109 protein-coding genes, 7 tRNA genes, 1 other RNA gene and 1 pseudogene (1 of these 118 cut by a window edge) are annotated in these 113,146 nt (G+C 66.8%); 37 read left to right on the top strand and 81 right to left on the bottom strand.

The features are described from left to right. Both AC5RUF_RS03785 and AC5RUF_RS03780 read left to right on the top strand, forming a co-directional pair. On the top strand, positions 1-1,016 hold the 3' portion of the coding sequence (locus AC5RUF_RS03785) for a D-arabinono-1,4-lactone oxidase (RefSeq protein ID WP_494129757.1). Its footprint begins 304 nt before the window's first position; only the last 1,016 of its 1,320 coding nucleotides appear in the window; its start codon lies beyond the left edge, outside the window; the stop codon is at positions 1,014-1,016. Positions 1,017-1,100: 84 nt separating this feature from the next. Beyond that, complete coding sequence (locus AC5RUF_RS03780) at positions 1,101-1,925, top strand: lysoplasmalogenase (protein WP_494129756.1); 825 nt, start codon at positions 1,101-1,103, stop codon at positions 1,923-1,925. Here the strand turns inward: AC5RUF_RS03780 and AC5RUF_RS03775 are convergent. The 16 genes from AC5RUF_RS03775 to AC5RUF_RS03700 all read right to left on the bottom strand — a co-directional run bounded on the left by AC5RUF_RS03775 (position 1,828) and on the right by AC5RUF_RS03700 (position 17,130). Beyond that, a complete protein-coding gene (locus tag AC5RUF_RS03775; RefSeq protein ID WP_493997937.1) occupies positions 1,828-2,610 on the bottom strand; it encodes an NUDIX hydrolase in 783 nt (260 codons plus the stop codon). The genes AC5RUF_RS03780 and AC5RUF_RS03775 overlap by 98 nt on opposite strands. Continuing rightward, a complete protein-coding gene (locus AC5RUF_RS03770; protein WP_494129755.1) occupies positions 2,611-3,717 on the bottom strand; it encodes an AAA family ATPase in 1,107 nt (368 codons plus the stop codon). Further along, on the bottom strand, positions 3,714-4,367 hold the full coding sequence (gene pnuC, locus AC5RUF_RS03765) for a nicotinamide riboside transporter PnuC (protein WP_494129754.1): 654 nt from the start codon (positions 4,365-4,367) through the stop codon (positions 3,714-3,716). The genes AC5RUF_RS03770 and pnuC overlap by 4 nt, the downstream gene beginning before the upstream one ends. Positions 4,368-4,565: 198 nt before the next feature. Continuing rightward, positions 4,566-4,641 (bottom strand) — tRNA-Ala (locus tag AC5RUF_RS03760). 59 nt (positions 4,642-4,700) lie between these two features. Further along, positions 4,701-4,776 (bottom strand) — tRNA-Ala (locus AC5RUF_RS03755). Between the two features lie 106 nt (positions 4,777-4,882). After that, positions 4,883-5,566 (bottom strand): histidine phosphatase family protein, encoded by a 684-nt coding sequence (locus AC5RUF_RS03750; protein ID WP_494129753.1) that lies wholly within the window; start codon positions 5,564-5,566, stop codon positions 4,883-4,885. Positions 5,567-5,575: 9 nt separating this feature from the next. Further along, the gene (rsfS, locus tag AC5RUF_RS03745; RefSeq protein WP_493998778.1) at positions 5,576-5,956 is read right to left on the bottom strand and encodes a ribosome silencing factor; all 381 of its coding nucleotides are present in this window, start codon (positions 5,954-5,956) and stop codon (positions 5,576-5,578) included. 24 nt (positions 5,957-5,980) lie between these two features. Further along, a complete protein-coding gene (locus AC5RUF_RS03740; protein WP_494129752.1) occupies positions 5,981-7,279 on the bottom strand; it encodes a hypothetical protein in 1,299 nt (432 codons plus the stop codon). 24 nt (positions 7,280-7,303) lie between these two features. After that, complete coding sequence (nadD, locus tag AC5RUF_RS03735; RefSeq protein WP_494129751.1) at positions 7,304-7,969, bottom strand: nicotinate-nucleotide adenylyltransferase; 666 nt, start codon at positions 7,967-7,969, stop codon at positions 7,304-7,306. Positions 7,970-8,004: 35 nt separating this feature from the next. Next, positions 8,005-8,247, bottom strand: coding sequence for a hypothetical protein (locus AC5RUF_RS03730; protein WP_493998267.1), 243 nt, complete (start codon positions 8,245-8,247; stop codon positions 8,005-8,007). 120 nt (positions 8,248-8,367) lie between these two features. After that, entirely contained in the window at positions 8,368-9,702 is a 1,335-nt protein-coding gene (locus AC5RUF_RS03725) for a glutamate-5-semialdehyde dehydrogenase (RefSeq protein WP_494129750.1), read from the bottom strand. Then, complete coding sequence (gene proB / locus AC5RUF_RS03720; protein ID WP_494129749.1) at positions 9,699-10,913, bottom strand: glutamate 5-kinase; 1,215 nt, start codon at positions 10,911-10,913, stop codon at positions 9,699-9,701. Before proB ends, AC5RUF_RS03725 begins: the two co-directional genes overlap by 4 nt. A 55-nt stretch (positions 10,914-10,968) precedes the next feature. Continuing rightward, positions 10,969-12,546 carry a GTPase ObgE gene (obgE, locus tag AC5RUF_RS03715; protein WP_493998121.1) on the bottom strand — a complete coding sequence of 526 codons (1,578 nt, stop codon included), beginning with the start codon at positions 12,544-12,546 and terminating at the stop codon, positions 10,969-10,971. Positions 12,547-12,653: 107 nt separating this feature from the next. Continuing rightward, positions 12,654-12,917 carry a 50S ribosomal protein L27 gene (gene rpmA, locus AC5RUF_RS03710; protein WP_104053918.1) on the bottom strand — a complete coding sequence of 88 codons (264 nt, stop codon included), beginning with the start codon at positions 12,915-12,917 and terminating at the stop codon, positions 12,654-12,656. An 85-nt stretch (positions 12,918-13,002) separates the two neighbouring features. Further along, on the bottom strand, positions 13,003-13,314 hold the full coding sequence (rplU, locus tag AC5RUF_RS03705) for a 50S ribosomal protein L21 (protein ID WP_146361875.1): 312 nt from the start codon (positions 13,312-13,314) through the stop codon (positions 13,003-13,005). Positions 13,315-13,728: 414 nt separating this feature from the next. Further along, positions 13,729-17,130, bottom strand: a complete 3,402-nt coding sequence (locus AC5RUF_RS03700) for an Rne/Rng family ribonuclease (RefSeq protein ID WP_494129748.1) — start codon at positions 17,128-17,130, stop codon at positions 13,729-13,731. Positions 17,131-17,567: 437 nt separating this feature from the next. On the opposite strand from AC5RUF_RS03700, the gene AC5RUF_RS03695 reads away from it, so the two are divergent. Beyond that, a complete protein-coding gene (locus AC5RUF_RS03695) occupies positions 17,568-18,227 on the top strand; it encodes a vitamin K epoxide reductase family protein (protein WP_494129747.1) in 660 nt (219 codons plus the stop codon). Between the two features lie 57 nt (positions 18,228-18,284). On the opposite strand, the gene AC5RUF_RS03690 is transcribed toward AC5RUF_RS03695, so the two are convergent. Next, entirely contained in the window at positions 18,285-18,917 is a 633-nt protein-coding gene (locus AC5RUF_RS03690) for a CG0192-related protein (RefSeq protein ID WP_494129746.1), read from the bottom strand. Between the two features lie 115 nt (positions 18,918-19,032). Here AC5RUF_RS03690 and AC5RUF_RS03685 point away from each other — a divergent pair, with 115 nt between their 5' ends. Then, positions 19,033-20,133, top strand: coding sequence for an SDR family oxidoreductase (locus AC5RUF_RS03685; RefSeq protein WP_494129745.1), 1,101 nt, complete (start codon positions 19,033-19,035; stop codon positions 20,131-20,133). A gap of 57 nt (positions 20,134-20,190) precedes the next feature. Here AC5RUF_RS03685 and ndk read toward each other — a convergent pair whose 3' ends face one another. From ndk to AC5RUF_RS03650, 7 genes are all read right to left on the bottom strand, one after another. Beyond that, positions 20,191-20,607, bottom strand: coding sequence for a nucleoside-diphosphate kinase (gene ndk / locus AC5RUF_RS03680; protein WP_227901569.1), 417 nt, complete (start codon positions 20,605-20,607; stop codon positions 20,191-20,193). Between the two features lie 39 nt (positions 20,608-20,646). Then, positions 20,647-21,111, bottom strand: a complete 465-nt coding sequence (locus AC5RUF_RS03675) for a DUF4233 domain-containing protein (RefSeq protein WP_493996957.1) — start codon at positions 21,109-21,111, stop codon at positions 20,647-20,649. A 10-nt stretch (positions 21,112-21,121) separates the two neighbouring features. After that, positions 21,122-22,501, bottom strand: coding sequence for a bifunctional folylpolyglutamate synthase/dihydrofolate synthase (locus tag AC5RUF_RS03670; protein WP_493996958.1), 1,380 nt, complete (start codon positions 22,499-22,501; stop codon positions 21,122-21,124). Then, complete coding sequence (gene ileS / locus AC5RUF_RS03665; RefSeq protein WP_494129744.1) at positions 22,501-25,794, bottom strand: isoleucine--tRNA ligase; 3,294 nt, start codon at positions 25,792-25,794, stop codon at positions 22,501-22,503. Before ileS ends, AC5RUF_RS03670 begins: the two co-directional genes overlap by 1 nt. Before the next feature lie 346 nt (positions 25,795-26,140). Continuing rightward, complete coding sequence (locus AC5RUF_RS03660; protein WP_494129743.1) at positions 26,141-26,899, bottom strand: SDR family oxidoreductase; 759 nt, start codon at positions 26,897-26,899, stop codon at positions 26,141-26,143. A gap of 60 nt (positions 26,900-26,959) precedes the next feature. After that, positions 26,960-27,802 carry a putative endonuclease domain-containing protein gene (locus AC5RUF_RS03655; RefSeq protein ID WP_494129742.1) on the bottom strand — a complete coding sequence of 281 codons (843 nt, stop codon included), beginning with the start codon at positions 27,800-27,802 and terminating at the stop codon, positions 26,960-26,962. A 432-nt stretch (positions 27,803-28,234) separates the two neighbouring features. After that, positions 28,235-28,618 (bottom strand): DUF488 domain-containing protein, encoded by a 384-nt coding sequence (locus AC5RUF_RS03650; RefSeq protein WP_494129741.1) that lies wholly within the window; start codon positions 28,616-28,618, stop codon positions 28,235-28,237. A 75-nt stretch (positions 28,619-28,693) separates the two neighbouring features. Between AC5RUF_RS03650 and valS the strand changes: the two genes are divergently transcribed. After that, positions 28,694-31,321 (top strand): valine--tRNA ligase, encoded by a 2,628-nt coding sequence (gene valS, locus AC5RUF_RS03645; protein ID WP_494129740.1) that lies wholly within the window; start codon positions 28,694-28,696, stop codon positions 31,319-31,321. A gap of 94 nt (positions 31,322-31,415) precedes the next feature. Here the strand turns inward: valS and AC5RUF_RS03640 are convergent, their stop codons facing one another. The 6 genes from AC5RUF_RS03640 to AC5RUF_RS03615 all read right to left on the bottom strand — a co-directional run bounded on the left by AC5RUF_RS03640 (position 31,416) and on the right by AC5RUF_RS03615 (position 36,637). Continuing rightward, positions 31,416-32,033, bottom strand: coding sequence for a mycothiol-dependent nitroreductase Rv2466c family protein (locus tag AC5RUF_RS03640; protein WP_494129739.1), 618 nt, complete (start codon positions 32,031-32,033; stop codon positions 31,416-31,418). Between the two features lie 66 nt (positions 32,034-32,099). Next, a complete protein-coding gene (gene clpX, locus AC5RUF_RS03635; protein ID WP_494129738.1) occupies positions 32,100-33,392 on the bottom strand; it encodes an ATP-dependent Clp protease ATP-binding subunit ClpX in 1,293 nt (430 codons plus the stop codon). A gap of 149 nt (positions 33,393-33,541) precedes the next feature. Beyond that, positions 33,542-34,216, bottom strand: a complete 675-nt coding sequence (locus AC5RUF_RS03630) for an ATP-dependent Clp protease proteolytic subunit (RefSeq protein ID WP_227901554.1) — start codon at positions 34,214-34,216, stop codon at positions 33,542-33,544. 47 nt (positions 34,217-34,263) lie between these two features. Next, positions 34,264-34,884, bottom strand: coding sequence for an ATP-dependent Clp protease proteolytic subunit (locus tag AC5RUF_RS03625; protein ID WP_227901586.1), 621 nt, complete (start codon positions 34,882-34,884; stop codon positions 34,264-34,266). Between the two features lie 275 nt (positions 34,885-35,159). Beyond that, positions 35,160-36,509, bottom strand: a complete 1,350-nt coding sequence (gene tig / locus AC5RUF_RS03620) for a trigger factor (RefSeq protein ID WP_494129737.1) — start codon at positions 36,507-36,509, stop codon at positions 35,160-35,162. 54 nt (positions 36,510-36,563) lie between these two features. Further along, positions 36,564-36,637 (bottom strand) — tRNA-Pro (locus AC5RUF_RS03615). Positions 36,638-36,810: 173 nt separating this feature from the next. Here AC5RUF_RS03615 and AC5RUF_RS03610 point away from each other — a divergent pair. Continuing rightward, positions 36,811-36,884, top strand: a tRNA-Gly gene (locus tag AC5RUF_RS03610). Positions 36,885-36,968: 84 nt separating this feature from the next. Here the strand turns inward: AC5RUF_RS03610 and AC5RUF_RS03605 are convergent. Further along, positions 36,969-37,868, bottom strand: a complete 900-nt coding sequence (locus AC5RUF_RS03605; protein ID WP_494129736.1) for an Fpg/Nei family DNA glycosylase — start codon at positions 37,866-37,868, stop codon at positions 36,969-36,971. Further along, the gene (locus tag AC5RUF_RS03600; protein WP_493997154.1) at positions 37,868-38,338 is read right to left on the bottom strand and encodes a ribose-5-phosphate isomerase; all 471 of its coding nucleotides are present in this window, start codon (positions 38,336-38,338) and stop codon (positions 37,868-37,870) included. The genes AC5RUF_RS03605 and AC5RUF_RS03600 overlap by 1 nt, the downstream gene beginning before the upstream one ends. Positions 38,339-38,580: 242 nt before the next feature. Between AC5RUF_RS03600 and AC5RUF_RS03595 the strand changes: the two genes are divergently transcribed. The 5 genes from AC5RUF_RS03595 (at position 38,581) to AC5RUF_RS03575 (ending at position 46,304) form a co-directional block, all read left to right on the top strand. Next, the gene (locus AC5RUF_RS03595; RefSeq protein WP_493997153.1) at positions 38,581-41,799 is read left to right on the top strand and encodes a zinc-dependent metalloprotease family protein; all 3,219 of its coding nucleotides are present in this window, start codon (positions 38,581-38,583) and stop codon (positions 41,797-41,799) included. A gap of 193 nt (positions 41,800-41,992) precedes the next feature. Then, on the top strand, positions 41,993-44,545 hold the full coding sequence (pepN, locus tag AC5RUF_RS03590) for an aminopeptidase N (RefSeq protein ID WP_494129735.1): 2,553 nt from the start codon (positions 41,993-41,995) through the stop codon (positions 44,543-44,545). Positions 44,546-44,599: 54 nt separating this feature from the next. Then, the gene (locus tag AC5RUF_RS03585; RefSeq protein ID WP_493998497.1) at positions 44,600-45,088 is read left to right on the top strand and encodes an OsmC family protein; all 489 of its coding nucleotides are present in this window, start codon (positions 44,600-44,602) and stop codon (positions 45,086-45,088) included. 84 nt (positions 45,089-45,172) lie between these two features. Next, the gene (locus AC5RUF_RS03580; RefSeq protein ID WP_493998496.1) at positions 45,173-45,859 is read left to right on the top strand and encodes a mechanosensitive ion channel family protein; all 687 of its coding nucleotides are present in this window, start codon (positions 45,173-45,175) and stop codon (positions 45,857-45,859) included. Then, positions 45,852-46,304, top strand: coding sequence for a globin (locus AC5RUF_RS03575; RefSeq protein ID WP_493998495.1), 453 nt, complete (start codon positions 45,852-45,854; stop codon positions 46,302-46,304). The genes AC5RUF_RS03580 and AC5RUF_RS03575 overlap by 8 nt, the downstream gene beginning before the upstream one ends. 6 nt (positions 46,305-46,310) lie before the next feature. On the opposite strand, the gene AC5RUF_RS03570 is transcribed toward AC5RUF_RS03575, so the two are convergent. Together AC5RUF_RS03570 and AC5RUF_RS03565 are read right to left on the bottom strand one after the other, a co-directional pair. Then, positions 46,311-46,976, bottom strand: a complete 666-nt coding sequence (locus AC5RUF_RS03570; protein WP_494129734.1) for a DUF8185 domain-containing protein — start codon at positions 46,974-46,976, stop codon at positions 46,311-46,313. 10 nt (positions 46,977-46,986) lie between these two features. After that, positions 46,987-47,451: an acyl-CoA thioesterase gene (locus AC5RUF_RS03565; RefSeq protein WP_493997863.1), complete on the bottom strand. Its 465-nt coding sequence runs from the start codon at positions 47,449-47,451 to the stop codon at positions 46,987-46,989. A gap of 157 nt (positions 47,452-47,608) precedes the next feature. On the opposite strand from AC5RUF_RS03565, the gene AC5RUF_RS03560 reads away from it, so the two are divergent. Continuing rightward, positions 47,609-48,496: an acyl-CoA thioesterase gene (locus AC5RUF_RS03560; RefSeq protein WP_493997864.1), complete on the top strand. Its 888-nt coding sequence runs from the start codon at positions 47,609-47,611 to the stop codon at positions 48,494-48,496. Positions 48,497-48,564: 68 nt separating this feature from the next. On the opposite strand, the gene ettA is transcribed toward AC5RUF_RS03560, so the two are convergent. From ettA to AC5RUF_RS03535, 5 genes are all read right to left on the bottom strand, one after another. Beyond that, the gene (gene ettA, locus AC5RUF_RS03555) at positions 48,565-50,247 is read right to left on the bottom strand and encodes an energy-dependent translational throttle protein EttA (RefSeq protein WP_493997865.1); all 1,683 of its coding nucleotides are present in this window, start codon (positions 50,245-50,247) and stop codon (positions 48,565-48,567) included. A gap of 114 nt (positions 50,248-50,361) precedes the next feature. Further along, the gene (locus tag AC5RUF_RS03550) at positions 50,362-50,862 is read right to left on the bottom strand and encodes a DUF6993 domain-containing protein (RefSeq protein WP_494129733.1); all 501 of its coding nucleotides are present in this window, start codon (positions 50,860-50,862) and stop codon (positions 50,362-50,364) included. Between the two features lie 84 nt (positions 50,863-50,946). Next, on the bottom strand, positions 50,947-51,522 hold the full coding sequence (locus AC5RUF_RS03545; protein WP_494129732.1) for a single-stranded DNA-binding protein: 576 nt from the start codon (positions 51,520-51,522) through the stop codon (positions 50,947-50,949). Positions 51,523-51,746: 224 nt separating this feature from the next. After that, positions 51,747-52,397: a hypothetical protein gene (locus tag AC5RUF_RS03540; protein ID WP_493998234.1), complete on the bottom strand. Its 651-nt coding sequence runs from the start codon at positions 52,395-52,397 to the stop codon at positions 51,747-51,749. A 152-nt stretch (positions 52,398-52,549) separates the two neighbouring features. Then, positions 52,550-52,625: transfer RNA gene (locus tag AC5RUF_RS03535), tRNA-Arg, on the bottom strand. Between the two features lie 221 nt (positions 52,626-52,846). On the opposite strand from AC5RUF_RS03535, the gene AC5RUF_RS03530 reads away from it, so the two are divergent. The 5 genes from AC5RUF_RS03530 to AC5RUF_RS03510 all read left to right on the top strand — a co-directional run bounded on the left by AC5RUF_RS03530 (position 52,847) and on the right by AC5RUF_RS03510 (position 56,630). Next, positions 52,847-53,671 (top strand): DUF4397 domain-containing protein, encoded by an 825-nt coding sequence (locus AC5RUF_RS03530; protein WP_494129731.1) that lies wholly within the window; start codon positions 52,847-52,849, stop codon positions 53,669-53,671. A 92-nt stretch (positions 53,672-53,763) separates the two neighbouring features. Further along, positions 53,764-54,426, top strand: a complete 663-nt coding sequence (locus AC5RUF_RS03525; protein ID WP_494129730.1) for a class F sortase — start codon at positions 53,764-53,766, stop codon at positions 54,424-54,426. 68 nt (positions 54,427-54,494) lie between these two features. Beyond that, entirely contained in the window at positions 54,495-55,070 is a 576-nt protein-coding gene (locus tag AC5RUF_RS03520; RefSeq protein ID WP_494129729.1) for an RNA polymerase sigma factor, read from the top strand. Continuing rightward, a complete protein-coding gene (locus AC5RUF_RS03515; protein WP_494129728.1) occupies positions 55,051-55,860 on the top strand; it encodes an anti-sigma factor in 810 nt (269 codons plus the stop codon). The genes AC5RUF_RS03520 and AC5RUF_RS03515 overlap by 20 nt, the downstream gene beginning before the upstream one ends. 26 nt (positions 55,861-55,886) lie before the next feature. Then, positions 55,887-56,630 carry a M50 family metallopeptidase gene (locus tag AC5RUF_RS03510; protein WP_494129727.1) on the top strand — a complete coding sequence of 248 codons (744 nt, stop codon included), beginning with the start codon at positions 55,887-55,889 and terminating at the stop codon, positions 56,628-56,630. On the opposite strand, the gene AC5RUF_RS03505 is transcribed toward AC5RUF_RS03510, so the two are convergent. After that, complete coding sequence (locus AC5RUF_RS03505; protein ID WP_493996728.1) at positions 56,627-57,046, bottom strand: DUF3224 domain-containing protein; 420 nt, start codon at positions 57,044-57,046, stop codon at positions 56,627-56,629. The genes AC5RUF_RS03510 and AC5RUF_RS03505 overlap by 4 nt on opposite strands. 118 nt (positions 57,047-57,164) lie before the next feature. Between AC5RUF_RS03505 and AC5RUF_RS03500 the strand changes: the two genes are divergently transcribed. After that, positions 57,165-58,427: a glycosyltransferase 87 family protein gene (locus AC5RUF_RS03500; RefSeq protein WP_493996729.1), complete on the top strand. Its 1,263-nt coding sequence runs from the start codon at positions 57,165-57,167 to the stop codon at positions 58,425-58,427. Here AC5RUF_RS03500 and mptB read toward each other — a convergent pair. After that, the gene (gene mptB, locus AC5RUF_RS03495) at positions 58,393-59,931 is read right to left on the bottom strand and encodes a polyprenol phosphomannose-dependent alpha 1,6 mannosyltransferase MptB (protein WP_493996730.1); all 1,539 of its coding nucleotides are present in this window, start codon (positions 59,929-59,931) and stop codon (positions 58,393-58,395) included. The two genes, AC5RUF_RS03500 and mptB, sit on opposite strands and share 35 nt — an antisense overlap. 382 nt (positions 59,932-60,313) lie before the next feature. Here mptB and AC5RUF_RS03490 point away from each other — a divergent pair, with 382 nt between their 5' ends. The 5 genes from AC5RUF_RS03490 (at position 60,314) to AC5RUF_RS03470 (ending at position 63,710) form a co-directional block, all read left to right on the top strand. Next, complete coding sequence (locus AC5RUF_RS03490; protein ID WP_494129726.1) at positions 60,314-60,883, top strand: hypothetical protein; 570 nt, start codon at positions 60,314-60,316, stop codon at positions 60,881-60,883. 52 nt (positions 60,884-60,935) lie between these two features. Continuing rightward, complete coding sequence (gene orn / locus AC5RUF_RS03485; protein ID WP_494129725.1) at positions 60,936-61,532, top strand: oligoribonuclease; 597 nt, start codon at positions 60,936-60,938, stop codon at positions 61,530-61,532. Between the two features lie 146 nt (positions 61,533-61,678). After that, positions 61,679-61,754, top strand: a tRNA-His gene (locus tag AC5RUF_RS03480). Between the two features lie 171 nt (positions 61,755-61,925). Then, complete coding sequence (locus AC5RUF_RS03475; RefSeq protein WP_494129724.1) at positions 61,926-63,083, top strand: acyl-CoA dehydrogenase family protein; 1,158 nt, start codon at positions 61,926-61,928, stop codon at positions 63,081-63,083. A gap of 54 nt (positions 63,084-63,137) precedes the next feature. Further along, entirely contained in the window at positions 63,138-63,710 is a 573-nt protein-coding gene (locus tag AC5RUF_RS03470; RefSeq protein WP_494129723.1) for a peptide deformylase, read from the top strand. A 95-nt stretch (positions 63,711-63,805) separates the two neighbouring features. Here AC5RUF_RS03470 and AC5RUF_RS03465 read toward each other — a convergent pair whose 3' ends face one another. From AC5RUF_RS03465 to rnpB, 3 genes are all read right to left on the bottom strand, one after another. Beyond that, the gene (locus AC5RUF_RS03465) at positions 63,806-65,269 is read right to left on the bottom strand and encodes a glyceraldehyde-3-phosphate dehydrogenase (protein ID WP_493996734.1); all 1,464 of its coding nucleotides are present in this window, start codon (positions 65,267-65,269) and stop codon (positions 63,806-63,808) included. 116 nt (positions 65,270-65,385) lie between these two features. Further along, positions 65,386-66,687, bottom strand: a complete 1,302-nt coding sequence (locus AC5RUF_RS03460; RefSeq protein WP_494129722.1) for an MFS transporter — start codon at positions 66,685-66,687, stop codon at positions 65,386-65,388. A 144-nt stretch (positions 66,688-66,831) separates the two neighbouring features. Next, positions 66,832-67,234, bottom strand: an RNA gene (gene rnpB / locus AC5RUF_RS03455) — RNase P RNA component class A. A gap of 71 nt (positions 67,235-67,305) precedes the next feature. Between rnpB and AC5RUF_RS03450 the strand changes: the two genes are divergently transcribed. Then, on the top strand, positions 67,306-68,079 hold the full coding sequence (locus tag AC5RUF_RS03450; protein ID WP_494129721.1) for a YaaA family protein: 774 nt from the start codon (positions 67,306-67,308) through the stop codon (positions 68,077-68,079). On the opposite strand, the gene AC5RUF_RS03445 is transcribed toward AC5RUF_RS03450, so the two are convergent. From AC5RUF_RS03445 to AC5RUF_RS03435, 3 genes are all read right to left on the bottom strand, one after another. Beyond that, complete coding sequence (locus AC5RUF_RS03445) at positions 68,076-69,041, bottom strand: reverse transcriptase-like protein (protein WP_494129720.1); 966 nt, start codon at positions 69,039-69,041, stop codon at positions 68,076-68,078. The two genes, AC5RUF_RS03450 and AC5RUF_RS03445, sit on opposite strands and share 4 nt — an antisense overlap. A gap of 3 nt (positions 69,042-69,044) precedes the next feature. After that, entirely contained in the window at positions 69,045-69,785 is a 741-nt protein-coding gene (locus AC5RUF_RS03440; RefSeq protein WP_494129719.1) for a zinc ribbon domain-containing protein, read from the bottom strand. Positions 69,786-69,852: 67 nt separating this feature from the next. After that, positions 69,853-70,767: a Nif3-like dinuclear metal center hexameric protein gene (locus AC5RUF_RS03435; protein ID WP_494129718.1), complete on the bottom strand. Its 915-nt coding sequence runs from the start codon at positions 70,765-70,767 to the stop codon at positions 69,853-69,855. Between the two features lie 130 nt (positions 70,768-70,897). Between AC5RUF_RS03435 and msrA the strand changes: the two genes are divergently transcribed. From msrA to epsC, 3 genes are all read left to right on the top strand, one after another. Beyond that, positions 70,898-71,422 (top strand): peptide-methionine (S)-S-oxide reductase MsrA, encoded by a 525-nt coding sequence (gene msrA / locus AC5RUF_RS03430; protein ID WP_493997465.1) that lies wholly within the window; start codon positions 70,898-70,900, stop codon positions 71,420-71,422. Positions 71,423-71,505: 83 nt separating this feature from the next. Beyond that, complete coding sequence (gene cysK / locus AC5RUF_RS03425) at positions 71,506-72,441, top strand: cysteine synthase A (protein ID WP_494129717.1); 936 nt, start codon at positions 71,506-71,508, stop codon at positions 72,439-72,441. 48 nt (positions 72,442-72,489) lie between these two features. Beyond that, the gene (gene epsC / locus AC5RUF_RS03420; RefSeq protein WP_493997463.1) at positions 72,490-73,074 is read left to right on the top strand and encodes a serine O-acetyltransferase EpsC; all 585 of its coding nucleotides are present in this window, start codon (positions 72,490-72,492) and stop codon (positions 73,072-73,074) included. 99 nt (positions 73,075-73,173) lie between these two features. On the opposite strand, the gene gnd is transcribed toward epsC, so the two are convergent. The 6 genes from gnd to AC5RUF_RS03390 form a co-directional block, all read right to left on the bottom strand. Next, positions 73,174-74,610, bottom strand: coding sequence for an NADP-dependent phosphogluconate dehydrogenase (gnd, locus tag AC5RUF_RS03415; RefSeq protein WP_493997462.1), 1,437 nt, complete (start codon positions 74,608-74,610; stop codon positions 73,174-73,176). Between the two features lie 126 nt (positions 74,611-74,736). Continuing rightward, complete coding sequence (locus AC5RUF_RS03410) at positions 74,737-75,540, bottom strand: serine hydrolase (RefSeq protein ID WP_494129716.1); 804 nt, start codon at positions 75,538-75,540, stop codon at positions 74,737-74,739. A gap of 236 nt (positions 75,541-75,776) precedes the next feature. Further along, positions 75,777-75,852: transfer RNA gene (locus tag AC5RUF_RS03405), tRNA-Val, on the bottom strand. A gap of 97 nt (positions 75,853-75,949) precedes the next feature. Beyond that, complete coding sequence (locus tag AC5RUF_RS03400; RefSeq protein ID WP_494129715.1) at positions 75,950-76,921, bottom strand: NAD-dependent protein deacetylase; 972 nt, start codon at positions 76,919-76,921, stop codon at positions 75,950-75,952. Next, positions 76,918-77,361: a redoxin domain-containing protein gene (locus AC5RUF_RS03395; protein ID WP_494129714.1), complete on the bottom strand. Its 444-nt coding sequence runs from the start codon at positions 77,359-77,361 to the stop codon at positions 76,918-76,920. Before AC5RUF_RS03395 ends, AC5RUF_RS03400 begins: the two co-directional genes overlap by 4 nt. 17 nt (positions 77,362-77,378) lie before the next feature. Continuing rightward, a complete protein-coding gene (locus AC5RUF_RS03390; protein ID WP_493997172.1) occupies positions 77,379-77,798 on the bottom strand; it encodes a DUF3052 domain-containing protein in 420 nt (139 codons plus the stop codon). 291 nt (positions 77,799-78,089) lie between these two features. On the opposite strand from AC5RUF_RS03390, the gene aceE reads away from it, so the two are divergent. From aceE to fabF, 6 genes are all read left to right on the top strand, one after another. Then, positions 78,090-80,834, top strand: a complete 2,745-nt coding sequence (gene aceE, locus AC5RUF_RS03385; RefSeq protein ID WP_493997171.1) for a pyruvate dehydrogenase (acetyl-transferring), homodimeric type — start codon at positions 78,090-78,092, stop codon at positions 80,832-80,834. 179 nt (positions 80,835-81,013) lie between these two features. Then, the gene (locus AC5RUF_RS03380; RefSeq protein WP_494129713.1) at positions 81,014-82,243 is read left to right on the top strand and encodes a PucR family transcriptional regulator; all 1,230 of its coding nucleotides are present in this window, start codon (positions 81,014-81,016) and stop codon (positions 82,241-82,243) included. Positions 82,244-82,352: 109 nt separating this feature from the next. Beyond that, positions 82,353-83,306 carry an ACP S-malonyltransferase gene (locus AC5RUF_RS03375; RefSeq protein WP_494129712.1) on the top strand — a complete coding sequence of 318 codons (954 nt, stop codon included), beginning with the start codon at positions 82,353-82,355 and terminating at the stop codon, positions 83,304-83,306. Continuing rightward, positions 83,303-84,364, top strand: coding sequence for a beta-ketoacyl-ACP synthase III (locus tag AC5RUF_RS03370; RefSeq protein WP_493998401.1), 1,062 nt, complete (start codon positions 83,303-83,305; stop codon positions 84,362-84,364). The genes AC5RUF_RS03375 and AC5RUF_RS03370 overlap by 4 nt, the downstream gene beginning before the upstream one ends. 115 nt (positions 84,365-84,479) lie before the next feature. Continuing rightward, on the top strand, positions 84,480-84,725 hold the full coding sequence (locus AC5RUF_RS03365) for an acyl carrier protein (protein WP_055240832.1): 246 nt from the start codon (positions 84,480-84,482) through the stop codon (positions 84,723-84,725). A 79-nt stretch (positions 84,726-84,804) separates the two neighbouring features. Continuing rightward, positions 84,805-86,040: a beta-ketoacyl-ACP synthase II gene (gene fabF, locus AC5RUF_RS03360; RefSeq protein WP_494129711.1), complete on the top strand. Its 1,236-nt coding sequence runs from the start codon at positions 84,805-84,807 to the stop codon at positions 86,038-86,040. A gap of 90 nt (positions 86,041-86,130) precedes the next feature. Here the strand turns inward: fabF and AC5RUF_RS03355 are convergent, their stop codons facing one another. The 10 genes from AC5RUF_RS03355 to AC5RUF_RS03310 all read right to left on the bottom strand — a co-directional run bounded on the left by AC5RUF_RS03355 (position 86,131) and on the right by AC5RUF_RS03310 (position 94,413). Then, a complete protein-coding gene (locus AC5RUF_RS03355; RefSeq protein WP_493998732.1) occupies positions 86,131-86,634 on the bottom strand; it encodes a DUF3145 domain-containing protein in 504 nt (167 codons plus the stop codon). 170 nt (positions 86,635-86,804) lie between these two features. Further along, positions 86,805-87,743, bottom strand: a complete 939-nt coding sequence (locus AC5RUF_RS03350) for a tyrosine recombinase XerC (protein ID WP_494129710.1) — start codon at positions 87,741-87,743, stop codon at positions 86,805-86,807. Positions 87,744-87,878: 135 nt separating this feature from the next. Next, the gene (locus AC5RUF_RS03345; protein ID WP_493998805.1) at positions 87,879-88,406 is read right to left on the bottom strand and encodes a methylated-DNA--[protein]-cysteine S-methyltransferase; all 528 of its coding nucleotides are present in this window, start codon (positions 88,404-88,406) and stop codon (positions 87,879-87,881) included. Positions 88,407-88,525: 119 nt separating this feature from the next. Continuing rightward, the gene (dprA, locus tag AC5RUF_RS03340; protein ID WP_494129709.1) at positions 88,526-89,737 is read right to left on the bottom strand and encodes a DNA-processing protein DprA; all 1,212 of its coding nucleotides are present in this window, start codon (positions 89,735-89,737) and stop codon (positions 88,526-88,528) included. Then, positions 89,734-91,281, bottom strand: coding sequence for a YifB family Mg chelatase-like AAA ATPase (locus AC5RUF_RS03335; RefSeq protein WP_494129708.1), 1,548 nt, complete (start codon positions 91,279-91,281; stop codon positions 89,734-89,736). Before AC5RUF_RS03335 ends, dprA begins: the two co-directional genes overlap by 4 nt. A 177-nt stretch (positions 91,282-91,458) precedes the next feature. Next, positions 91,459-91,593, bottom strand: coding sequence for a hypothetical protein (locus AC5RUF_RS03330; protein ID WP_494129707.1), 135 nt, complete (start codon positions 91,591-91,593; stop codon positions 91,459-91,461). A 99-nt stretch (positions 91,594-91,692) separates the two neighbouring features. After that, positions 91,693-92,130, bottom strand: a complete 438-nt coding sequence (locus AC5RUF_RS03325; RefSeq protein ID WP_494129706.1) for an STM3941 family protein — start codon at positions 92,128-92,130, stop codon at positions 91,693-91,695. A gap of 146 nt (positions 92,131-92,276) precedes the next feature. After that, the gene (locus AC5RUF_RS03320) at positions 92,277-92,633 is read right to left on the bottom strand and encodes a YraN family protein (protein WP_493997480.1); all 357 of its coding nucleotides are present in this window, start codon (positions 92,631-92,633) and stop codon (positions 92,277-92,279) included. A 104-nt stretch (positions 92,634-92,737) separates the two neighbouring features. After that, positions 92,738-93,775 (bottom strand): hypothetical protein, encoded by a 1,038-nt coding sequence (locus AC5RUF_RS03315; protein WP_494129705.1) that lies wholly within the window; start codon positions 93,773-93,775, stop codon positions 92,738-92,740. 35 nt (positions 93,776-93,810) lie between these two features. After that, the gene (locus AC5RUF_RS03310) at positions 93,811-94,413 is read right to left on the bottom strand and encodes a 2'-5' RNA ligase family protein (protein ID WP_494129704.1); all 603 of its coding nucleotides are present in this window, start codon (positions 94,411-94,413) and stop codon (positions 93,811-93,813) included. Positions 94,414-94,452: 39 nt separating this feature from the next. On the opposite strand from AC5RUF_RS03310, the gene AC5RUF_RS03305 reads away from it, so the two are divergent. Beyond that, positions 94,453-95,043, top strand: coding sequence for a GNAT family N-acetyltransferase (locus AC5RUF_RS03305; RefSeq protein WP_494129703.1), 591 nt, complete (start codon positions 94,453-94,455; stop codon positions 95,041-95,043). Between the two features lie 3 nt (positions 95,044-95,046). Here the strand turns inward: AC5RUF_RS03305 and AC5RUF_RS03300 are convergent, their stop codons facing one another. The 14 genes from AC5RUF_RS03300 to ffh form a co-directional block, all read right to left on the bottom strand. Further along, a complete protein-coding gene (locus tag AC5RUF_RS03300; RefSeq protein WP_227901490.1) occupies positions 95,047-95,367 on the bottom strand; it encodes a DUF2469 domain-containing protein in 321 nt (106 codons plus the stop codon). Positions 95,368-95,374: 7 nt separating this feature from the next. Continuing rightward, positions 95,375-96,193: a ribonuclease HII gene (gene rnhB, locus AC5RUF_RS03295; RefSeq protein ID WP_494129702.1), complete on the bottom strand. Its 819-nt coding sequence runs from the start codon at positions 96,191-96,193 to the stop codon at positions 95,375-95,377. Further along, a complete protein-coding gene (lepB, locus tag AC5RUF_RS03290; protein WP_493997224.1) occupies positions 96,190-96,954 on the bottom strand; it encodes a signal peptidase I in 765 nt (254 codons plus the stop codon). Before lepB (AC5RUF_RS03290) ends, rnhB begins: the two co-directional genes overlap by 4 nt. Before the next feature lie 11 nt (positions 96,955-96,965). Then, positions 96,966-97,676: a signal peptidase I gene (gene lepB / locus AC5RUF_RS03285; protein ID WP_493997223.1), complete on the bottom strand. Its 711-nt coding sequence runs from the start codon at positions 97,674-97,676 to the stop codon at positions 96,966-96,968. Between the two features lie 5 nt (positions 97,677-97,681). Next, positions 97,682-98,041 carry a 50S ribosomal protein L19 gene (rplS, locus tag AC5RUF_RS03280; RefSeq protein ID WP_227901486.1) on the bottom strand — a complete coding sequence of 120 codons (360 nt, stop codon included), beginning with the start codon at positions 98,039-98,041 and terminating at the stop codon, positions 97,682-97,684. A 250-nt stretch (positions 98,042-98,291) separates the two neighbouring features. After that, positions 98,292-99,101 carry a tRNA (guanosine(37)-N1)-methyltransferase TrmD gene (gene trmD, locus AC5RUF_RS03275; protein ID WP_493997222.1) on the bottom strand — a complete coding sequence of 270 codons (810 nt, stop codon included), beginning with the start codon at positions 99,099-99,101 and terminating at the stop codon, positions 98,292-98,294. Continuing rightward, positions 99,102-99,662 carry a ribosome maturation factor RimM gene (gene rimM / locus AC5RUF_RS03270; protein ID WP_494129701.1) on the bottom strand — a complete coding sequence of 187 codons (561 nt, stop codon included), beginning with the start codon at positions 99,660-99,662 and terminating at the stop codon, positions 99,102-99,104. 191 nt (positions 99,663-99,853) lie between these two features. After that, entirely contained in the window at positions 99,854-100,096 is a 243-nt protein-coding gene (locus AC5RUF_RS03265; protein ID WP_146364407.1) for an RNA-binding protein, read from the bottom strand. Position 100,097: 1 nt separating this feature from the next. Further along, positions 100,098-100,505: a 30S ribosomal protein S16 gene (gene rpsP / locus AC5RUF_RS03260; RefSeq protein ID WP_493997220.1), complete on the bottom strand. Its 408-nt coding sequence runs from the start codon at positions 100,503-100,505 to the stop codon at positions 100,098-100,100. 207 nt (positions 100,506-100,712) lie between these two features. After that, complete coding sequence (locus tag AC5RUF_RS03255) at positions 100,713-101,594, bottom strand: VOC family protein (protein WP_494129700.1); 882 nt, start codon at positions 101,592-101,594, stop codon at positions 100,713-100,715. Positions 101,595-101,619: 25 nt separating this feature from the next. Next, entirely contained in the window at positions 101,620-102,132 is a 513-nt protein-coding gene (locus tag AC5RUF_RS03250; RefSeq protein WP_494129699.1) for a GrpB family protein, read from the bottom strand. After that, entirely contained in the window at positions 102,129-102,659 is a 531-nt protein-coding gene (locus AC5RUF_RS03245) for a GNAT family N-acetyltransferase (RefSeq protein WP_494129698.1), read from the bottom strand. Before AC5RUF_RS03245 ends, AC5RUF_RS03250 begins: the two co-directional genes overlap by 4 nt. Before the next feature lie 13 nt (positions 102,660-102,672). Further along, on the bottom strand, positions 102,673-103,188 hold the full coding sequence (locus AC5RUF_RS03240; protein ID WP_494129697.1) for an NUDIX domain-containing protein: 516 nt from the start codon (positions 103,186-103,188) through the stop codon (positions 102,673-102,675). Between the two features lie 108 nt (positions 103,189-103,296). Beyond that, entirely contained in the window at positions 103,297-104,880 is a 1,584-nt protein-coding gene (gene ffh, locus AC5RUF_RS03235) for a signal recognition particle protein (RefSeq protein WP_494129696.1), read from the bottom strand. A 130-nt stretch (positions 104,881-105,010) separates the two neighbouring features. Here ffh and AC5RUF_RS03230 point away from each other — a divergent pair, with 130 nt between their 5' ends. After that, positions 105,011-106,486, top strand: coding sequence for a glucose-6-phosphate dehydrogenase (locus AC5RUF_RS03230; RefSeq protein WP_494129695.1), 1,476 nt, complete (start codon positions 105,011-105,013; stop codon positions 106,484-106,486). Here the strand turns inward: AC5RUF_RS03230 and AC5RUF_RS03225 are convergent. The 3 genes from AC5RUF_RS03225 to ftsY form a co-directional block, all read right to left on the bottom strand. Continuing rightward, entirely contained in the window at positions 106,428-106,766 is a 339-nt protein-coding gene (locus AC5RUF_RS03225) for a P-II family nitrogen regulator (RefSeq protein ID WP_227911708.1), read from the bottom strand. The two genes, AC5RUF_RS03230 and AC5RUF_RS03225, sit on opposite strands and share 59 nt — an antisense overlap. Further along, the gene (locus AC5RUF_RS03220; protein ID WP_494129694.1) at positions 106,763-108,064 is read right to left on the bottom strand and encodes an ammonium transporter; all 1,302 of its coding nucleotides are present in this window, start codon (positions 108,062-108,064) and stop codon (positions 106,763-106,765) included. Before AC5RUF_RS03220 ends, AC5RUF_RS03225 begins: the two co-directional genes overlap by 4 nt. A gap of 214 nt (positions 108,065-108,278) precedes the next feature. Continuing rightward, positions 108,279-109,478, bottom strand: coding sequence for a signal recognition particle-docking protein FtsY (gene ftsY, locus AC5RUF_RS03215; protein ID WP_494129693.1), 1,200 nt, complete (start codon positions 109,476-109,478; stop codon positions 108,279-108,281). 62 nt (positions 109,479-109,540) lie between these two features. Here ftsY and AC5RUF_RS03210 point away from each other — a divergent pair, with 62 nt between their 5' ends. Together AC5RUF_RS03210 and AC5RUF_RS03205 are read left to right on the top strand one after the other, a co-directional pair. After that, the gene (locus AC5RUF_RS03210) at positions 109,541-110,773 is read left to right on the top strand and encodes an MFS transporter (RefSeq protein ID WP_494129692.1); all 1,233 of its coding nucleotides are present in this window, start codon (positions 109,541-109,543) and stop codon (positions 110,771-110,773) included. Further along, a complete protein-coding gene (locus tag AC5RUF_RS03205) occupies positions 110,770-111,501 on the top strand; it encodes a glutamine amidotransferase (protein WP_494129691.1) in 732 nt (243 codons plus the stop codon). Before AC5RUF_RS03210 ends, AC5RUF_RS03205 begins: the two co-directional genes overlap by 4 nt. Here the strand turns inward: AC5RUF_RS03205 and AC5RUF_RS03200 are convergent. Beyond that, positions 111,498-113,039: pseudogene (locus AC5RUF_RS03200) on the bottom strand (AAA family ATPase); the annotation flags it as partial. The gene AC5RUF_RS03205 and the pseudogene AC5RUF_RS03200 sit on opposite strands and share 4 nt — an antisense overlap. Between the last annotated feature and the right edge of the window lie 107 nt (positions 113,040-113,146).

Below are 113,146 nucleotides of genomic sequence, written 5' to 3'. Positions count from 1 at the left end.
TGGCGCCTTTCGGACTGGCCATGCCCAACCTGGGCGACATTGACCGGCAGTCCGTGGCCGGGGCGGTGTCCACCGGCACCCACGGAACGGGGGCTACCTTTGGCGGCCTCAGCACCCAGGTGGTGGGACTGACCCTGGTCCAGCCCGACGGCGGCCTGCTCACCGTAGACGACGGCGATCCCCTGCTTCCGGCCGCCGCCCTCGGGCTGGGGGCCCTGGGCGTGCTCGCCGACATCACCCTGCAGTGCGTGGCCGCCTTTGTGCTGCAGGCCGAGGAACGCTCCGAAGCGCTGCCGGACGTGCTGGCGACCCTGCCCGACCGGGTGAAGGCGGCGGACCATTTCGAGTTCTACTGGTTTCCGCATACGGACCGGGCAGCCACGAAGACCAATACCCGGCTTCCCGGGACGGCCCGCAGGACTCCCCCGGGTCCGGTGCGGCACTGGGTCGACGAAACCCTGCTCTCCAACACCCTTTTCCGGGCCACGTGTGCCGCCGGCCGGGCAGTGCCGGCAGCCGTTCCTGCGGTGAACAAGGCGGCGGCCCGGCTCCTGGGCGGACGGGAGTACTCCGATGACTCACCCCGGGTTTTCACGCAGCGCCGGACCGTGCGGTTCCGTGAAATGGAGTACGCGGTTCCCGCCGGGCGGCTGCCTGCCGCCTTCGACGCGCTGCGGCAGCTCATCGAGGACCGCGGCTGGCGGATTTCCTTTCCCGTAGAGGTGCGCTGGGCGGCAGCGGATGACCGGTGGCTCTCCACCGCCTACGGGCAGGACACCGCGTATCTGGCCGTTCACCGCTACTACCGTGAGGACTTCCGGGAATACTTCGACGCCGTGGAGCAGATCATGCTCGCCCATGGCGGGCGGCCGCACTGGGGGAAGCTGCATTCCCTCGATGCCGCCGCCCTGGCGCAGAAGTATCCCCGCTTCGCGGACTTCCAGGCGGTCAGGGACCGTTTGGACCCGGACCGGGTTTTCGCCAACGCCTACCTTGAGCGGGTGCTGGGACCGTAGCCGGATCGGCCGGCATCAGCATGCCTGCCCCGAATTACCCCGGACACGCCGTACGATGGGCGTCACCCGACCCGAAGGAGTGCCGTGACCGCCGCGCCCGCCCGTGACCTGACGTCTGCCCCGCCCCGCTCACAGTGGCTGGGGTTTGCGCCTTTTATTGTGCTGTCCGTGATCCACGTAGGCGCCCGCGCCGTGGGAGCAGATGATCTGGCCGCGCCCACCAAGCTGACCCTGATGCCGCTGCTCGCACTGGGTGCGCTGTGGGGGCTCCGCCGCGACAGCTCATCCGGGTCGGCATCCGCCGCACCGTCCGGGTCCGCATCCGCCGCACCGTCCGGGTCCGCGTCCGCCGCACCGTCCGGCCCGGCGCTGCCCACAGTCCTGCTGTTGGCGGCACTGCTGTTTTCCTGGCTGGGTGACGGCGCAGGGGCGTTTTTCCCGTTTGCCCCGGAACTGCCGGTGATGCTGGGCGCCTTCGGTGTTGCCCACCTTTGCTACATCTGGCTGTTCGCACGGTACGTGGCAGACCGGCCGTTCCCGCGGTGGGCGCTGGTTTATCCGCTGTGGTGGGTCCTGATGCTGGTGGTGCTGTGGCCCGTCCTCGGGTCCCTGTCCCTGGCGGTTGCCGCGTACGGGATTGTCCTGGCTGGAACTGCGGCCACCGCGGCCCGGTGCGGAGCGGTGGTGGCGGCCGGCGGGGTACTGTTCCTGGCTTCGGACACCATCCTGTCTTTCCGGATCTTTATGCCCGAGGCCATGCCTGACTGGACCAGCGCCATGGTGATGCTCACCTACTGCGCCGGGCAGGGCCTCATTGTTGCGGGGGTCCTTCGCCGCCGGCCGGGCGGCCGGATGGTTCCGGGGCCGGCCGCATCAAGGGCGGGCTCAGATACTCGTCCCGGACGGTGAAGACCGCCGCCGGGGCACCCTTGCCGCGGGTGACCTTGCGGCCGGTGTCCTGCAGCGCTCCGGCCATTTTCCGGGTGAAGTTTCCAGCGTCGATCCTGCTGGTATCCCATACTGCCCGGTAGGCATGGCGGAGCTGGTTCAGCGTGAATTCCTCCGGCAGCAGCCGGGCCGCCGTCAGTGTGTACTCGATCTTGCCGGCCAGCCGGTCGAGTGCGGCGGCGAGGATGTCCCGGTGGTCGAAGGCCAGTTCCTCATTGGCGAGGACCTGGTACACGGGCAGCCAGGCAGCGGCCGCGGCGTCGCTGCCCGTTGCCAGTGCCGGCAGGGTCCGTCCGTCCGTGGACAGCAGGGCCAGATGTGCTACGGACACCACCCGCATGCGGGGGTCCCGTTCCGGTGAGCTGAAGGTAGCCAGCTGCTCAACGTGCGCCCGGTGCTCGCCCAGGTCCAGGCCGGTCTCCTCCTGCAGCTCGCGCCACGCTGCCGCCAGCGCATCCTCCTCCGGCAGGACGAACCCGCCGGGCAACGCCAGGGCATCCTTGAACGGGTGGGTTCCGCGGCGGACGAACGCAGCGTACAGGGTGTCCCCTGTGACGGCGAAGACCACCAGGTCCACGGCCAGTGCCACGGCAGGATACTCACGGGGGACGTAGTCCTTGAGGAACCGTTCTTCTTCAGTCGCCATCTAGCTTCCTGCCAGTACCGTCCGGGTCGCCCACGGCGGAGACGTGAAGTCATTCCGCCGGGCAATGATCAGGTCAATGATCTCAGTTGCCGTGGCCAGCCGCTCGGCGGGGGTGCCGGAGACGAGGATCCAGGATGCGCCTGCGGCCGTGAGTTCTTCCTGGAACCATTCGGTCATCTCTTCGCGGGGATGATCCGCCTCGCGCCAGCCGTCGTCCTCGAACGGCACACCCTCGTGGTCGGTAATGAGGTAGAGGTCACGGCGGGGAATGCGGTCCACGGCCCGATACGAGCCATAGCTGTGCTCACCGATGTACACCCGCTCAAAAAGCGCGGTGGTGATGACGTCGGTGTCCGCTATGACGAGCGGGCACTGATCTGCGGCCTTATTCTCCAGCTCATTCTGCCGTTCACCGATGTGTGCGAAATCCCCCGCAGTCCAGGCCATGTCGGTCAGCACGGCGTCGGGGTTTTCGGCCTGCGCGGCCGCGAACTTGTCATAGGTGAATTGGCGGCCGTATTCGGGCACGTCGGCAAGCTCCGGATAGTGGGGGCGGTAGTGCTTCACAAGGGCTGTGGCGAGCGTGGTGGTGCCCGTCGACTGGGCGCCGACCACGATGATCCGCACTGCGAGGTCCTGGCGGGCCGGCCCGATGATGCTGGGCCAGGCGGCTCTGAGGTCCTCCCTGCACAGGGTCCCGCTTACCCGGTACCCGGTGCGGCTCCGGTCAACCATTACGTGAACGGCTCCGAAGTCTTCGGCCAGCTGCCGGCCGTAGTCCTCTGAACTGAACACGGCATCCACAGCCAGGATCCCCTTCATCTTTAGGGCCAGACGCAGGACCTCGTTGTGCGCCTTCCAGATGGCCCGGGAGGAGTAATCCACCGGGCAGTCGTCCGGCATGCCGATCACCGTAACATTTGTTCCCTCAAACTCGGCGGCCAGCCATTTCACCCGGTCCTGAAGGCTGATGCTTTCAAACCGGCTGCCCAGGACCACGACGGCGAGCCGCTCCGACTGCTCCGCAGCCGTGGTGATGAGGTGCCGGTGGCCGGCATGCGGCGGATAGAACTTACCGATCACCACGCCCTGCCTGAAGCGGTTCATGCCGGCACCTTCCCTGCCTCGGCGACGGCTGCCTTGCGGGTCCGCGTCCACCCGGCAAGACCGTAAAGGCACAGTGCCAGGAAGCCGATATAAAGGATGGCGGTGAGGCTGAGCCCGCGGGAGAAATAGAGCGGAATGCTGACCAGGTCGATCACGATCCATACGTACCAGTGCTGGAACACCTTGCGGGCCTGCCAGTAGGTGGCCAGGAGCGAGGCGGCCAGGACAAAGGCATCCGGCCAGGGCACCTGGGAATCGGTGCCATGGGTCAGGATCGTCGCAATACCGGCGGTGGCCAGGACTACGGCCCCCAGGCCCGCCGCGACTTCCGTCCTGCCGCCGTCGCGGATGGGGAGATCCCCCTTCCCCGCCGTGTTGCGGGCTCCGCGGACCCAGTTGTACCAGCCGTAGACGGACACGGCAGCGAACACGCCCTGCAGCAGGGTTTCACCGTACAGTCCGGCGCCGAAGAACAGGACCATAAAGGCGGCGTTGTTGATGATGCCGACCGGCCAGTTCCAGGCTTTCTGCCGGGCCACGCCGTAGACGCACGCTGCGCCCGTAACGAACCCGATTACTTCTATCCAGCTGACCGGTGCACCCAGCAAAGTAGCTGCCGGGGAATTCATCCAGTCCAGTACTGCGTTCATGTCGCCCCCCCCTGATTTATTGTCATTCTGACAATAAACACACTAGGGCAGGAGTCGGAGACTGGGAAGACACTGCCCAGGCTGAAAAGGTGACATCGCTCACATACCGGTTCAGAATCCCATCCGGACACAAAAAAGCCCCGCCGGCCGGCGAGGCGATTTTCGGAATTCTAATTCCGCCGATATTCAATTTTCCGTTGGTGGAGCTGAGGGGACTCGAACCCCTGACCCCCTGCATGCCATGCAGGTGCGCTACCAGCTGCGCCACAGCCCCAAACGTACAATGTCACCCGTAAGGGTATCCACCGCAAAGCCCCCGGTTTCCCGGCGGTTTGGTGGAGCTGAGGGGACTCGAACCCCTGACCCCCTGCATGCCATGCAGGTGCGCTACCAGCTGCGCCACAGCCCCAAAACTATTGGTTGTTCCTTCGCATTTCAGTTTCCGCTTTTCCGTTCACCGGGGCGAAGCAACTCCTCTACCTTAGTACAAATCGGCAGGAGCGCAAAATCGCGGATCAGCCCTCAACAGGTCCGGTGGGCAGCGCATCCAGGCCCACATTGTGCTGGGCCAGGTGCCACGCGGGCCGGCCGTGCCGGTCCGGGGTTTCCTCCAGCACGGACCAGTGGCAGTTGGACACGCCGGAGATAACGGCCCAGGATTCGCCGGGCAGGCCCAGCAGGGCGCAGATCCCGGCACGGATCGCTCCCCCGTGGCTCACCGCAACCAGGGTTCCACCGGCCGGGACGGCACTGACCGCCTCGGTGACGGCTTCCGCCACGCGCTGTCCGACGTCGATGCGGGTTTCGCCGCCGCCGGCGCGGACAGTGCCCACGCCTGCGGACCAGGCGGCCAGCAAGGGAGCGTCCTGTTCACCGATCTGGGCGAAGGTCTGCCCTTCCCAGGTGCCGGCAAAGGTCTCCCGGAGCCGCTTGTCCTCCACCACTGCCAGACCGGTCCGCTCGGCCAGCGCCTGGGCGGTGGCCCGGGCACGGCCCAGATCCGAGGACACGATGGCCAACGGATCGAGGAACCGCAGCACGGCAGCCGCGTCGGCGGCCTGCCGTATGCCGGACGGATCAAGGGCAATGTCCTGCTGCCCCTGGAAGCGCCCCACCCGGTTCCATTCGGTGCGGCCATGGCGCCAAAACACCACGCGCCGTGCGGAGGAACCGGGAACCCAGGGGGCGGGAGCGCTCACGGACAACGGTTACTCGCCTGCGGTTGAGGCGTCTTCGAGCTGCAGGTCAACCTCGGGGCAGTCCTTCCACAGCCGCTCAAGGGCGTAGAAGACGCGGTCTTCCTCATGCTGGACGTGCACCACGACGTTGGCGTAGTCAAGCAACACCCAGCGTCCCTCGCTACGTCCTTCGCGGCGGACAGGCTTGAGGCCCATCTTGGACAGTTCCTCTTCGATGCCGTCAACAATGGCGTTGACCTGGCGCTCGTTGGAAGCCGATGCGATCAGGAAGACATCGGTAATGGCGAGACGTTCGCTGACGTCGATGGCGACAATGTCGTCGGCAATCTTGGCCGACGCCGCTTTGGCCGCCGCCCGTGCAATGTCAATGGAAGATTCGGTGGCGCTCAAAGTGTGTCTCCTTGGGGTAATCGGTCAGCCGCCAAGGCCGCCGACGATCATTAGTACTCCGACGATCAGGGCAAGCGTGCCCAGACCTGCAACCCCGAAAACGGCAAAACGCAGTCTCCGGGTACGGCCGAGTCCGGCCGTCATAACATCGAGGGGGTCAAGCCCGAAGGCGCTGCGGGCACCCACGGGGCGGGCAGCTTCCTCCGTGGGAGCGTTGACCAGTGCATCTGCGCGGGCCAGGATCCGTGAATGGCGGACATCGGCTGAAGCCGACGGGGCACGGCGCGGCGCGGCCGCCGGCTTTTGGGCCGGCGCATTGGCCGGGACCACCGGCATTGAACGGGCCTCCGAGGATTCGACCTCCACCCGCGGCGTGGCCGAGGTAATGATCGGCACGTGCGAGGTGGGCGGGGCCTTCATCACCGGGTGGTCCATGCCGGGAACCTTGACGAACTCCAGCGGGGTGACCATGGCCAGGTTGTGGGCGGTGGTGGGATCGCTCGCCGATGGCTTGCGCTCCTGGTTTTCCTGCGAGAGCTTCCGGATGGCTTCGGTGCGGCGGTTCAGTACCTTGGCGCGTTCGGCCAGGGCCTTCTGCTGTGCCAGCAGTTCCAGGTCCACGGCGTGCGGGTCGTCAGCGGCCAGGGCTTCCATGGCTGCCACGTGGTTGCGGGCCTGGCCTTCCAGAGCCTGCCGCGCTGCCAGTGCCTGCTCGACGCTCATGCCTTCGATATCCGAATTCGGATCGGCTTTCTCCGCAGACGCCGGGCGTGCCGGCTGCTCGGGGCCGGAGGCCGGGCGGCCGCCGGTTTCCCGTACACGGCGACGGGAGGAAGGGACGGAGGCCTCAGCCGCACGAGCCTTGGGCGCAGCGTCCGCCGGTGCGGCGTCCCCGGTTTGCGTACCCGGGGAATCCTTTGAGACCGGGGAATCCTGCGGGACCGTCGGCGCCTCTGCAGCACGACGGCGTTCACGCCGCAGCGGTGTTGCGGAAGCCTCCGGGCCGGCCGGCCGCTCCGAGGCGTTGCCCGATGCAGCTGAACCGGACGCAGCCGAAGCGCTCCCGGACGGTCCCGGTGCTGCTGCAGCACGCTGTTGCTGCTGCTGAAGCCTCAACTGCCGGCGGGTAGGCGGAGCCGTACGGGTGTCCTGTCCGCTCTCCCGGCGATCCTGCGTCTCGGCCAGGGCCTTGTACGCACGCAACGCCTCCCGGTCGCGGGCGCGCTGCTGGGACTCCCGTTCCCGCGGCCCGGCCGGGGAATCGACCGGTACGTCAGCCGCCCGGCGGCTGCGCCGCGGCGCGGACTCTGGACCGTTAGTCATTTCCTACCCATCCGGTATTTGTGTTTACGCTACTGGTTCTGTTTCGGTTTCCACCGGGTCCGGGGTGTTCCGGCCGGCGGCATAGAGGCGGTGCTTCGCGATGTACTGCACCACACCGTCCGGTACCAGGTACCAGACGGGTTTCCCCTCGGCCACGCGGCGCCGGCAGTCCGTGGAAGAGATGGCCATGGCCGGAACTTCCATGAGGGAGACATCTTCCCGGCCCACGTTTTCAAGGACGTGCCCCGGCCGCGTGACGCCGACGAAGTGGGCCAGGGACCACAGTTCCTGGATGTCTTTCCAGGACAGGATCTGCGCCATGGCATCCGCACCGGTGATGAAGAACAGTTCGGCGTCAGGCCGCGCCGCCTTCAGGTCCCGCAGGGTGTCGATGGTGTAGGTGGGGCCCGGACGGTCGATGTCCACCCGGCTCACCGTGAACCGGGGGTTTGATGCCGTGGCCACCACGGTCATCAGGTACCGGTGCTCGGCCGGACTGACCTGCTGTGCAGCGGGCTTGTGCCACGGCTCTCCGGTGGGAACAAAGACCACTTCGTCCAGCTCGAACATGGATGCCACTTCGCTGGCCGCCACAAGGTGGCCGTGGTGGATGGGGTCAAACGTTCCACCCATGACTCCCAAGCGGAATCTGCGCTTTCCGTTGACTTCCGTCCGCATCTGCTCACCCATGGGGATAAACGATTCCGCTGGCTGCACGGCCCAGGTCAGTCCTGGATGGCCTGGCCGTGGTCATGCTTGTTGGGGAACTGGCGCTGGGGATCAACGTGCTCCGCTTCGGCTTCGTGCCGGTTTCCAACGTTGGTGAAGGAGACCGTGATGAACATCAGGAGCAGCAAGGCAGCCATGATGACCCCGCCGTAAACGTACGGAGACGCCGGAAGTTCAACGTGGTGTTCTTCGGCCATTTCCGCAGCGTTAAGCACGGCGCCCGCGAGCTGGATCAGCATGTATTTCCCCTAGAGATCTGTAGGTTCCGCCGGGTGGCCGGCGTTCGGTTTCATAGTCAATGGTACGCGTAACGGGATGCACATCGCAGCCGGACGCGGCCCGGGCCCGCAGGAGGGCCGCTAGCCGCGGATTTGTCCGTCGCCCTGGATGATCCACTTGGTGGTGGTCAGTTCCTTGAGCCCCATGGGTCCGCGGGCATGCATTTTCTGCGTGGAGATGCCCACCTCGGCGCCCAGCCCCAGTTCGCCGCCGTCGGTGAACCGCGTTGACGCGTTGACGATCACGGCTGCGGAGTCGATCTCGGCGATGAAACGTTCGGCATTGGCGAGGTCGTTGGTGATAATTGCCTCGGTGTGGCCGGTGGTCCAGCGCCGGATGTGCTCCAGTGCGCAATCAAGGCCGTCCACCACGGCCACCGCCAAGTCCATATCCATGTATTCGCGGCCCCAGTCGCCGTCGTCGGCCGGTTCGGCGGTGACGGAGGCGGGCAGCAGTTCCATGGCACGGGGATCGGCGTGCAGGCGGACTCCGGCGGCCGCGAGGGCGGCCAGGACATCCGGCGCCGCGGGGGCGCCCTCATGGATGAGCAGGGTCTCCACGGTGTTGCAGACGCTGGGGCGCTGCGTCTTCGCATTCAGCAGGATGTCCACCGCCATGTCCACCGGGGCGGAACGGTCCAGGTAGATGTGGACGTTGCCCTCCCCCGTCTCGATGACCGGAACGGTGGCGTTGGCCACGACGGACTGGATCAGGGACCGTCCGCCGCGCGGGATCAGCACGTCCACCCGTCCGCGCGCCTTCATCAGCACGTTGGCGCCCTCGCGGCCGTAGGCATCCACGCTCTGCACGGCGTCGGCGGGCAGCCCGGCGTCCTCGAGGGAGTCCCGGATGATCCCCACCAGCACCTCGTTGGTGGCCGCTGCCGCGCTGCCGCCGCGCAGGATGACGGCGTTGCCGCTTTTCAGGGCAAGTCCGGCAATGTCCAGTGTCACGTTGGGGCGGGCCTCATAGATGGCGGCAACCACGCCCATGGGGACGTGGACCTGGCGCAGGCGCAGCCCGTTGGGCAGCGTCTGGCCGCGGGCCACCGATCCCACCGGGTCCGGAAGGCCGGCCAGGTTCTCCAATGCTGCAGCCAGCGCCGCAATCCGTTCCGGCGTCAGGGAGAGCCGGTCCAGCATGGCGGCAGAGGTTCCGTTCTCCCGCCCGGCCGCCACGTCGCGCGCATTTGCGGCAAGGATGGCAGCCTGTCCGGCCGTCACGTTCTGTGCGATCAGCCGAAGGGCACGGTCCTTCCAGACACGGTTGGCCCGGGCCAGGCGGCGGGCAGCGGTGCGTGAACGGTCCGCCAGGGCATGGACCTTCGCTTCGACGCCGTCCGCAGCCGGCTCCGCGGCGGCGGGTGCAGTCGTCTTGGTTGCGGCGGTTGCCTCGGGTGTGTTCACGGAAGTCATGCCCCCAGTCTAGGTCCCGTGCCGGTCTCCGCGGCGGGTTCCGGCTTCTGGTTCTGGTGCAGCAGGACCAGGTCATTGACGTGGACCACGGCACGTTCGTAGCCCCGGCCCAGGTCCCGGGCCAGTTCCCGGGTGGAGCGGCCGAGCATGGAGGGAAGTTCCTCCGAGCCGTAGTTGGTCAGTCCGTGCGCGATCACCCGCCCGGCAGTGTCGGTCAGGGCCACGGCGTCGCCGGGTTCGAAGTGTCCGTCCACGGAGACGATTCCTGCCGCGAGCAGGGACCGGTGCCGGTCCCCCACCGCCGACGCCGCGCCGTCATCGAGCACCAGCGTGCCCTGGATCCGGGCGAGGTGCGCCAGCCAGAGCAGCCGGATGGACTGGCGCCGGCCCCGGGTGGTGAACCAGGTGCCCACATCCTCCCCTGCCAGGGCTGCCGCCGCGTTGGCGGTGGACGTAACCAGTGCGGGGATCCCGGATTCGGCAGCAATGGTGGCCGCCTCCACCTTGGTGGCCATCCCGCCGGTCCCGACGCCGGCCTTCCCCACCTTGCCGATGCGGACATCGGCGAGGTCCTTCGGGCCGGTGACTTCGGGAATGCGGCGGGCGCCCTCGGAGGGCGGGCCGTCATACAGGGCATCGACGTCGGAGAGCAGAATCAGTGCGTCGGCTTTAACCAGGTGCGCCACCAGGGCCGCCAGCCGGTCATTGTCGCCAAAGCGGATCTCGTGGCTGGCCACCGTGTCGTTCTCGTTGACGATCGGCAGCACGCCGAAATTCAGCAGCCGTTCCATGGCCCGGTGGGCATTGGCATGGTGGGCGCGGCGCATCAGGTCCTCCACGGTGAGCAGCACCTGGCTGACGGTCACCCCGTGTTCGCCGAACGCAGCGGTGTAACGGGCCATCAGCAGGCCCTGTCCCACGCTCGCGGCGGCCTGCTGGGAGGAAAGCTGGGCCGGCCGCTTGGCCAGCCCGAGGGGCGCCAGCCCGGCGCTGATGGCACCGGAGGAGACCAGGATGATCTCGGTGCCGGCGGCGTGCCGTGCGGACAGCACATCCGCCAGGGAGCGCAGTGCGGAATCGGAGATGCCGCCCGCCACGGACGTCAGGGAGGAAGACCCCACCTTGACCACCACGCGGCGGGCACGTGCCAGCCCGGAGCGGGACGTCAGGGCGCGGCGGGCAGGGACGGCGGAAACGGTGTGTTCACTCATGGTCCGCCCAGCCTATGCGCTGGCCCCGCGCCCCCGCCGGAGTGTGAAGAAGAAGTTACTCCCCGTCATGCTCCTCCGCCGGACGCTTGGAGTGCTTGTAGTTCACCGACTCGGTCCAGATCCCCGCACGGCGCTCTGCTTCGAGCTCCTCGCGGGCAGCGGCCCGGGCATCCCGGCGCTTCTGGTGGTCTTCGCGCTTTTCCTCGCGGGTGGGACGGGAGAACTCCTCGACGCGGATGTCGCTGCCTCGCGGAGAGGCGGCCAGCAGTTCCGCGCCGCCGACCATGGTGGGCTCCCAGTCGAAGACGACGCCGTCACCCTCGCCGATCACCACGGCGTCGCCGGGCTTTGCGCCTTCCTTGAACAGCTTGTCCTCGACGCCGAGCTTGGCCAGGCGGTCAGCCAGGTAGCCCACAGCTTCGTCGTTGGTGAAGTCCGTCTGCTGGACCCAGCGCACCGGCTTTTCGCCCAGCACGCGGAAGAGGGGTTCGAGGTTGCGCTCTTCGCGGCGGATGGTGAAGCCGCCCTTGACGTTGACGGCACGCGGCTTCAGGACCGGCGGCTGGATCCGCGGCGGAGCCTGCTCGACGGCGTCGCGGGCATCCTTGACGATTCCCGCCATGGCGAAGCCGAGCTCACGCAGGCCTTCGTGGCTGGAAGCGGAGACCTCGAAGACGCGGTAGCCGCGCTTCTCCAGCTCCGGCCGGACAAATTCGGCCATGTCCCGGCCGTCGGGAACGTCCACCTTGTTCAGGGCGACCAGGCGGGGACGGCGGTTCAGCGGCACGACGTCGCCGTCGGTGCCGGCGTAGCTCATATCCACTTCGTACTTCTCGAGTTCACGTTCGATGATCTCGAGGTCGCCGATGGGGTCGCGGTCCGTTTCCAGCGCGGCGCAGTCCAGCACGTGGACCAGTGCGGCGCAGCGTTCGACGTGGCGCAGGAAGTTGTGGCCCAGGCCCTTACCTTCGGAGGCCCCTTCGATCAGGCCGGGCACGTCGGCGACGGTAAAGCGCACGTCGCCGGACTGCACAACGCCCAGGTTGGGGATCAGGGTGGTGAAGGGGTAGTCGGCAATCTTGGGCCGGGCGGCGGACATGGCCGCGATCAGCGAGGACTTGCCGGCAGACGGGAAGCCGACCAGCGCAATGTCGGCGATGGACTTGAGCTCCAGGACAATGTCCGCCTCCTCACCGGGGATGCCCAGCAGCGCGAAGCCGGGGGCCTTGCGCTTCTGGGAGGACAGCGAGGAGTTGCCCAGCCCGCCCTGGCCGCCGGCGGCAGCAATGTATTCGGTGCCCTCGCCCACCATGTCGGCGAGGACCTCGCCGTCCTTGTTCTTGACCACGGTGCCGTCCGGCACGGGCAGGATCAGCGTTTCGCCGGTCTTGCCGGCGCGCCAGTCACCCATGCCGTTGCCGCCGTTGGTGGCGTGCCGGTGCGGGGCGTGGTGGTAATCCAGGAGCGTGGTGGTATTGGAGTCAACGCGCAGGATGACGTCGCCGCCGTCGCCGCCGTTGCCGCCGTCGGGTCCGCCCAGGGGCTTGAACTTTTCACGCTTGACGGACACGCAACCATGGCCGCCCGTACCGCCGGAAACATGCAGCACTACGCGGTCTACAAAGCTGGCCATGGTTCTCCTTCAAAGGAACTACTTGATCATGCCAATTCTACTTGGCTTAAAAAACGACGGGGCGGGCCATCAAGGCCCGCCCCGTCGGAAAAGCTAATTGCCGGTGATTACTCGGCGGCTGCAGCAGCCACGATGTTCACGACGCGGCGGCCGCGACGGCTGCCGAATTCAACTGCTCCTGCTTCCAGGGCGAACAGGGTGTCGTCGCCTCCGCGGCCAACGCCCTCACCCGGGTGGAAGTGGGTGCCACGCTGGCGAACGATGATTTCGCCTGCCTTGACAACCTGGCCGCCGAAACGCTTTACGCCGAGGTACTGGGCGTTGGAGTCGCGACCGTTGCGAGTGGAACTCGCACCTTTCTTATGTGCCATTTCTTTGCCTGCCTTTGCTTACTGATATTGAAACCCACAGGCGGGATCACTCCCGCGTTCCCGGCCCTGGGACCGGGACGGAGAATCAGGAGTTGATGGACGTAACCTTGACCTTGGTCAGCGAGGAGCGGTAGCCCTGACGCTTCTTGTAGCCGGTCTTGTTCTTGAACTTCTGGATGACAATCTTCGGACCCCGGAAGTTCTCGACGATTTCTGCCGTCACGGTGACCTTGGCCAGGTCCTGTGCAGCAGAGGTGACCTTGTCGCCATCAACCAAAAGCAGGGCAGGCAGCTCAAAGGTGCTACCGGCTCCACCGGGGACGCGGTCCAGGGTTACGAGGTCTCCGACGGAAACCTTTTCTTGGCGGCCGCCAGCGCGGACAATCGCGTACACCACTTGGGAACTCACTTCTCTCGACGTTTAATACTTGGATGCGCATTTGGCGGGGCCAGAATTGTGCCCGCCTTGCGCCATGCAGTTCCGCCTGAACCGTAAAACGGCTGGAAGGCGTTCGCACCGAAGTTCAAGGCTACGCTAACGGGACCATAACCCGCAAATGCACTGGCGCATTTGCACCCTGCTGATGCAGACCGGACCCGAGCGCCACCGACATACGGTGTCACTGCTCGAATCTACTTTATCCCATCAGGCCGGTGTTCCCCGCATTCCCGCGCCGGACGCGCCGGCGCATTCCGGGAGACCGCATCCCGGGAGACGGGGACCACACGCCGGGTTAAGCGCGGAAGGCGGTCCGGTCCTCGAGGACCGGACCGCCCTTCCGCGGTTCTGCCGTGTGCGGCGGCGGTGCAGCTACAGTTCCGACGCGGGCACGCCGACGCCCAGGATGACCGGGGCGGATGCGCCCCTCTTCTCCTCCCGGACCGCCGGGGCTGCCTCATCCGCCGTGACGGTATACTGCGCCGCCTGCGGCTCGGAGCGGCCTGCCGACGGTGCGGTCACCTCTGCCGCGCCCTGCGGGCTGCTGGCGGCCCGGCGGCGGCGCGCCGGGCGTGCGGGGGCGGCGGCCGACTGCTGCGGGGCATTCGCTGCGGCCTTGTGTTCCTGCTGCCGGACGGCTTCCCTGCGCGGCGGTTCCTGCCGGTCGCGGGCTGCCGGCTGTTCCTGCGCTTCCGGCTTGTCCTGGGCGGCAGGCTGTTCCTGCCCTGCCTGCTGGTCCTGGCGGCCTGCCGGACGATCGTGCGCCACCGCTGAAGCCACCTCGTTGAAGGCCTCGGTGAGGCTCTCCAGGGTCAGTGCGGGCTCTTCCTTGGCCGGGCGGCGCCGCTGGCGGCGCGGCACCACTACGGTCTCGCCCTGGATATTCAGGACGGCACCGGGCTCGGTATCAGCGGTGTCAGCAGTTTCCGGGGCGGAAGCGTCACTGCCGTTGCCGGCTGCGTCCACCACCTCGTGCGCCGCGGCGGTTGCCGCAGCGATGGTGGCGAGGGCCGCACGGGCCGCTTCGGCCTTGGCCTGGCGTTCCGCATCCTCCTGCACCGGCTCCTCCACAGCGGGCAGCTCGGCTGAAGGTGCGGCCTGTGCACGGTCCCGGTTGCGGTTGCGCTTCCGGTCCCCGCGGGACTGCTTCTCCTGCTTGAGGTGCTGCTGGTGGTTGTCCTCGCCGACGGCATGTCCGGCATGGTTGGACGACGCGGGGGTGTGGCTGGTGCTGCGGCGGTGCTCCACCGGAACATCCTGCGTCACCACGCCGCGGCCGTCACAGTGCTCGCAGGTTTCACCGAACACCTCGAGCAGGCCGGTACCCATCCGCTTGCGCGTCATCTGGACCAGGCCCAGCGACGTGACCTCTGCCACCTGGTGCTTGGTCCGGTCCCGGCCCAGGCATTCCACCAGGCGGCGGAGCACCAGGTCGCGGTTGGCTTCCAGGACCATGTCGATGAAGTCAATGACGATAATGCCGCCGATGTCCCGCAGCCGCAGCTGGCGGACCACCTCTTCGGCCGCCTCCAGGTTGTTCTTGGTGACGGTTTCTTCCAGGTTGCCGCCGCTGCCGGTGAACTTGCCGGTGTTGACGTCCACCACGGTCATTGCTTCGGTGCGGTCAATCACCAGGGATCCGCCGGACGGCAGGAAGACCTTGCGGTCCAGCGCCTTGGCGATCTGCTCGTCGATGCGGTGGGCGGCGAAGATGTCTTCGTCCTTCTCCCACTTCTCCAGGCGCCCCACCAGGTCCGGAGCAACGTAGGTCACGTAGGCCTCGATGGTGTCCCATGCCTCGTCACCGGAGACCACCAGCTTGGAGAAGTCCTCGTTGAAGACGTCGCGGACCACCTTGATGGTCAGGTCCGGTTCGCCGTACAACAGCTCCGGCGGCAGCGTCTTGGTGGACTTTGCCTTGGCGTCGATGGTCTCCCACTGGGCGCGCAGGCGGTTGATGTCATTCATCAACTCTTCCTCGCTGGCTCCCTCGGCCGCGGTGCGCACAATGACGCCCGCGTTCTCCGGCAGGTGGTCCTTGAGGATCTTCTTGAGCCGGTTACGCTCCACGTCCGGCAGCTTGCGGGAAATACCGGTCATGGAGCCGCCCGGCACGTAGACCAGGTAGCGTCCGGGCAGGGAGATCTGGCTGGTCAGGCGGGCGCCCTTGTGGCCTACCGGATCCTTGGTGACCTGCACCAGCACCGAGTCGCCGGACTTCAGCGCCAGCTCGATACGACGCGGCTGGCCGTCCAGGCCGGCCGCATCCCAGTTGACTTCGCCGGCGTACAGCACGGCGTTGCGGCCGCGGCCGATGTCGACGAAGGCTGCTTCCATGCTCGGCAGCACGTTCTGCACCTTGCCCACGTACACGTTGCCGATCAGTGAGTCCTGCTGGGTGTTGGAGACAAAGTGTTCAGCCAGCACGCCGTCTTCCAGCACGCCGATCTGGATCCGCTCGTCACGCTGGCGGACAATCATCTGCCGGTCCACGGACTCGCGGCGGGCCAGGAACTCGGCCTCGGTGATGACGTGGCGGCGGCGTCCCGATTCGCGGGATTCGCGGCGGCGCTGTTTCTTGGCTTCCAGCCGCGTGGAACCCTTCACGCTGGTCACGCGGTCCGACGCCGGCGCATCAGCGTGGGCGCGCGGGGCACGGACCCGGGTCACTGTGTTGGGCGGATCATCGTCCGCTCCCCCGGTCAGTTCCAGATCGGCATCGCCGCGGCGACGGCGACGGCGGCGGCGGGAGGTCACGCCGTCGGACTCGCTGTCTTCGGGACCGGTGGAGGCGCCCTCCTCCGAGTTGCCCTGGGCGGCGTCGGCACCCTGGCGGCTGCGGCTGCGTCGGCTCCGGCGGCGCGAACGGCCGGATTCCTCGGGTTCTTCCTCCGTTTCCGCCTCATCGGCGTGCTTCACCACGGGCAGGGTCCGCACCGCCGACAGATCGGGGGCGTGGAAGAGCACCGAGGTGGGCGATTCCGGAACGGTGAACGGGTCCAGTGCCGAGGACGGGGCGGCAGTGTCTGCGTCTTCCGGGCTTTCCGCGCCGGTGCCTTCGGATCCGTTGGCTTCGGATCCGTTGCCTTCGGCAGCGGCCGGGAGGACGGGTTCGGCAACAGCCTTGGTTTCGGCAACGGGTTCCGCTGCTGCTTCGGCGGAGCGTGCCGGTCCGGCAGGCTTGCCGGCGCGGCGGCGGGTGCGGGTCTTGGGTGCCGGGACCTCGGCTTCCGCCGGCGCTTCCGGGCCGGCAGCCAGGGTTACCGGAACAGCCTCGGGCTCTTCGGCCTGCGGGCTTGCCGCAACCGGGCTTTCCGCTGTTTCAGCGGCGGCGGGAACTTCAGCTGTCGGCTTCTTGGCGGTGCTGCGGCGGCGGCGCACCGGCTTCATCGGGAGTTCCTCAGCTGCCACGGCGGCTGCTCCTGCTTCCAGCTGTACCTGGCCGGCGGCGTCGGATGCGCCCTCGGCTGCGGCTTCCGGAGTTTCCTCCGGTGCCACGGGTGCTGCCTTCTTGCGGGGCGCACGGGTGCGCTTGGGCTTCTCCGCCGGTTCGGCTGCGGTTTCGCCCCCGGATCCGCTCACCGTGGCAGGCACAGCCGTGCCGGTTGCGGGTTCCCCCTCCGGCTGGCGGGCCGGGGAAGTCACGGGCGAGGATGACTTGCGGCGGGTGCGCGGTGCCTTCTTGACGGGTGGCTGCTGCGCCTGCTCCGCGGGAGCGTCCGCTGCCGTACCTTCTGCAACTGGTTCATTGGTCAAGTCGTTCTGGTTATTCATTTAGGCCTATGCTCCGGCCCCGGGGCACTGGCCACATTCCAATGCCCAAGGGCAATGTGTCGGCTGTGCGGTGGCATCGCAGCCTGCCCGCCAGCCGGAAGTCGTCTGGATGTCGTCCGAGGTCGCGCCGACTGTGGGGCGCGGCATCACTCGAAGACCAGCGGCGCTTTTCCTGCTACCTATGCGGAACGGATAACTACGTTTCGGCTATGGGCAGGTCTGGCCGGCGGATTCCCTGGGTCCCATCCGGATTGATGGGCGAGCTGCACGGGAAGCGTCACCGACAGAACCGGAAGCCTGTCGCTGGACCGGTGACGGAATGTGGTTCCGTCAACAGCCAAAGTCATTATCTCATACAGCCGTCTTTTTGGCCCGTACCTGCGCATAGACTCGACGCAGACAACAACTTCCGTTTCCCCCTCCGTAAAGGAGCTTTCGTGCCCTCCAGAGCAGCCAGTTCATCCACCGGCACCCGTCCGGCTGAATCCGATCCCGTCCGGGACACCGCCGGCCAGGCGGCACCGCCGGAACGCGCCGCCTTCATCTGGACACTGCTGGTGACGTCAGTGGTCGGCTGGATCGCCTCGGGGATCCTGGTCATCGAACGCCTGCACGTCTACGCGGACGCCAATTACATCACCAGCTGCGACATCAGCCCGTGGGTCTCCTGCGGCACGGTGTTCCAGACCTGGCAGGCCTCACTCTTCGGCTTCCCCAACCCGCTGATCGGCATTGTGGCCTTTGCCGTGGTCATCACCACCGCCATGGGGCTGCTGGCACGGGCCCGCTTTGCACGCTGGTACTGGATCGGCCTGCAGATCGGCGTCACCCTGGGCATGGTCTTTGTGGTCTGGCTGTGGAGCCAGGCCCTGTTCGACATCTATGTCCTGTGCATTTACTGCATCGTGGTGTGGGCAGCCATGATTCCACTGTTCGTCTTCACCACTGTCCGCAACCTGGCCGCAGGTGTCATTCCGGCCCCGGCCGGACTGGTCCGGTTCCTGGGCGAGTGGGCCTGGGCCATCGTTGTCCTGCTGTGGGTGGCTACAGCGGCGTCGATCTTCTTCCGCTTCATGAATTCCTTCATCGGCAGCTGACCGGCTGCAGCGAATACCGCGGGCGGTGCCGGACGTGGTCCGGCACCGCCCGCCGCACTATTGCGGCATGCCCCAGGCCAGGACCACCGCAACGTCCTGGTCCGCCCAGGTGGCCTGCAGCGACGGGTCGGGTGCCGTGCGTCCGTCCAGGTCCAGCAGCCGCACCACGGAGAGCTCCCAGCCGCTCTGGGTGATCACGGACACCGCCCAGTCCTCAGGCTCCGACGCCGGTGCATCGACCAGCTCGGCGCCGTCGGGCATCCCCGTACTGAAGACCCGCATCGACTCGGGCAGCAGCTCACGCACCCCGTTCCGCTCGGTGTACTGCGGCGCCTGCCCCTGCCGGGAGAACAGCGCCGCTTCCAGCGCTGCGGCGTAGACCGGATCCCCGGCGGCGTCATAGACCCAGCGGCGCCCCAGCACGGAGTGCTCCATTTCCGTGATCAGGAACCGCTCGGCACCGTCCAGCGGCGCACCCCGGTAGGTCAGGGGAACCTGCACGGTATGCGGGCCGGCGGCCACAATGAGGGTTTCAATGCCCACCGCGCCCTCCGGATCGTCGAACCGGAAGGATCCGAGCTTCCTTACCGGGACCGGTTCGCCGGCCGGAAACCATACGGCTCCCGGCAGCCATTCTGAAATCAGTTCCATTTTGTCCGGACGCAGCTCCGCGTCGTAGATGAGTGCCATGCGCACAGCATATGCGCCCCGGGACCGGGACGGCTGGAATATCCCCCCACGGTTTCCGGTTGCCGCCAAGGAAAGGTACGGGACCGTTTCCGTACCGGCTACAGCTAGGAGATCCATGCTCAGGACAACACCAACCTCCCCCGACCGGCCGCGCACCGCACTGGTTGCCGGCGCCACCGGAATCGCCGGGGCAGCCCTCGTGGACCTGCTCGCAGCAGAAGGGTGGACCGTACTGGCGCTCTCCCGCAAGGCCGGCGGCAGCGGCGCGCCCCGCCCCGGCGTCGTCCCCCTGGCCGCGGACCTGACCTCTCCGGAAAGCCTGGCGGCCGCGCTGGCGGACACCCGGCCCAGCCACGTCTTTTTCACGTCCTGGTCCCGGCAGGACACGGAGGCCGAGAACATCGCGGTCAATTCCGCCATGGTCCGCAACCTCCTGGGCGCCCTGGAACACGCTCCCCTGGAGCACGTGGCCCTGATGACCGGGCTCAAGCACTACATGGGCCCGTTCGAGGCCTACGGCGAGGGCCCCATGCCGGACACCCCGTTCTCCGAGGACGAGCCGCGCCTGCCCGTGGAGAACTTCTACTACGCCCAGGAAGACGAACTGACGGCGGCGGCGCAACGGCAGGGCTTCGCCTGGTCGGTCCACCGCGCCCACACGGTCATCGGCTTCGCCGTCGGAAACGCCATGAACATGGGCCAGACCCTCGCTGTGCAGGCCACCCTCTGCAAGGACCTCGGCTTGCCGTTCGTCTTCCCCGGCTCCGAAACCCAGTGGAACTCCGTCACCGATATGACCGACGCCGGCCTGCTCGCCGAGCACATGCTCTGGGCGGCCACCGACCCGAACACGGCCAACGAGGCCTACAACGTGGTCAACGGCGACGTGTTCCGCTGGCGTTCGCTCTGGCCCCGGCTGGCGCGGGAACTCGGAGTGGAGCCCGAGGGGTTCGACTCCGTTCCCCGGCCGCTTGAACAGCAGATGGCGGACATGGCCGACGCCTGGAAGGACCTGGCGGTACGGCACGGGCTGGCCGAAACCGAGTTGGACCGGCTGGCGTCGTGGTGGCACACGGACGCGGACCTGGGCCGGAACGTGGAGGTCCTGACGGATATGAGCAAGAGCCGGCTGGCCGGGTTTACCGGCTACCGGCGCACGGAAGATGCTTTCCGGGCACTCTTTGACCGGCTGCGGGACGAACGCCTGATTCCGTAGGCGGAACGGCAAAGGGCCGGCACCACGGTGCCGGCCCTTTGCTTTTTGCTGCTGTTGTTACTTGAACCAGATGCCGATTTCCCGGGCAGCGGACTCCGGAGAGTCGGAGCCGTGGACCAGGTTCTGCTGCACGGCGGTGCCCCAGTCGCGGCCGAAATCGCCGCGGATGGTGCCCGGTGCCGCCGTCGTCGGATCGGTGGTGCCGGCCAGGGACCGGAAGCCTTCGATGACGCGTTCCCCTTCGAGGACCGCGGCGACAATGGGACCGCTGAGCATGAACTCGACCAGCGGTTCGTAGAACGGCTTGCCCTGGTGTTCCTCGTAGTGCTCTTCGAGGATGGCGCGGGTGGCTTCGGTCTTCTTCAGCTCCGCCACGGTGTAGCCCTTGGCCTCGATCCGCGCCAGGATGGCCCCGGTGAGCCGGCGCTGGACGCCGTCGGGCTTGATCAGGACAAGTGTGCGCTCGGTGCTCACGGTGTATCTCCTTGGGATGTTCGGTTTTCTGGTCTAAGCCTAGTCGGTTCCCGGGACCGGTCCCGGTCCGGCCTCTTCCGGATGGGCTTTTTCCCACTCGGCCTGCATCCGGTCCCGTTCCCGGTTTTCCCGGTCCAGGCGCAGTCCGGCCCGCAGCCCGTACCACCAGGTGAGCGCGAACAGCACGCCGACCAGGAACATCATCGGCTCCAGGAAACCGGTGGCAATGATTGCCAGCTGCAGGATCCAGCCGATCAGCGGACCCGCGGGCTTGGAGAGCAGCGCGCAGGTGCCCACCAGGGCTGCCGCCAGCAGGATTCCCCCGCCCAGCAGCAGCACCGGGGAGATTGTCCCGCGGTGCAGCCCGAACACGGCAAGGGTTCCGAACAGCACGACGAACGCTTCCAGCGTCAGCACGGTGGAGGCGAACATTACCTTCACGGAGCGGCGCTTCTTGGGCATGCCGGGGCGCCATTCGCGCTGCGCCTTGGTCAGTTTTGCCATATCTGCGAACCTACTTTCCGAGCAGGGTGCGCGCTTCGGCGACCAGGGTGATGGAGCCGACTACAAGTACGCCGCCGGCCAGGTCATTGTTCTCTTCGGCTTTCGCCACCGCCAGCTCAAGGGCGTTGTCCAGCCCGGCTTCGACCTGGATGTCCTCGTCCGCGAACCCGGCGTCCACCGCGTCCTGGACCAGTTCCTCGGCCGGGATGGCGCGGGGCGAGTTGGACTGGGTCAGGACGACACCGCTGACCAGGTCCCCCAGTTGCTCGCGCAGCTCGCTGAGGATGCCGACGGCGTCCTTTTCGGCCAGGATCCCCACCACCAGGACCAAGGTGCTGAAGTTGAAGGCTTCACGCAGCGCCTCGGCCGAGGCCCGGGCGCCGGCCGGGTTGTGCGCGGCGTCCACCACGATGGTGGGCGCGGTACGGACCACTTCCAGACGGCCGGGCGAGGTGACGGTGGAGAACCCGGTCCGCAGCAGTTCGACGTCGAGTTCCTTGGTGCCGCCGCCGATGAAGGCCTCCAGCGCGGCCACGGCCACGGCCGCGTTCTGCGCCTGGTGGGCGCCGTGCAGCGGCACCAGCAGGTCCTCGTAGCGACCGGCCAGGCCGTTGACCGTGACCATCTGTCCACCCACGGCCATGACCCGCGAGTCGACGCCGAATTCGACGCCCTCGAACCGGAACGGGACACCCATCTCGCGGGCCTTGTCCAGCAGCACCGTGGCGGCCTCCATAGGCTGCGCGGCGCTGATCAGGAAGCCGTCCTCCTTGATGATGCCGGCCTTCTCCCAGGCGATGTCCGCCACGTCGTCCCCAAGCAGCTCGGTGTGGTCCAGCGAGATGGGGGTGATCACGGAAACGGAGCCGTCACCCACGTTGGTGGCATCGGTGATGCCGCCCAGTCCCACCTCGATGACCGCCACATCCACCGGCTCGTCCGCAAAGACGGCAAACGCCAGGATGGTCACGGCTTCGAAGTAGGTGAGCCGGGGCTCGCCCGCGGCCTCGAGCTCGCCGTCGACAATGTCCAGGTACGGCCGGATTTCGTCCCAGATCCGCACGAACGTTTCGTCACTGACGGGTTCGCCGTCAATGCTGATCCGTTCGGTCACGCTGGTCAGGTGCGGGCTGGTGTAGCGGCCGGTCCGCAGCCCGTAGGCCCGAAGCCCGCCTTCGATCAGGCGGGCCGTGGACGTTTTGCCGTTGGTGCCGGTGATGTGGATGATCGGGAAGGCCTTGTTCGGCTCCCCCAGTACCTCCATGGCCCGGAACAGCGGGGCCATGCGCGGCTCCATCTTGTTCTCGGGCGCCCGGCTGAGCAGCTCGGCGTACACGCTCTCCACGGAGAAGCCGTCAATGGAACCGGACGGGCGGTCTGCTGCACTCATTAGATCTTCTCCACTGTGACGATGTACTTCTCGGTGTCCTTCTCGTCCTCGGTGACCTCGCGGTCGCCGACAACAATCAGGTCAGCAGTCAGCGTTTCGGCCTTGATCAGGCTGATGTTCGCTTCCAGGGCGGCCGCTTCGGCCTCCCCGGTGCTGATCCGGGTGCGGATGCGGTCGCTGATGTGCAGATCCGCATCCCGGCGGGCCTGCTGGACCGCACGGATGCCGTCGCGGGCAATGCCCTCGGCGGCCAGCTCCGGGGTGACCTCGGTGTTCAGCACCAGGAAGCCGCCGCCGGGCAGCACGGCCACGGCCTTGGTCGATTCGCCTTCGCCGGATTCCACCACGGTTTCCAGGGTGTACTCGTGCTTTTCCAAGGCCAGTCCGCCCGCGGTGACCGTGCCGGCGTCGTCCACCGACCAGTCGCCGGACTTGGCGGCCTTGATGGCGGTCTGGACGTTTTTGCCCAGCCGCGGGCCGGCGGCGCGGGCGTTGACCACCAGCTTCTGGCTGATGCCGAACTCCGCCGGGTCGGCAGACGCGGCATCCACCAGCCGGACGTTCTTCAGGTTCAGCTCGTCGGCGATGATGGCGGCGAACTGGCCGGAGAGGGCTTCGGCGTCAGGGGCGACGACGGTCATTTCCGAAAGCGGCAGGCGGACGCGCAGGTTCGCACCCTTGCGCAGCGAGGAACCCACCGAGGCGATCCGCCGGGTGAGGTCCATCCGCTCCACCAGGTCCGGATCCTTCGGGAACAGCTCCGCATCCGGCCAGTCGGTCAGGTGTACCGAACGGCCTCCGGTCAGTCCGCGCCAGATTTCCTCGCTGATCAGCGGCAGCAGCGGGGCAGCGACCCGGCAGACGGTTTCCAGGCAGGTGTACAGCACATCGAAGGCCTGGGAATCCTCGTCAAAGAACCGGGTGCGGCTGCGCCGGATGTACCAGTTGGTCAGCGTGTCGGTGTAGGCACGCAGGATCTCGCAGCCTACGGACACGTCGTAGGTGTCCAGGGCGCCGGTCATGTCCCGGACCAGGTCGCCGGTGGCGGCGAGCAGGTAGCGGTCCAGCGGCTCCGTGGAGTCGTAGCGGGCCGTTGCCTCGTAGCCGTTGCCGTTGTTGGCGGCGTTGGTGTACAGGCTGAAGAAGTGCCAGACGTTCCACAGCGGCAGGATGGCCTGCCGGACGCCGTCGCGGATGCCCTGTTCAGTGACGATCAGGTTGCCGCCGCGCAGGATGGGCGAGGCCATCAGGAACCAACGCATGGCGTCGGAGCCGTCGCGGTCCAGCACCTCCGAGACGTCCGGGTAGTTGCGCAGTGACTTGGACATCTTCTGCCCGTCGGAGCCCAGGACAATGCCGTGGCTGATGACGTTGCGGAAAGCCGGCCGGTCAAACAGCGCGGTGGCCAGCACGTGCAGGGTGTAGAACCAGCCACGGGTCTGGCCGATGTACTCCACGATGAAGTCACCGGGGTTGTGGCTTTCGAACCAGTCCGCGTTCTCGTGCGGGTAGTGCACCTGGGCGTACGGCATGGACCCGGAATCGAACCATACGTCCAGGACGTCCTCCACGCGGCGCATGGTGGACTGCCCGGTGGGATCGTCCGGGTTGGGGCGGGTCAGCTCGTCGATGAACGGGCGGTGCAGGTCCGGCTGGCCCTCCTTGTTCAGGGGCAGCCGGCCGAAGTCCGCTTCCAGTTCGGCAAGGGAGCCGTAGACGTCGGTGCGCGGGTAGTTGGGATCGTCGGAGACCCAGACCGGGATGGGGCTGCCCCAGTAGCGGTTGCGGCTGATGGACCAGTCGCGGGCGTTCTCCAGCCACTTGCCGAACTGGCCGTCCTTGACGTTGTCCGGGATCCAGTTGATCTGCTGGTTCAGCTCGACCATGCGGTCCTTGATCTTGGTGACCTCAACGAACCAGGAGGAGACCGCCTTGTAGATCAGCGGGTTCCGGCAGCGCCAGCAGTGCGGGTAGCTGTGCTCGTAGCTGGCCTGGCGCAGGAGGCGTCCCTCGGCCTTCAGGACACGGGTGATCGGCTTGTTGGCGTCGAACACCTGCAGGCCGGCAATGTCCTCCAGCGCCGTCTGCGCGAACATGGGCAGGAACTTGCCGCCCTCATCCACGGAAAGGATCACGGGGATGCCGTTTTCCTCGCAGACCTTCTGGTCATCTTCGCCGTAGGCCGGTGCCTGGTGGACAACACCCGTACCGTCGGTGGTGGTGACGTAGTCGGCCGTGACAATCCGCCACGCGTTCTCCGTCCCCCACTTCTCCGTGTCGGTGTAGATGTCCCACAGCGGTGCGTAGCGGATCCCGGCCAGGTCCTTACCCTCGTGGACGGCGGTGACCGCCGCGCGGGCGGCGTCGGCGTCGTCGTAGCCCAGGTCCTTGGCGTACGAGCCGACCAGGTCCTCGGCGAGGAGAAAGCTCCCCTCGCCCGCCTGCGTTCCCTTGGGGCCCGCGGGTACGACGGCGTAGCGGACCTCGGGCCCGACGGCGAGGGCCATGTTGGTGGGCAGGGTCCAGGGCGTGGTGGTCCAGGCGATGGCCTTGACCCCTGCAAGCTCGGCGGAGAGCGGGGTGCCGCCGTCGAGCAGCGGAAAGGTGACCGTGACCGTCTGGTCCTGGCGCATCTTGTACACGTCGTCGTCCATGCGCAGTTCATGGTTGGACAGCGGCGTCTCGTCCTTCCAGCAGTACGGGAGCACCCGGAAACCGCTGTAGGTCAGGCCCTTCTCGTGCAGGGTCTTGAAGGCCCAGATGACCGATTCCATGTACTCGACGTTGAGCGTCTTGTAGTCGTTTTCGAAGTCGACCCAGCGGGCCTGGCGGGTGACGTAGTCCTGCCACTCACCGGCGTACTTCATCACGGAGGCACGGCAGGCATCGTTGAACTTGTCGATGCCCATCTTCTCGATCTGGACCTTGTCGCTCATGCCCAGCTGCTTCATGGCTTCCAGCTCGGCCGGCAGGCCGTGGGTGTCCCAGCCGAAGCGGCGCTCAACGCGGCGGCCGCGCTGGGTCTGGTAGCGGGCCACCAGGTCCTTGACGTATCCGGTCAGCAGGTGGCCGTAGTGCGGCAGGCCGTTGGCGAAGGGAGGACCGTCGTAGAAGACAAATTCGTTGTCACCGTCGCGGCCGGCGGGGCGGGCATCAACGGAGGCCTGGAACGTGCCGTCCTTGTCCCAGTACTTCAGAACGCGTTCTTCGAGTTCCGGAAACCGGGGAGAGGAGGGAACGGCAGCGCCGTCGCCGGTGCTGGCTTTGGGGTATACAGAGGGCATATTCGACATCCTGGTAGCGGCAAGTAAATCTGGCTGTAAATACAGGATGCGAGGGCGGCGTTTCCAAAACCGGTCCGAAAACCGGCGGATAACCGCGGTACCACCTCGCTTGCCGCCGTGTGCACGCATGTGCCCGCGACTGCCGCTCATTGACTGCTGTGACGGGCTTACCCGTCCGGTTCTACTGGGCTGCCCTGTCGATGGGTATCGGCGGGGCGGCTGTTCTTCCGGAAGCTCACCGGTGATGGCCGGGTCAGTGCTGCTTCGGACAAGTTTAGGCCACGTGCGCGCCGGATGTCGAAGAGCCGCTCGCTGCGGGCAAACCGGCCGGGGCAAAACCTGCCCCGGCCCCCTCCTACTGCCCGGTGCGGATCACTTTGTGCTGGGCCGCCTGGGCCAGCGGGCGCAGCACCACCTGGTCAAGGTTCACGTGGTGGGGCAGGTTCAGGGCGAATGCCATCACCTCGGCCACGTCCCGGGCGGTCAGCGGCTTCTCCACCCCGGCGTAGACCTTTTCGGCTGCGCCGGCGTCGCCAAGCCGGTTCAGGGAGAACTCCTCGGTGTGCACCATGCCCGGGGCGATCTCGATGACGCGGACGTTGTGCTCGGCTTCCTCCAGCCGGAGGGTCCGGGCCAGCATTTCCTCGCCCGATTTGGCAGCGCAGTACCCGGCGCCGCCCTCGTAGGCAGTGGATGCCGCCGTCGACGTCAGCAGCAGCACCGAGCCGCGCCCGCTCGCCCGCAGTGCCGGCAGGAACGCCTGGGTCATCCGCAGGGCGCCCAGGACATTCACGTCATACATCCGCTGCCAGTCGGCCAGGCTGCCTTCGGCCACTGAATCCAGCCCGAAGGCGCCGCCGGCATTGTTGATCAGGGCGTCCACTCCCCCGCCGGCCAGGACCTCTTCGGCCAGCCTGGCCACGGAAGCGTCGTCGGTGACGTCGGCCGGCATGGCCACGGCACCCGTCTCGGCGGCGAGCGCCTCCAGCTTGTCCCCGCGGCGGGCCACGGCCACCACGTCCCAGCCGGTGGCACGCAGTGCGCGCACGGCGGCAGCTCCAATGCCGGCACTTGCTCCAGTGACGACGGCCCGCTTCGGTGTGATCTCAGTCATGGGGATACTCTAGCCAGCCTTCGCCGCTTCCCCGTTTTCGTTACGGGCTGGTTCGTGGAGTCAGGGCCAGGTTCGCGAACGGCGGCCCGGGTCCCAGGTTTGGCAGGTGCGCTGCACCAGTTCAACGAAACGGTCCGGGCTGTACAGGACCATTTCGGCCGTGATGCGCAGAGTGACCCATCCACCAGAGGATGAGCAGTTCCAGCGTTGCCTGTCTTTCCGATATTCCGTACGCCCGCTGTGGAAGGCGTAACCGTCAACCTCAAGGATCAGCCATCCATCTATGAGGAAGTCCACGCGCCCGACTCCGGGGAGCAACACTTCCTCCTGAAGGCGGAAACCGGCGGTAAGGAGGTGGAACCGGGCACAGACTTCCAGAGGGGAGCGAGTAGTCCGACGTACGGTGTCGAGCAGCCGCGCAATTCGCCAGTCTCTCGGCCCGGAAAACTCCTGTTTGAGTTTTTCCAACCCCATGGCGTTGGAGACCACAGCGGACTCGGCAATTACCAGGGCTTCCACACTGGGAGGACAGCGGAATGCGTCGCGGATGATCTCCCGCGGCGCTGCTATCAGCCGGTGACCGGAGCGGCGGCCGCGGTGCACCACTGCGTCCGGGAGGGCGAGTGCCCGGTCGCAGCGCAGATGCGTCAGGCTGGCAGGTGCCAGAACCCACCAGTCCAGTAGGGCCGCAGCAGAAACACACGACAGTGTCGCCCCGTTGCGCGCTGCCTCAACTAGGGCCGGCTCGGCACCCTCCAACGCGACGAGGCCCCGGCCCACCCGGTGAATCAGCCCGGCCCGCAGGGCCGCATCCACCTGCCCCTTGGGAAACCCGTTTGTCGTGAGGGTCATTCTCCGGGCCACGCCGTGCCTGGACCTGAGGAATGCCTCGAGTTGCCGCATTTACCCACCCTGGCAGCTGCACTCATCGACTCGGTGGGAAGTAGGCCTTCAGGTGTATGGACGGACTCCCCTGCCCCGTTCCGGTTGGATGTGGAGGGACAGCCGTGAACCCCGGCGGCCTGAGCCTGCCTCATCCTGCCCGTCGTTCCCACACTCTGTGACTGCTGCTACCGCTGGGGTCACAACAGTCACACCCTTACCGAAGCGTGGGCAGTACGGCATCAGCCGCTTCCTCCGGCGCCCGGGCGGCCTGAGCCTGCCTCATCCTGCCCGTCCTTCCCACGCTCTGTGACTGGTGTTACCGGTGAGGTCACAACAGCCACTTCCCTACCGAAGCGTGGGAAGCACGGAGGCCCCGAGTCACGCCCCTCCCCGCGAGGTCCGCCTCTGGCGCCCCTCCCGACTGCCAGGCCGCCCGGCGCCCCGAGCCCCCTACGCTCCCGGGCCGGGCACGGCAAGCAGGTAGTCCCTCAGGATTACTGCCTCGTTCTGCTTCTCATTCCGCGCCCCGTAGAGCAGTACGGTGTCGGGACGGGACCGGCACTCGAGGTCGAAGTCCGCCACCAGTGGATTCTCCGCGAGTTCACCCCGGTACCGGTGCACAAACTCTTCCCAGAGCTCCGGACGGTGACCGAACCACTTGCGCAGGTCCGTGCTGGGCGCGAGGTCCTTCAACCATTCATCCAGCCCGGCTTTCTCCTTGGATATGCCCCGCGGCCAAAGCCGGTCCACCAGCACCCGGAAGCCGCCGTCGGGCGGTTCGTAGATCCGGCGGATCCGCACGTTCCAGGCGGAGGATTCACTGTCAGCGGCCATACCGGGATGCTACTGCCGGGCCGCACCCACCGGACAGTGCCTCAGACCATAGGCCTGCGTGGAAGAATGGAAACCATGGCTGAACATATCCCGGGCACAGACACGCCCGACAACGCACCCAAGACCGTATCCGTTCCCGACAAGCCCGCCCTCGAGGGGCTGGAGTCCAAGCTGAGCCGCCGCTGGCGCGAGGAGGGAACCTACGCGTTTAATCCGGACACCGTCCGGGAGCAGGTCTACTCCATTGACACTCCCCCGCCCACGGCCTCCGGTTCGCTCCACGTGGGACACATGTTCTCCTACACGCAGACCGACGTGATGGCCCGCTACCAGCGGATGACCGGCAAGAACGTGTTCTACCCGATGGGCTGGGACGACAACGGCCTGCCCACCGAGCGCCGCGTGCAGAACTACTACGGCGTGCGCTGCGATCCCACCAAACCGTATGACCCGGACTACCGTCCCCCGGCCAAGGCCGCCAAGAACCAGCGTGACTTCGACGTCGTCTCCCGCCGCAACTTCATCGAGCTGTGCGAGGAACTGGCTGTTGAGGACGAAAAGGTCTTCGAGGACCTCTTCTCCACCCTGGGCCTGTCGGTGGACTGGAACCGCACCTACCGGACCATTGACGACCACTCGCGCGCCGTCAGCCAGCGCGCCTTCCTGGACAACCTGCGTGCCGGCGATGCCTACATGGCCGAGGCCCCTACCCTCTGGGACGTCACCTTCCGCACCGCTGTGGCCCAGGCCGAGCTCGAGGACCGCGAGCAGCCCGGCGCCTACCACCGGGTGAGCTTCCACGCCCCCGACGGCGAGAAGATCTACATCGAAACCACCCGCCCGGAACTGCTGCCGGCCTGCGTGGCCCTGGTGGCACACCCCGACGACGAGCGGTACCAGCGCCTGTTCGGCACCACGGTGAAGTCCCCGCTGTTCGACGTCGAGGTGGAGGTGAAGGCGCATCCGCTGGCCAAGCCGGACAAGGGCTCCGGCATCGCCATGATCTGCACCTTCGGCGACCTGACCGACGTGACCTGGTGGCGTGAGCTGAACCTGCCCACCCGCGCCGTGATCGGCCGCGACGGCCGCATCCTGGCCGACACCCCGGAGTGGATCGCCACCGATACGGCGAAGGAAAACTACGCCGCCATCGCCACCAAGACCGTCTTCAGCGCCAAGGAGGCCGTGGTCGAGATGCTGCGCGAAAGCGGCGACCTCGACGGCGAACCGAAGAAGATCACCCACCCGGTCAACTTCTTCGAGAAGGGCGACAAGCCCCTCGAAGTGGTTACCAGCCGCCAGTGGTACATCCGCAACGGCGGACGCGACGAGGAACGCCGCGAACGCCTGATCGCCCGCGGCAGGGAAATCGACTTCCACCCCGCCTTTATGCGCTCACGCTACGAGAACTGGATCGAGGGCCTGAACGGCGACTGGCTGGTCTCCCGCCAGCGCTTCTTCGGCGTTCCCGTCCCGGTCTGGTACCCGCTGGATGCCTCGGGCAACCCGGACTATGACAACCCCGTCCTGCCCGACAGCGCCTCCCTGCCCGTGGATCCGGCCGCCGAACCGGCTCCGGGCTACACGGAAGAGCAGCGCAACCAGCCGGGCGGCTTCATCGGCGACGCCGATGTGCTCGATACCTGGGCCACGTCCTCGCTGACCCCGCAGATCGTGGGCGGCTGGAGCGTGGAGGAAGACCTCTTTGCCAAGGTCTTCCCGTTCGACCTGCGCCCGCAGGGCCACGACATCATCCGGACCTGGCTCTTTTCCTCCGTGGTGCGCGCGGACGCCCTGAACGCCGCCGCCCCGTGGAAGCATGCCGCCATCTCCGGCTGGATCCTGGACCCGGACCGGAAGAAGATGTCCAAGTCCAAGGGCAACGTGGTGGTCCCCACCGATGTCCTCAACGAGTACGGCTCCGACGCCGTGCGCTACTGGGCTGCCTCGGCCAAGCTGGGCGCGGACACCGCCTACGAGATTGCGCAGATGAAGATCGGCCGCCGGCTGGCCATCAAGCTGCTCAATGCCTCCAAGTTCGTGCTGAACCTGGGCGCCACGGAGAAGAACGTGGCGCTGGACGACGCGTCGGTCATCACCAACGCCCTGGACCTGTCCCTGCTGGCGCAGCTGGCCGACGTCGTCAACGCCGCCACCAGTGCCTTTGAGCGCTATGACTACGCCAAGGCGCTGCAGCTGACCGAGTCCTTCTTCTGGTCCTTCACGGATGACTATGTGGAGCTGATCAAGGACCGCGCGTACGGCGCCGCAGGTGACGCCGAGCAGGCATCGGTCCTGGCCACCCTGGCCACCACGCTGGATGCCCTGCTGCGGCTCTTCGCCCCGTTCCTGCCCTTCGCCACCGAAGAGGTCTGGGGCTGGTGGCGTGCCGGTTCCGTGCACCGTGCGCCCTGGCCGAACGTGGACGGTCTGTCCGCCGCGGTGGCCGACGCCGATGCCGGGATCCTCGGCACCGTTGCCGCCGCCCTGGGCGGGATCCGCAAGGCGAAGTCCGAGGCCAAGGTCAAGCAGCGCACCGAGGTCCTCAAGGCCACGGTCACCGCTGCGGAGGGCGCTGTGGCCCGGCTGCGTGCAGGGCAGGCCGACCTGAAGGCCGCCGGTAACGTGCGTGAGCTGAACCTGTCCGTCGGCGAGGGCGAACTGGCCGTCTCCGACGTTGAACTCGCACCGCCTGCCGAATAAGCAGGTGAGCAAAAAGGCCCGCCCGGGTGATCCGGGCGGGCCTTTTGCGTGCTCCCGGCATCCTCCGGGACATCCGGAGGGCAGCCAGAAAGCTTCAGTCGAAGCGGGGGCTTTCGGTGCGGCTGCGCTTGAGTTCGAAGAAGGCGGGGTTGGAAGCCAGCATCACGGCGCCGTCGAACATGGCGCCGGCCTCCTCGCCGCGCGGGATGCGGGTCAGCACCGGGCCGAAGAACGCGGTGCCGTTGAAGGCCACCACGGGGGTGCCGACGTCGTCGCCCACCTTCTCGATGCCCTCCTTGTGGGAGGCACGCAGCTGCGCATCGTATTCGTCGGTATCGGCGAAACGGGCCAGTTCGGCGGGCAGGCCCACCTCGGCCAGCGATTCGCGGATTACGGCCGGGAAGTCATCGTTGCCGCCCACATGGATGCGGATGCCCATGGCGTCGTACAGCTTCTTGATGTACTCCGTACCGTGCAGTTCGGAGGCGGCGATGATGACCCGGACCGGACCCCAGGCCAGGTCCATCCGCTTCCGGTAGTCCTCGGGAAGGTCGCGGCCCTCATTCAGGACCGCCAGGCTCATAACGTGCCAGTTGGTGCGCACGTCGCGCACCTGCTCCACCTCGCCCATCCAGCGCGACGTGACCCACGCGAACGGACACATCGGATCGAACCAGAAATCGGCAGTGGACGCGGAAACGTCTGCACTCATGGGAATCTCCTTCAATGGTCGAAGACGGCGCAGTCCGCCGCGGTCAGTACCGGGTGCAACCGCCCCTTAGGCTGATTTGTTCCGCCGCTTGGTGGCCACCGCATGGGAGATCAGCGTGGGTTCGGCCTTGTTCTCCACCGTGTCCGCCGTGATGACCACGGTGGCGACGTCGTCGCGGCTGGGCAGGTCGAACATGACCGGCAGCAGGACTTCCTCGAGGATGGCGCGCAGGCCGCGCGCGCCGGTGCCGCGGGCCAGGGCCTGGTCCGCGATCGCGTCCAGCGCGCCCTGCTCGAAGGTCAGTTCAACGCCGTCGAGCTGGAACATTTTCTGGAACTGCTTGACCAGGGCGTTCTTCGGTTCGGTGAGGATCCGGATCAGCGCGGTGCGGTCCAGGTTGGAAACCGTGGTGATGACGGGCAGGCGGCCGATGAATTCGGGGATGAGTCCGAACTTCAGCAGGTCTTCGGGCATGACCTCGGCGTAGGAGTCGGTACCCTTGGCCGTTTCGTTCAAAGGTGCACCGAAGCCGATGCCCTTGCGTCCGGAGCGGGATCCGATGATCTCTTCCAAGCCGGCAAAGGCGCCGGCAACGATGAAGAGCACGTTGGTGGTGTCGATCTGGATAAATTCCTGGTGCGGGTGCTTGCGGCCGCCCTGCGGTGGCACGGAGGCCACCGTTCCTTCCAGGATCTTCAGCAGCGCCTGCTGGACACCTTCGCCGGATACGTCACGGGTGATCGACGGGTTCTCGCTCTTGCGCGAAATCTTGTCGATCTCATCGATATAGATGATGCCCTGCTCGGCCTTCTTCACGTCGTAGTCGGCGGCCTGGATGAGCTTGAGCAGGATGTTCTCCACGTCTTCGCCCACGTAGCCGGCCTCGGTCAGCGCGGTGGCATCGGCGACGGCGAAGGGAACGTTCAGCCGGCGGGCCAGGGTCTGCGCCAGGTAGGTCTTGCCGCAGCCGGTGGGGCCGATCAGGAGAATGTTGGACTTGCCGATTTCGACGTCGTCGCCGGCAACGGCATCCGAGAGGTTCCCGGTGCTGCGGGTGGCGTGTCCGGACTGGATGCGCTTGTAGTGGTTGTAGACCGCGACGGCGAGGGAGCGTTTGGCCGGCTCCTGGCCGATCACGTACTCCTGCAGCGCGTCGAAGATTTCCCGCGGCTTGGGCAGCTCGAAGGTGCCCAGGTCAGCGACCTCGGAAAGTTCCTCTTCGATGATCTCGTTGCAGAGATCGATGCATTCGTCGCAGATGTACACGCCGGGGCCGGCAATGAGTTTGCGCACCTGCTTCTGGCTCTTTCCGCAGAAAGAGCACTTGAGCAGATCCGTGCTCTCACCAATGCGAGCCATAGTTCAGTCCCCTTAGATGGTCCTTCAAAAAGCGGTTACGCAGCTCAAGCCAGCCAACCATGTTCCACTCTAGGACACTTGGAGGAGCTATTCAGCAACCAAGCGGCCCGTGGTGCGAAATTACGCACCACGGGCCGCCCGGTTCCGGCTTACATCTTGTTGATGGCCGGCGTCTTGATCTTGCGTGAATCCAGTACCTGGTCAATCAGCCCGTATTCCAGGGCGGCATCTGCGGTCAGGATCTTGTCCCGCTCGATGTCGGTGTTGACCTGCTCGGAGGTGCGGTTGGAGTGCAGCGCCAGCGTGTCTTCCAGCCAGGTGCGCATCCGCATGACCTCGGCGGCCTGGATTTCCAGGTCGGAGGCCTGCCCGCCCTGTCCGCCGGACAGTGAGGGCTGGTGGATCAGCACGCGGGCGTTGGGCAGCGCGAGGCGCTTTCCCGGGGTGCCCGCGGCCAGCAGCACGGCGGCGGCGCTGGCTGCCTGGCCCAGGCAGACCGTCTGGATTTCCGGACGGATGTACTGCATGGTGTCGTAGATGGCCGTCATGGCCGTGAACGAACCGCCGGGCGAGTTGATGTACAGGGTGATGTCGCGGTCCGGGTCCGTGGACTCAAGGACCAGCAGCTGGGCCATGATGTCATCGGCGGACGCATCGTCAACCTGGACGCCCAGGAAGATAATGCGGTCCTCGAACAGCTTGGTGTAGGGATCCTGGCGCTTGAAGCCGTAGGGCGTCCGCTCTTCGAACTGCGGCAGGACGTAGCGGCTGGTGGGCATCTGCGGTGCTGCGGCGGAGCCGGCGGTGCCGAAGTTATGGTTCATGAATTACTCCTGAAGTCTGCAAATGGAGGGGTGGCAGTCCGCGGACCCTAGTCCTCGTCCTTGCCCTCTGCCTGGTCCTGGTTGGTTCCGCCGCCGCCGGTTACGCCGCCGGCATGGGCGGAGATCTTGTCGAAGAAGCCGTATTCCAGGGCCTCCTGCGCGGTGAACCACTTGTCTCGGTCGTTGTCCCGGAGGATCGTCTCGACGCTCTGGCCGGTCTGTTCCGCGGTCAGTTCCGCCATCACGCGCTTCATGTTCAGGATCAGTTCGGCCTGGATCTTGATGTCGGAGGCCGTGCCGCCGATACCGCCGGAGGGCTGGTGCATGAGGATGCGGGCGTGCGGGGTGGCGTAGCGCTTGCCCTTGGTGCCGGAGGACAGCAGGAACTGGCCCATGGAGGCAGCCAGGCCGGTAGCCACGGTCACCACGTCGTTCGGGATGAACTGCATGGTGTCGTAGATCGCCATGCCGGCCGTCACCGAACCGCCGGGAGAGTTGATGTAAAGGTAGATGTCCTTCTCAGGGTCTTCCGCTGACAGCAGCAGAAGCTGGGAGCAGATCGCGTTGGCATTCTCGTCCCGGACTTCCGAGCCCAACCAGATGATCCGCTCTTTGAGCAGGCGGTTGTAGATGTAGTCGTCCCGGCCGGCCGGGTCCACCGTTGCCATAGTGGGTGTGTTCGGTGCAGTTGCCATACTGAGTGACCTCTCGCTCTGGCAGGAACCAGGTGCTGGCCGTGCCAGCTGCTCCTGCCGTTTGTCTCTTCTAGGACACTAGCCTGTCCCGGCCCGGCTCTGCTGCCGTTTCGCAGGCTGTTCGCTGACGGCGCACGATGTGCGTCACAGCCGGGTGTGGGCCCCGCGACGGCCGCCGCCGGGGCTTAAACAACCGCGCCGCCGCCCTTTCGGACGGCGGCGCGGACGGTTCCGTGGAACCGGAAAGGCTAGGCCTTGTCTTCGTTCTGCTGCGCTTCGACTGCCTCGACGGGAGCTTCCTCACCGGCGGGACGGACGAATTCACTCAGGTCGATCTCGGCACCGGTGGTATCGGTGACCTTGGCGAGCTCCAGGACCTTGGCGAGGGCCTTGCGGCGGCGTACTTCGCCAACCATCATCGGAACCTGGCCGCTCTGGTCGATCAGCTGCGCGAACTGGTTCGGATCCATGCCGTACTGGCTGGCGCTGGAGACGATGTAGTCAATCAGTTCGTTCTGGTTGACGCCGATTTCTTCCTTCTCCGCCACGGCGTCAAGGATGATTTCGTTCTTGAAGGCAGCCTCGGTGTTGGCGCGGACCTCGGCGCGGTGCTCTTCGGTGTCGTGGTCGGCACCGGAGGCCTGGGCGCTCTCGGAGTTGAAGTGCTGCTCGATCTGCTCTTCGATGACGGATTCCGGGACCGGAACCTCAACGAGTTCCAGCAGCTTCTCCAGCACCTTGTCGCGGGCTTCGACGCCCTGCTCCATCAGCTTGGACTCGGCGGCACGCTTGGTGAGGTCCTCGCGGAGTTCACCGATGGTGTCGAACTCGCTGGCCAGCTGGGCGAAGTCGTCATTGGCCTCGGGAAGCTCGCGCTCCTTGACGGCCTTGACCGTAACGGTGACCTCGGCGTCGGCGCCTGCATGCTCGCCGCCGGCCAGCTTCGTGTTGAAGGTGGCGGATTCGCCGCTGCTCAGGCTCGTAACGGCCTCGTCCATGCCCTCGAGCATGGTGCCGGCGCCTACCTGGTAGGACAGGTCAGCGGCGGAGTCGACCTCTTCACCGTTGACCTTGGCAACCAGGTCCATGGTCAGGAAGTCGTCGGCCACGGCGGGGCGGTCAACGGGCTTCAGCGTGCCGAAGCGGCTGCGCAGCTCGTCCAGCGCCTTGTCGACGTCGGCGTCGGAGGCTTCGGCGGGCTCAACGGTGACCTCGAGGCCGGCGTAGTCGGGCAGTTCGATTTCCGGGCGGATGTCCAGTTCGACGGTGAAGACCAGCTGGCCCTCGTCGGAAGCGGGGTCCGGAACTTCGGTGATTTCAACCTCGGGACGGCTCAGGGGGCTGATGCCGGTCTCCTGGACGGCTTCAGCGTAGAAGCCGTTCAGTCCGTCGTTGATGGCCGTCTCGAGGACGTAGCCGCGGCCTACGCGCTGGTCGATGATGCGGTTGGGAACCTTGCCCTTGCGGAAGCCCGGGACCTGCACCTGGGTGGCGATGGTCTTGTAGGCCTCGTCGATGCTCGGCTTCAGTTCCTCGAACGGAACTTCAACGTTGAGCTTTACCCGCGTGGGTGTGAGGTTTTCTACAGCGCTCTTCACAGCGTAAGTTCTCCTGAGGGTTCTGGGGGTGGTCTGCACCATGGTTATACAGAGTCGGGGTGACAGGATTTGAACCTGCGACTTCCTGCTCCCAAAGCAGGCGCTCTTCCAAGCTGAGCTACACCCCGTCAGTGCACCTGACAGCCTACCTGCCCTGAAGCGGGTATGACGAATTCCGCTGCCGCCGGTGGCGCTCCGGCCCGGCAGGCGACACGCTCAGCTGCCTCGCCGGGGCCCGGTCCCGCACCGATTACTCACGGCCGGTTTTCCCGTGCTAAGGTAAAACCTGCCTTACGGCGCCGGGGATGTAGCTCAATGGTAGAGCCTCAGTCTTCCAAACTGATTACGCGGGTTCGATTCCCGTCATCCCCTCCACTTTAGAAGGGCCTTTCGCACAGCGAAAGGCCCTTCTTGTTTATCTGCCTGTTGTCCGCCCGGGATGGTCCGGGCGGAGCGGAACTACTCCGCCTGGCAGACGGGGCACCAATACAGTTTCCGGGCCCCCATTTCCGTACCGGCCACCGGTGTCCCGCACCGGCGGCACGGCTCACCCGTGCGTTTATAGACGTAGTGCGCCTCGCTCACGGGGACAGGTTCGGTGCGGTCCCGTCGGTCCCCCGGTTCCGTGGTGATGATCCGCCCCTGCCGCACGCCGTCGCGCATCAGGACAACGACGTCGGCCCACAGGTCCTGCGCCTCCGCCTCGGAGAGGCTGCGGCCCAGGCGCCAGGGGGACAGCCGGCAGCGGAAAAGCACTTCGGCCCGGTATACGTTGCCCACCCCGGCAAGGACTTCCTGGTTCATCAGCAGCAGTCCCACGGGGGAACCCTTGCTGCGTACCCGCCGGATGAATTCGGCCGCAGCGCCGGGCTCAGCGGCGTCCGGATCCAGCGGATCCGGACCGAGCCGGGCCAGAACCGCGCTGCGTTCGGCGCCGGTCACCACCTCGCACGCCGTGGGGCCGCGCAGATCCGCCCAGCCGTGCGCGGAAACCAGCCGTACCCGCACCGCACCCTTGGGTTCGGGCGGGCCCGCGTAGCCGGCGCCGTCGTCGTCTGCGGCCAGTTCCCGCTCCCCTACCCGCCGTGGGGCGCCGATGCTGGACGCGCCGGCGAATGTCTCGTCGCCGCCGAAGTCGAATGCCCCGTACAGGCCCAGGTGGATGCGCAGGTACAGATCATTGTCGAACCGCAGGAACAGTTGCTTTCCATGCGCCTCTGCCGCTTCCAGCACGTGCCCGTCCAGGCGGGCCGCGCCTGCGGCGAAGCGCCCCTGCGGGCTGCTGACATGCAGGCGTTCGCCGGCGAACGCGGAAGAGAACTGCCGGGCCAGCCGGTGGATGGAATGCCCTTCGGGCATCAGGCAGGCGAACCGGTCGCTTCGTAGCGCGCAATCTGCCCGATTCGGCGGACGTGGCGCTCATCCCCGCTGAAAGGCTCCTCGAGGAAGGCATCGATGAGCTGCGCCGCTTCATCGACCGAATGCTGGCGGCCGCCGACGGCCACGACGTTGGCGTCATTATGCTGCCGGGCCAGGCGTGCGGTGTCCAGGTTCCAGGCCAGGGCCGCGCGGATGCCGCGCACCTTGTTGGCGGCGATCTGCTCCCCGTTGCCGGAACCGCCCAGGACGATGCCCAGCGCGTCAACGCCTGCCTGCTGGTCATCAGCAACCGCCTGCGCCGCATTGATGCAGAACGCAGGGTAGTCGTCATTTGCGTCGTATTCGCGGGGCCCGTGGTCCACCACGTCGTAGCCCTTGTCCCGAAGGTGTCCGATCAGATGGGAACTCAGTTCCATGCCCGCGTGGTCGGTTGCAATATGGACGCGCATTGTCGGTAAGTCCGTTCGCTGGTGGGGTCAGATGACCTTTCAAGCGTAACTTCAGGCGGCTGAGGGCTTGCAAATTCATGAAATCATACAAAGGCCCTTACCTTGGAGCTGCTCCTGCCGATAGCCCAAGTAGGACTATTTCGCCAACGGCATATCTGCTGGTCCGGTTCTATTGGATGCGGATGTTGCCGTCAGCAGCGTCTGTTTGCGCCCCTCAGGTCTCGCTCTACAAGGATTACCCATTGAAAAGTGCAAAACTGGCCGTTCTGGCCCTGCTCGCTGCGTCGTTGACTGCCGGGAGCCTTCCCGCCCAGGGAACGGGGGAACTGCCGACGCTGGAAGCTACTCCTGCGCCGGCATCGGAATCCCCGGGTGGAACGGATCCGGCCACGGCTCCGATGGAGACCCAGCAGCTTCCCACGGTCACGCCGGGCGCTGCTGAGTCCCCGGCAACGGCACCGGACGTTGTGCCGGTTCCGGAGCCGGTTCCTGATCCCGCAGGCGGGGACGATCATTCGCAGGACCTTGGTTTCGATCCGGTGGTGGGAGGCGGCTTCCCGGTTCCCGGACCGGACACCCCGATGGTCACGGACCCTGACGGCACCGTCAGGTCCGCAGTGGAGACGGACATTTCCGCCATGCACGACCACGGGGCGGCAACCTACAGTTCGCGCAGCGGCGGCGCTTCCACAGCCGGTGGCGCGGCAGCCCGTAACGGCACCATCCAGGTGACACTGGTGTACGCAACCCTGACCGATATCCGCAGCGGTGTGGACCAGGACGCGGCATGGCACTCGGTGCTGGCTGCCGACACCTACTGGCGCAATGCCTCCAACAACCGGCTCGGCATCAACATCGCCAGCGCGTACAGCATCAACAGCAACGCGAACTCAGGCATGGATTACGGCGTGATGATGAACCAGCTCAAGAAGGACATTGGCTGGCGGGACACCGCCTACACCGCCTTGGTGGTTTACGTTCCCGCGGCGGACCTGCGCAGCGGCGGGTACGGCGGCATCCTCGGCGGCGGCTGGACCACCAATAACGGCACCGGAGGCACAGTGGTCATGCCGCGTCCGTCCAACTTCTCCAAGAACGTGGTGACGCACGAATTGGGCCACGTCCTGGGACTCCTGCACGCCAACAGCCTCAAGTGCGACAACGGACGCTCCGACATTTGGATCAGCGGCGGCCGGTGGGCGGATGGGCAGTGCACCTCGCGCGAGTACGGTGACACATCGGACCTGATGGGCTACGCCCAGTACAGCCTGCCGATGATCAACTCCTACTTCTGGGACTCCGGGGCTTTCGGACGCGGCGACGAAATCTATAACGCCGGCACGCCCGGCCAATCCGCTACCTACATCCTCAGACCCTGGGCAGGCACCGCATCCAATAGGGCGGTGAAGTTCCGGGACACCTCCGGAGAGACTTATTATCTGGAGCTCCGTCTCCCCGTTGGCAACGACTCCTCCACGGCCGTCGGAGGAAACCGCGGAGTCAAGATTGTCAAGGCCGACCTTGCCAACAACTGGGCGGTCAATTCCCTGGTCATCGCACCGAATACCCGCGATTTCGCCGGTTACACCAACGCGAACAGCACCTGGCAGGCAGGACAGACCTTCGTTGCCCATACCGGCACCACGGTAAAGATCAACTGGATCGACAACCAGTCAGCATCGGTCACCGTCAGCGGAGGAGCAACTGCACGGGCCCTGGCTCCCATCCAGGAAATGCGGGCGGCCCACCCGGAACTCGGCAGCGCAACGTCCGAGGTCACCGGCGGTCTGCGCAACGGCGGCGCCTACCAGAACTTCCAGAACGGGGTCATCCTCTGGTCGGATGCCACCGGGGCGCGTATCTCCTTCGGGGGCATCCGCAGCTTCTATGGCACGGTTGGGTACCAGGACGGGTTCCTCGGGTATCCGACCAGCAACGAGTACAACGTGGCCGGCGGAGCCGCACAGGATTTCCAGGGCGGCCGGATCATTTGGTCCGCCCAGACAGGGGCGAGCTTCGTCCTTGGGGCCATCGGCGGCGCCTACATGAACAAGGGAGGCCCGGCAGGCCCGCTGGGGTTCCCGGTCGGCAACGAGTGGTCCCTCGGGTACCGCGGCGGAGTGGTCCAAGCCTTCCAAAACGGTGCCATTTACTGGACGCCCGCCACCGGTGCGCACATCATCGGCGGCGCCGTGCAGTCCTACTACGGCACCCAGGGCTACGAAATCGGGTTCCTGGGATACCCGACTTCCGACGAAATCTCCGGCGGGGGAGGTGTGATCCAAACCTTCGAAGGCGGAGCCATCACGTGGTCTCCCACCGCTGGCGCGCAGCATCTCTACAAGGGGATGGCCGCCTCCTATATGAATAGCGGGGGCCCCGCGGGTTCCCTGGGCTTCCCAATTGCGCAGGAGAAGGGACTCACGACCCGCGCCGGTGCCATGCAGGAATTCCAGAACGGTGCCCTGTACTGGTCGGCTGCAACCGGTGGAGCTCCGGTATTGAATGGTCCGGTACGTGATGCCTACAAGGCCAAGGGAGGCGAAGCCGGGTTCCTGGGCTACCCCTTGGGGGCTACCGCCAAGGTAGGGAACGGCTCCACCCAGGCCTTCCAAGGCGGACGCATAACGTGGACCGGTTCCGCAGGAGTGCGGGTGGTCTACGCCGGTATGGAGGGCGGGTACTCCCGCCTCGGAGGACCCGCCGGGTCCCTTGGTTTCCCGGTTGGGGACGAAACCGCGGCTGCAAACGGCGGTGTGGTCCAGGCCTTCGAAAAAGGCTACCTGTACTGGTCCGCTGCGACCGGGAGTTACGGCGTCATGTCGGGCGCGACACTGGATGCCTACCGCAAGGCGGGAGCGGAGAAGGGACTGGGGTACCCCACTGGAAACCCGGTGGCTGTAGCCGGTGGAACCATCCAGCCTTTCGAACGGGGACGCATGGCCTGGTCTGCTTCCACCGGCGCCCGGCTGCTCTTCGGCGCCATCGACGCCACCTATGCTGCCGCCAACGGCCCCGCCGGACCCTACGGCTTCCCTACCGGGGAGGAAACCGCCCTGCCCACCGGCTCCGGTGCTGCCCAGGAATTCCAGTACGGCACCATGTACTGGTCACCGGCAACCGGCGCCCGGTTCGTGGGTGGAGCCGTAAAGGTTACCTACAGCCAGCAGAATAGCGAAAAGGGCTTCCTGGGCTACCCGGTCACCAATGAGCAGGGAACCGCCGGCGGCGTCATACAGGACTTCCAAGGAGGCTCCGTCCTGTGGTCGCCGGCCACCGGCAGCTACGCCGTATACGGCGCCGTCCGGGCCGGTTATCTCGGCGCAGGCGGACCGGCAGGCGGCCTGGGCTTCCCGGTCGGCCCCGAACGGTCCACCGGCTCAAACCAGTCCGCACAGGAATTCCAGCGCGGAACCGTCTTCTGGTCGGCCGCGGGCGGAAGCAGAGTCGCGTGGAAATAGAAAACACGTAAGAACAGGTAAGAAGCAGTATTGGAACGGCGGATTGCGGCAACGCAATCCGCCGTTCTGCGCTTGGCAGATTGCTTAGCAATGAGATGATGATCCAGAAGATCAACAGTGTCCGGCCAATCTCGCGCTATATGCCGAAATAACCGGCCTCCTTTTCCGTTCGAAAGGCCTTACCTTGCCAGGTATGAATCTCACGCGGTCCGAAGCCCGTGAACGTGCAGAACTCCTCAGTGTCGAGTCCTACGACGTCAATCTCGATCTGACCCGTGGGGATGAGGTGTTCGGAAGTACCACCGTTGTCCGGTTCAGTGCCCGCGCCGGAGCCTCGACCTTCATCGATGCAGTCACGGACACCGTCCGCCGCGTCACCCTCAACGGAGTGGACCTGGATCCGGCCGAGGTGTCCGACGGCGTCCGCATCCAGCTGCCGCACCTTGCCGAGTCCAACGAACTGGTGGTGGACGCGGATGCACGGTACATGAACACCGGCGAAGGCCTGCACCGCTTCGTGGACCCCGTGGACAACGAGGTCTACCTCTACTCGCAGTTCGAGGTACCGGATTCGCGCCGGATGTTCGCCGTGTTCGAGCAGCCGGACCTGAAAGCAAGCTTCCGGTTCACCATCACCGCGCCGTCGCACTGGGACGTCATCTCCAACTCCCCCACCCCCGAGCCCGTTGCCGCCGGTGACCTCACCGCCCCCAGCAAGAGCTCCACGTGGTCCTTCGAGCCGACGCCGCGGATCTCCTCCTACATCACCGCGCTGATCGCCGGACCGTACCAGTCCGTCCGCAGCGAGCTGACCAGCTCCGACGGCCGGAGCATTCCGCTGGGCGTTTTCGCCCGACGCTCCCTGATGCAGTTCATGGACGCCGAGAACATCTTCGAACTCACCCGGCAGGGCTTCGCCTTCTACGAAGAGCAGTTCGGCACGCCGTACCCCTTCGAGAAGTACGACCAGCTGTTTGTGCCCGAGTTCAACGCCGGGGCCATGGAGAACGCCGGTGCAGTGACTTTCCTGGAGAGCTACGTTTTCCGTTCCCGGGTGACCGAGGCCACCGTGGAACGCCGTGCCGTCACCGTCCTGCACGAACTGGCGCACATGTGGTTCGGCGACCTGGTCACCATGCGCTGGTGGAACGACCTCTGGCTGAACGAATCCTTCGCCGAGTTCATGTCCACCCTCGCCGCGGCCGAGGCCACCGAGTTCAAGCAGGCCTGGACCACCTTCGCCTCCTTGGAGAAGGCCTGGGCGTACCGCCAGGACCAGCTGCCGACCACACACCCCATCGTGGCCGAAATCCGCGACCTGGAAGACGTCCAGGTCAACTTCGACGGCATCACCTACGCCAAGGGCGCCTCCGTGCTCAAGCAGCTGGTGGCCTGGGTCGGGCAGGACAAATTCATGGCCGGCGTCCGGGAATACTTCGGCAAGCATGCCTGGCAGAACACCGAACTGGCTGACCTCCTGTCCGAGCTGGAAGCCGCCAGCGGACGGGACCTGTCGGATTGGTCCGCCAAGTGGCTGGAAACCGCCGGAGTCAACACCCTGCGTCCGGACTTCGAGACGGACGAGGACGGCACCATTACCTCCTTTGCGGTGCTGCAGAGTGCCATCGAGGAGTACCCGGTGCTGCGCCCGCACCGGCTCGCCATTGGTTTCTACAATCCGGACGAAGACGGCAAGCTGCAGCGCACCCACCGTGTAGAGCTGGACGTCGACGGCGAACGCACCGAGGTCCCCGAGCTCATCGGCCAGCCCCGCCCGGCGCTGCTGCTGCTCAACGACGACGACCTCGCCTACGCGAAGATCCGCCTCGACGATGTCTCGCAGCACACCGCCACCCGGAGCCTGCGCAACATCGCCGATTCCCTGCCCCGGACCCTGGTCTGGGCTGCAGCCTGGGACGCAGCGCGCGACGCGGAAATCCCGGCCCGCAACTACGTGGAACTGGTCCTGCAGAACATCGCATCCGAGTCCGATTCCACCGTGGTCCAGGTGCTCCTGCGGCAGCTGGCCACCACACTGGCGTTCTATGTCACGCCGGAGGACCGCGAGCCCATGACCGTGGCCGCCGCCGAAAGCCTGTGGGAACTGGCCTCGGCCGCGGAACCGGCCTCGGATTCACAGCTGCAGTTCGTCAAGGCCTTCGCCGCCCACGCCTCCTCTGCCGAACATCTGGATGCCTTGGCCGGCCTGCTGGACGGCAGCGAATCGCTTGAAGGACTCTCGATCGACGCGGACCTGCGCTGGGAACTGCTGACCGGCCTGGTGGCCGGCGGCCGGATGGGCGAGGCGGAGATCGCCGCCGAACTTGAGCGCGACGCCACGGCCACCGGTGCCCTGGCTGCGGCCATGGCCCGCGCCGCCATCCCCACTGCGGAGGCCAAGGCAGCCGCATGGGAGGCGATCGTGGAGCGCTCCGACATGCCCAATGCGGCCCAGCGATCCGCCATTGCCGGATTCATGCGGGTGCACAACACGGACCTGCTGGAACCGTATGCGCAGAAGTACTTCGATTCAATCCGCGATGTGTGGGCCACCCGCACCCATGAGATCGGGCAGCAGATCGCCGTCGGCCTCTACCCTGCCCGCCTCGCCCGCCAGGACACGGTGGACCGCACCGATGCATTCCTGGCCGAATTGGGCGACGACGCACCCTCGCTGCGCCGGCTGGTGCTGGAGAACCGCGACGGAGTGGTGCGTGCCCTGAAGGCGCAGGCAGCGGACCACTAGCCGTTCGCCGCGGTTTCCCCTCCCCCCGGGCGGGCGCACGGTACCTTGGAGAACGTGAATCTCTCCGAACACCGCTACACGCTCAGCTTGGAATGGACGGGAAACCGCGGCGAGGGTACCGCCCGGTACCGCGGCTACGGCCGCGACCACGTAATCCGGGCGGCGGGGCTCCCGGACCTGCCCGGCACCGCCGACCCCACCTTCCACGGTGACCGGGACCGGTGGAACCCCGAGCAGCTGCTCCTGGCCGCCCTGGCCCAGTGCCACATGCTCTCCTACCTCCACGTTGCCGTCCGGAACGGCGTCCGCGTGCTGGCCTATGAGGATTCCCCCGAGGGGACGCTGCGCCTGAACCGGGACGGCAGCGGTGAGTTCACCGGCGTCGTCCTCCGGCCCAGGGTCACCCTGGATCCGTCCACCGGGCCGGACAGCATCGCCCTGGCCCGCGGACCGATGCACAAGGACGCCAACCGGCTGTGCTTTATTGCCCGGAGCGTGAATTTTCCCGTGGAGCACCAGCCACTGACGGTGCCTGCAGCCTGACCGCAGACGCCCGGTCGGCAGGTCCGGGTAGCCTTAACCGGATACGTCCCCGTCCCGCTAAAACCTAAGGATGAACAGCTACCCGTGCTTCCCGCTTCCGAAATAGACCTTTCCTCCGTGACCGTTGACGAGTTCGACTGGTCCGGCCTGATTGAGGCCGCCGTCATTATCGTGGCCGCCTCCGCCGTGTGGTTCCTGGCCCGTTTCCTCATCAACCGCCTCGTGGCCCGCGCACAGAAGGGCTACTCGCTCTTCAGCGCGACCAAGCTCAAATGGGCGCAGCCGGTGATGCGGAACCTGGACAAGAAGCGCCGCGCCCAGCGGGCGGACACCATCGGCGCGCTGCTGCGCAGTGCCGTCAACGTATCCATCTGGACCGTGGCGATCATCATGGTCCTCGATGCCGTGGGCATCAACATCGCTCCGCTGCTTGCCAGTGTCGGCATTGTCGGCATCGCCCTTGGTTTCGGCGCGCGCGAACTGATCCGGGACGCGCTGGCCGGTTTCTTCATCACCATCGAGGACCAGTACGGCATCGGCGACGTGATCGAAGTGGGTGACACCACCGGCACGGTCCAGTCCGTCGGGATCCGCATCACCCGGATCACCGACGAACGCGGGGTGGTCTGGTACATCCGCAACGGCGAACTCGCCAAGGTCGGCAACCGCTCCCAGGGCACCTACATCGGCGATCCGCAGGACAACGCCGGCGAACCCGCCGAGCCGGCCAAGGCCGACGCACTCAACGACGGAATGTCCAAAAATGACTGATCCGGATCCCCGGCCGGCATCCCCCGGCTTTTCCCTTCCGCTGCAGCCTGTACAGCAGCCGTTTTCCCCTCCGCAGGACAACTTCTACGAAGCCGTGGGCGGGCACGCGACCTTCGTGAAGCTGGTGGACGTGTTCTACGAGGGGGTCGCGGAAGATCCGCTGATGCGGCCCATGTACCCCGAAGAAGACCTCGGGCCTGCCAAGGAACGGCTGCTCCTGTTTTTGGAGCAGTACTGGGGCGGTCCCAAGACCTACGGCGAGCAGCGCGGACACCCGCGGCTGCGGATGCGGCACATGCCGTTCCTGGTCACGCCTGCGGCACGGGACGCCTGGCTGCGGCACATGCGCGCCGCCGTCGACGCCGTGGAACTCTCGCCCCTGCATGAGGGCATCCTCTGGGACTACCTGGAGCGCGCCGCCCACTCCATGGTCAACTCCGCTTAGCCGCCCTTACAGGATCGCCGGTGAGCGGGTCAGCACGTGGCCGAGCGGAGTGCTCAGCCGCTGCCACCGGCCGTTGCTGAACAGTGCGGCATCCGCCGCGTCCGAACCCGCCGGGGGCAGGAAACCCAGGGAGAGTGCGGCGAACGCTGCGGCGGCAGGGACCGGCACGGCTGTGCCGCCCATCGGCCGGGACCACACCTGCGCGCGGGCGCTGTGCACGACGGCGGCTCCCGGGCTGTCCGGCAGCATGGCCGCCACCTCCCGGATCCCCCGGTGGGCCGCCTGTTCGAGCAGTTGTACCGGGATCCGGCCCGCGGGCTGCCACCCGGAGCGCGGCGCGGTAATGCCCGCCCAGGTTTCGCGCACGGTCATCGGCGGCACCGGCACCGCGGTGTCCGATCCGCCCATCCGTGCCAGCCGGTCCGCCACGGCGGCCAGCTGGACCGTGGCATCGACGTCGGCGGGCGCTGCCAGCGGCATGGTGCGCAGGCCCAGTACGGTGGGGGTGTCTTCGCCCAGGATCCGCGGCCGCAGGAGGCACACGTAGGCCGCAAGCACACCGCCCACCGCCTGGAGGCGGATCGCGCCGTCGTCGGCTGCGCGTGCCCGGACCACGAAGTTACGGAAGTCCGCGGTGACCTGGGGATCGGCAAGAATCAATTCTGTATCCATGTCCCTGCCCTCAGCCCCTGTCTCCGGCGGCAGCGGCGGCGCGGAACGGAACCGGCTTCCCAAGCCAGCCCGTCAGGACCCGGCGCTGGTCCGGCGTGTGCGGGGCAGGACGGCCGGTGGCGGCGTCCACCTGCACCATGGCGGCTTCGGCATAGGCATAGACCTCTGCGCGGTTTTCGTCGGCCAGGCAGAAGCCATAGGACAGGCTGGTGGTACCGATGCGGGTCACCCAGACATCCACCCAGACCGGTCCCCTGCTGTGCAGCAGGGGGGCGCGGTACTCGATCTCCTGGCGTGCCACGTACGCTGCCATCCCGTCTCCGGAAAGGTCGCGGTAACTGCCCGCTCCGTCGCTGAGCGGAAGCAGTCCCAGCTGGACGCGTGCTTCCTCCAGGAACTGGACGAACTTGACGTTGTTGATGTGGCCGTTGGGATCCTGGTCGCCGAAACGCAGGTGGACGGGGAAGCGGTGCATGCCTTCCATCTTCCCAGAGAGTGAGCTTTGCCCTAAAACGCGGCGCCTGGCCGCCCTGCGGCGGGAAACCGGGTTACTGAGCGGTAGTTTAAGGATAAGAGTATTTCGCGGTTCCGGCCGGCCGGTTCCGCCCTTTCCTGCTAGGAGATTGACCCGCATGTCCATTGATGAATCCTTTGATCCCACCGCTTCCCTGCTGGAACTGCTGAACCTGAGCTCCGCGGACGGTGCGAAGACGGATGAGGACATCTTTGTCGGCGGTTCCCAGAACGAGCCGCGCAAGCGGGTATTCGGCGGCCAGGTGCTGGGCCAGTCACTGATTGCCGCCGCCCGGACGGTGCCCGAGGATCGCGTGATGCATTCCATGCACGGGTACTTCCTCCGTCCCGGCGACAGCGACCTGCCCATCACCTTCGGCGTGGAGCGGTTGCGCGACGGCCGGTCCTTCTCCGCGCGGCGCAGCCACGCCTACCAGAACGGCAAGCCGATCCTGTCCATGATCGCTTCCTTCCAGATCCCCGATTCCGGCCTCGACCACCAGGAGGAGATGCCGGCGGGCATCCCGGATCCGGAGGACCTGCCCACCACCGCGGAACTGCTGAAGGACTTTGACCACCCGGTGGCCGAGGCCTGGTCCCACCGCCGGCCGATGGACATCCGCCACGTTATGGATCCGGTCTACGTCCGGGCCGGACGGGAGAAGACCCCGCACAATGCGGTCTGGATGAAGACCTTCAAGCCGATGCCGGACGGCGAGAACCTGCACCGCGCGGCCCTCGCCTACGCCAGCGACTACACGCTGCTCGAACCTGTGCTCCGCGGCCACGGCCTGTCCTGGACCACCCCGGGCATGAGCATCGCCAGCCTGGACCACGCCATGTGGTGGCACCGTCCGCTGCGGGTGGATGACTGGCTGCTGTACGTCCAGGAGTCCCCCAGTGCTTCCGCCGCCCGGGGCCTGTCCACCGGGCGGATCTTCAACCGCAGCGGCGAGCTGGTGGCCACCGTCGCCCAGGAGGGCATGGTGCGGATCCCGCAGCAGTAGCACCGCAGCACAAAAGAGCTCCGCTTCCCGGGTGGGAAGCGGAGCTCTTTTTGGTTCCTGCGGCAGGTCTAGTCGCGCGTCAGGCGGCGGTGGGTGACCCGGTGCGGCTTGGCCGCGTCCGGGCCGAGACGCTCGATCTTGTTCTGCTCGTAGGACTCGAAGTTGCCCTCGAACCAGTACCAGTTCGAGGGGTTCTCCTCGGTGCCCTCGTAGGCCAGGATGTGGGTGGCCACCCGGTCCAGGAACCAGCGGTCGTGGGAGACCACCACGGCGCAGCCGGGAAATTCCAGCAGCGCGTTTTCCAGGCTGGACAGGGTTTCCACGTCCAGGTCGTTGGTGGGCTCATCGAGCAGGAGCAGGTTTCCGCCCTGCTTCAGGGTCATGGCCAGGTTCAGCCGGTTGCGCTCACCGCCGGAGAGCACACCCGCCTTCTTCTGCTGGTCCGGGCCCTTGAAGCCGAAGGCCGACACGTAGGCGCGGGACGGCATTTCCACCTGGCCCACCTGGATGAAGTCCAGGCCGTCGGAGACAACTTCCCAGAGGGACTTCTCCGGGTCGATGCCGCCGCGGGACTGGTCCACGTAGGAGATCCGCACGGAGTCGCCGATCTTCAGGTCGCCGCCGTCGAGCGGTTCCAGGCCCACGATGGTCTTGAACAGCGTGGTCTTACCCACACCGTTGGGGCCGATGACGCCCACAATGCCGTTGCGCGGCAGCGAGAAGGACAGTCCGTCGATCAGCTGGCGGTCGCCGAAGCCCTTCTGCAGGTCCTTGGCTTCCAGGACGAGTGAGCCAAGACGCGGTCCCGGCGGGATCTGGATTTCCTCGAAGTCCAGCTTCCGGGTGCGCTCTGCCTCCGCCGCCATTTCCTCATACCGGGCCAGGCGGGCCTTGGACTTGGTCTGGCGACCCTTGGCGTTGGAACGGACCCAGTCGAGTTCATCCGAGAGGCGCTTGGCCAGCTTCTGGTCCTTTTTGCCCTGGACTTCCAGTCGGGCGCGCTTCTTCTCCAGGTACGTGGAGTAGTTGCCTTCGTACGGGTACAGGTGGCCGCGGTCGACTTCGGCGATCCATTCGGCCACATGGTCCAGGAAGTACCGGTCGTGGGTCACGGCAAGCACGGCGCCGTGGTACGAGGACAGGTGCTGCTCGAGCCAGAGTACGCTTTCGGCGTCAAGGTGGTTGGTGGGCTCATCGAGCAGGAGCAGGTCCGGCTTCTGCAGCAGCAGCTTGCACAGGGCCACGCGGCGGCGCTCACCGCCGGAGAGAACGGTGACGTCGGCGTCCGGCGGCGGGCAGCGCAGCGCGTCCATGGCCTGTTCCAGCTGGGAATCGATATCCCAGGCGTCGGCCGCGTCGATGGCTTCCTGCAGCTTGCCCATTTCCTCCAGGAGGGAATCGAAGTCTGCATCCGGCTGGGACATCTCTTCCGAGATCTCGTTGAACCGCTGGATCTTGCCGTAGATTTCGCCCACGCCTTCCTGGACGTTGCCCAGGACGGTCTTCTCTTCGTTCAGGGGCGGTTCCTGCAGCAGGATGCCCACGGAGTAGCCGGCGCTGAGCCGGGCTTCTCCGTTCGAGGGGGTGTCCAGTCCCGCCATGATTTTCAGGATGGTGGACTTACCGGCACCGTTCGGGCCCACCACGCCGATCTTCGCGCCGGGGTAGAAGGACATGCTTACGTCGTCGAGGATAACTTTGTCGCCAACGGCCTTTCGGGCCTTGGTCATCGTGTAGATAAATTCCGCCATATATCCAAGGCTAATGTGTCGGCGCCGATATATACCATTTATCCGCACCCGGCGTATCCGCTGGAGCATGGCCGCGGCGGCCGGCGGCCGGCGGGGTGCTCCCTGCCGCCGGCTTCAGTTGCCGACGAAACAGCGTCCGTCGGAGAGCACCGGCAGGACGCTGACGGTAACGCCGCCGTCCCGGACCTCACCGAAAAGACATTGCCCGTCCTGCGCCGCTGCCCCCTGAATCGAGTCCACGTCCAGGCCTGTGGGGGTGCGGTCCGCCGATACCTCGACGGAGGATGCACTAAAGCCCGCGGCTACGAACGCCTGGGTTATGCCGTTCCGGTCCGGCGAAGGGTCCGAGGCGGCCAACGATTCCAGCCCGGTTTTCAAGGCCTGCACATCAGGGGTGGAACCACCCGAAACAGCCCCGGAGGAAGCAGCCCCGCCGGGAACGGCGCTCGATGACCCGCCGCCGGGTCCGTCCGCACTGTCCGGCTGGCCGGACGGGTCCGCCGGGACGGACGGATTCGCCGGAGCCGACGGCGCCGGGTCCTGGACGACGTCGCTGCAGCCGCCCAGGCAGACGGCGAGCGCCAGGCTGAGCAGGAGTATGCGGTGGCGTATCACCCCGCGATTCTGACACGCGGCGCATACGTACGGCCAGACCCACCACCGCCCGGGACCCGGCGTCCGCCGCCACCCGCCGCCCGGCTAGAAAGGAGCCACGGCCTCCTCCCGAGGCCTGTCGGCGCCCTCATTCGCGAAGCCGCCGGCCGCGCGGTCCGCCGGGGACTGTTCCGCCTCCGGATCCGTATCAGGCAGCTCTCCGGTCAGGGGGTCCGCGAGCCGGCCGAGCGAGTCCGTAAGGTCCGCGTCTCCCCCGGCGCTGTCGGTACCCTCTGCCCTGGCGCGGTCGCCGGAGGACCCGGAGACGGTGCGGCGGAAACTGGCCGTGCCCCACATGAGGTCATGGCCCACGGTGTCTGCATCGATGTCGGCGCTGGTGCCGCTCCGTCCGTCCTCGGTGGCCCACTGGCGCAGCCGCAGCCGGCCCGTGACCAGCACCCGGTCCCCCTTGTGGATGCTGAAGGCAGCGTTGGTGGCCAGCTGGCGAAAGAGACTGACTGCGTACCAATTGGTCTGACCATCCAGCCAGCCACCGGTATCCCGGTCATACCTCCGCTCGGTGGTGCACATGCGGAAGCTCGCCACGGCCAGTCCGTTGTCGGTAGTGTTTTGGCGCAGTTCGGTGGCCACATAGCCACGGAGCGTAATGGTGTCACTCATGTTGTCCTGCCTTCAGCTCGTCGGCGCGGCACTTTGCCCGTCGGTGACCGCGGGAATTGCCCGGTTCCGCCAGTCTTCTCCACCACAGGCATACCGGTCCGCTGACGGAATGAAGTGTGGGCAAGTCGGTTCCGACGGCCCTCATGCACCGGTTGTGGAGGAAGACCCGGACCGCCCAGTAACGCGTCATGGACGGACGGTCGTTTCCTCCGCTTCGGCCGGCCCTACGCGCCCCGTTCAGACATCAGAAGGAACGGTACGGCCTGCTCGATCATCTTCTCCGTGGTGCGTGGCTTCGGGCTGGCCTGAACGGTGCGGGTATCGGCGGGGCCCGCACCCTGCTCGGTGAACTCGATCTCCGTACGGCTCCGAAGGCCCATGTCACGGCTCGGCAGGACGCGGGCACGGAACTCACGGCCGGATACCAGAACCTTCCATGAGCCGTCTTCCAGCATGCTGACCCGGGCACCGCCCGGAGGAAGCCGGGGAACAGACAGTTGCGGGTGCGAGGCGGGAATAAGGTACGACGTCTTTACGGGCCGCAGCCCGATCCGCCGCCGCGCCAGTTTCCGGACCAGCCCGGCCAATCCGGCGAGGATGAAGTATGTGACGAATCCCAGTACGAGCAGCCCCAACTGGACGATGAACAAGGCGAAGGCCACCTGGCGCTCAAGGGAACCGCGCTCACCTTGAATGAAGAGCTGTATCTGGTTGTACAGGAGATAGGCCATGGGAAGCAGCACGAGGGACGCGATCACGGCAAAGACTGCCTTCGCCACCGCGTACCGTGATTCCACCAGAGCGGTCCGGCGGTCCCACTCCGCTTGTTGCGTTTCCAGCAGACCTGCAGCGGGGTCCGGGCTGTCCGTGCTCACTGGCTCTCCTCGGTGTTGTGGACTGCAAGGGCTCGGGCACAGCGTAATACCCGCTACGGCAGCGGGCTGCCGCAAAACCCGGCTGCCGCAAAAGCAAGGATGGACCAGGAACCACGAAGGGCGCCAGACATATGCCCGGCGCCCTTCGTTACTGGTGCCCCCGGCGCGACTCGAACGCGCAACCTACGGATTAGAAGGCCGTTGCTCTATCCATTGAGCTACGAGGGCAACCACACGATGATACTACGCACCGCCGCCGCCCTCCGTTCGGAGCTGTCCCTGCCGCACGGCATGCCTGCGCCACTGCGGCGCTTTCAAGTCTTCCTGCCTCGAAAAAGATAATTAAGACTTTCCGCCCGCACTGCATCCAAACCCGCAACCGCCGAAGTAGTAGGGGTGTAAGTCACAAACCCGTACCGGTGGGTGCGGCAAATGAAGGAGTACAGACCATGCGTAAGACCGCAACCGCTATCGCGGCCCTCGGCGTAGGCGCCGCAGCAGCTTTCTCGGCCGTACCGGCCTCAGCCGCCGACACCGATATGGCAAAACTCTCCGTCCTGCACGGCGTCCCCGACACCCCGGTTGACGTGTACGTCAACGGAAACCTGACGCTGGATGACTTCATGCCCGGCCAGATGGCCGGTCCGCTGGACCTTCCGGGCGGCAACTACCAGCTGGCCATCACGGCCGCGGACGCCCCCGATGCCTCGGCGCCGATCATCGGCCCGGTATCGGCCGACCTCGCCGCAGGCGGCAACTACACCGCCGTGGCCAACCTGGATGCCTCCGGCAAGCCGACGGCAAACCTTTTCACCAACGACACCGCCGCCGTGGAGGCAGGCAAGGCCCGGCTAACCGTCCGGCACGTAGCCGCAGCACCCGCCGTGGATGTCCTGGCCAACGGGTCCCCCGTAATCCAGGGCCTGACCAACCCTAACGAAAAGGTCCTCACCGTTGACCCGGGCACGATTTCCGCATCGGTTGCCGCGGCAGGGACCACCGAGCCGGTCATCGGCCCGGCAGACCTGGCCCTCGGCGAAGGCACCAACACCATCGTGTACGCCTGGGGGTCCCTGGAGGCCGGAAACCTTGCCCTGGCAACCCAGACCATTGAGGGCATGCACTCCGATCCCTCTGCTGTTCCGGGCGCACTGGAGCAGTCAGGCCAGCAGGACCAGGCGGGCCTGACCGCAGCCGCCGCCGCGGGCGGGGCCGCTGTGCTCGCCCTGGGTGCCGTACTGCTTCGCCGCCGCACCGCCGCCGGCAGCAAGTAGGAACGCACCGATCCATCCCCCCGGTGCTGCAGCGCTCTCCCGCCCCTTTCCGCGCTGCAGCACCGGGCTCACCCCGTCCGGAGGAATCATCAATGTCTCCAGTTCCCCTTCGCCGGCTCGCGGCGGCAGCTCTGCTCTCAGCCGCCGTCGTCGGCACCGCGGCCTGCGGAAGCGGCGATGCGCCCGCAGCCGTGCCGGAAGCCTCCGTCACCGCCGCGCCCGCAGATCCGGGCACGGCTCCGGCCGTCCCCGCCTCGCCCGGTGCACAGGTTCCGATCCGCCAGGCGACACCGACGCCGGCCGAAGTGATTCCGGATCCGGTCCGCGTGAATGTGGAAGGAACAGGGATCGAGCTGGAAGTCATCCCGGTAGGCCAGGAACCCAATGGGGCAATGACCCTGCCGGATAACCACTACCAGGCCGGCTGGTACCGTTTCGGGCCCGCCCCCGGCTCCTCCCGGGGAGCCGCTGTCCTGGCCGCCCACGTCGATTCGCGCACGGAGCAGCTTCCGATTGCCGATTTGGACGAAGTACCCGCCGGAACCCCGGTAACCGTCACCCGCAGCGACGGCTCCGTCCTGCGTTACGCCACGGAAAACGTCCGAAACATTCCCAAGGCCACCCTGGGCGAATTCGACCTGTTCAACCGCGACGGCGCCCCCCGGCTGGAGCTGGTGACATGCGGCGGCAAATGGCTCGATGCGGTCGGGGACTACGAGGATAACGTTGTACTCACTGCGGTGCCCGTACCATAGTGGCAGACCAAAAGAACGGGCCCGATCCTGGGCCGGTCCCGCACGAGTACGGCAGGAGTACGGCACTGATGCCCACCGGCGCCACGGGTCCCGATGCCGCGATGGACCATGCCTTCGCTGCAGGGGATGAAACGGCCCTGGCTGAGGCATACCGCCGGTTTTCGCCGTTGATACGGGCACTGGCCCTGCGGAAGCTCTACGATCCGGGGGCAGCCGACGACGCCGTGCAGGAAGTCTTCATCCGGGCGTGGAAATACCGCGACAGCTACTCGCCGGAGCGCTCCACGCTGGCGGCCTGGCTGGTGGGAATCGGACGGAACGTGGCTGCCGGCATGGCCACGGCCCGGCTGCGCAGCTCCGAGACCCTGGTGGACGATCCCGTCCAGCCGACTGACCAGCGGGCCGCGCCGGCCGGTCCCGACCCGGAGGGCGTGGCGGACCGCGTGGTCCTGGACGCCGAACTGGCCAGGCTGGGCGAACCGCAGGGATCCATCCTCCGTCTGGCCTTTCACGAAGACCTGACACACCAGCAGATATCGGAAACACTGAAACTACCGTTGGGCACCGTCAAGAGCCACATCCGAAGAAGCCTTGTCCAACTACGGCAGCGATTGGAGGTCAGCGATGCAGCACCTGTCATCTGAGGAGCTGGCCCTGAACGCCCTGGGCGAAGCCACCGCCGACGAAACAACCCATCTTCAGCAGTGCACCCAGTGCGCGGCCGAAGTCGAAGCACTGCGCCGGGTCGTCACCGCCGGACGCGCCCCGGCGGCGGCAGCGGAGCTGACCCGTCCGCCGTCGTCGGTGTGGGAAGGAATCCATTCCACGCTGGGACTGGGCGACACTGTCCGCGACGACCCGTTCAATGCTCCGTCCCGCCCCGCGGTATCAGAGGCCGGTCCCGAGCCCGCCCCGGAGGTAGCCGGTACCGGGCAATCCGCAGCCCGGACGGAACCGCCCACCGGTCCCGTTCCGCTGGAGGCCGCCCGTCAGCGGCGTAACGCCCGACGGCGCCTGCCTCAGGTACTGGCCGCCGCGGCGGCAGCCGTTGTGGTGGCCGCGGCCGGCACCTGGGGCGTTTCCCGGGTTCTGGCTGACCGCCCACAGGTGATCGCCGCTGTGGATCTGGCGCCGCTGCCGGCCTACCAGGACACGGGCCGTGCCGAGGTGGACCAGCGGCCGGACGGCGGACGCGAGCTGGTGGTGACTGCCACCGGCTCCGATGCCCAGGGGTTCCGCGAGGTTTGGCTCATTGCCCCGGACATCGAGCGCATGGTCAGCCTGGGCACCATGGAGGGAACGGAGGGCCGGTTCACCATTCCGGCTAACCTTGACCTCAATGAGTACCCCATTGTTGATATCTCGGATGAACCCTTTGACGGCAATCCCACTCATTCGGGGGATTCGATCCTGCGCGGTGTGCTGGAGCCCTGAGCCGGTCCGGCACCGGGACGGCGCACGTGGCTGAACTGGCCGGCACCGCCTCCGAATGGTGGTCCAGGGTGGGGGACGGTTTCAGCCGCTCACCGGGCCTGGATCCGGAACCCGTTGTCCTGCTGCTGATAGTTGCCGCAGCCGCCCTGTTGAGCATCCCGCGCGGCTCCTGGCGGTGGTTCGGTCTCTTCGTCACGTTTGTCCACGAACTCGGACATGCCTTCGCAGCCCTGATGACCGGGCAACTGGTGAAGGGCATCCGGCTGCGCTTTGACCACTCCGGGGACATGAGGTCGCTGGGCCGCGGCGGTTTCCCGGCGGTCTGGGCCGGATTCTGGGGATATCCGGTACCTGCGGTGGTGGGCGCGGCGCTCATCCTGGCGGCATTGAACGGCTGGGCCGGGGCTGCGCTTTCCGTGAGCGCACTGGTGCTGCTGGCCGCGCTGCTCTTTATCCGCAACGTCCAGGGATTCGCTATTGCCCTTGGCTGCGCAGCGGTCTCCGTGGTGCTTGTCTGGTTCTCTTCCCCGGTGACCGCCGGGTATGCGGCCATGTGCACGGGTATCGCCCTGCTGGTGGGGGCAGTCCGGGACTGGCTTAATGTGCTGTCCGTGCACACACGGAGGCGCCGGAACCTGGACAGTTCCGACGCCTGGATCCTCTACCGCCGCACCGGTGTCCCGGCGGCTGTCTGGCTCGGCGGCTTCGCCCTGGTGATTGCCGCGTCGCTGGCCGCGGCCCTGTACGCTGCGGCGGCGGCGCTGGCCTAGGCCGCTGTGTCGGGGAAGGTCACCCGCAGCTCCAGCCGGTGCTGCCCGTCGGCCTCCTGGGAGTAGATCGCCTTCCCGGAGATCCCGGCCAGCCCGTCGGTGCCGGATCCGGGAATGATGTGGCCGGAGCTGGCGGTGGCCGTCCCCTCGGCCAGGCCCCAGTGCTGGATGACCATGGTGCCGGACCGGCCCGCGATCGTGCCGGCGAAAACCTCGGATCCGACGTACCCGGCACCCACCGAGTTGCCGGCCATGATCAGGTCCGCGACGCTGGTTCCGGTGATGTCTCCTTCGAAGATCTTCACCGCCCGGACAGTGGAGAGTTCACTGTTGGTCCCCTCCACCTGGTACGGGGTGGGCTCCCACTCCGAAACGTCGAAATCCGCCACGATCACTTCTTCAGTTAGGTCGGTCATGGTTCCAGTATCCCGTGTCCGGCGCCGGATTGCATGCCGCGAGCCGCCCGCCGGTACCCTTGTCGCTGTGCCCGCACGCGGCACGGCAACGGTTTTAGCTAAGGAGCACCCCCTTCGTATGTCCCGGAATCCGGCAACCATTCAGCGGCGGATACTGAGCCCGTCCACCCTCTGGACCGCGTTTGCCGTGGTCCATCTGGGCTTCCTCGCCGCCCTGGCTCCCCTGATCCTCAGCGGAGGAGTGCTCAGCGACGTGAACTTCTACCGTCAGTGGGCGTTCGACGGCCTGCAGGAGGGGCACTGGCTTGTCCTGGACACCGACTGGGTCTATCCCGTCCTCGCCCTGGTGCCCATGGTCATCGCCGCACTGTTCGGTTTCGCGGCCTATCAGTTCACGTGGTTCCTGATGTTTACCGCCCTCAACGCCTGTGCCGTGGCCGTCCTTGCCCGGCGGGCGGGAGAGCAGGGCATCGTGGCGGCGTATTGGTGGCTGGCCGCCACCGCCCTGCTGGGACCGGTGGCCGTGGGCCGGGTGGACGGGCTGACCGCTCCACTGGTGATCACCGGGCTGCTGTTCCTGGCGACCCGCCCGGTGCTGGCCTCGGCCCTGCTCTCGGTGGCTACGTGGATCAAGGTCTGGCCTGCCGCGGTTATCCTCGCGGTACTGGTGGCCTGGAAAAAGCGGCTGACGCTGCTGGCCACAGGAGCGGCCGTCTCCGCCCTCATCGCCGCGGCGGTTGCCCTGGGCGGCGGGCTGTCGCATCTGCTGAGCTTCTTCGGCGAGCAGGGCGCCCGCGGAATGCAGATGGAAGCGCCCTTCACCACGCCCGGTCTGTGGCAGGCCATCCTGGGCAGCTCGGACGCCTACATCTTTGAGGACAAGGTCATCAATACCCGTGAGGTCCGCGGTGCGCTCGGCGAACCCGTGGCTGCGCTGATGACTCCGCTGCTGGCCCTGGCTGCCCTCGCCGTCGTCGGGCTGCTGATCTGGGCCCTGCGGCGCGGTGCCGATCCGCGGGCGCTGCTGATCTCAGGGTCCCTGGCGCTGGTGGCGGCGTTCATCGTGTTCAACAAGGTGGGGTCCCCGCAGTTCATGCTGTGGCTGGGTGCGGTGACCGCCGTCGGGCTGGCCTGGGAAGGCCGGGCCTGGAAGGTCCCCGGGATCCTGATGCTGGCCATCGCGGCCCTGACCACTCTGGTCTATCCGATGTTCTACTCGGCCCTGTACAACGACCTGAACATGGCCGTGGCCCTGCTCCTCACCGCCCGAAACATGCTGTTGCTGGTGCTCTTCGGCTGGGCGCTGGCCAGGGTGGTTGCCCTGACCCGCGCCGGCGGTGCCGGTATCAGTGCCGCAGTTCGCCCGGAGCAGGCATCGTAAGTTTCTTGCGGAACAAAACCTTGGTTTTCGGGTCCGCGAAGATCAGGTAGAGGGCAAAGCCCAGCGCGGTCACGGCGGCAATCTGCCGGGCCGCGCTGAGGCTGAACTCGAAGTAGGGCCAGATATCCAGCTGGTCGCTGATGGCGTAGACCATAAAGAAGGACACGAACAGGTAGAGCGTCTTGACCTGCCAGTCGTCACGCAGACCGGTGACGGCGAACAGCGGGATGAGCCACACCACGTACCAGGACTGGATCATGGGCGCGAGCATCACGATGGCGGCAAACGCCAGGGCCAGGCGGCGGATGAGCCTGCTGTACTCCCCCACGAACATCTGCCACAGCACAATGCCCACGGAGGCCAGACGGCCGATGGTGTGGACGACGTCGGCCAGGGTCCATCCCGGCAGGCCCAGGGCATTGCCCAGCGTGGCCACCACCATGCCTGCGAAGCCCACCGGGGCGTACCAGATCCAGACACTGCCGGGAGTGCTAAGCGCCCCCACCCAGCCGAACCCGAAGCCGTTGATCAGGCCCATGATTGCCAGCAGTCCCAGGGAGATGCCGGCCGTCATGAACCAGTAGCCGAACTTCCGCCGCCATGAGGCGTTCTTGCCCGCCCAAAGCAGGCCGACGAACGGAAGGAAAATGATGGTGATCGGCTTAATGCCGATGGACAGGGTGATCAGCAGGATGCCGGCGAGCGGACGCTTGGTGGCTGCGAGGTAAAGCCCCGCCAGGGCCAGGCCGATCATCAGGGCGTCGTTGTGGATGCTGGCGATGAAGTTCGTCAGGAACAGCGGGTTGGCAGCGGTCAGCCACAGGGCGCGGTTGGGGTTGATGCCGTGCAGCTCGGCCAGCTTCGGGACGAAGTACACGCACATGGCGACGCCGATGACGGCGATCAGCCGGAACAGCAGGATGGAGAACTCGGGCTGCCCGCCGGTGATCCGGACCACCAGTTCCTCGAGCCACAGGAAGACCGGGCCGTACGGAGTGGGGCTTTGCGCCCAAAGGTCGTCCGCGCCGATCTGCAGATAGTTGGAAATCTGCGAATAGCCGTCCTTGTAGGGGTTCAGGCCGGTGACCATGACCAAGCCCTGCGCAATGTAGGCGAAGACATCCCGGCTGAACAACGGCAGGGTCAGGCACAGCGGTGCGGACCAGGCAATAACGGCCCTCAGCACCACCGGCCTGGAGTCCGGGCCCCAGCCCTTCATCCGCTGGCCGAGCCGGAGCCAGGAGCGCACCAGCAGCATCCCGCCGGCGGCCAGGAGCAGGACGGAGACGACGGCGCCCAGCGGCTCATCGAAGCGCATCCAGATGATCAGCGGGTTGCTCCGCAAATTGAAGGAGGCCAGTGAAAGCCATCCGACCCCAAACGATCCGACGAGCATCATGAGGGAACCGATGAACCCTTGGATGATCGCTATGTTGGGGCGGTCGGCTTTCGCTATCTCCGGGCCCGGAGACGAAGGCTCGGTCGCTGGGACCTGGGCGGTCATCTACGTGGTTCCAATCTCTGGGTGAACACTTATCCTGCGGGCCAGCCGGCAGTGGATTCGGCGCCGCACCCTGCGGAGGGCAGCACAAATGCCCGGGCACCGTCAATAGGCTGATATTAGCACCGCCCCCCTGACGGAACGCCTGCCCGCGACGCGGCGGCAACCAATCCTGTGAGACGGGCCACCGTCCCCTAGACTGAAGTGTCAGTTGTGACAAATGAGGGCAAGTAGACCAGGCAAACAAGTACGAGGCAAGGCGGTAAAGGCTGTGGGGCGCCACCGGGCAGAACCTGTAAGGAAAGATGCAACTAAACCTGCGCGGGGAACAGAGGCCGGCGACCGCCGGCAGTCAGCCCGCAACCAGGAACTGCTTGCCTGGGGTGTGTTCCTGACCGTAGTCGGGGCCGCCGCCATGGTGTGGGTAGAGGTACCCGCCGGCACCGTTGCCACAGCCTCGGCCCTGCTGCTTTTCGCCTTCGGCGTCGCCTGGTGCTTCTCCACTTCCCCGGCAGCCAAGGCAGCCGGTTCTCCGGCAGCCGCCCCGTCTCCTGCCGCTGCCCCGTCTCCTGCCGCTGCCAAGGTAACAGCCGTACCGGGACCGGCAGCACAGCCAGCCGCTCCCCCGCGGGCAGCCGCACCTTATCCGGGGGCACCGGACCCTGTCCTTCCCGCTGCACGCCGGCGTTCCGTCCGCGCACTCCCCAGCCCGGTACCGCCGCCCTCTCCGGGACCTGTCCGGGTGAACCGGGGCGCGCCGCACGGCCGGCGCGCGGCCGCCACTCCCGTCCTCCATGAAATGCCTGCCGAACCGAGCCGGTGGACCCGGACCTTCGGACCGCCCGATACGGGCCAGATCCCGCTGCAGCCCTACCTTGCGGGCTCGCCTGCGTCCTTTGCCACGGCCGATGCGGATCTTCCGGACCGGCGCCAGCGCAGCCACTCCAGCCTCTGACTCTCCCGCCCGGCCCCCTAGTGCCGGGCGGCGGACGCGGTACATTGGGTTTGTGCCAATAACTAATGAACGTATGGTCTGGATCGACTGCGAAATGACCGGACTGGACATTGAAAACGACGCCCTGATTGAAGTAGCCGTCCTGGTGACGGACTCCGAGCTGAACATCCTCGGCGACGGAGTGGACGTGGTGATCAAGCCGGACGAAGCGGCCCTGTCCCAGATGGGGGACTTCGTGCGCCAGATGCACACCACCTCCAAGCTCCTCGATGAGCTGCCCAACGGAATCACCATGGCCGAGGCAGAGGCCGCCGTCATCGAATACATCACCAAGTGGGTCCCGGAGCCGAAGAAGGCCCAGCTCGCCGGCAATTCGGTGGGCACGGACAAGATGTTCCTGGCCCGCGACATGCCGGAAGTCATCGACTACCTCCACTACCGCATCATTGACGTGTCCACCATCAAGGAACTGGCCCGGCGCTGGTACCCCCGGGCCTATTTCCAAGCACCGGCCAAAAACGGGGGCCACCGTGCCCTCGGAGATATCCGCGATTCAATCAATGAGCTGCGCTATTACCGCGAGGCGATTTTCGTCCCCGCACCGGGCCCGGATTCGGCCACTGCCAAGAAGATCGCGGCCGGCATCTGACGTTAGCTCGGTCACAAAGCGGCCCCGGGGACCCGGTTGTGTCAAAAGCACTCAAAAAACCGTGTAAGCTTGATTCCGCTGCCTCAGATAAATGAGTTCGCAAGACCACTCGCCTGGACTTCGCGGATGAACGTTTGAGGCACATGGTGGGTATAGCTCAGTTGGCAGAGCGCCTGGTTGTGGTCCAGGAGGTCGCGGGTTCAACCCCCGTTACTCACCCCAATGAGGCTGGCGTTACAGCTTCGATAGGCCGCCTCGGATGATTCCGGGGCGGCCTTTTTGTTTGTGTTTCACTGTTTAGCGGCAGGTGTCTGCGAGGACGCAGCCGCCGGGCGTATGCCCGGGTTCCGACCCCTACGCCTACGCGTGGCTTATCAATGAGGAGGCGCCGCCTTGGAGCGCAGACTGTTCGAAGAGGACCATGAGCTGTTCCGGGAAGTCGTCCGGGAATTCGACGCACGTGAGGTGGCTGCCGGCTATCCGGAGTGGGACGCAGCGCACATGATGCCCCGCCGCCTCTGGAAGGCCGCCGGAGAGCAGGGCCTGCTCGGACTGGCCGTTCCGGAGGAATTCGGCGGTGCCGGCATGCCCGATTACCGCTTCCGCGCCGTGATGGACGAGGAGTTCGCGCGCACCAACCACCTCGCCGTCGGCCTGGCCTTCCATCTGCATGATGACATGGTCCTTCCCCACCTGCTGGCGTACGGCTCCGATGAGCTCAAGGAACGCTGGCTGCCGGGCATGGTGTCCGGAGACAAGGTCACCTCCGTAGCCTGGACCGAGCCGGGCGCGGGCAGCGACCTGCGCGGCATCCGCACCAAGGCGGCCCGGACCAACGACGGCGACTGGCGCCTGAGCGGCCAGAAGACCTTCATCGGCAACGGGATCAGCGGCGACGCCTCCCTGGTCCTGGCACGCACCGACGGCAGTTCCGGCCGCGGCCGGCGCGATTCCTTCAGCATGTTCATGGTGGAAAAGTCCGAGGGCTACAGCACCGGCGGGCAGCTGGACAAGATGGGCCTGAAAGCCTCCGATACCGCTGAACTGTTCTTCGATGACGTCCATGTGCCCGCAGCCAACCTCGTGGGCGAAGTCGGCCGCGGACTGGAGTACGCCGCCGGGCAGCTGCCCCAGGGGAGGCTGGCCATCGCCGTCGCCTCCTCCGCCGTCGCGCGCGCCGTCTACGAGGCAACCCTTCAGTACACGCGGGAACGCAACGCGTTCGGCAGCCGGGTGGCGGACTTCCAGAACAGCCGCTTCGAACTGGCGGACATTGCCACCGAGGTGGAGGTGACCGAGTCCTACGTGGATTCGGCCATCGGAGCCTTCAACGAGGGCAAGCTGGATGCCGTCTCCGCTGCCAAGGCGAAACTCTGGGCCAGTGAGCGGGTCAAGTCGGTCACCGACCGCTGCCTGCAGCTGCATGGCGGCTACGGCTACATCCTGGAGTACCCGGTGGCCCAGGCCTTCCTCGCTGCACGCCTGCTGACCATCTTCGGCGGCACCAGCGAAATCATGCGCGACGTCATCGGACGCGACATCACCCGCTAGGGCCCGTCCCGGCTCCTGCCACCCACACGAGAGAAACACGAGAGAAAGACAGCAATGACCGTTCGCCCCATTGTCATCCACGGAGAACCCGTACTGCATCGCAGGGCGGCAGCGGTGGAAGAGTTCAACGACGAACTCCGAACCCTGGTTGCCGACATGTACGAGACCATGGATGTGGCCAACGGGGTGGGCCTGGCAGCTCCGCAGATCGGTGTGGGGCTTCGCGTGTTCACCTTCGCCTATGAGAACGACGACGACGCCCCCGACCGCGGCGTGCTGGTCAATCCCGTGCTCATCACGTCGAAGGTGCCCGGCTCGGTGCCGGATCCCGACGAGACGTCCGAGGGCTGCCTTTCCGTTCCCGGCGAGAACTTCCCGGTGAACCGGGCGGCCTGGGCCAAGGTCACCGGATTCGACGAAAACGGCGCGGAGGTGGCGTTCGAGGCCACCGGCTGGTTTGCCCGGGTAATCCAGCACGAGTATGACCACCTCGACGGCAAGCTCTACGTGGACCACCTCAATGACCGGTGGAGCCGCAAGGCCCGCAAAGTCATCAAGAACCAGGGCTGGACAGTTCCGGGCAACACCTGGATGCCCGGCGTCGACCCGGATCCCTTCGGGCACTGACCCGGCTTTTCCGACTCCTCTTTAACGCACAGCGTTAAACGGCACAGCGGGCCCGCAGGATCTCCTGCGGGCCCGCTGTGGTTCAGGCAGCCCTGCTAGCCGGCGATGGACGCCAGGGACTGTGCCTTCGGGTAGGCCGGCGGGTTCACGTGCGCCATCTCCTCCAGCACCCGGACCACCTGGCAGCTGTAGCCGAATTCGTTGTCGTACCAGACGTACAACACCAGGTTCGTGCCGTTGGAAATGGTGGCCAGGCCGTCCACGATTCCGGCACGCTTGGAACCCACGAAATCGCTGGAGACCACCTCAGGCGAATCGATGTAGTCGATCTGCTTGTGCAGCGGCGAATTCAGCGAGGTCTCCCGCAGGTACGCGTTGACCTCTTCCTTGCTGGTGGCGGTCTCCAGGTTCAGGTTCAGGATGGCCATGGACACATCGGGAGTGGGTACCCGGATGGCGTTGCCGCTGAGCTTCCCCGCCAGTTCTGGCAGTGCTTTCGCTACGGCCTTCGCGGCGCCGGTCTCGGTGATGACCATGTTCAGCGCAGCAGAGCGGCCGCGGCGGTCGCCCTTGTGGAAGTTGTCGATCAGGTTCTGGTCATTGGTGAAGGAGTGGACCGTCTCCACATGGCCGTTGACAATGCCGTACTTGTCATTGAGGACCTTCAGCACCGGAGTGATGGCATTGGTGGTGCAGGACGCCGCGGTGACGATGCGGTCCTCATCCGTGATGGAGGCGTGGTTGATGCCGTGCACGATGTTCTTGAGGTCGCCCTTGCCCGGCGCGGTCAGCAGGACACGGGACACACCCTTCGCGGCAAGGTGCTGTGAGAGCCCCTCTTCATCCCGCCAGCGTCCGGTGTTGTCCACCACCACGGCATTGTCGATCCCGTAGGCGGTGTAATCCACGCTGGCGGGATCATTGGAGTAGATCACCTGGATAAGCGTTCCGTTGGCCTGGATGGTGTTCTGTTCCTCATCCACGGTAATGGTGCCGTTGAAGGCACCGTGCACCGAATCGCGGCGCAGCAGGCTGGCCCGCTTGACCAGGTCGTTTTCCGAGCCCTTGCGCACCACGATCGCCCGCAGGCGCAGGCCCTGCCCGCCGCCGGCCTTTTCCACCAGGATGCGGGCCAGCAGGCGGCCGATGCGGCCGAACCCGTACAGGACCACATCGGTGCTGGTCCGCTCGTCCGCTCCCCGCTTGCCGGCCACCTCCGCCAGCTCGGTGCGGAGGAACTCATGCAGGTCCCCGCCCTGCTCCTTGTATTTGTTGCCCATACGGGCCAGGTCCACTGATGCAGCGCCGAGCTCCAGCTCGGTGAGGGCCTTCAACAGCGGGTAGGTCTCGGAGACGGGGAGCTCCGTTTCGTCAATCTGCCGGGCGAACCGGTGTGCCTTCAGGATCTCGATCACCGATTTGTTGACCAGCGGACGTCCGTACACCGAGGTCACCACGCTGTTTTCCCGGTAGAGCCGCCCGATCAGCGGGATCATTGCCTCGGCGAGGGCTTCCCGGTCCATCCAAGTGTCAAGGCACGTATCGGAGTTGGAACTCACAGATCTTCACATCCTTTTCTCAGCCGGCACTGCGTTGTGCCGGTTGGCGGTAGTCCCTACCAGTGTATTAGGACACACCTGTCCCACCTCACAGCAGCAGGAGACCTTTGTCACACTTAGGACGGCCGGACCGACGCGCCCCGGGAGGGAGCAGCCCCGTCCGCACCGGGTTCAAGCTCGGTGAGGTCCCGGACCCGGCGCAGCGGCCCGAGGGCGGCGGTGAGGGGCGCCAGGGCCGCCACGAGGATACCCGTCAGCACACCGCCCCGGATGCCCACTTCCTCCACCAGGATGGCCGCGGCAAAGGCTGCCAGTGCGAGCATGCCCCACGTGATCATCCGCTGGGCCGAGCCCAGCCGGCCCAGCATCTCCGGCGGACAGACGCGCTGACGGAACGTGGTGGAGACCACGATATTCAGGGAAAGCGAGAATCCGGCCACAAAGAGGCCGATGAAACCCGCCGTCATGCCCCAGCCCGGGGAAACCAGCAGCAGCGAAGCGTATCCGGCGACGGCGGGGAACATGGAGTAGCGCCAGACCCGCCCGGACCCGAAGCGGGCCGCGATGTGCCGGACGCTGAGGCCGCCCAAGGTGCCGCCCGCCGCCGTGGCGGCGGTCAGCAGCCCCAGCATGACGGGTGTCTCGCCCAGGGACCGCAGCACCAGCAGGACCAGCAGGGAAACCACGATGTTGCCGCCCAGGTTCCACAGGGCGCCGGTCACCAGCAGCATGCGCAGGGGCAAGGTGCTGAACGTGTAGCGCAGTCCCTCCTGCATGTCCCGCAGCACCCGGTTGTCCTTCGACCGCGCCGGACGGGGTTCGCTGATGTCCAGCCGGAGGATTGCCGCCAGCGAAGCCAGCGACGCGCCAACCTGCAGCAGCAGGGCGTTCGATGCTCCCCATGCGCCGGTGACCCATCCGCCCAGGGCCCGGCCGCCGGCGTCGCCGAATGCCCCGGACCCGGTCATCAGCCCGTTGCCCTCCACCAGTTCCTCGCGGTCCACGGCACTGGGGATCAGGGCCTGCTCGGCGAGCGTGAAGAACACGGCCGCCAGCCCGGCCAGAAAGGACACGGCAAAAAGCTGCATCACGGTCAGCAGGTCCAGCCACCACGTGATGGGCAGACTGGCCAGCAGCAGGGTCCGCACAGCCAGGGAGGCCACGATCAGGGGGCGGCGACGGTACCGGTCCACCAGGACGCCGATCGGCAGGCCGAACAGCAACCACGGGAGGAACGCCATGCCCGCCAGGACCGCGACGGTGAAATTCGAGGCGTCCAGTTCCGTCACGGCTATAACAGGCAGGGCAACACCGGTGACGGCGGTGCCAAAAATGCCGGCAGTCGAAGAGATCCACAACCGCCGGAAATTGGCGTTGCGGAAAACCAAAGGTTTCCGGGACGCCTCGGTGCGGGACATTGCCACAGAATAGCCCAACACTTGGAGAATCAAAGGTGCAACCGCCGAAAACGGCGCGTATTGGTGGCCGAACTTTCGCGAAAGACTGATTTCATCCCGGGCAGCCCGGAGAATGCACTTTCACCGTTTCCGGGGCGGGGTGGGTGGACGGGTTGGCCGATAAGCCGGGTTTTGTACACCCGGCCCGTTACCGGACCGGGCGGGGCAATCATCCATCTAGGGCCGCCGTTGCCGGCGGCCTCAAGCGGCCTACCCGGACACATCGGGCGGGCAGCCCTCAAACGTGTCCTGTATGGCCTTGCTCCGGGTGGGGTTTACCTAGCCGTCCCGGTCACCCGGGACGCTGGTGGTCTCTTACACCACCTTTTCACCCTTACCTGCGGACCAGTAAAGGTTGATCCGCCGGCGGTTTGTTTTCTGTGGCACTGGCCTGCGGGTTTCCCCGAGTGGGCGTTACCCACCACCCTGCCGTGCGGAGCCCGGACTTTCCTCGGCGGCACCGGCTCCCCTGAGGCAGCCGCACCGACGCGATTGCCTGGCCAACCCGTCCGGAATCAACTCTACCGTCCCGCAGCGCCTGTCCCTGACCGGCCCGGGAGTCTCGCGTAGGATTAACCGGTGCTGATTCTGCTCCCGCCCTCCGAAGGGAAAACGCCGGCCGCGTCCGGTGACACCCTGGACCTGTCCCGCCTTCATTTCCCGCTGCTGGCCGAACCCCGCCGACTCGTCCTCAAGGCCCTGGCCGAAGCCAGCGAGGCAGCGGATGCGCTGGACGTGCTGGGAGTGGGCGCGACGCTGGCCGCCGAGGTGCAGCGCAACAGCCGGCTGGAATCCGAGCCCTGCGCCCCCGCGCACCGGGTCTACACCGGCGTACTTTATGACGCTCTGGGCTACGACTCCCTGCCGGCCGCGGCGCAGGAGCGTGCCAAGGATGCGGTGGTGGTGATGTCCGGGCTGTGGGGCGCCATCGGTTTTGCCGACCCGATTCCGGCCTACCGGCTGTCCATGTCCGTACGGCTGCCGGAAACCGGAAGGCTCGCAGCCTTTTGGAAACAGCACCTGACCGGCCCGCTGGATGAGTACGCCGGGAATTCCCTGGTGGTGGACTGCCGGTCCAGCACCTACGCGGCTGCCTGGACCCCGGACCCGCAGCGCACGGCCGCGGTGAACGTTTTCCAGATGCGCGGCGGCCAACGCAAAGTGGTCTCCCACTTCGCCAAGCACACCCGCGGGGAACTGGCCCGCCACCTGTTGCTGCGCGGCGCCGCGGAGCCGCAGACGCCGCAGGAGCTGCTCGCCGCTGCGGGCGAAAAATGGGAGGCCGAGCTGGCGGCCCCGGCGGGCCGGAAGCCGTACCAGCTGAACATCATCCTGCCGGAGACTGCGGCCTAGCCGGCCACCAGTTCCACTTCGAAGCCCTCGTCGTTTTCGAGGTACGCCGCATAGTGCTCCGCTCCCCCGGCATGCGGATGCCGGTCGGCGAAGAGCAGCGTCCAGCCGTGGCTGGCGGCACGGCGGGCCAGCAGCTCGACGTCGGCCTCCGACCCGGCGGCGAAGGCCAGATGGTTCAGGCCGGGCCGGCGGCGGGAGTACGGACCGCGTTCGACGTCGGGGCCGGACTCCAGCACGATGTAGCCCTCAGCGCCCTGCCAGCTCGCTCCGGAGGCCCAGGTGTCCTTCCGGACATACCCCAGCCGTTCCAGGAGCCAGCCCAGGGACTTCTCGGCGGCGGCGAAGTCGTTGACCCAGATCTCCGTGTGGTGCAGCCGTCCGGTCGGGGCGGCAGGGGCGGCAGGGACGGCACTCACGGAGCCACCTGCGTCAGACGCTCCGGCGCCCTTCCCGGCTTCCCCGCGCGGCTTCCACGGCACACCCGCAGTGCCGGCATCCATGGCCTCATTGGAGAGCCGGTCTGCGTCCTTATTCAGTTCACGCGGGATCCACTGGTACTTCACGCGCCGGGGATCCACGATGGAACGGGCCTTGGCCGCCAGCTTCTGCATGTCGGCGTGCTTGATCTTCCAGCGCCCGCTCATTTGCTCCACTACGAGCTTTGAATCCATCTTGGCCAGGATCCAGCAGTCAGGGTCAATGCCGTGGGCCAGTTCAAGGGCCGCGATGAGGCCTGAATACTCCGCCACGTTGTTGGATACCCGGCCCACGTACTCGGCCTTCTCGGCCAGGATCTCCCCGGTTCCGGGGTCGCGGACCAACGCGCCGTAGCCGGCAATGCCGGGGTTGCCGCGGGATCCGCCGTCGGCCTCCACAATCAGGGTGCGGCGCGCTCCTGCGGCGGGCGTGCGGGCAGCCGGGGGCTCTGCGCCGGAGTCGGGCTCCGGGTCAAACAGCGTCACTGCTCAGCTGCTCCACTCATCCGAGCGGACCAGGATGCAGCCGGAGTCGGGGCAGAAGACAATGTCATCCGCCGCGGCCTTGCGGATGTCGGCAAGGTCACCGGGGCTCAGCTGCATGCCGGAGCCTTCCGAGGTGCCGTGGAACAGCCGGGCAGCCCCGATTCCGTGCTTGGAGAGGGTCTTTTCGTATACGGCCAGCAGTGCCGGTTCGAAGGTGGCGGCCAGCTCGGTGCGGCGGGCTTCGGCGTCGGCACTGTCCGCGCCGATGACGGCCAGTTCGGCGTCGCGCTTTTCCTCCAGGCCGCGGCGCCGGGCGTGCAGTTCCTCCAAGGCGGCAACGGCTTCGGCCTGGCGCGTCCGGGCGGCCTCCAGCCGCTCCATCACGTCAAGCTCAACGTCCTCGAGGTCCGACCGGCGGCGCTGAAGGGAAACAATCTCGGCCTGCAGCGCGGTCAGCTCCTTGGAGCCGCCCTTGCCGCTGTCCAGGTGCTGCTGGTCACGGGCCATCCGGGCTGTCACGGACGCTACGTCCGCCTCGGCCCGGGTAAGTTCGCGTTCGATGTCGGCCACCTCGGTGCCGGCGCTCACGCGTGCGCTTTCAGCGGCGGCAACGGAGTCGGCAAGGGAAGCGATTTCAGGATTGTTGCTAACGTTGCGGGCCTGGTTCCGCAGGGCTTTGAGCCTGCTGTCCAGTGCCTGCAGATCCAGCAGCCTCAGCTGCTCCGCGGGCGATGCTTTTGCCACCGAAAACCTCCGTGTATATCCGGACCCACCTGGTCCGGCTCCCCTAAGCCTATGCCACCGCAGGCCTTCACTTCAGCCCGGGCGTCAGCACAAAGTCCCATGGATCGGTGTTCACTCCGCTGACCCGCACGTCCGCGGTGAAGCCCTGGTCATTCAGGACGTTCTCCAGGGCCGCGGCCGCCGGCGTGAGCCAGAGCCATTCGCTGCCGAAGTGCGAGACGTCGATCAGGTACGGGCGGCCGTTGCCGCCAAGGGCACGCTCACGCAGCTCCGACGCCGGATGGTGGCGCAGGTCGGCGGTGACGTAGACATCGGCACGGTGGGCGCGCACGGCGTCGAACAGGCTGTCACCGGCACCGCCGCACACCGCCACCCGGCGGACCAGGCCGTCCGCGTCTCCTGCCACCCGTACCCCGCCGGCCACCGCGGGCAGGATGCCGAACACGCGTTCGGCGAAGTCGGCCAGGCTGAGCACCTCGGGCAGCTCGCCGATCCGGCCGATGCCCTCTTCGGGCAGGCCTTCGGCGGCCGGCACCAGCGGGGCCACGTTGCGGAGCCCGAACGCGTCCGCCAGCACGTCTGAGACACCGCCCACGGCGCTGTCGCCGTTGGTATGTACGGTCAGGAGGGCGCAGCCGCCCTCGATCAGCCGATGCACGGCCTCCCCCTTGAACGTGGAGGCGGCCACCGAGTTCACCGGTTTCAACAGCAGGGGGTGGTGCGTCAGCAGCAGGTCGGCCCCCCATTCCAATGCTTCGTCAATGACTTCCCGGGTGGGGTCCACGGCAAACAGGATCTTGCGGACTTCCCGGTCTGCCCGGCCCGCCACCAGTCCCGGGGCGTCCCAGTTCTCGGCCAGGGATTCCGGCCATAGCTCCTCGGCAGCCAGCAGGACGTCGCCCAAGGAGGGCACATCGGCTTCCGGAGCCAGGTCTTCGGCAGTGTCCGCGCCGGGGCGCTCTTCGGGGTGCTCCGCTTCCATAGGTTTAGTTCTACCCTGCCGTCCTGCCGCGCTCAATTCCGCCGCACCAGCCGTGATGCACGGAACACTGCGGGAAAACCGCCGGGAGGACGCGGGAATCAATACGGGCCGGGGCGCATTGTTAAAGGACATGAAGACGTACGTACTTGGCGGAGGCTGCTTCTGGTGCCTCGACGCCCTATACCGCAAGGTCCGCGGCGTAACCGACGTGGTGTCCGGCTACACCGGCGGCGCCATGCCCGACCCGGACTACGACAGTGTCTGCTCCGGCACCACCGGCCACGCCGAGGTCGTGGCAGTGACGTTCGACGAGGACGCCATCCCCGGCGAGGTGATCCTGGATATGTTCTTCTCCCAGCATGACCCCACCACCCTCAACCGGCAGGGGTACGACGTCGGCACCCAGTACCGCTCGTCGATGTTCTACCGTGACGAGGACCAGCGCAAGGAGTTCGAAGCGGCGCTGGAACGGGCACAGGAGAACTGGAAGGATCCGATCGTCACGGAGATCGTGCCGCTGCCGCGCTTCTACCCCGCGGAAGATTTCCACCAGGACTTCTACGCCAAGCACCCGGGCACCGGGTACTGCCAGGTGATTATCAACCCGAAGCTGGGCAAGGCCCGCAAGTATTACTCCGAATGGCTGCAGGACTAGGGGCGGCCAACCGCGCCGATAGGCTGGGACGGGCAGATGTCCGTCCGGCATTGTTCGAAGAATTTTGAGGAATTGAGGAAAAGATGGCTCGTATATATGACGACGTGACGCAGTTGGTGGGCGGTACTCCGCTGGTCCGCCTGAACCGGCTTGCGGCCGGCCTCCCGGCCCAGGTGGCCGTGAAGCTGGAGTTCTACAATCCCGCCAACAGCGTCAAGGACCGCATCGGCGTGGCCATCGTGGATGCCGCCGAAAAGGCCGGCGCCCTGAAGCCCGGCGGCACCATCGTGGAGGGCACCTCCGGCAACACCGGCATCGCCCTGGCCATGGTCGGCGCTGCCCGCGGCTACCGGGTCATCCTGACCATGCCCGAAACCATGTCCACCGAGCGCCGCGTGATGCTGCGCGCGTACGGTGCGGAGATTGTCCTGACCCCCGGTGCCGAAGGCATGCGAGGAGCGGTTGACAAGGCCAAGGAAATCGTTGCCACCACGGACAACGCCATCTGGGCCCAGCAGTTCGCCAACGAAGCGAACCCCGCCATGCACCGCGCCACCACGGCCGAGGAAATCTGGGAAGATACCGACGGCAAGGTAGACATCTTCGTCGCCGGCATCGGCACCGGCGGCACCGTGACCGGCGTCGGACAGGTCCTGAAGAAGCGCAAGCCGGGTGTGCAGATCGTGGCCGTGGAGCCCAAGGACTCCCCCATCCTCAACGGCGGCTCCCCGGGACCGCACAAGATCCAGGGCATCGGCGCCAACTTCGTGCCTGAGATCCTCGACACCACCATCTATGACGAGGTCTTTGACGCCTCCATCGAGGACTCCGTAGCCACGGCGCGCGCACTGGGCACCCAGGAAGGCATTCTCGGCGGTATTTCCTCCGGTGCCATCGTCTGGGCGGCACTGGAACTCGCCAAGCGCGAAGAGAACGCCGGTAAGCTGATTGTTGCCACCGTCTGCGACTTTGGAGAACGTTACATCTCCACCGTCCTGTACGACGATATCCGCGGCTAGTTACGCGTTCCGCCCGACGGGGCGGAAATCCCGAGCAGAAAGTTCTCTGTGAGTCTGTTAGCCCGACTGCGCGAAGACCTCGACGCCGCCGCTTCCCACGATCCGGCGGCGCGGGGCTCGCTTGAAAACCTTGTTGTCTACTCCGGCCTGCACGCCATCTGGATGCACCGGCTGACCCACCGAATGTGGGCGCGGCCGGGCCTGCGCTTCCCGGCACGCGTGCTGTCCCAGCTGACGCGATTTGCCACCGGCATCGAGATCCACCCGGGAGCCACCATCGGCCGGCGCTTCTTCATCGACCACGGCATGGGGGTGGTTATCGGCGAGACCGCCGAGATCGGCAACGACGTCATGCTCTACCACGGTGTGACCCTGGGCGGACGGTCGCTGGCGAAGGTCAAGCGGCATCCCACCATCGGCGACGGCGTGACCGTGGGAGCCGGCGCCAAGATCCTGGGCCCGGTGACCATCGGCGCCAACAGCGCGGTGGGTGCCAATGCCGTGGTGGTCAAGGACGCGCCGGCGGACTCGATTATTACCGGCATCCCGGCCAAGTGGCGGCACCGGGACACCAAGATGACCCAGCCCGCCGTCGATCCCGCGGAATACGTCGACCCCGCCATCTACATCTAGCCGAATCCCCGAGGATCCCCCGGACATCGCACCGGAATCAGGAAAGGCCCGCAGCAGTTGCTGCGGGCCTTCCCTGATTAACGCTGTCCCATGACGCTGCTAGTGGGTGTCCACTGCCTCGACCTCGGAGCGGTCCTCGCCCCACATGGTGTGGAAGGTACCCTCGGCGTCCACCCGGTGGTAGGTGTGCGCACCGAACAGGTCCCGCAGGCCCTGGGTCAGGGCTGCCGGCAGGCGCTTGCGGCGCAGGCCGTCATAGTAGGCCAGCGACGAGGAGAACACCGGTACGGGGATTCCCAGCTGCACGGCAACCGAGACCACCCGGCGCCAGGCCGGAACAGCTGCGGCGATCGACTCGGCGAAGGCCGGGGCGAAGAGCAGGTTGGCCGGAGCAGCACCGCCGGCGTAGGCCTTCATGATGTCGTCCAGCAGCTCGGCGCGGATGATGCAGCCGGCGCGCCACAGCGACGCGATTTCGTCCAGCTTCAGGTCCCAGCCGTATTCCTTGGCGGCGGCACCGAGCATGTCGATGCCCTGCGCGTAGCTGACCAGCTTGGAGGCGTAGAGGGCCTGGCGCACATCATCCACGAACGTTTCCGGCAGCTCGACAGTGGATTCGCGGCCTTCCAGCGTCTCCTGCGCAATTCCGCGCTGCTCGCGCTGCGAGGACAGGGCGCGGGCAAAGACGGACTCGGCAATGGCCGAGACGGGTGAGCCCAGGTCCAGGCCGGAGACGACGGTCCAGCGGCCGGTGCCCTTCTGGCCGGCGGAATCCACCACCACGTCGACGAAGGGCTTCCCGGTCCGGGCGTCCACATGGCCCAGCACTTCGGCGGTGATCTCGATCAGGAAGGAGCTGAGCTGGCCCGTGTTCCACTCCGTGAAGATCTTCGCCTGTTCGGCCGGTTCAATGCCCGCGGCCGAACGCAGCAGGTCGTAGGCCTCACCGATGACCTGCATGTCGGCGTATTCGATGCCGTTGTGCACCATCTTCACGAAGTGGCCGGCGCCGTCGGTGCCGATCCAGGTGCAGCACGGCTCGCCGTCGTACTTGGCGGCGATCTTTTCCAGCATGGGGCCCAGCGAGTCATAGGACTCGCGGGAGCCGCCGGGCATGATGGACGGGCCCAGCAGGGCACCCTCCTCGCCACCGGAGACACCCACGCCCACAAAGTGCAGGTCCTTTTCCGCGAGGGCCGCCTCGCGGCGACGGGTGTCCTCGTAGTGGGAGTTGCCCGCGTCAATCACAATGTCGCCCGGCTCCAGCAGCGGCACCAGCTGGTCGATCACGGAGTCCACCGGTGCGCCGGCTTTCACCATGATCAGGACGCGGCGCGGCTTTTCCAGATTGTCGACCAGTTCCTGCAGGGACTCGGTGCGGATGAAGTCCCCTTCGTCGCCGTGCGCAGCCAGGAGCGCATCGGTTTTTTCGATGGAACGGTTGTGCAGGGCCACTGTGTAACCGTTGCGTGCGAGGTTGCGGGCAAGGTTAGCGCCCATGACGGCAAGGCCGGTTACACCAATTTGTGCACTCAAGTTCTCTCCAAGGATCTTTCGGGTGCCCAGCGGGCACAGGGCAGGCGCTGGGTGAGTCGCGCCGTGTTCACGCTCCAGCCTATGCTTCCTCGCCGCCTTGCCGCCACACGCCTCGAAGGCGCGCCCCTAGCGGCGGTAGCCGTTGACCAGCGCGGCCACCGCTTCGACCGTATCGATGCCGTCATCCAGGGTCGCGTTGCGGGAGCTCAGCACCACCAGGCTGTAATCCTTTTCCCCGCCCTGCACAAAACCTGCGCTGCCGACGTTCCACCCCGCCTCATCGTCCTGCAGCCAGCCGTTCTTCAGTGCCACCTCTGCTTCACCGGCTCCGGCAGTGATGCCCCAGCTCTGCTCTGCGCAGACGTTGCGCATCAGCGACACGGCAAAATCGAGCAGGTCCGGATCCAACCAGTCCGCGCCGCAGGCGGCCGTCCGGATGATCTGCAGCTGGTCCGCCGCGCTGGTTTCGGTGGCGCCCCACATCTCCCCTGCCTCGGTATCGGAGACGCCGATCAATTCATAGGTCCGGTTGAGGGCGGGTCGGCCTCCCAGCAGCGCGTACAGCTCACTGGTGGCGTCGTTGTCGCTGAACTCGATCATCCGCGCCGCCAGTTCCTCTTCCTCTTCCGTGAGGCTGCGCCCGTCCTCGGTAGCTTCACGGATAAGGGTTAGCAGGATCGGAACCTTCACGAGGCTGGCTTCGAGGTAGCGGCCGCCGGAGTTATAGCTCCAGGACTCTCCGGAACCGTTGTCCAGGACGGCCACGGAAAAATCAGTGTCCCGTTCGGCTGCCAGCGCATCAAGGCTCAGTTCCAGTGCCGCCGCCTCCGGGGCAGCCGGGCGGCCGGCGGCAGCGGGCGGGGCTGCGGGTGTGTGCGCATCTGGGGCCAATCCGCCGGCACAACCCGAGGTGGCCAGCAAAACCAGCACAGCAGCCGCCGCACCTATGGATTTCGCTCCCCTTGCCGTCATTGCACCCGCCTCGTCCTTGAACCGGTCAGCGCCCTGCAAAGGGCCCGGAAATTCCTCCATTAACAGATGTAGCACGGCGGTTGGGGCCGTTCCTGGCTGACGCCGGGGTGTTCGCTGCCGGCGAGGAGCGACACTTTAACGCCAAAAGCCGCCGTTGTCCTCCGCAGTTTCTGCGGAACACAGCGGCGGCTGTCTGGTGGGTCCTACCGGGATCGAACCGATGACATCCACGGTGTAAACGTGGCGCTCTACCAGCTGAGCTAAAGACCCTGAACAATACTGCTAAATACTGCTGCAGACCCGGGCGGATAAAACCCGCAGGCCCTGCATCACGAGGAACTACATTACCGCAGAATCCGCACCCCGCCTAATCGGCGTTCCGTCCGGGCAGCGGACGCGGCACTTCCCCCTGCTTCGGCAGGTCCGGCAGGTTCCGGGCGAGCCAGGCGAGGGCAGTGCTGACACCCATGTCGATCTTGAGGTCGGCCAGCGGGTCACCGCGGGTGGCTCCGCGGTTGATGATCACCACCGGCTTGCCCGCCTTGGCCGCATAGCGGACAAAGCGGAGCCCGCTCATGACGGTCAGGGAGGATCCGGCCACCAGCAGGGCGCCTGCCGCATCCACCACGGAGAAGGCCCGCGCCACCCGGTCCTTCGGCACGTTCTCACCGAAGTAGACAAAGTCCGGCTTGAGCATGCCGCCGCAAACCGGGCAGTCGGCGACCACAAAGTCATCCGTGTCGGCTATCTCCGCATCGGCGTCCGGAGCTATTTCCCCGTCCTGCCGGACCCGTTCCAAGAAGCCCGGGTTCAGGTTCTTGAGCAGCTCGGCAATCGCCTGCCGCGGGAAGACGGAGTGGCAGTCCAGGCAGATCACCCGGTCATACCGCCCGTGCAGGTCAATGACATTGATGCTGCCGGCGTCGGTGTGCAGCCGGTCAACGTTCTGCGTGATCAGTCCGGACAGCAGTCCGCGGCGTTCAAGTTCCGCCACGGCCGCATGTCCGGCATTCGGCTCGGCATGGCGCAGATGGTGCCAGCCGATGTGGTTGCGCGCCCAGTACCTGCGGCGCAGGTCCGGATCGCCCACAAACTGCTGATACGTCATCGGGTTCCGCGGCGGTGCGTCCGGTCCGCGGTAGTCGGGAATGCCGGAATCCGTGCTGAGGCCGGCACCGGTCAGCAGGGCGACCCGCCGGCCGCCCAGGTAGCCGACGGCGCGTTCAAGCTGCCGCAGTTCCTCCGGGTTCGGCGGCGGGACGGTGTCCGGGGCGCTGCGGCTGGCGAAGCCGGTCAGGCCGAGTCCGGGGCGGGGTTCTTCCTCACGCTGTACGCTCACAGTCCCTCCAGGGCGTTGCGGTACTGCTCGAGCGGGCGCGGTACTCCCGGTGCTGACCGGATGCAGGCCCGCAGGCGGCCGGACCCGTCAATGACGAAACTGGCCCGCTCGGCCAGTCCCCGGTCTTCATTGAAGATGCCATAGTCCCGGGCGGCGCTGCCGTGGGGCCAGAAATCGGAGAGCAGGTCGAACTCAAAGCCCTCCTCGTCCGCCCAGGCGCGAAGGGTGTACCTCGAATCACAGGACACGGCCAGCAGCCGCACCCCCGCTTTCCGGAACCGTCCCCTCTCCCCCTGCAGTGCCGCGAGTTCCCCGCGGCACACCCGGGAAAAAGCGAACGGGAAAAAGACCACAACGACGCCGGATCCCCGGAGGCTGGAAAGGCGCACGTCCTCTCCAAACTGGTTGGGGAGGCGGAAGTCCGGAACCTCGGCGCCCACGCGTGGCAGGCTCCGGGTCACTTCTTGCGTCGGCTCACCAGCCGCGTGGCGGCCCAGTCCTCGGATACCGCCGGGGACGTCGTCACGTGCAGCCCCGCCGTCGGAGCCGCTTCCTCAATGTCTGCGGGAGGAACATAGCCGTCCCGTCCGGACTTGGGAGTCAGGACCCAGACCACGCCGCCGTCGTCGAGCGTGGTCAGCGAATCGACCAGCGCATCAACAAGGTCGCCGTCGTCGGCACGCCACCACAGGATGACGCCGTCCACTACGTCGTGGTCATCCTCGGTGAGCATTTCGCCCCCGATGAGGTCCTCGAGGTCGTCGCGGAAATCAAAATCCACGTCCTCGTCGTAGCCGAACTCCTGAACCAGGTCCCCGTCCTTGAAACCCAATCTGCTCGCCACGTTTTCCTCGGTGACGGCCTCGGCCTCGCTCACTTCACTCCTCCTGGTTGACTGCATAAATACAAGGGAATCACACATTTGCCCGATTCGCGCGGTCTCACAGTCAACCAAACACCCAAAAGCGGCACGCGACAAGGCCCGGCGGCGTGTACGCCTTCAGCGATGCGCCGCCGGACAGGCTACGCAACATCGGCGGCGCGGGACTAGAGTGGATTAAAAGCAGATTTGGGCGCCGAGGCGCGCATACGCGCAAGCGATGATCCGGCGGATAACGGCCGGGTCCACACAATGAATCTGGCAGACACAATCTGTAGATGAGAGAGGTTGGCCGTGGCCGCAGAAGACACAACGGACATCCTGAGCGGGTTAACCAACCAGCTACCGGACCGTGATCCTGAGGAAACCGCTGAATGGATAGAGTCGCTCGATGAGCTGATCCGTTCGCAGGGCACCGAACGCGCCCAGTACATCATGCGTTCCCTGCTCCAGCGCGCGGGCTCCCAGAGCGTGGGCGTGCCGATGGTTACCACCACCGACTACGTCAACACCATTCCCGTTGACCAGGAACCGGAATTCCCCGGCGACGAGGAGATCGAACGCCGCTACCGTGCCTGGTTGCGCTGGAATGCCGCCATCATGGTGCACCGCGCCCAGCGCCCGGGAATCGGCGTCGGCGGGCACATTTCCACCTATGCCGGTGCAGCCACACTGTACGAAGTGGGCATGAACCACTTCTTCCGGGGCAAGGACCACCCGGGCGGCGGAGACCAGATTTACTTCCAGGGTCACGCCTCCCCCGGCATGTATGCCCGCGCCTTCCTTGAGGGCCGGCTGTCCGAAGAGGACATGGACGGCTTCCGCCAGGAGAAATCCCGCGAAGGACATGCCCTGTCCTCCTACCCGCATCCGCGCAGCATGCCGGATTTCTGGGAGTTCCCCACGGTGTCCATGGGCATCGGTCCGATGAACGCCATCTACCAGGCGCAGTCAAACCGCTACCTGCACAACCGCGGCATCAAGGACACCTCCCAGCAGCACGTCTGGGCGTTCCTGGGCGACGGCGAAATGGACGAGCCGGAATCGCGCGGCCTGCTGCAGCTGGCCGCCAATGACAAGCTGGACAATCTGACCTTCGTGGTCAACTGCAACCTGCAGCGCCTCGACGGACCTGTCCGCGGCAACGGCAAGATCATGCAGGAGCTGGAAGCCTTCTTCCGCGGCGCCGGCTGGAATGTCATCAAGGTTGTCTGGGGCCGCGAGTGGGATGACCTGCTGCAGCGCGACAAGGACGGCTCGCTGGTGGAGATCATGAACTCCACCCCTGACGGCGACTACCAGACCTACAAGGCCGAGTCCGGCGGGTTTGTCCGCGACCACTTCTTCGGCAAGAGCCCGGAGACCAAGGAACTTGTCGCGAACCTGACCGACGAGGAAATCTGGAACCTCAAGCGCGGCGGCCATGACTACCGCAAGGTCTACGCCGCCTACAAGGCCGCCATGGAGTTCAAGGGTGCCCCCACGGTCATCCTGGCCCACACGGTCAAGGGCTACGGCCTGGGCACGCACTTCGAAGGCCGCAACGCGACCCACCAGATGAAGAAGCTGACCCTGGATGATCTGAAGGCCTTCCGCGACCACCTGCGGATCCCGATCAGCGACGAGCAGCTTGAAGCCGATCCGTACCAGCCGCCGTACTACAACCCGGGTGCGGACGCCCCCGAGATCAAGTACATGCTCGAGCGCCGGCGTGAACTGGGCGGCAACGTCCCCGAACGCCGGGTAAAGCACGAACAGGTGCACCTGCCGGACGAGAAGGCCTACGAGGTTGCCAACCGCGGCTCCGGCAAGCAGCTGGCAGCCACCACCATGGCCTTCGTGCGCCTGCTCAAGGACCTGATGCGGGACAAGGAATTCGGCAAGCGGATTGTGCCGATCATTCCCGATGAAGCCCGTACCTTCGGCATGGACTCCTTCTTCCCGACGGCGAAGATCTACAACCCCAAGGGCCAGAACTACCTGTCCGTGGACCGGGACCTCGTCCTGGCCTACAAGGAATCCCCGCAGGGCCAGATCGTGCACGTGGGCATCAACGAAGCCGGCTCCATTGCCGCCTTCACCGCGGCGGGCACGTCCTACGCCACGCACGGTGAACCGCTGATCCCGGTCTACGTGTTCTACTCCATGTTCGGATTCCAGCGGACCGCCGACTACATCTGGGCGGCCACCGACCAGATGGCCCGCGGCTTCCTGATCTCCGCCACCGCCGGCCGCACCACCCTCACCGGTGAAGGCCTGCAGCACGCGGACGGCCACTCGCCGATCCTGGCCTCCACCAACCCCGCGGTGAAGACCTACGATCCGGCCTACGGCTACGAGATCGGACACATTGTCCGCCACGGACTCGAGGAGATGTACGGTCCGGATTCCAAGGATCCGAACGTCATCTACAACCTCATGGTCTACAACGAGCCGATCCAGCAGCCCAAGGCCCCCGAGGACCTGGACGTGGAAGGCATCATCAAGGGCATCTACCTGCTCGCACCGGCGAAGATCGACGGGCCCCGCACGCAGCTGCTGGCCTCCGGCGTCGCCGTGCCGTGGGCGCTGGAAGCCCAGAAGCTGCTTGCCGAGGACTGGGGCGTGTCCGCCGACGTCTGGTCCGTGACGTCCTGGAACGAACTGCGCCGCGACGGCCTGGCCGCCGAGGAGGAAGCGTTCCTGAACCCCGGTTCCGAGCCGCGCGTGCCGTTCGTGACCCAGCAGCTTGCCGGAGCCACCGGCCCGATCGTGGCCTCCACGGACTACATGAAGGCCGTGCCGGACCAGATCCGCCAGTTCCTGCCGAATGAATTCGCCACCCTCGGTGCGGATGACTTCGGTTTCGCGGATACCCGTGCAGCAGCCCGCCGGTACTTCAAGATCGACAGCCACTCCATGGTGGTGCGTGCACTCGAGATGCTCGCCCGCCGCGGTGAAGTCGACGCCAACGCCCCCAAGGAGGCCATGGAGAAGTACCACCTGCTGGATGTGAACGCCGGCACCAGCGGAAACGCCGGAGGCGACGCGTAAGCGCCCAGGGAAAAACGAAAGGAACCGTCGCAATCCGCGGCGGTTCCTTTCGTTTAAGGCCGGGGTCGCTCAGAGGCAGGAGGCGGCAGCATGGCTGGCTGCCGGGGATACCCGCCTAGCGAACTTGTAGCCTTTGCACAAAATGGTGGTTCCCGAACGCAGGCCGTAAGCTCGCAGGTATGCCAGTGAGCCCCAGCACCTCCGCTACCTCCAAGCCGAAGCGGCCGGTTGCCGACCAGCCCACAGTGGAGCGCCTGAAGGCGAATATCGGCAAGCTGTCTACGGCCACCCTCCAGCAACTGGACATCTCCCTGCCCTGGTACCGGGGACTGCGTCCGGACGAGCGCTCGGCACTGGGAATGGTCGCACAGAAGGGCATTGCCTCCTTTGTGAACTGGTACCAGCGTCCGGCCTCGCCGGCCTGGGTGCTCAGCGACGTTTTCGGCACCGCGCCCACCGAACTTACCCGCTCCATCAGCCTGCAGAAAGCACTGCAGCTGATCCGGGTGGTGGTCCAGGTGGTGGAGGACCTCGTGCCGGAACTGGCAGCAGGTCCGGCCCAGCCGAAGCTGCGCGAGGCCGTCCTGCGCTATTCCCGCGAGGTGGCTTTCGCTGCCGCGGATGTTTATGCCCGTGCCGCCGAGACCCGGGGCGCCTGGGACACCCGGTTGGAAGCCCTGGTGGTGGACGCGATCCTGCGCGGTGAAAGCTCGGACTCGCTGCGCTCCCGGATTGCCGCCGTCGGCTGGACCTCCACCGCCCCCGTTACCGTGATGGTGGGCGGCTCTCCGGCTGACACCAATGCCAGCTTCGTTAATGAACTCCGCCGGGCCACCGGCCGGCTCGCCGAGGACACCTTGGTGGGCATCCAGGGCGAACGCCTCATCCTGGTACTGGGCGGGCTGGAGGACAAGGCTTTTTCCTACACGCGGCTTTCCGAACTCTTCGGCCCGGGACCCGTGGTCTACGGACCCCCCGCCGACTCGCTGGTGGAGGCCGGGCCGTCTGCGCAGGCCGCCTTTGCCGGACTTACGGCCGCCCGCGCCTGGCCTGCCGCGCCCCGCCCGGTGGCCGCCGATGATCTGTGGCCCGAGCGCGTGATGTCCGGTGATCCCACGGCCCGCCAGGCCCTGGTGGAGAGCATCTACACTCCCCTGCTGGGTGCCTCAAACGGGCTGGCGGACACGCTCAGCGCGTACCTCTCGCTGGGCCACTCCCTGGAGGCAACCGCCCGGGAACTCTTTGTCCACGCCAACACCGTCCGCTACCGGCTCCGGCGGGTCTGCGATGTCACCGGCTGGGATCCGATGCTGCCGCGGGAGGCCTTCGTCCTGCAGACCGCGCTGGTGGTGGGCAGGCTGGCCCCCAACGGAAAAGCAACCCCGGAAAAGCCTGCGGCACGGCTCTGAACCTTGCACCCGAACCACGGATGGCTTGTAGACTTCCTACAACCCCGTCCCGGGAGCTTGGTCTACGCAAACACCCGGTCCTGCCGCCTAAGTTTGGAAAGCTGTATACGTGCTTGCAATTGTCTGCCCCGGCCAGGGGTCCCAAACACCAGGATTCCTCGCGCCGTGGCTGGAACTGCCCGGAGTGCGGGATCACCTTTCCGCCATGAGCGACGTCGCCGGGCTTGACCTGATCGCGCACGGCACGGTCTCCGACGAGGAGACCATCAAGGACACCGCCGTCGCCCAGCCGCTGATCGTCGCCGCCGGCCTGATGGCTGCACGGTTGCTGCTGGACCCTTCGCAGCTGACCACGTCCACCGTGGTGGCCGGCCACTCCGTCGGCGAGATCACCGCATCCGCCCTTGCGGGGGCCCTGCCGGAAAAGGATGCCCTGGTGTTCGTGCGCGAACGCGCCAACGCCATGGCGCGGGCAGCAGCGGTGGAGCCCACCGGCATGAGCGCCGTCCTGGGCGGTGACCCCGACGACGTCGCAGCCGTCCTGGAAGCCGCCGGCCTGACCGCGGCCAACGCCAACGGCGGCGGCCAGGTGGTTGCCGCCGGAACGCACAACCAGCTCGAAGTACTCACCGCCGCCCCGCCGGCCAAGGCCCGGGTCATCCCGCTGAAGGTCGCCGGCGCGTTCCACACCTCGCATATGGCTCCGGCTGTCACCGTCCTCGAGGCGCTGCGCCCGTCGCTGTCTCCGCAGCCTCCGCTGCCCACGCTGCTCTCCAACTACGACGGCGCCGCCATAGTTTCCGGCGAGGCCAACCTGGACAGCCTCATCGCCCAGGTGTCCCGCCCGGTCCGCTGGGACCTGTGCATGGAGAACATGCTTGCCATGGGTGTGACCGGCCTGCTCGAACTGCCGCCGGCCGGAACCCTCACCGGACTGGCCCGCCGCGGCATGAAGGGCGTTCCCACCCTGGCCCTGAAATCCCCAGAAGATATAACCGCTGCCCGGGAGTTCATCCGTGAACATTCCGGCACCGCAGCAACAACCGGAGAAGGTAACGCGTGAGCACGCCCACCCTTAAGCAGTCCCCCGTCAACGAGTTCAGCCGGATCCTCGGCATCGGTGCTTTCCGCCCCGACGTCATCGTCAGCAATGACGATGTCTGCCAGTGGATCGATTCCTCCGACGAGTGGATCCGCCAGCGCACCGGCATCATCACCCGGCACCGCGCGGACAAGGGTACCTCGGTGGTGGACATGGCCGAAGCCGCCGGCCGCGAAGCCCTGGAAAACGCGGGCATCGACGGTTCCCAGCTCGGTGCCGTGATCGTCTCCACCGTGACGCACCCGTACGCCACCCCGTCGGCCGCCACCCAGATCACCGAACGACTCGGGGCAACCCCGGCGCCGGCCTACGACGTTTCCGCTGCCTGTGCCGGATACTGCTACGGCGTGGCCCAGGCCGATGCGCTGGTCCGTTCCGGTGCGGCCGACTACGTCCTGGTCATCGGCGTCGAGAAGCTCTCCGACTTCATCGACAACACCGAGCGCACCATTTCCTTCCTGCTGGGCGACGGCGCCGGCGCCGTGGTGGTCGGCCCGTCAGAGACCCCCGGCATAGCCCCCTCGGTCTGGGGCTCGGACGGCAGCAAGTCCGGAGCCATCGGCATGACCCACTCGATGCTGGACGTCCGTGAGCTGTCCCTCGCGGCCGAGGCCGACGGCGGCCTGTCCGCCGGCGACATTGCCGCACGGGACACCAAGCTCTGGCCGACGCTGCGCCAGGACGGCCAGACCGTCTTCCGCTGGGCGGTCTGGGAAATGGCCAAGGCCGCGCAGCAGGCCCTCGACGCCGCCGGCATCACCGCCGAGGATCTCTCCGCCTTTGTGCCGCACCAGGCCAACATGCGCATCATCGACGAAATGGCCAAGCAGCTGAAGCTGCCCGAGTCCGTCATCATTGCCCGGGACATCGCCGACGCCGGCAACACCTCCGCCGCGTCGATCCCGCTGGCCACCTACCGCCTGCTGAAGGAACACCCGGAACTGAGCGGCAAGCTGTCGCTGCAGATCGGCTTCGGTGCGGGCCTGGTCTTTGGTGCCCAGGTCGTTGTCCTCCCCTAAGCTGCACTACCATGTGCCGGTCCACCCGGGCCGGCACATCCCCTTAAACCACACCGCTCCGGCGGTTGGAAAACCGGACCGGTCACGTACCGGCACTACAAGAAAAGGAGCCACCATGGCTAGCAACGAAGAAATCCTGGCCGGCCTCGCCGAGATCGTCAACGAAGAGACCGGCCTGGCCCCCGAGGCCGTCGAGCTGGACAAGTCCTTCACCGACGACCTGGACATCGACTCCATTTCCATGATGACCATCGTGGTCAACGCCGAAGAGAAGTTCGGCGTGCGCATCCCGGACGAAGAGGTCAAGAACCTGAAGACCGTCGGCGACGCCGTGGACTTCATCTCCAACGCCCAGGCCTAACCCTCCGGCGGCCGCTGCCAAGCGGCGGCCGCCCGGTACCGCCGGCACCTTCAACAGTTACGTTTCAAGAGAGTGAATCATGGCCCGCAAAGTAGTCATCACAGGCCTTGGCGCAACCACGCCCATCGGCGGGGACGTCCCGACCATGTGGAAGAACGCGCTGCAGGGCGTCTCCGGCGCCCGTACGCTGGAAGACGATTGGGTGGAGAAGTACTCCCTGCCCGTCACCTTCGCCGCGCGGGTCACGAATCCCGCCTCTGAAGTACTTTCCCGCGTCGAAGCCAAGCGCATGGACCCCTCCACCCAGTTCGCCGTCGTCGCCGCCCGTGAGGCCTGGGCCGACTCGGGACTGGAAGACGTGGACCAGGACCGCCTGGCGGTCACCTTCGCCACCGGAATCGGCGGCGTCTGGACCCTGCTCGACGCGTGGGACACCCTCCGCGAAAAGGGCCCCCGCCGCGTCCTGCCCATGACCGTTCCGATGCTGATGCCCAACGGCCCCGCCGCTGCCGTCAGCCTCGACCTCGGCGCCCGCGCCGGCGCCCACACCCCGGTGTCCGCCTGCGCCTCCGGCACCGAGGCCCTGCACCAGGGCCTGGAGCTCATCCGCTCCGGCAAGGCCGACATTGTGGTGGCCGGCGGCGCCGAAGCCTGCATCCACCCCATGCCGCTGGCATCCTTTGCTTCCATGCAGGCACTCTCCAAGCGCAATGGTGATCCCGAGCGTGCGTCCCGGCCCTACGACCGTGACCGCGACGGGTTCGTGATGGGTGAAGGAGCCGGCGCGCTCGTACTCGAAAGCGAAGAGCACGCCCTGGCCCGCGGTGCACGGATCTACGCCGAACTGGCCGGGACCGCTGTCACCGCCGACGCCTACCACATCACCGCACCCGACCCCGAGGGACTGGGCGCCACCCGCGCGCTGAAGGCCGCCATGTTCGACGCGCGGGCGCAGGCCGAAGACGTGGTCCACGTCAACGCCCACGCCACCTCCACCCCGGTAGGCGACAAGCCGGAGTACACGGCGCTGAAAGCTGCCCTGGGCAATGTCCTGGACGGTGTGGCCGTCTCGGCTACCAAGTCCCAGATGGGCCACCTGCTCGGCGCCTCCGGCGCCGTCGAAGCGGTGCTCACTGCGCTGGCGGTCTACGAACGCCAGGCTCCGGCCACCATCAACCTGGACAACCAGGATCCGGAAATCCCGCTGGACGTGGTCACCACGTCCCGCAAGCTGCGCGACGGCGACATTGTTGCCCTGAGCAATTCCTTCGGCTTCGGCGGGCACAACGCCGTCGCCGTTCTGCGCAACCACTAGCGGCGGCAGCAACGCCGCACTACGGAACAGGCGTCCGGTCGCCGCGGGGACCGGACGCCTGTTTTTTATGCCATGGAGTTGGTGGCCGGGTCAGCCGACCTGGTGCAGCCAGCGCACCGGTGCCCCGTCGGCAGCGTGCCGGAAGGGTTCGAGTTCCTCGTCCCACGCCTCGCCCAGTGCGAGCGAGAGCTCATGGTAGACCGCGGACGGGTCGCCGGCTCCGCTTTCGTAGGCGTAGCGGATCCGGTCCTCGGAGATCATGATGTTGCCGTGCACATCGGTGGCGGCGTGGAAGATGCCCAGCTCCGGTGTGTGGGCCCAGCGGCTGCCGTCGGCGCCGGGGCTCTGTTCCTCGGTGACTTCGTAACGCAGGTGGGCCCAGCCGCGCAGGGCAGAGGCGAGGAGGGAACCGGTTCCCTGCGGCCCGGTCCAGGCAATTTCCGCCCGTACCATCCCGGGCGCAGCCGGCTGAGGGGTCCACTGAAGATCCGTTCGCTTCTCAACGACGGATCCGATGGCCCACTCAATATGAGGGCACAACGCGGAAGGGGCAGAGTGCACAAAGAGTACTCCGCGCGCCATCACAACAGACATTCCATCCTCCATAGCTGTAGGTACGTCTTCCCCAACGACCTGCTGTATGGGCGGATTTGTTGTTCCAGCGTCCCGCTGTCCATCATTGTGCCGCAAGTTATCTGTTTGTGCCAATGTGGTGCGGCGTGGCGGGCCGGAAGCCTGTGACACGGGACCCGGTGCCGGCTCCGTTAAGCCCGTGGATGAGCCTGGGCGTAACTCTGCCGCAGCCGGTCCACGGAGACGTGCGTGTAGAGCTGGGTGGTCGCCAGGGAGGAGTGTCCCAGAATCTCCTGCACCGCACGAAGGTCTGCGCCGCCGTCGAGCAGATGGGTGGCCGCCGAGTGCCTCAGGGCGTGCGGCCCGGAGGCGGAGGTGTCCGGCAGCGCGGCCAGGAGCGCCGCGACGACGCTGCGGACCTGGCGCTGGTCAACCCGGCGGCCGCGTTTGCCCAGGAACAGGGCCGGGCCGCTGTCCCCCGCAGCCAGTGCCGGGCGGCCCCGGCGGAGCCAGTCATCCACCGCCACTGCTGCGGGCAGCCCGTAGGGGACGGTGCGTTCCTTGTTGCCCTTGCCGATGACCGTCAGGGTCCTGCGGTCCGGATCCAGGTCATCCACATCCAGGCCGGACAACTCTCCCACCCGGATACCGGTGGCGTACAGCAGCTCCACCATGGCCCGGTCCCTCAGGGCCACGGGTTCCCCTTCTGCGGCAGCAGCCTTCAGGCTCTCGAACAGCTCCTCCAGCTGGCTGCTGCGCAGCACGCCGGGAAGCGTCTTCTCCTTCTTTGGTGCCTTCAGCCGCAGGGCGGGGTTTTCCGGGATCAGTTCTTCCCGCAGTGCCCAGTTTGCAAAGCTCCGGGCCGTTGCCGCCCGCCGGGCCAGGGTGGCCCTGGCCTGCCCTTCGGCGCTGAGTTCCCCCAGCCAGCCACGCAGGATTCCGAGGTCAAGGTCCTGCAGGCTCTGGACTCCAGACGACAGGGCATAATCCAGGAGCTTGGAGACGTCCGACTCGTACGCCCGGACCGTATGTTCGGAGCGTCCCCGTTCCGCGGTCAGATACCGGCAGAAGCCGTCGACCGCTGCACTGAACTCTTTCGGCCAGGGGCCGGCGGATCCCTTTGATGTCACCTCTTTACTGTTCTCTCTTTGCCGGTGCCGTTCAAGCAGGCTCGCGGAGCCGGGCGGGAGCCTGTCGATACCGGCGCCGGGATCCGGGCGGGGTCGAACCGGAGGGTGCCCGCGATTGCCGGAAATCTTCGCTGTTCAGGCCGGCAGCGGCTCCATCCGCCGACAGGTGCGCCGCAGGTGTTCGGTTTCGGGTGCCTGTTCCAGGTCCAGCAAATAGCGCTTGGCCTCCACACCGCCTGAGTACCCGGTGAGGGCACCCCGGGAGCCCACCACCCGGTGGGTGGGGACGATGATGTTCAACGGGTTACGGGCCAGAGCCGCGCCCACGCTCCGGGCCTTGGCTGCGTCGCCCAACCGTACGGCCATGTGCTTGTAGCTGGCCGTACGGCCGTAGCCGATGCCGCCGACCTCCTGCCACACCAGCCGCTGGAAGTCGGTGCCCAACGGATTGACGGCGACAGTGAAGCAGCACCGTGTGCCGTTGAAGTACTCAGTGAGCTGCCGCTCGGTGTCCTCGAAACCCTCCTCCGCGGCAATCCCGAAGGAAGTCCCGCCTCCGACAGGTGCCTCCGGCGGGCCAAGCCTGACCGCTGCCAGCACCCCGTCCACGGCGACAAGGGTAAGTACTCCCAACGGGGAGGTGATGATCTTGTGCGTAATCATGAGCAGTATTCCCTTCCGATCAGCGATGTCTTTGGTTGCGATGTCTGTTTCCGGTTCCTGTATGTGCTTTCGTGTGGTGTATCCCCTGCGTCGATCCTTGTGCAGCCTCACTACTGGGCTTACCGCCGGCCGCGGCGCCACTGCTCCGGGCCGGACCGTACGGCCAGCCCCTCCAGTTCCAGGCGTGCCAGTCCGGCCCTCACCCCGGGCGGTGACAGCCCCGCTACCGACGCAAGTTTGTCGACCGTGCTGCCGGTGCGGACCGGAAGCGCGTCCAGCAGCAGCAGGTCTTCAACGGTGAGTCCGTCATGTTCCGCTGCCGGCCCGGCGCCGCCGGCAACGCCGTCGTGCTGCAGGGTGTCCGACAGCGGACCGGCGAGTTCGACCACTTCCTGGGCATCGGTAACGCATACAGCACTTCCGTCGCGCAGCAGCCTGTGGCAGCCGGCCGAGTTGGCTGAATATACGGACCCCGGAACGGCACCCACTTCCCTTCCCAGCGCTGCAGCGTGGTGTGCGGTATTCAGCGCCCCGGACCGCCATCGCGCTTCCACGACAACGGTGGCAGCGGCCAGTGCCGCGATAATCCGGTTCCGCTGCAGGAACCGCCACCGGGTGGGAGCCGAGCCGGGCGGAACTTCCGAGAGGATCAGCCCCCGTGCCGCTACGGAGCGCAGCAGGTCTTCGTTGCCCGCCGGATAGAACCGGTCCGACCCGCACGCCATCACGGCAATGGTTGCCGCGGCCGCACCGGCAGCGCCTGCGAGCGCCGCCCGGTGGGCCTGGGCGTCAATCCCGTACGCGCCGCCCGAGATGATGGTGTATCCGCGGTTGGCCAGCCCGGCGGACAGATCCCCCGTAACGGAGAGCCCGTACCCGGTGGCGTCACGTGATCCGACCACGGCCACGGTCCGCTCGAGTTCCGGCAGGCCATGCGCAAGGTCTCCCCTCACCCACAAACACAAAGGCATTCCCAACTCCAAATGGCACAGCGCTCCAGGCCACCGCGGGTCCTCCGGAATCAGCAGATCGCCGCCCAGCCGCCGGATAGTGTCCAGATCCCTCTCCGGTGCCAGGTCGGCGACCCGCGGGCGCCACCGCTTCAGCCCCTCAGCCAAGGCGTATCCCTGCCCGGAGACTCCGGCAGCGGTAAGGATCCGGGACGTCTCCCCGATGAGTCCGGAGGTGAGGGGCACCTCGCCACTGGCTACCTGCAGGGCACGGACGGGACCGGCGGCCGCTACCAGTGCCAGGCCCGCCGTGTCAGACGGTTCGAACAGCCGGGACAATGCAGCCCGTGCCGCCGTCAGGTCCTGCGTCCCGGCGTTCATGCCGCCACCCCCTGCTGCCGGAATGCCAGCGCCTGCCCGACGTCGTCTGCATCCGGAACACCGTGTCCGCCCAGGTCCGCTATGGTCCACGCGACCCGGAGGACCCGGTCATACCCCCGCGCGGTCAACAGCTGGCGCTCCATGGCCCGGTCCAGTGCCGCGGTTGCCCCCAGCGGAGGCCGAAGCACGTCCCGGAGCAGTGTTCCGGTTACCTCCGCATTGGTTTCGCAGCCCAGCAGGCTCAGCCGTTCCCGCTGCCGGTCCCGCGCCCGTTGCACCCTTGCCGCTACGGTTTCCGTGTCTTCCGGAGCATCGGCGCCGAAGTAGTCCCCCAGTGATACCCGCTGCACGGTCAGTTGCAGGTCCACCCGGTCCAGCAGCGGTCCGGACAGCCGGCTGAAATACCGGCGCCTCTGCTGGGCGGTGCAGATGCAGTCGATGCCTTTGCCGGCCGCCAGTCCGCAGGGGCAGGGGTTCGCTGCCAGGACCAGCTGGAACCGGGCCGGATATACCGCTGTGCCGGCTGCCCGGTGCAACACCAGTTCCCCGCTTTCCAACGGTTGGCGGAGTCCGTCCAGGACCCGGCGTTCATACTCCGGGGCCTCATCGAGGAACAACACGCCGCGGTGTGCACGGGAAGCGGCTCCGGGCCGGGGAATGCCGGCACCGCCGCCGATCACGGCTGCCGTCGAGGCGGTGTGATGCGGGCTCTCGAACGGCGGCCGCCGCACCAACTGGCGGCACGGCTTGCCCTGCCAGGCAAGGGAATGGATGGCCGTCACTTCCATTGCCTGATCATCTGGAAGGTCAGGCAGGATGCCGGGCAGGCGTTCGGCCAGCATGGTCTTGCCTGCTCCAGGAGGTCCGGTCATCAGCAGATGGTGCGCCCCGGCAGCTGCGACCTCCACGGCAAATCGGGCTTCCTGCTGTCCCGCAACATCCGACAGGTCAGGGATTGGCGGGACGGTGTCCCCCTCCCCTACCCCGGCGCCTTCCGCTCCCCGGTGAACGGGCGGAGGAAAGGAGAGCTGATCCGGGTCCGCACCGAGATCAGCTGCAACCGCGGCAAGGCAGGAATAGCCGCGGACCCGCGCTCCAGGGACAAGGGCGGCTTCTTCCACGTTTTCCGCCGCAACGGCTATGTCCGTGAAGCCGGCGGCCACCGCGGCCATCACCGCCGGAAGGACCCCCCGGATGGGACGCAGCCTGCTGTCCAAGCCCAGCTCGGCGAGAAAGACACTCCGCTTCGGGCTTCGCAGCGATCCGCCGGCGGAAAGCGCCGCCACGGCAATGGCCAGATCAAAGCCGGAACCGTGCTTCGGTACGTCCGCGGGCATCAGGTTGACGGTGATCCGGCGCCGACTCAACGGCAGGCCCGCGTTCTTCGCAGCTGACTTCACCCGGTCGCGTGCCTCGTTCAGCGAGGCATCCGGCAGCCCGAGGAGGACAAAGGACGGCAGCGACTGCCCGATGTCGGCTTCGACTTCCACGATCCTGCCCTGCAGGCCCACCAGGCCCACTCCGTACGTCCGGCCCAGGCTCATGCGGACACCCCGTGCCCGGCCCTGCGTTCATGTCTGCATTCCATGCCCCGAGCTTCTCCCCGGGCGGAGCATCGCGTTCCCTTTTCCGGAACGGATGTGGAGAGCGGAAGGCCCGACGCGCATCAGCAGAAGGCTGTGGAGGACGGGTGGTTACCGGGACCTGCCGGAGACGGAACGCTATCGGGCGGAACGGAGCCTCAGCACGTCCTGGTAGTAGTCCTCGATAATCCGGACCACCGTACCGCTGCGGCGGTTGAACAACAGCGGCGACCAGCTCACGTCCCATCCGGATGTACGGCGGGTCCACTGCATGATGGCCACCGGATCGTGTTGCGGCAGGGTCCGGAGAGGGGCCAGGGATGCCTGTCCTGAACGAGACCCGATACCGCGGGGTATTTTCCCTCCCACGAATCAGCCGGCCTTCGCGACCCGCTGCACCCCGCGGATTTCGTCGGACGTCATGGTGCCGACCAGGTCCGCCTGTGACTTCACCCGTATCCCAATGATCTTGGCACCGTGTGAACCTGCTGATGTGCGGCCCGTTCCAACGGCGTCGAAGTTCTCCCAGGGAATGAAACCGGCGCCCTCGACGGTAATGCCGGCCGGAGACAGCCTGAGCAGCAGAGGCGCGCGCAGCTTCTTCCATACAAACAAGCAGCTTCCCCCGCTGAAGAAGACAAACCCAATCAGCCCGGCGACCGTCTCAGTCCATCCGTTGCCGGCGTATCGGGCGGCGTGGTGGTGGCTGCCGGTCAGGCCATGGACCATCAGCGCCAAACACGCCAGTCCGAACAGCAGGCACACGAACCCCAACCCGAGAACCCGGATCTTCGAAACCGAAAAGGTCACCGGTTTCAGACCACCGGCCCCGGTATCTGTTTCCGGGTTCGCCGATCCCCGTTTTGTCCACGGCTTGTCTTGCATTCCGCCCCCCCCCCATTCGTCGGCCCCATCATACGGTTCCGACGGCTGGGTCCGGCGGAGGGCCGTGCGGATCAGCCGATGGCGCGCAGATGCTCGATCTCGGGAGGGCCGCTGCCGTCGTCAATGACCGCGACCGCGTCCACACGCCGGTGCGTGAAATAACGCCCGTGGGCGCGCAGCCACACTCCGGACAGCAGGTGGAGGCGAGCCAGCTTGGCCGGATTGATGGCCTCAAACGGATGACCGAACGCCAGCGAGCTGCGGGTCTTCACCTCCACCACCACCAGAGTGGCTCCGTCCACCGCCACCAGGTCGATCTCCCCCTCGGGGCAGCGCCAGTTCCGGTCGATAATCTCCATTCCTGCCGCGGTCAGGTACTGCGCCGCCAATTCTTCGCCCCTGCTGCCCAGTATGTCCTTGGCTTTCATCCCGCCATGCTCAACCGCGGGCAGGGCCGGCCCCGGGCGGCTTCCCCCGGAAGTGCAGCGGACACCGGATACGCTGCACCCGGCGGCGTTGTGGAGGAGCGGATTTACTCCGACCGCACCCAGGGATCCCCTTGCTGTGCGCGGCGCCAGTACTGCCGCGGTTCCCCGGTTTCGCACACGGTATTGGTGAGCCAGATGGTCCGGTCCGGGTCCCAGCCGGCAATCACCGAGGCCGTGTCGCTGTCCACGGCCAGTGCCCGGCCGGCGCAGGCCAGATACCCCAGAACCGTCAGGTGGACGGCATTCCATTCCCGGGACACGCGTTCCCAGTCCGGGATCACCCACCGGCCGTCCCTGCCAGTGACCTGGAACCAGTCGTGCCGGCGGGAGGCAGTGACCTCCAACGGGAACAAACGGCACAGCTGCACCCAGTCGTCCCCGGTACGGATTTCGTAGGTCCGGCCACCCCCTCGAACCGGAATCGCGGTGGCCTCCCGCCACCCCGGGGCGTCCTCCACCAGGTCCAATCCGACGGGCAGCCGGCTGATCGTGCCGAGGAGGCCAACGGGGATCGACCACCAGGAACCGGAGGAGTAGCGGCGACCTTCCGCGACCTCTTCGGCGCGCGTGTTCCGCGCCCACTCCGCCAGTACTGTCCTCCGGTCCTGCCCCAGCGGTGCGGGGGCATCCGGATCCCGCCAGTCGACGGCCCACTGTTCCCGGGCACGGGGCTGCTCCCACCACCCGGCTTCCGGGGACGCCAGGACCCGGTCCGCCACAGGGCGCAGCGCTTCCCGGATGACCGGCAGCGCTGCCAGGACGTCCTCACCGTCCGGTGCCTGCCAGTACCTGGCTGTGGCCACGGCGACGTCGAGGGCAGCCAACACCGGCATCCCGTCCCGGTCCGGCACGTCCACGGCAGCAAGAAGCGCACCCAGTTCCTCCGGCGACGCGGCCGGAAGGTCGGTGGCTCCCCCGGCGTCGGCAGCCGTTCCGAACCGGACAACCGAAACCCCCTTGCCCGGGTCAAGCTCGTAGCCCAGGTTGAAGACGGCCGAGCTGATACGCGGCTCCAATTCGGCGGCCAGGGCCAGGCACAGCCGACGGCCCCGAGGTCCGGCAAGCAGCTGATCAGCGTTCATGCGGCCATCCTCGCACAGCACGCGTCAGTACGCGGTCAGTGCCCGGGGTACACCACCGGCATGGGAGTCAGCGTCACCGGGGAAAGCGAAAGCTCCGGCGGGCTGCCTGCGAAACCCCGCGCCAAGGTAATGTGCGGGCGAAGGACCCGCGCGAACCGGAAATTCGGATCCGACGCCATAAATGCTGACGTGTCCGCCACCCCGCAGGCGGCCAGGAAAGCCGTCAGCTCCCCCAGCAGCTGAGCATGCAGGGACGTCAGTTCCGGCGTCGGCCGGTATTCGGCGGCCAGGACCCGCGCGTGGGCGCCGAATCCGGCCATCCCGACAGGTTCCAGACGGAAGGAAGCAGCAGGCAAAAGCGCTTCGGTCCGGTCGATGTAACCACTCAGCAGCCGCTCATAATCCGGGAGCGCGATTCCGCTGGCACCGTTGATGACCCGGTACACGTCCAACACCTTGCCGAAATGGATCAGCGTCAGGTGCAGCTGCCGGCGCGGAACCGGGCGTGCCCCGCGCGGCGCCCCAGCGGCCAGCGCCTCCTGCAGTGACAGCAGGTGCGCCAGCGACGCGGCGTCGGGCTGCATCTGTGCATAAAGCCGGAGGTTGGCATCGAAGCCGGACCGGTTGGATTCGGGCATGGTCAAAGTCTAGGCTGCGGGACCGCTAAGCTGTCCGGCATGGCTTTCGACATACCGCGGCTCAGTGACGGCATGCTCCTGCTCCGGCCGCACACCGCCGCCGACCTTGACGCCGTGTACGCACGGTGCCTGGACCCGCTGACGATCCAGTGGACCACTGTCCCGCTGGGTTACACGCGGGAGATGGCCCAGGAGTATTTGGACGTGATCTCCGCGCCGCAGGACAACGCGGTGTCCTGGGCGCTCGACGCCGGCGGCGGCTATGCCGGCACCATCGACCTGCGGTTCCAAGGTGCGAACTCGGGCAATCTGGGCTTCGTCACGTCACCGGAATACCGCGGCCGCGGCCTGATGTCCCGCGCCGTGCGGCTGGTATTGGGTCATGCCTTCGATGAGCTGGGCTGGGACGTCGTGACCTGGAGTGCGAATGCCGGAAACGCCGGCAGCTACAAAACGGTCTGGCGCTGCGGCTTTCCGGCGCCCATCGCAGTTCCGTATCTGCTGAACCACCGCGGCAAAATGGTTGAAGGCTGGGTTTCCAGCCTGGCCAACGGTGATTCGCGGAAGCCATCGGTCAGCTGGGCAGACATCGCACGGCGGCTGCCGGCCGTGCCAGCGAGCGTGGAGTAGCGCCTAGAGCTCATCCGCCTTGGGCAGGGTCAGGTCGTCATTGCGGGTCAGTTCCTCCACATTGACGTCCTTGAACGTAATCACCCGCACGCTTTTGACGAACCGTGCCGAGCGGTAGACGTCCCAGACCCACGCGTCCTGCAGCGTGAGGTCGAAGTAGATCTCGCCGTCGGCCGAGCGGGCCTGGAGGTCCACATGGTTGGCCAGGTAGAAGCGCCGCTCGGTTTCCACCACATAGCTGAAGAGCCCCACGACGTCGCGGTACTCCCGGTACAGCTGGAGCTCCATGTCCGTTTCATAGTTCTCAAGGTCTTCGGCGCTCATGTTCCAATCATCCCCCTACTGGGCTTAGGTGCTCCCCCGGCCCCGCTGCCGATTCCCCGGGCCGGGGCTTGGAGCCCAGGTGCCAGGACATCCGGTGCAGCGGGGTTGGTCCATGGGTGTCGATGGCCGCACGGTGCGACTCGGTTGCATAGCCCTTGTTGATCTCCCACGCATAGTGCGGGTTCGCAGCGGCAAACTCTACCATCATGGCGTCGCGTTCGACTTTCGCCAGCACACTGGCCGCGGCCACGCTCAGGCACTGCATGTCCGCCTTGATCCGGGTGTGCACCTCCGCGGTGCAGCCCTCCCCGGGAGCCAGGGCGTTGGGAGCGCCGACGCCGGCGGCGGGCGCCTCCAGTTCGTCGAAGAGGCTTCCCTGCCGCTCCGGCGAGAGCCAGTTGTAGTTGCCGTCCAACAGCACGACGTCGGGGCGCCGGGTTTCGCAGACCTGGTCCCAGGCGCGCGTTCCGGCCAGCCGCAGGGCTCCGGTGAGGCCGAACAGGTCGATCTCGGCGGCGCTGGCATGTCCCACGCCCCAGGCCAGCGCCCACTTCTTGATCTGCGGCACCAGGGCGTTCCGGTCGGCGACGGAGAGCAGCTTGCTGTCCCGTACGCCTTTGAGGGAGCGCACGGTGGCCAGGTCCACGGCCACCAGCCCCACCGAGACGGGCCCGGCCAGGGCGCCGCGGCCCACTTCGTCGCATCCGGCCAGGATGCGGTGGCCCTGCGCGCTGAAGGTGCGTTCAAAGCGCAGGGTGGGTGCCTTGGCGGCCGGCTTGGCGGCGGCCCGGCGGGACGGGCCGGCGGACCCGACGGCGGTGCTCACTTGCTGCTGCTTCCTTCGGGCTCGGGGACGTTCTCGAAGACCTCCGAATAGCTGCTGACGCCGCCTACGCGGTTCAGCGGCCACGCGGTCACCACGGCCTTGCCTTCGATGTCCGCCACGTCAATGAAGCCGCCGCCTTCACCGTACTGGTGTTCACGGGAGTCGGCGGAGGCATTGCGGTGGTCGCCCATGACCCAGACCTTGCCTTCGGGGACAACCACGTCAAAGGGAATGTCCGACGGCGTGGCGCCGGGGTAGATGTACGGCTCGTCGAGGGCTTCGCCGTTGACGGTGATCTTGCCTTCGGCGTTGCAGCAGACCACGTGGTCGCCCTCGGTGCCGATGACCCGCTTGACGAGGTGCTGCTGGGATTCGTCCGGCAGCAGCCCCACAAAGGTCAGCGCTTCGCGGACGGGGTTGGCGGGCTTTTCGACGCCCTGCGGCAGCCAGCCCTTGGTGTCCTTGAAAACCACGACGTCGCCGCGGTTCAGGTCCATGGGTTCGGGTACCAGGAGGTTCACGAAAATCCGGTCGTTGATCTCCAGCGTCTGCTCCATGGACCCGGATGGAATGTAGAAGGCCCGGAAAAGGAAGGTCTTGATCAGGAAGGACAGCACCAGGGCTATCACCACGATGGTCAGGACTTCGCGCAGCCAGGCGCCGAGGCCGCGGCTCTTCGGCTTTTTGGCGTGCACTGCATGGTCCCGCTGCTCCCCGGAGCCGGGCGTCCCCTCGGGGGACTGGTCCGGTTGCTGCGACATTGCGTTTCCTCTTATTTCTCCGTTGTCCACTCGGCTCCTAAGGATAGCCGGTCAATATTGGTACTGCGCTCGAGCGGCCAAAGAATCCGCTGTGCCTGTCCGATCACGCGTTCGGTGGAGATCAGGCCGCCGCCGGGTGCTCCCAGCAGCGAGCGGGAATCGGCCGATTCGGAGCGGTGGTCCCCCAGCACCCACAGCCGGCCTTCGGGAATGACGACGTCGAATGCCTGCTCACTGGGTGCGTCTCCCGGATAAACGTACGGCTCCTCCAGCGGAGTTCCATTGACCGTGATCCGGGGATCCCCGTCCGTGCAGCAGCTGACCCGGTCGCCGGCCACCCCGACCACCCGTTTCACGTACACGGTGTCGCTGCCGGCCAGGCCGAGCCAGCGTCCGACGGTTCCCACCGCGTCCTGGAGGGCGGGCCGGCCGCTGTGCAGCGGCGCCAGCGAACCGCGTCCGTCAAACACGACGACGTCGCCGCGCCGGATCTCTTCCGAGGCATAGGCGGTGCGGGACACCAGGACCCGGTCCCCCGGCTCCAGCAGGGGCTGCATGGAGTTGGAGGGAATGTAGAAAACATCGAACAGGAAGGCCCGGACGAGGGCGGCGAGGATCACGGCCGCGGCGAGAGCACATAGCACAAAACGCCAGCCCGCAATCCGGGACCGGCGTTTTGTGTGCTTCGCGGAGGGTTCCCCGGAGGCGGATGCTGCAGTCAAGTAAATTACTTGGCGGGACGGAAGTCGCGCTTTTCCTTGATCTTGGCTGCCTTGCCGCGCAGGTCGCGCATGTAGTACAGCTTGGCGCGGCGGACGTCACCCTTGGAGACAACCTCGATCTTGTCGATGACCGGGGAGTGTACCGGGAAGGTACGCTCCACGCCGACACCGAAGCTGACCTTGCGGACCGTGAAGGTCGCACGGAGGCCGTCACCCTGGCGCTTGAGCACGAAGCCCTGGAAGACCTGAACACGGGTGTTCTTGCCTTCGATGATGTTTACGTGAACCTTGACGGTGTCACCGGCGCGGAACTCGGGGATGTCCGTACGCAGGGAAGCTGCGTCAACAGAATCTAGGATGTGCATTGTTTATCACTCCTGGTGAACGCCACAGGTCATCCACTTTGGTAACGGCAGCAAGAATGCGCCCGGAAAGCCGGGCCACACGGATGCTGTCGAAGTGAGGAGACCGGCATGACCCGAGGATGGGTTGCCGGTGTGCCTTGCTGTTGGCCGCGTTCCCCCTGTGGCAGGTACGGACCCAGATGACACAATGCTTTATTTTGCCATATCCTCCCCCGGGGCACCAATCAGCCGGTGCCCCGGCCGGGAGGTATCAGGCGGGCGGACGGATCCTGCCGTCGCGCACCTCGTATCCCAGTGCGGCCAGGGTGGCCAGGTCCGCCTTATCCAGCGACGCGGCGTCGAACTTCTCGATGAGGTCCGGACGGCGGGCGGCCGTGCGGCGCAGCTGCTCGTCCCGGCGGAACCGGGCGATCCTGCCGTGGTTGCCGCTGAGCAGCACCTCGGGCACCGGCCGTTCCCGCCAGGCGGAGGGCTTGGTGTAGACCGGGTATTCCAACAGGCCGTCGGAGTGCGATTCCTCCACCAGGGACTCGGGGTTGCCCACCACGCCGGGCACCAGGCGGCCCACGGCCTCCACCATGGCCAGCACGGCCACTTCCCCGCCGTTGAGCACATAGTCGCCCAGGCTGACGGGCCGGACATCGAACCGTTCCCCCGCCCATTCCAGCACGCGTTCGTCAATACCTTCGTAGCGCCCGCAGGCAAAGACCAGGTGCTTTTCCTCGGCCAGTTCATAGGCCATGGCCTGCGTGAAGACCGCACCTGCCGGCGATGGAACAATCAGCACGGGCCGGCCTGCGCTGTCCCCGGCGACACTGTCCCCGGTGGCAGTGTCGCCGGCCACCGATTCCAGCGCCTGCGCCCAGGGTTCGGGCTTCATCACCATGCCGGCGCCGCCGCCGTACGGGGTGTCATCCACGGTCCGGTGCCGGTCCGTGGTGAAGTCCCGCAGGTCGTGGACGGCAAGCTCCAGCAGGCCTTCGGCCCGGGCCTTGCCGATGAGGGACAACTCCAATGCGGCGAGGTATTCGGGAAAAATGCTGACGACGTCGATACGCACTTACTGTCCGGCTTCCTTCGTGTCTCCCGCGTCGGTTTTCTTTTCGTCCGGCCTGTTCAGCTCGAACAGCCCCTCCGGCGGGGTCAGCAGCACGTAGCCGCCGTCGATGTTCACTTCGGGGACAATCGCCTCGACGAACGGCACGAGGATTTCCCCGCCCTTGGCGTCCTCGACCACCAGCAGATCCTGGACGGTCAGGGTGCGCAGCGCGCTGACCGTGCCAACGACGTCGTCACCCACCCGGGCCTGCAGGCCGACCAGTTCGTGCTCGTACCAGCCTTCATCGTCGTCGTCCTCGTCCACCGTCTCGGTGTCGATGAACAGCTTGGCGCCGCGCAGCTCCTCGGCACCGTTGCGGTCGGCGATCTCTTCGAAACCGAGCAGCAGGATGTCCTTGTTCCAGCGGGCACTGAGCACCGTCAGCGGACCCTTCGAGGCCGGCTCCACGGTGAGTTCGGTGCCGGGCACAAAGCGGTCGCCGGGCGCGTCGGTCAGGACCTGGACGGTCACCTCGCCGCGGATGCCGTGCGGCTTGCCGATACGTGCCACCTGTAACTGCATGGAATCTCCTCTGTCGCCGATTGTTGCCTGGGGTGCGCGGACCGGAGGCCCGCCTCACAAAAAATCCGGCCCCTGCACCATTATCTGGTGTCGGGGCCGGATCCTGTGTACTGCTGCTACTGCGCTTACTTCTGGTACTGCAAGGAAGAACTGTCCGCTTCCGCAACACCGCCGGTGATCAATCGATCAGCTCAGCGGCGCCGGTCCGTGTCCACTACGTCCACCCGGACCTGCTCACCGTTGGCAAGGGCGGCGATGACCGTGCGCAATGCACGGGCGGTCCGTCCCTGCCGGCCGATGACGCGGCCCAGATCGTCCTGGTGAACCCGAACCTCGAGGGTTTCCCCCCGGCGGTTGCTCTTGGCGGAAACCTTGACGTCCTCGGGACTGTCAACGATTCCGCGCACGAGGTGCTCCAGCGCTTCAGCGAGCAAGTTACTCAGCCTCAGCCTCGGCGGAAGCCTCGGGAGCTTCCTCCTTCTTGGCCTTGGGGGTGATTGCCTCGGGGACAATCACGGACTTCTTTTCGGGAGCCACGAAGGGCTCCTTCGGGGCCTTGGTACGCAGGGTACCTTCCTGGCCCTCGATGTTCTTGAACTTCTGCCAGTCACCGGTGATCTTCAGCAGTGCTGCGACCTGCTCGGTGGGCTGGGCGCCGACGCCGAGCCAGTACTGGGCACGGTCGGACTTGATGTCGATGTACGACGGCTCTTCGGTCGGACGGTACAGTCCGATTTCCTCGATGGCACGGCCATCGCGCTTGGCACGGGAATCCATGACAACAACGCGGTAGTGTGCTGAGAACTTCTTGCCGAGGCGCTTAAGGCGAATCTTTACGGCCACTTTTGTGGTCACTCCTGATCTGAAATGGGGCGAACCCGTACTTCTGCTCCCGTGGGGCGGGCCATAACGTTGGGGTTCAAAAGGACAAGATACATGCACGGAGAGAGGGGCCGCGCAGATCGAGTACCTGACCATTGTGCCAGATGACTCCGCCTTTTGCGACTTGCCGCCCCGCCGGCACTTGCAGGTATCCGGACGGGCAGCGGATCAGCGGACGGCTACCCGCAGGCGGTTGCGCCACGGGTCTTCGAACACCAGTTCCGCACCGGTGTGGAAACTGTCGATTCCGGCTACCCGGAGTCGGTCCGCCAGCCCGGCGACGTCGTCGTCCGATGACACTCCGATCAGCACCTCCCCCAGCCCGAGCGTGTCCCGGCGCGGACCGGCACCCCGGCTGTTCCAGACATTCATCGCCATGTGGTGGTGATACCCGCCGGCGGAGACAAACAGGGCCTGGCCGTGGAATCCGGCGGTCCGCTCAAAGCCCAGGGTGTCCACATAGAACGCCTCGGCCGTCGCCGTATCCCCCACTTGCAGGTGGACGTGCCCGACGCCGGCTCCGGCCCCGGCCAATCCGTCCAGGGCCGCTTCGGTCAGGTGGTCCCGGAGGTAGGTCTGCGGGGACAGGGTCAGGGATGCCATCTTCACCTCGCGGCCGGAGGCGGTGTTGTTCCATTCCCAGTCCCCGCGGGGCTTGTCGTAGTACAGCTCGATGCCGTTGCCCTCGGGGTCGGTGAAGTAGAAGGCCTCGCTGACCAGGTGGTCTGCGGATCCGACGAACGCCGCAGGGTCATACCGGGCAGCGGAGGCAACCGTTGCGGCCAGCGACGCCTGGTCGTCGAACAGGATGGCGGTATGGAACAGCCCCGCCTCTCCCCGTGCGGCAACCTGCAATCCCGGAGCCGGGGCCAGATGCACCAGCGGCACCGTGCCGCGGCCCAGGAACACCCCGCCGTCCGCCTCGGCAACGACGTCCAGACCCAGGGCGCCGCGGTAATAGGCGGAGACTGCCGCGAGGTCGCCCACCTTGAGCATCACCGTACCCATGGACAGGTCGGCGGGCAGCAGATCGTTTACTTGAAGGTTCATGTAATGAGTTTACTTGAACCTTCATCTATTTACCAGTCGGGCGTTTCGCTGGCCCTGCCAGCAGTTCCCGGACCACCGGGGTCTTCGCCTGTGTATAGTCGTCCCAGCCGACTGACCCTTCGGCCGCAGCGCGTTTGGCTGCCAGATACCGGGCCCGGGCAGCCGGGTCCCGGCGGAGCAGGTCCCGGAAGGCAAGGCGCCGCTGCCACGCCGTCCCGCCGGTTTCGACCACGTGCACCACATAGGTCCGTGCCGAACGGGAGGGACAGCTCAGCCAGCTGTGCCCGGGAAGACTGCCTTCAAGGTCGAAACCGACAGCTGCCAGATCCTCCGCCACCTGCAGGGTCCGCTCGCCTGCCACTCCCACAAGCAGGTCCACCACGTCCTTGGCCGGGAGGTCCGGCACCGAGGTGGACCCGATGTGCTCCACCCGGGCGTCCGGGACCTGACCGCGGATACGCGCGGCCATCGCTGCTGCCATGGTGGCCCATTCTGCGTGCCTGCTGGCAACCAGGACCACGGGTTGCTTCTCGCTCATGCATGCATCATGCCATCGGACAGGCGCGGGAGCCGCGCGCGCATCGCCACGCGTTTACCGAGCGCATCCAGGCCAAGGGCGGTTTCGTGTTGCCGCACACCGGCCAGCCCGCCCTCGGGGTGCCGGACGACTTCGAAGCCGCACCCGGCGTAGAACGGGGCGTTGAAGGGCACATCGGCGAAGGTGCTGAGCGTCATGGCGGCATAGCCCTGCTCCCGTGCCCAGTCCAGCGCGGCCTGCACCAGTGCCCGGCCCAGGCCGGCGCCTGCGGCATCGGGATGCACGGACAGCTGCTCCAGGTGGGCATGCCCGTCAATCTCCTCCAGCCGGGCGAAGCCGGCCGGGGGCCGCCCGGCCACCAGGATATGGCGGGCAGCAGCCAGCTCGGGCACTGTTGCTGCGGGCGGCAGCTGCCCGGAGCCCGCCGGCAGGACCGCGTCCAGCAGGGTGTCGGAGGCCGCTTCCAGTGCAGGCAGGAAGGCCAGGTCTTCCGGGTCCGCTTGATGGATGGGCGTGGCTGGTTTCATCGGTCAGGCGCTCCTAGTGTCCAAGGATTCCGGCGAAGCCCTCCAGCGGCGGCATCATCCTGCGGGGCGCCGGCGCGGGGACCGGCCCCTCGGAGGCAGCGTGTCCGTTCACGAGCTCGATGACGGCGCCCAGCTCCAAGGCATCAACGGCCGGACCCCCGTCCCATTCCGACAGGGGCACAAAGCGTGCTTCACGGTGTCCGCCGGCACCGGTGAAAGCGCTGACAGAGGTGGACAGCATCCCGCCGTCGTACACAAACGCAATGGAGTCCTGCTGTCCCTTGCCCTGCAGGTAGTCGACTACCAGGAGCCGGCCGATCTCGGACTCCGGGTCCAGGGTGGCGCGGGCCGTGCGGCGGGCGGCGGAGCGTGGATCTTCGCCGCCCTTCACCACACCGCCGGGCAGCTCCCAGGAGTTGCCGTTGCGCACCAGCAGAACGCGTCCGTCTTCCGTGCGGACCAGGACCCGCACCGTGATGCTGCGCCGGAAAACCGCCCCGTAGAAACCGTTCAGACCTTGTGCCGTCATGCCGGCTCCCTCCTGGTGCTCCCCGTTTCCGCGACTGCGCTGCGTGGCAAGGCCATTAAACACACAACGCCGGACCATGGTCCGGCGTTGTGCTAAGTAGTGGCAGGCCTACTTACCCAGGAACTTGTCGAAACCCTTGGGCAGGTTCAGGGACGAGGGATCGAAGTCCCCGTCCTGGCCGCCGAAGGCGCTGCCGGTGGGAATTGCCTTGCGGGCACCGGCACGCCGGGCCTCCGCCTCGGCGCGTTCCTGCGCGGCTTTGGCCGGGTTGCCCGACTTGGCCTTCTTTTTGCCCTTCGCCGCCTGCTGCTTCTTGCGGGCACCGCCGAAACCGCCGGGTCCGGCCATGCCGGGCATCCCCGGGATGCCCCCGCCCTGGGCCATCTTCTTCATCATCTTCTGGGCCTGGACGAAGCGTTCCAGCAGTCCGTTGACCTCGGAGACGTGCACGCCGGAGCCACGGGCGATGCGGGCGCGGCGGGAGCCGTTGATGATCTTTGGGGCAACCCGCTCGTGCGGGGTCATGGAGCGGACGATGGCCTCGACCCGGTCGATTTCGCGTTCGTCGAAGTTTTCCAGCTGCTCACGCATGCCGGCAGCGCCGGGCATCATCATGAGCATCTTCTTCATGGAGCCCATCTTGCGGATCTGCTGCATCTGGGCGAGGAAGTCGTCGAGGGTGAAGTCTTCCTGGTCGGCGAACTTCTTCGCCATCCGGTTGGCTTCATCCTTGTCCCAGCTCTGCTCTGCCTGCTCGATCAGGGTGAGCACATCGCCGAGGTCCAGGATGCGGCTGGCCATACGGTCCGGGTGGAAGACCTCGAAGTCCGTCAGGGCCTCGCCGGTGGAGGCAAACATGATCGGCTTGCCGGTCACGGACGCCACGGAGAGGGCGGCACCGCCGCGGGCGTCGCCGTCGAGCTTGGTCAGGACCACGCCCGTGAAGTTCACGCCCTCGTTGAAGGCCTGCGCCGTGTTCACGGCGTCCTGGCCGATCATGGCGTCGATGACGAACAGGACTTCGTCCGGGCTAATGGCGGCGCGGATGTCCGCGGCCTGCTGCATCAGTTCGGCGTCCACACCCAGGCGGCCGGCGGTGTCCACGATCACGACGTCGTGCAGCTTGGTGCGGGCTTCCTCGACACCCTGCCGGGCGACGGCCACCGGATCGCCGGTGGCTGCCTCGAACTCGGAGGACACGCCGGGATGCGGTGCGTAGACCGGCACGCCGGCGCGTTCGCCGTTGACCTGCAGCTGGCGGACGGCGTTGGGGCGCTGGAGGTCGGCGGCGACCAGCAGCGGGCTGTGGCCCTGGGACTTCAGGTGCTTGGAGAGCTTGCCGGCAAGGGTGGTTTTACCGGCACCCTGCAGGCCGGCAAGCATGATGACCGTGGGCGGGTTCTTGGCCAGGCGCAGCCGGCGGGTCTCGCCGCCGAGGATCGACTTGAGTTCCTCGTTGACAATCTTGACGACCTGCTGGCCGGGGTTCAGTGCCTGGGAGACTTCCGAGCCGAGGGCGCGCTCCTTGACGGTGGCCGTGAAAGCACGAACCACCGGAACCGCGACGTCGGCATCCAGCAGGGCGCGGCGGATCTCGCGTACGGTGGCGTCGACGTCGGCCTCGGTGAGCCGGCCCTTGCCGCGCAGGTTCTTGAAGGTTGAAGTCAACCGGTCAGACAGTGAATTGAACACGTGCCGCGCACTTCTTTCGTCAGTTTCTTCGCCTTGATTCCCAGGCCCAGCTGTTAAGGGTACCAAGCCTGCCATGCAAATTGCCTACCGTGCCCTACCTGCCCGGATGCGTCGGTGGGACGCTGTATCCATGGCCGATCCCCAGCGTGTGCGGACCCTGTTGATCCTTGGCGGCACCGGAGACCTTTCCGGCCGCCTGCTCCTGCCCGGGCTCGCCCGGGTGGTCAGCCGCGGACGCGCTCCGGCACTCACCGTGATCGGTTCAGGGTCCCGGGACTGGACCCGCGAACAGTGGCAGGACCGGATGCGGTCCAGCTTTGCCGACGCCTTCGAGGAGGCCGATGAGCAGGGCAGGGAGCGGTTGACCCGAACCGTGGAAGACAGCCGGTTCCTCCGCCTGGACCTGTCCGAGCCCGGCGACCTGGCGGACCGGCTGCGGGACCTTGAACCGCCCGTGGCCCTTTACTTTGCGCTGCCGCCGGAAGTAGCGGCCCGGACCGTGCGGAAGCTGCAGCCGGATGACCTGCCGCCGGACACCCGCCTGGTGCTGGAGAAGCCCTTCGGCAGCGACCAGGCCTCCGCCGTCGAACTCAACGAAGTCCTGGCCCGGCTGGTCCCCGAACCCAATGTGTTCCGGGTGGACCATTTCCTGGGTATGACCACGGTGATGGACATCCTGGGCCTGCGCTTCAGTAACCGGCTGCTGGAACCGGTGTGGAACAACCTGCACATCGAGAAGATGGAGATTGTCTTCGACGAGCAGCTGGGCCTGGAAGGCAGGGCCTCCTACTACGACGCGGCCGGGGCGTTGAAGGACATGATCCAGAGCCACCTGCTGCATGTCATGGCCTTTATGGCCATCGGAGCACCGGCCGCCCTCGGCGAGCGCGACCTGCGCGACCTGTTGGCCGCCACCCTGCGGGCGGCTGCCGCCTCCCCGGCCGCCAGCCGGCGGGCCCGGTACACCGCCGGCGAGGTGGGCGGGCAGGACATGGAGTCCTACGTGGACTCCCCCGGGGTCGATCCCTCCCGCAACACCGAAACACTGGCCGAGGTTGAGGTCCGGATCAACAATTCCCGCTGGGCCGGCGTCCCGTTCATCCTCCGCTCCGGCAAGGCCATGGGCCGTTCACGCAAGGAAGTGCTGGTCACCTTCCGGCCGGTCAGCCACCTGCCGGAAGGCTTTACCGGCGTCACCGACCTGCCGTCCCGGTTGCGGATCTCCTTCAGCCCGGCGGAAATCGAACTCGAGCTGAACATCAACGGACCGCAGAGCGTGTTCCGGCTGGAGCGCACCGGCCTGAAGGGACCGGCCCACGCGTCCCGCCTGACCCCCTACGGCGAGGTGATCGAGTCCGTACTCGACGGCGACCCGCTGCTGTCGGTCCGCGCGGACATCGCCGCCGAATGCTGGCGGATTGTGGATCCCGTGCTGCAGGCCTGGGCGGACGGCGACGTGCCGCTGGAAACCTACCGGGCCGGAACACAGGGACCGCCCGGCTGGGATACCAGCCGGGCGGAGGACGGTTCTGCCAGTCACCGGGCAGCTAGAGGGCGCTGTCTCCGCGTTCGCCGGTGCGGACCCGCAGGGCCTCCTCCACGTTGACCACCCAGACCTTCCCGTCTCCGGCGCGTCCGGTGTTGGCGGTGGACACCAGCACATCCACAATGTCGTTGACCCATTCGTTGGCCACCAGCACCTCCACCCGGACCTTCGGCAGCAGGTCCACGGTGTATTCGGCGCCCCGGTAAACCTCGGTGTGTCCGCGCTGGCGGCCGTAGCCGTTGGCGGAGCTCACGGTCAGCCCCTGCACCCCGTAGCTTTCCAGGCTGCCGCGGACGGCGTCGAGCTTCTCGGGCCGGACAATGGCGGTTACGAGTTTCATGAGTTGACCGTCTCCTTGGTGGTAGTGGTGCGGGCAGCGTCCGGGAAGGGCGTGAAGGAGCCGCCGGTGCCGAGCCCGCCGAATTCGTAGGCAGTTTCGGCATGTTCGCTCAGGTCCACGCCGTTGACCTCGTCCTCTTCGGAGATTCGGAAGCCCATGGTCTTGTGGATGGCCAGGCCGATGACCAGGGTCAGCACGGCCGAGAAGACAATCGCGATCAAGGCCGCGGAAAGCTGTGCGCCGAGCTGGCTGAAGCCGCCGCCGTAGAACAGGCCGCCGCCGCCTTCCCCGTCCACGGGCAGGGCGATGAAGCCCAGGGCAAGGGTGCCCACGAGTCCGGCCACCAGGTGGACCCCGACGACGTCGAGCGAGTCGTCATAGCCGAACCGGTACTTCAGCCCGATGGCCAGGGCGGACAGCACGCCGGAGACCAGGCCCAGGGCCACGGCGGCCAGCGGGCTGACGTTGGCGCAGGCCGGGGTGATGGCCACCAGGCCGGCAACGACGCCGGAGGCGGCACCCAGCGAGGTGGCCCGTCCGTCGCGGATGCGTTCGGTCAGCAGCCAGCCGAGCATGGCGGCTGCCGGAGCGGCGAGGGTGTTGATCCAGATCAGGCCGGCCTCTTCGGCCGTTCCTGCGGCGCCGCCGTTGAATCCGAACCAGCCGAACCAAAGCAGGGTGGCACCGAGCATCACGAAGGGGATGTTGTGCGGGCGCTGGCTCGGGTCCTTGCCGAAGCCCTTGCGCTTGCCGATGATCAGGGCCAGGACCAGGCCGGCCACACCGGCGTTGATGTGCACCACCGTACCGCCGGCGAAGTCGATGGCCTCGCCCACCACGGAGCCCACGGCGCCGTCGGCGCTGAGCAGTCCGCCGCCCCAGACCATAAAGGCCAGCGGGCAGTAGACCAGGGTGACCCAGACCGGGACAAAAACGGCCCAGGCGCCGAACTTGGTGCGGTCGGCGATGGCGCCGCTGATCAGTGCCACGGTGATGATGGCGAACGTTGCCCCGTATCCGGCGCTGATCAGGTCCTCAGTGCCCAGGATGTCTTCGAGGCCGAAGGAGGTGAAGGGGTTGCCGAACAGGCCGGCGATGCCGTCCCCGCCGGTCATGGAGAAGCCCCAGAGAACCCAGACCACACCGATCAGCCCGATGGAGACAAAGCTCATCATCATCATGTTCAGTGCGGCCTTGGCGCGGGTCATGCCGCCGTAGAAAAATGCCACGCCCGGTGTCATAAGCAGCACCAGGGCTGCCGAAATCATTACCCAGACGTGACCTGCTGACAGATCCATCTTCACGTCCCTTCACAGTTGGCGGGCATCTCCCGCATCAGAAACTCTGCCGGTGCCAGATTTCCGGGTGCACCTGTTGGTGTTGCCGGGAGGTTACAGATGGGCGGATCCGGTAAAAGGGCGGTGTCGGGCGCGTTTCCGATACGTTTCCAAATACGGAAAGGCCCCGTTTTCCTTGCGGAAAACGGGGCCTTTCGCCAGGTTTTGGCGGTGCCTAGCCCAGCAGGGCGTCAACAAAGCCCTCGGCGTCGAAGGGGGCGAGGTCATCCGCGCCTTCGCCCAGTCCCACCAGCTTGACCGGTACGCCCAGGGTGCGCTGGATGGCCACCACGATGCCGCCCTTGGCGGTGCCGTCCAGCTTGGTCAGGACAATGCCGGAAATGTTGACCACGTCGGCAAAGACCTTGGCCTGGGTCAGTCCGTTCTGGCCGGTGGTTGCGTCCAGGACCAGCAGGACTTCGTCCACTGCCGCCTGCTTTTCGATGACGCGCTTGACCTTGCCCAGCTCGTCCATCAGGCCCACCTTGTTCTGCAGGCGGCCGGCGGTGTCAATCAGGACCACGTCCGCTTCGCCGTCGATTCCGGCCTTGACCGCTTCGAAGGCCACGGACGCCGGATCGGCGCCGTCAATCTCGGAGCGGACGGTGGGCACGCCCACGCGCTGGCCCCAGGTGGCCAGCTGTTCGGCCGCGGCGGCACGGAAGGTGTCTGCGGCGCCCAGCACCACATCCTTGTCCTCGGCCACCAGGACGCGGGCCAGCTTGCCCACCGTGGTGGTCTTGCCGACGCCGTTAACGCCCACCACCATCACCACGGCAGGAGTGTCCGCGTGCCGGGTGACAGCCAGCGAGCGGTCCATGGTCGGGTCAACCAGCTTGACCAGTTCCTCGCGGAGCATCGCGTGGACTTCCTGGGGATCCTGGCTGCCGGAAATCTTCACCCGCTGGCGCAGGGCATCCACCAGTTCCATGGTGGGTTCGGTGCCCAGGTCCGCGAGAAGGAGGGTTTCCTCGATCTCGTCCCAGACATCTTCATCAATACGGTCGCTGGAGAGCAGCGCCAGCAGCGCCTTGCCCAGCGCGTTGTTGGATTTGGCGAGCCGGGCGCGGAGCCTGGCCAGCCGGCCCTGGACCGGTTCCGGTGTCTCGACGGCCGGCGCTTCGGGAGCGGCCGGGGCCTCCGGAGCCTCCGCCAGGTCCCGCGCGTCGTCGGGAACGACGACGGTTCCCTCCTCCGGCGGGGCCTCAAGGGTGTCGGTGCCGGTACCGGATCCGGTGACCGGGTCATTGGCATCGCGCCGGGTGGGGTACATGCTCTTGGGCGTGCGCCGGGTCCGGACCAGCAGCGCCGCGACAGAGCCGACCACAGCCAAGGCGACAAGGACGTAGATCACTATCGAAAGGGTCTCATTCACGCTTCCAAGCTTCTCACAGACGGCTCTTCGGCTCCCCGGGAATCTGAGAGAATCGCCTTATCATGGTGCGCTCTCCCCGAATCCCTATTCCGCAGGAAATAAAAGTCCTGATCGCCGCTGCCTTCGTCATTGCCTTGGGCTTTGGCCTGGTGGCCCCCGTCCTTCCGCAGTTTGCCCAGAGTTTCGACGTGGGCGTCACGGCTTCCTCCGTGATCGTCAGCGCCTTCGCCTTCACCCGCCTGGTGTTTGCCCCGGCCGGCGGCGTGCTGCTGGAGAAACTCGGCGAGCGCCCGGTGTACATCGCCGGGCTGCTGATTGTGGCCCTGTCCACGGCCGCGTGCGCGTTTGCGCAGTCGTACTGGCAGCTGCTGGTCTTCCGCGGCCTGGGCGGCATCGGGTCCACCATGTTCACCATCTCCGCCATGGCCCTGATCATCCGGCTGGCGCCGCCGGAGGTGCGCGGCCGGGTCTCCAGCGCCTATGCCTCCTCCTTCCTGCTGGGCAACATCGGCGGCCCCCTGCTCGGCGGCCTGCTGGCCGGGTTCGGCCTGCGGATTCCGTTCCTGGTCTACGCCGCCGCCCTGGTCCTTGCCGCCGGCGTGGTTTTCCTGCGCCTCAAGGACGCCCGGCCGGCCCGCGGAAGCGCGGAGAGCACAGCCGCACCCCAGCTGCCGGTGCTGACCGTGCGGGAGGCACTGCGTGATTCCGCGTACCGCGGCGCATTGGCTTCCTCCTTTGCCAACGGCTGGTCATCCTTCGGCGTCCGCAATGCGCTGGTGCCCCTTTTCGCCGCCGCTGCCCTCGCCGCCGGCCCCGAGGTGGCGGGTATCTCCCTGACCGCGTTCGCCGCGGGCACCGCCGTCGTCCTGACCTTCTCCGGCCGGCTGGCGGACACCTGGGGACGCCGGCCGATGATCCTGCTGGGCCTGGCCGTCAACGCCGTGGCCACCGCACTGATCGGCTTCAGTTCCAGCGTCCCGGAATTCCTGATCATCTCCGCCATAGCCGGCATGGGCACCGGCCTGCTCAATCCGTCGCAGCAGGCGGCCGTGGGCGACATCATCGGCAACGGGCGCAGCGGCGGCAAGGTCCTGGCCACCTTCCAGATGGCCAGCGACACCGGCGCCATCGCCGGCCCGGTCCTCGCGGGTGTGCTGGCGGACCGGCTCGGTTACTCCTGGGCCTTTGCCATCACCGGCGGCATTGTGGCGCTGGCCTTCGTGGCCTGGCTGGCCGCGCGGGAAACCCTGCCTGCCCGGAAAGCCGCCCCGGCCAGCACTACCATCGAGGAATGAAGCCTTTCCTGCTCCTGGCAACCCGCGCCGAAGACGACGCCGCTGACGAGGAATACGCCTCTTTCCTCCGCTTCGGCGGACTCGGCGAAGACCAGCTGCACCGTGTCCGGCTCGAGTCCGCTCCCCTGCCGCCGGTGGACCTGGCGGACTACAGCGGCGTGATCGTGGGCGGCGGGCCGTTCAACTCCAGCGACCCGGAGGATTCCAAGTCCGCGGTGCAGCTGCGGGTGGAGGCGGAGATGGCCAAGCTGCTGGACGACGTCGTTGCCCGCGACTTCCCGTTCCTCGGCGCCTGTTACGGGGTGGGCACGCTGGGGCGGCACCAGGGCGCGGTGGTGGACCGCGGCTTCGGCGAACCGGTGGGCCCGGTGGAGATCACCCTTACCGCCGAGGGCCGCAGGGACCCCCTGCTGGAGGGCATCCCGGAAAGCTTTGCCGCCTATGTGGGCCATAAGGAAGCCGTGGCGCAGCTGCCCCCGCACGCCGTGAACCTGGCCGGCTCGGCGACCTGCCCGGTGCAGATGTTCCGGGTCAGGACCAACCTGTACGCCACGCAGTTCCATCCGGAACTGGACGTGGCCGGGCTGCTGACGCGGATCTCGGTGTACCGGAACGCGGGCTATTTCCCGCCGGAGGAGGCCGAGACAGTCATGGACGCCGTCCGTGGCTCCGCCGTGCACATCCCGCCGCAGATCCTGGCGAACTTCACCGCCCGGTACGCGCGCTAGCTGTTATCCCCGTCCTGCCCGGGCGTCCCGCGGTCTATGCGCTGGCTGATCACCGTGGACACGCCGTCGCCGCGCATGGTGACCCCGTAGAGGGCGTCGGCCACTTCCATCGTCCGCTTCTGGTGCGTGATCACAATCAGCTGGCTGGACTCGCGCAGTTCCTCGAAGATGGTGATCAGCCGGCCCAAGTTCGTATCATCCAGGGCCGCCTCCACCTCGTCCATCACGTAGAACGGTGAAGGCCGGGCCTTGAAAATGGCCACCAGCAGGGCAACGGCGGTCAGCGACCGTTCCCCGCCGGAGAGCAGGGACAGCCGCTTGATCTTCTTGCCGGCCGGCCGGGCATGGACCTCGATGCCGGTGGTCAGCATGTTGTCCGGTTCGGTGAGCACCAGCCGGCCCTCCCCGCCCGGGAACAGCCGCCCGAAGACGTGCGTGAACTGCTCGGCGGTATCCCGGTAGGCGGCGGTGAACACTTCCTCCACCCGCCGGTCGACGTCGGCGATGATGTCCAGCAGGTCCTTGCGGGTGGCTTTGAGGTCCTCCAGCTGGGTGGACAGGAACCGGTGGCGTTCCTCCAGCGCGGCGAATTCCTCCAGCGCCAGCGGGTTGACCCTGCCCAGCGCCGCCAGGTCCCGTTCGGCACGCTTCAGGCGTTTTTCCTGTTCGGCCCGGACATACGGGATGCCGTCCATCAGCGGGTTGCCGTCCTCGTCCACCGGGGTATGCAGTGCCGCCCACTTGTCAGCACCTTCCGGTGCCTCCGCCGGCACGGGCACCGGCTGGTCCGGGCCGAAGTTGGCCACCAGGTGCTCCGCCGTCATGCCGAGTTCCTCGAGCGCCTTGGCTTCCAGGGCCTCGATCCGCAGGCGCTGCTGCGCCCGGGCCAGCTCATCGCGGTGCACCGAGTCGGTAAGCCGGGCCAGTTCCGCGGCCGCCTCATTATTGGCGGCACGCACGGCCGCAAGTTCGGTTTCCCGGGCTGTCCGGGTTTCCTCGGCCCGGTCCCGTTCCGCGGCGGCCTGCGCCAGGGACACCTGCAGATGGGCCAGCACGGTGTCCGCGGCCGCTGCGACGGCGGCGGCACGGTCCCGCTGCACCGCCCGGCGCCGGGCCCGCTCGGCGGCGGCTTCGCGGGCGCGCCGCTCGGCAACGGCGGAGCGCTCGAGCGTTTCGGCGCGTCCGGCCACGGCCTTGAGCTGTTCTTCGGCTGAGCGCAGGCCCAGCCGTGCGTCCATTTCCGCCCGGCGCGCCGCTGCTGCGGCCAGTGCCAGGGCGTCCCGGTGCCCGGAATCCGGTTCGGTATCTGCGTCCGGGGCCTCGGCGGCCGCTTCCAGCCGCCCGGCTGCCGCGGCCAGGTTTTCCTCTTCCGCGGCAACGTTTGCTTCGGCGGCAGCCATCAGTCCGGCGAGCCGTTCGGCTTCTCCGGCGGCGGCACGCACGGCCGACCCCAGTGTGCCCAGCTGTTCGGCCGTGGCGGCCAACCGGGCATCGGATTCGTTCAGCGCCGCCAGGGCGGCATCGGCGCGGGGGGCGGCGCCCCCCCCCCCCCGCCCCGCCCCCCCCCCCCCCCCCCCCCCCGCCCCCCCCCCCCCCCCCCCCCCCGTAAAGGGGTTAAATTTTTTTTATCCCCCCCCCCCGGTTT

The sequence above is a fragment of the Arthrobacter sp. Y3224198 genome (assembly GCF_059090025.1).
This window is presented reverse-complemented; position numbering and strand designations above follow the sequence as displayed.

Excerpts from the sequence above, each read along its gene's own strand:
- AC5RUF_RS03775 (WP_493997937.1), bottom strand. The coding sequence starts at position 2,610 with ATGGCGACTGAAGAAGAACGGTTCCTCAAGGACTACGTCCCCCGTGAG.
- AC5RUF_RS03770 (WP_494129755.1), bottom strand. The coding sequence starts at position 3,717 with ATGAACCGCTTCAGGCAGGGCGTGGTGATCGGTAAGTTCTATCCGCCG.
- pnuC (WP_494129754.1), bottom strand. The coding sequence starts at position 4,367 with ATGAACGCAGTACTGGACTGGATGAATTCCCCGGCAGCTACTTTGCTG.
- AC5RUF_RS03740 (WP_494129752.1), bottom strand. The coding sequence starts at position 7,279 with ATGACTAACGGTCCAGAGTCCGCGCCGCGGCGCAGCCGCCGGGCGGCT.
- nadD (WP_494129751.1), bottom strand. The coding sequence starts at position 7,969 with ATGGGTGAGCAGATGCGGACGGAAGTCAACGGAAAGCGCAGATTCCGC.
- AC5RUF_RS03730 (WP_493998267.1), bottom strand. The coding sequence starts at position 8,247 with ATGCTGATCCAGCTCGCGGGCGCCGTGCTTAACGCTGCGGAAATGGCC.
- AC5RUF_RS03725 (WP_494129750.1), bottom strand. The coding sequence starts at position 9,702 with ATGACTTCCGTGAACACACCCGAGGCAACCGCCGCAACCAAGACGACT.
- proB (WP_494129749.1), bottom strand. The coding sequence starts at position 10,913 with ATGAGTGAACACACCGTTTCCGCCGTCCCTGCCCGCCGCGCCCTGACG.
- obgE (WP_493998121.1), bottom strand. The coding sequence starts at position 12,546 with ATGGCCAGCTTTGTAGACCGCGTAGTGCTGCATGTTTCCGGCGGTACG.
- rpmA (WP_104053918.1), bottom strand. The coding sequence starts at position 12,917 with ATGGCACATAAGAAAGGTGCGAGTTCCACTCGCAACGGTCGCGACTCC.
- AC5RUF_RS03700 (WP_494129748.1), bottom strand. The coding sequence starts at position 17,130 with ATGAATAACCAGAACGACTTGACCAATGAACCAGTTGCAGAAGGTACG.
- AC5RUF_RS03690 (WP_494129746.1), bottom strand. The coding sequence starts at position 18,917 with ATGGCACTCATCTACGACGCGGAGCTGCGTCCGGACAAAATGGAACTG.
- AC5RUF_RS03685 (WP_494129745.1), top strand. The coding sequence starts at position 19,033 with ATGCTCAGGACAACACCAACCTCCCCCGACCGGCCGCGCACCGCACTG.
- AC5RUF_RS03675 (WP_493996957.1), bottom strand. The coding sequence starts at position 21,111 with ATGGCAAAACTGACCAAGGCGCAGCGCGAATGGCGCCCCGGCATGCCC.
- AC5RUF_RS03670 (WP_493996958.1), bottom strand. The coding sequence starts at position 22,501 with ATGAGTGCAGCAGACCGCCCGTCCGGTTCCATTGACGGCTTCTCCGTG.
- ileS (WP_494129744.1), bottom strand. The coding sequence starts at position 25,794 with ATGTCGAATATGCCCTCTGTATACCCCAAAGCCAGCACCGGCGACGGC.
- AC5RUF_RS03660 (WP_494129743.1), bottom strand. The coding sequence starts at position 26,899 with ATGACTGAGATCACACCGAAGCGGGCCGTCGTCACTGGAGCAAGTGCC.
- AC5RUF_RS03655 (WP_494129742.1), bottom strand. The coding sequence starts at position 27,802 with ATGCGGCAACTCGAGGCATTCCTCAGGTCCAGGCACGGCGTGGCCCGG.
- AC5RUF_RS03650 (WP_494129741.1), bottom strand. The coding sequence starts at position 28,618 with ATGGCCGCTGACAGTGAATCCTCCGCCTGGAACGTGCGGATCCGCCGG.
- valS (WP_494129740.1), top strand. The coding sequence starts at position 28,694 with ATGGCTGAACATATCCCGGGCACAGACACGCCCGACAACGCACCCAAG.
- AC5RUF_RS03640 (WP_494129739.1), bottom strand. The coding sequence starts at position 32,033 with ATGAGTGCAGACGTTTCCGCGTCCACTGCCGATTTCTGGTTCGATCCG.
- clpX (WP_494129738.1), bottom strand. The coding sequence starts at position 33,392 with ATGGCTCGCATTGGTGAGAGCACGGATCTGCTCAAGTGCTCTTTCTGC.
- AC5RUF_RS03630 (WP_227901554.1), bottom strand. The coding sequence starts at position 34,216 with ATGAACCATAACTTCGGCACCGCCGGCTCCGCCGCAGCACCGCAGATG.
- AC5RUF_RS03625 (WP_227901586.1), bottom strand. The coding sequence starts at position 34,884 with ATGGCAACGGTGGACCCGGCCGGCCGGGACGACTACATCTACAACCGC.
- AC5RUF_RS03605 (WP_494129736.1), bottom strand. The coding sequence starts at position 37,868 with ATGCCCGAAGGGCATTCCATCCACCGGCTGGCCCGGCAGTTCTCTTCC.
- AC5RUF_RS03600 (WP_493997154.1), bottom strand. The coding sequence starts at position 38,338 with ATGCGCGTCCATATTGCAACCGACCACGCGGGCATGGAACTGAGTTCC.
- pepN (WP_494129735.1), top strand. The coding sequence starts at position 41,993 with ATGAATCTCACGCGGTCCGAAGCCCGTGAACGTGCAGAACTCCTCAGT.
- AC5RUF_RS03575 (WP_493998495.1), top strand. The coding sequence starts at position 45,852 with ATGACTGATCCGGATCCCCGGCCGGCATCCCCCGGCTTTTCCCTTCCG.
- AC5RUF_RS03570 (WP_494129734.1), bottom strand. The coding sequence starts at position 46,976 with ATGGATACAGAATTGATTCTTGCCGATCCCCAGGTCACCGCGGACTTC.
- AC5RUF_RS03565 (WP_493997863.1), bottom strand. The coding sequence starts at position 47,451 with ATGCACCGCTTCCCCGTCCACCTGCGTTTCGGCGACCAGGATCCCAAC.
- AC5RUF_RS03560 (WP_493997864.1), top strand. The coding sequence starts at position 47,609 with ATGTCCATTGATGAATCCTTTGATCCCACCGCTTCCCTGCTGGAACTG.
- ettA (WP_493997865.1), bottom strand. The coding sequence starts at position 50,247 with ATGGCGGAATTTATCTACACGATGACCAAGGCCCGAAAGGCCGTTGGC.
- AC5RUF_RS03545 (WP_494129732.1), bottom strand. The coding sequence starts at position 51,522 with ATGAGTGACACCATTACGCTCCGTGGCTATGTGGCCACCGAACTGCGC.
- AC5RUF_RS03530 (WP_494129731.1), top strand. The coding sequence starts at position 52,847 with ATGCGTAAGACCGCAACCGCTATCGCGGCCCTCGGCGTAGGCGCCGCA.
- AC5RUF_RS03525 (WP_494129730.1), top strand. The coding sequence starts at position 53,764 with ATGTCTCCAGTTCCCCTTCGCCGGCTCGCGGCGGCAGCTCTGCTCTCA.
- AC5RUF_RS03520 (WP_494129729.1), top strand. The coding sequence starts at position 54,495 with ATGCCCACCGGCGCCACGGGTCCCGATGCCGCGATGGACCATGCCTTC.
- AC5RUF_RS03515 (WP_494129728.1), top strand. The coding sequence starts at position 55,051 with ATGCAGCACCTGTCATCTGAGGAGCTGGCCCTGAACGCCCTGGGCGAA.
- AC5RUF_RS03505 (WP_493996728.1), bottom strand. The coding sequence starts at position 57,046 with ATGACCGACCTAACTGAAGAAGTGATCGTGGCGGATTTCGACGTTTCG.
- AC5RUF_RS03500 (WP_493996729.1), top strand. The coding sequence starts at position 57,165 with ATGTCCCGGAATCCGGCAACCATTCAGCGGCGGATACTGAGCCCGTCC.
- mptB (WP_493996730.1), bottom strand. The coding sequence starts at position 59,931 with ATGACCGCCCAGGTCCCAGCGACCGAGCCTTCGTCTCCGGGCCCGGAG.
- AC5RUF_RS03470 (WP_494129723.1), top strand. The coding sequence starts at position 63,138 with ATGACCGTTCGCCCCATTGTCATCCACGGAGAACCCGTACTGCATCGC.
- AC5RUF_RS03460 (WP_494129722.1), bottom strand. The coding sequence starts at position 66,687 with ATGTCCCGCACCGAGGCGTCCCGGAAACCTTTGGTTTTCCGCAACGCC.
- AC5RUF_RS03435 (WP_494129718.1), bottom strand. The coding sequence starts at position 70,767 with ATGGAAGCGGAGCACCCCGAAGAGCGCCCCGGCGCGGACACTGCCGAA.
- msrA (WP_493997465.1), top strand. The coding sequence starts at position 70,898 with ATGAAGACGTACGTACTTGGCGGAGGCTGCTTCTGGTGCCTCGACGCC.
- cysK (WP_494129717.1), top strand. The coding sequence starts at position 71,506 with ATGGCTCGTATATATGACGACGTGACGCAGTTGGTGGGCGGTACTCCG.
- AC5RUF_RS03380 (WP_494129713.1), top strand. The coding sequence starts at position 81,014 with ATGCCAGTGAGCCCCAGCACCTCCGCTACCTCCAAGCCGAAGCGGCCG.
- AC5RUF_RS03365 (WP_055240832.1), top strand. The coding sequence starts at position 84,480 with ATGGCTAGCAACGAAGAAATCCTGGCCGGCCTCGCCGAGATCGTCAAC.
- fabF (WP_494129711.1), top strand. The coding sequence starts at position 84,805 with ATGGCCCGCAAAGTAGTCATCACAGGCCTTGGCGCAACCACGCCCATC.
- AC5RUF_RS03355 (WP_493998732.1), bottom strand. The coding sequence starts at position 86,634 with ATGTCTGTTGTGATGGCGCGCGGAGTACTCTTTGTGCACTCTGCCCCT.
- AC5RUF_RS03345 (WP_493998805.1), bottom strand. The coding sequence starts at position 88,406 with ATGATTACGCACAAGATCATCACCTCCCCGTTGGGAGTACTTACCCTT.
- dprA (WP_494129709.1), bottom strand. The coding sequence starts at position 89,737 with ATGAACGCCGGGACGCAGGACCTGACGGCGGCACGGGCTGCATTGTCC.
- AC5RUF_RS03335 (WP_494129708.1), bottom strand. The coding sequence starts at position 91,281 with ATGAGCCTGGGCCGGACGTACGGAGTGGGCCTGGTGGGCCTGCAGGGC.
- AC5RUF_RS03330 (WP_494129707.1), bottom strand. The coding sequence starts at position 91,593 with ATGCAGTGGACCCGCCGTACATCCGGATGGGACGTGAGCTGGTCGCCG.
- AC5RUF_RS03320 (WP_493997480.1), bottom strand. The coding sequence starts at position 92,633 with ATGAAAGCCAAGGACATACTGGGCAGCAGGGGCGAAGAATTGGCGGCG.
- AC5RUF_RS03315 (WP_494129705.1), bottom strand. The coding sequence starts at position 93,775 with ATGAACGCTGATCAGCTGCTTGCCGGACCTCGGGGCCGTCGGCTGTGC.
- AC5RUF_RS03310 (WP_494129704.1), bottom strand. The coding sequence starts at position 94,413 with ATGCCCGAATCCAACCGGTCCGGCTTCGATGCCAACCTCCGGCTTTAT.
- AC5RUF_RS03305 (WP_494129703.1), top strand. The coding sequence starts at position 94,453 with ATGGCTTTCGACATACCGCGGCTCAGTGACGGCATGCTCCTGCTCCGG.
- AC5RUF_RS03300 (WP_227901490.1), bottom strand. The coding sequence starts at position 95,367 with ATGAGCGCCGAAGACCTTGAGAACTATGAAACGGACATGGAGCTCCAG.
- lepB (WP_493997224.1), bottom strand. The coding sequence starts at position 96,954 with ATGTCGCAGCAACCGGACCAGTCCCCCGAGGGGACGCCCGGCTCCGGG.
- rplS (WP_227901486.1), bottom strand. The coding sequence starts at position 98,041 with ATGCACATCCTAGATTCTGTTGACGCAGCTTCCCTGCGTACGGACATC.
- rimM (WP_494129701.1), bottom strand. The coding sequence starts at position 99,662 with ATGCAGTTACAGGTGGCACGTATCGGCAAGCCGCACGGCATCCGCGGC.
- AC5RUF_RS03255 (WP_494129700.1), bottom strand. The coding sequence starts at position 101,594 with ATGAACCTTCAAGTAAACGATCTGCTGCCCGCCGACCTGTCCATGGGT.
- AC5RUF_RS03250 (WP_494129699.1), bottom strand. The coding sequence starts at position 102,132 with ATGAGCGAGAAGCAACCCGTGGTCCTGGTTGCCAGCAGGCACGCAGAA.
- AC5RUF_RS03245 (WP_494129698.1), bottom strand. The coding sequence starts at position 102,659 with ATGAAACCAGCCACGCCCATCCATCAAGCGGACCCGGAAGACCTGGCC.
- AC5RUF_RS03240 (WP_494129697.1), bottom strand. The coding sequence starts at position 103,188 with ATGACGGCACAAGGTCTGAACGGTTTCTACGGGGCGGTTTTCCGGCGC.
- AC5RUF_RS03230 (WP_494129695.1), top strand. The coding sequence starts at position 105,011 with ATGGCCGATCCCCAGCGTGTGCGGACCCTGTTGATCCTTGGCGGCACC.
- AC5RUF_RS03225 (WP_227911708.1), bottom strand. The coding sequence starts at position 106,766 with ATGAAACTCGTAACCGCCATTGTCCGGCCCGAGAAGCTCGACGCCGTC.
- AC5RUF_RS03220 (WP_494129694.1), bottom strand. The coding sequence starts at position 108,064 with ATGGATCTGTCAGCAGGTCACGTCTGGGTAATGATTTCGGCAGCCCTG.
- AC5RUF_RS03210 (WP_494129692.1), top strand. The coding sequence starts at position 109,541 with ATGGTGCGCTCTCCCCGAATCCCTATTCCGCAGGAAATAAAAGTCCTG.
- AC5RUF_RS03205 (WP_494129691.1), top strand. The coding sequence starts at position 110,770 with ATGAAGCCTTTCCTGCTCCTGGCAACCCGCGCCGAAGACGACGCCGCT.